Origin of the sequence: Paraburkholderia fungorum (genome assembly GCF_046027215.1) — a bacterium.
Taxonomy (GTDB): domain Bacteria; phylum Pseudomonadota; class Gammaproteobacteria; order Burkholderiales; family Burkholderiaceae; genus Paraburkholderia; species Paraburkholderia fungorum_D.
Genome location: NZ_JAQQEN010000001.1, coordinates 3218805 through 3334147, shown reverse-complemented (window position 1 = coordinate 3334147; position 115343 = coordinate 3218805). Strand labels below are relative to the sequence as shown.

General features: G+C 61.5%; 100 protein-coding genes, 2 tRNA genes and 2 pseudogenes (2 of these 104 cut by a window edge). 62 read left to right on the top strand and 42 right to left on the bottom strand.

What is annotated here, in order from left to right; genetic code table 11:
- From PQR27_RS14765 to PQR27_RS14750, 4 genes are all read right to left on the bottom strand, one after another.
- On the bottom strand, window positions 1-459 hold the beginning of the coding sequence (locus tag PQR27_RS14765; protein ID WP_408524349.1) for a bifunctional 5-dehydro-2-deoxygluconokinase/5-dehydro-2-deoxyphosphogluconate aldolase. Its footprint begins 1581 nt before the window's first position; only the first 459 of its 2040 coding nucleotides appear in the window; it begins with the start codon at window positions 457-459; the stop codon falls past the left edge of the window.
- Window positions 460-523: 64 nt separating this feature from the next.
- On the bottom strand, window positions 524-1336 hold the full coding sequence (locus PQR27_RS14760; protein WP_408524348.1) for an ATP-binding cassette domain-containing protein: 813 nt from the start codon (window positions 1334-1336) through the stop codon (window positions 524-526).
- Between the two features lie 13 nt (window positions 1337-1349).
- A complete protein-coding gene (locus PQR27_RS14755; RefSeq protein WP_408524347.1) occupies window positions 1350-2522 on the bottom strand; it encodes an ABC transporter permease in 1173 nt (390 codons plus the stop codon).
- 146 nt (window positions 2523-2668) lie between these two features.
- Window positions 2669-3715, bottom strand: a complete 1047-nt coding sequence (locus PQR27_RS14750; protein ID WP_408524346.1) for a sugar ABC transporter substrate-binding protein — start codon at window positions 3713-3715, stop codon at window positions 2669-2671.
- A gap of 277 nt (window positions 3716-3992) precedes the next feature.
- On the opposite strand from PQR27_RS14750, the gene PQR27_RS14745 reads away from it, so the two are divergent.
- The 5 genes from PQR27_RS14745 (at window position 3993) to PQR27_RS14725 (ending at window position 9370) form a co-directional block, all read left to right on the top strand.
- On the top strand, window positions 3993-4874 hold the full coding sequence (locus PQR27_RS14745) for a MurR/RpiR family transcriptional regulator (RefSeq protein ID WP_408524345.1): 882 nt from the start codon (window positions 3993-3995) through the stop codon (window positions 4872-4874).
- Window positions 4867-5883 carry an inositol 2-dehydrogenase gene (iolG, locus tag PQR27_RS14740; protein WP_408524344.1) on the top strand — a complete coding sequence of 339 codons (1017 nt, stop codon included), beginning with the start codon at window positions 4867-4869 and terminating at the stop codon, window positions 5881-5883. The genes PQR27_RS14745 and iolG overlap by 8 nt, the downstream gene beginning before the upstream one ends.
- Complete coding sequence (locus tag PQR27_RS14735) at window positions 5883-6911, top strand: Gfo/Idh/MocA family oxidoreductase (protein WP_408524343.1); 1029 nt, start codon at window positions 5883-5885, stop codon at window positions 6909-6911. The genes iolG and PQR27_RS14735 overlap by 1 nt, the downstream gene beginning before the upstream one ends.
- Window positions 6912-7512: 601 nt before the next feature.
- Window positions 7513-8931, top strand: coding sequence for an IS66 family transposase (tnpC, locus tag PQR27_RS14730; RefSeq protein ID WP_408523875.1), 1419 nt, complete (start codon window positions 7513-7515; stop codon window positions 8929-8931).
- Window positions 8932-9142: 211 nt separating this feature from the next.
- A complete protein-coding gene (locus tag PQR27_RS14725; RefSeq protein WP_408525495.1) occupies window positions 9143-9370 on the top strand; it encodes a sulfurtransferase TusA family protein in 228 nt (75 codons plus the stop codon).
- Window positions 9371-9508: 138 nt separating this feature from the next.
- Here the strand turns inward: PQR27_RS14725 and galU are convergent, their stop codons facing one another.
- The gene (galU, locus tag PQR27_RS14720) at window positions 9509-10390 is read right to left on the bottom strand and encodes a UTP--glucose-1-phosphate uridylyltransferase GalU (protein WP_408524342.1); all 882 of its coding nucleotides are present in this window, start codon (window positions 10388-10390) and stop codon (window positions 9509-9511) included.
- Window positions 10391-10465: 75 nt separating this feature from the next.
- Complete coding sequence (locus PQR27_RS14715; RefSeq protein WP_408524341.1) at window positions 10466-13345, bottom strand: valine--tRNA ligase; 2880 nt, start codon at window positions 13343-13345, stop codon at window positions 10466-10468.
- Window positions 13346-14234: 889 nt separating this feature from the next.
- Between PQR27_RS14715 and PQR27_RS14710 the strand changes: the two genes are divergently transcribed.
- Both PQR27_RS14710 and PQR27_RS14705 read left to right on the top strand, forming a co-directional pair.
- Window positions 14235-16586 (top strand): UvrD-helicase domain-containing protein, encoded by a 2352-nt coding sequence (locus tag PQR27_RS14710; RefSeq protein ID WP_408524340.1) that lies wholly within the window; start codon window positions 14235-14237, stop codon window positions 16584-16586.
- Window positions 16583-17479, top strand: a complete 897-nt coding sequence (locus tag PQR27_RS14705) for a 5'-methylthioadenosine/adenosylhomocysteine nucleosidase (RefSeq protein WP_408524339.1) — start codon at window positions 16583-16585, stop codon at window positions 17477-17479. The genes PQR27_RS14710 and PQR27_RS14705 overlap by 4 nt, the downstream gene beginning before the upstream one ends.
- Window positions 17480-17593: 114 nt before the next feature.
- On the opposite strand, the gene PQR27_RS14700 is transcribed toward PQR27_RS14705, so the two are convergent.
- Together PQR27_RS14700 and PQR27_RS14695 are read right to left on the bottom strand one after the other, a co-directional pair.
- The gene (locus PQR27_RS14700; protein WP_408524338.1) at window positions 17594-19498 is read right to left on the bottom strand and encodes a propionate--CoA ligase; all 1905 of its coding nucleotides are present in this window, start codon (window positions 19496-19498) and stop codon (window positions 17594-17596) included.
- A gap of 225 nt (window positions 19499-19723) precedes the next feature.
- Window positions 19724-20971 (bottom strand): MFS transporter, encoded by a 1248-nt coding sequence (locus PQR27_RS14695; RefSeq protein WP_408524337.1) that lies wholly within the window; start codon window positions 20969-20971, stop codon window positions 19724-19726.
- A gap of 506 nt (window positions 20972-21477) precedes the next feature.
- Between PQR27_RS14695 and PQR27_RS14690 the strand changes: the two genes are divergently transcribed.
- The gene (locus PQR27_RS14690) at window positions 21478-23157 is read left to right on the top strand and encodes a methyl-accepting chemotaxis protein (protein WP_408524336.1); all 1680 of its coding nucleotides are present in this window, start codon (window positions 21478-21480) and stop codon (window positions 23155-23157) included.
- A gap of 670 nt (window positions 23158-23827) precedes the next feature.
- Here the strand turns inward: PQR27_RS14690 and PQR27_RS14685 are convergent.
- Genes PQR27_RS14685 through PQR27_RS14670 form a run of 4 tightly spaced genes read right to left on the bottom strand, consistent with a single transcriptional unit; the run spans window position 23828 to window position 28745 of the window.
- Entirely contained in the window at window positions 23828-24688 is an 861-nt protein-coding gene (locus tag PQR27_RS14685; RefSeq protein ID WP_408524335.1) for an efflux RND transporter periplasmic adaptor subunit, read from the bottom strand.
- Between the two features lie 13 nt (window positions 24689-24701).
- Window positions 24702-24902: a DUF1656 domain-containing protein gene (locus PQR27_RS14680; protein ID WP_063496755.1), complete on the bottom strand. Its 201-nt coding sequence runs from the start codon at window positions 24900-24902 to the stop codon at window positions 24702-24704.
- Entirely contained in the window at window positions 24892-27102 is a 2211-nt protein-coding gene (locus tag PQR27_RS14675; protein WP_408524334.1) for an FUSC family protein, read from the bottom strand. Before PQR27_RS14675 ends, PQR27_RS14680 begins: the two co-directional genes overlap by 11 nt.
- An 11-nt stretch (window positions 27103-27113) precedes the next feature.
- Complete coding sequence (locus PQR27_RS14670) at window positions 27114-28745, bottom strand: efflux transporter outer membrane subunit (protein ID WP_408524333.1); 1632 nt, start codon at window positions 28743-28745, stop codon at window positions 27114-27116.
- A gap of 156 nt (window positions 28746-28901) precedes the next feature.
- On the opposite strand from PQR27_RS14670, the gene PQR27_RS14665 reads away from it, so the two are divergent.
- On the top strand, window positions 28902-29840 hold the full coding sequence (locus tag PQR27_RS14665; RefSeq protein WP_408524332.1) for a LysR family transcriptional regulator: 939 nt from the start codon (window positions 28902-28904) through the stop codon (window positions 29838-29840).
- 198 nt (window positions 29841-30038) lie between these two features.
- On the top strand, window positions 30039-30200 hold the full coding sequence (locus PQR27_RS14660; RefSeq protein ID WP_408524331.1) for a hypothetical protein: 162 nt from the start codon (window positions 30039-30041) through the stop codon (window positions 30198-30200).
- Between the two features lie 114 nt (window positions 30201-30314).
- On the opposite strand, the gene PQR27_RS14655 is transcribed toward PQR27_RS14660, so the two are convergent.
- The 5 genes from PQR27_RS14655 to wrbA form a co-directional block, all read right to left on the bottom strand.
- A complete protein-coding gene (locus PQR27_RS14655) occupies window positions 30315-31031 on the bottom strand; it encodes an SOS response-associated peptidase (RefSeq protein WP_408524330.1) in 717 nt (238 codons plus the stop codon).
- Window positions 31032-31182: 151 nt separating this feature from the next.
- Window positions 31183-31989 carry a metallophosphoesterase gene (locus PQR27_RS14650; protein WP_408524329.1) on the bottom strand — a complete coding sequence of 269 codons (807 nt, stop codon included), beginning with the start codon at window positions 31987-31989 and terminating at the stop codon, window positions 31183-31185.
- A 47-nt stretch (window positions 31990-32036) separates the two neighbouring features.
- Window positions 32037-33455: an FAD-binding oxidoreductase gene (locus PQR27_RS14645; protein ID WP_408524328.1), complete on the bottom strand. Its 1419-nt coding sequence runs from the start codon at window positions 33453-33455 to the stop codon at window positions 32037-32039.
- 50 nt (window positions 33456-33505) lie between these two features.
- On the bottom strand, window positions 33506-33925 hold the full coding sequence (locus PQR27_RS14640) for a DUF2069 domain-containing protein (RefSeq protein WP_408525494.1): 420 nt from the start codon (window positions 33923-33925) through the stop codon (window positions 33506-33508).
- Window positions 33926-33954: 29 nt separating this feature from the next.
- Window positions 33955-34557, bottom strand: coding sequence for an NAD(P)H:quinone oxidoreductase (wrbA, locus tag PQR27_RS14635; RefSeq protein ID WP_408524327.1), 603 nt, complete (start codon window positions 34555-34557; stop codon window positions 33955-33957).
- 120 nt (window positions 34558-34677) lie between these two features.
- On the opposite strand from wrbA, the gene PQR27_RS14630 reads away from it, so the two are divergent.
- Window positions 34678-35991, top strand: a complete 1314-nt coding sequence (locus PQR27_RS14630; protein WP_408524326.1) for a YihY family inner membrane protein — start codon at window positions 34678-34680, stop codon at window positions 35989-35991.
- Window positions 35992-36054: 63 nt separating this feature from the next.
- On the opposite strand, the gene PQR27_RS14625 is transcribed toward PQR27_RS14630, so the two are convergent.
- The 3 genes from PQR27_RS14625 to PQR27_RS14615 all read right to left on the bottom strand — a co-directional run bounded on the left by PQR27_RS14625 (window position 36055) and on the right by PQR27_RS14615 (window position 38766).
- Window positions 36055-36375 (bottom strand): Mpo1-like protein, encoded by a 321-nt coding sequence (locus PQR27_RS14625; RefSeq protein ID WP_408524325.1) that lies wholly within the window; start codon window positions 36373-36375, stop codon window positions 36055-36057.
- A 211-nt stretch (window positions 36376-36586) separates the two neighbouring features.
- Window positions 36587-37420 carry an alpha/beta fold hydrolase gene (locus tag PQR27_RS14620; RefSeq protein ID WP_408524324.1) on the bottom strand — a complete coding sequence of 278 codons (834 nt, stop codon included), beginning with the start codon at window positions 37418-37420 and terminating at the stop codon, window positions 36587-36589.
- Complete coding sequence (locus PQR27_RS14615) at window positions 37417-38766, bottom strand: O-acetylhomoserine aminocarboxypropyltransferase (RefSeq protein ID WP_408524323.1); 1350 nt, start codon at window positions 38764-38766, stop codon at window positions 37417-37419. The genes PQR27_RS14620 and PQR27_RS14615 overlap by 4 nt, the downstream gene beginning before the upstream one ends.
- 240 nt (window positions 38767-39006) lie before the next feature.
- On the opposite strand from PQR27_RS14615, the gene PQR27_RS14610 reads away from it, so the two are divergent.
- The 4 genes from PQR27_RS14610 (at window position 39007) to PQR27_RS14595 (ending at window position 44331) form a co-directional block, all read left to right on the top strand.
- Entirely contained in the window at window positions 39007-39468 is a 462-nt protein-coding gene (locus PQR27_RS14610) for a CBS domain-containing protein (protein ID WP_408524322.1), read from the top strand.
- 227 nt (window positions 39469-39695) lie between these two features.
- Window positions 39696-41633 carry an MFS transporter gene (locus tag PQR27_RS14605; RefSeq protein WP_408524321.1) on the top strand — a complete coding sequence of 646 codons (1938 nt, stop codon included), beginning with the start codon at window positions 39696-39698 and terminating at the stop codon, window positions 41631-41633.
- Window positions 41634-41713: 80 nt separating this feature from the next.
- Window positions 41714-42814, top strand: coding sequence for a chorismate synthase (gene aroC / locus PQR27_RS14600; RefSeq protein ID WP_408524320.1), 1101 nt, complete (start codon window positions 41714-41716; stop codon window positions 42812-42814).
- A gap of 50 nt (window positions 42815-42864) precedes the next feature.
- A complete protein-coding gene (locus PQR27_RS14595) occupies window positions 42865-44331 on the top strand; it encodes a tetratricopeptide repeat protein (RefSeq protein WP_408524319.1) in 1467 nt (488 codons plus the stop codon).
- Between the two features lie 677 nt (window positions 44332-45008).
- On the opposite strand, the gene PQR27_RS14590 is transcribed toward PQR27_RS14595, so the two are convergent.
- On the bottom strand, window positions 45009-46682 hold the full coding sequence (locus PQR27_RS14590) for an electron transfer flavoprotein-ubiquinone oxidoreductase (protein ID WP_408524318.1): 1674 nt from the start codon (window positions 46680-46682) through the stop codon (window positions 45009-45011).
- A gap of 186 nt (window positions 46683-46868) precedes the next feature.
- Between PQR27_RS14590 and PQR27_RS14585 the strand changes: the two genes are divergently transcribed.
- Together PQR27_RS14585 and PQR27_RS14580 are read left to right on the top strand one after the other, a co-directional pair.
- Window positions 46869-47645, top strand: coding sequence for an SDR family oxidoreductase (locus tag PQR27_RS14585; protein WP_408524317.1), 777 nt, complete (start codon window positions 46869-46871; stop codon window positions 47643-47645).
- A gap of 162 nt (window positions 47646-47807) precedes the next feature.
- Window positions 47808-48239 carry an acyl-CoA thioesterase gene (locus PQR27_RS14580; RefSeq protein WP_408524316.1) on the top strand — a complete coding sequence of 144 codons (432 nt, stop codon included), beginning with the start codon at window positions 47808-47810 and terminating at the stop codon, window positions 48237-48239.
- Between the two features lie 66 nt (window positions 48240-48305).
- Here PQR27_RS14580 and PQR27_RS14575 read toward each other — a convergent pair whose 3' ends face one another.
- Window positions 48306-48851 carry a LuxR C-terminal-related transcriptional regulator gene (locus PQR27_RS14575; protein WP_408524315.1) on the bottom strand — a complete coding sequence of 182 codons (546 nt, stop codon included), beginning with the start codon at window positions 48849-48851 and terminating at the stop codon, window positions 48306-48308.
- Window positions 48852-49114: 263 nt separating this feature from the next.
- On the opposite strand from PQR27_RS14575, the gene PQR27_RS14570 reads away from it, so the two are divergent.
- From PQR27_RS14570 to PQR27_RS14500, 15 genes are all read left to right on the top strand, one after another.
- The gene (locus PQR27_RS14570) at window positions 49115-49819 is read left to right on the top strand and encodes a CoA transferase subunit A (protein WP_054040428.1); all 705 of its coding nucleotides are present in this window, start codon (window positions 49115-49117) and stop codon (window positions 49817-49819) included.
- A 2-nt stretch (window positions 49820-49821) separates the two neighbouring features.
- Window positions 49822-50463 carry a CoA transferase subunit B gene (locus PQR27_RS14565; protein WP_408524314.1) on the top strand — a complete coding sequence of 214 codons (642 nt, stop codon included), beginning with the start codon at window positions 49822-49824 and terminating at the stop codon, window positions 50461-50463.
- A 231-nt stretch (window positions 50464-50694) separates the two neighbouring features.
- Window positions 50695-51606: an alpha/beta fold hydrolase gene (locus tag PQR27_RS14560; RefSeq protein ID WP_408524313.1), complete on the top strand. Its 912-nt coding sequence runs from the start codon at window positions 50695-50697 to the stop codon at window positions 51604-51606.
- Between the two features lie 94 nt (window positions 51607-51700).
- Window positions 51701-52054, top strand: a complete 354-nt coding sequence (locus tag PQR27_RS14555; protein ID WP_408524312.1) for a RidA family protein — start codon at window positions 51701-51703, stop codon at window positions 52052-52054.
- Between the two features lie 53 nt (window positions 52055-52107).
- Window positions 52108-54351: a RelA/SpoT family protein gene (locus tag PQR27_RS14550; protein ID WP_408524311.1), complete on the top strand. Its 2244-nt coding sequence runs from the start codon at window positions 52108-52110 to the stop codon at window positions 54349-54351.
- 131 nt (window positions 54352-54482) lie between these two features.
- Window positions 54483-54559, top strand: a tRNA-Val gene (locus PQR27_RS14545).
- Between the two features lie 252 nt (window positions 54560-54811).
- Window positions 54812-56719: a threonine--tRNA ligase gene (gene thrS, locus PQR27_RS14540; RefSeq protein WP_408524310.1), complete on the top strand. Its 1908-nt coding sequence runs from the start codon at window positions 54812-54814 to the stop codon at window positions 56717-56719.
- 50 nt (window positions 56720-56769) lie between these two features.
- Entirely contained in the window at window positions 56770-57294 is a 525-nt protein-coding gene (gene infC / locus PQR27_RS14535; RefSeq protein ID WP_408525493.1) for a translation initiation factor IF-3, read from the top strand.
- A gap of 239 nt (window positions 57295-57533) precedes the next feature.
- Window positions 57534-57731, top strand: a complete 198-nt coding sequence (gene rpmI / locus PQR27_RS14530) for a 50S ribosomal protein L35 (RefSeq protein ID WP_012433738.1) — start codon at window positions 57534-57536, stop codon at window positions 57729-57731.
- A gap of 29 nt (window positions 57732-57760) precedes the next feature.
- Window positions 57761-58120 carry a 50S ribosomal protein L20 gene (gene rplT, locus PQR27_RS14525; protein ID WP_006052502.1) on the top strand — a complete coding sequence of 120 codons (360 nt, stop codon included), beginning with the start codon at window positions 57761-57763 and terminating at the stop codon, window positions 58118-58120.
- A 158-nt stretch (window positions 58121-58278) separates the two neighbouring features.
- On the top strand, window positions 58279-59292 hold the full coding sequence (gene pheS, locus PQR27_RS14520) for a phenylalanine--tRNA ligase subunit alpha (protein ID WP_408524309.1): 1014 nt from the start codon (window positions 58279-58281) through the stop codon (window positions 59290-59292).
- A 156-nt stretch (window positions 59293-59448) separates the two neighbouring features.
- On the top strand, window positions 59449-61884 hold the full coding sequence (gene pheT, locus PQR27_RS14515; protein ID WP_408524308.1) for a phenylalanine--tRNA ligase subunit beta: 2436 nt from the start codon (window positions 59449-59451) through the stop codon (window positions 61882-61884).
- Window positions 61885-61953: 69 nt separating this feature from the next.
- Window positions 61954-62364 (top strand): integration host factor subunit alpha, encoded by a 411-nt coding sequence (locus PQR27_RS14510; protein ID WP_408525492.1) that lies wholly within the window; start codon window positions 61954-61956, stop codon window positions 62362-62364.
- Between the two features lie 46 nt (window positions 62365-62410).
- Complete coding sequence (locus tag PQR27_RS14505) at window positions 62411-62818, top strand: MerR family transcriptional regulator (RefSeq protein ID WP_408524307.1); 408 nt, start codon at window positions 62411-62413, stop codon at window positions 62816-62818.
- 63 nt (window positions 62819-62881) lie between these two features.
- Window positions 62882-62958, top strand: a tRNA-Pro gene (locus tag PQR27_RS14500).
- A gap of 178 nt (window positions 62959-63136) precedes the next feature.
- On the opposite strand, the pseudogene PQR27_RS14495 reads toward PQR27_RS14500, so the two are convergent.
- Together PQR27_RS14495 and PQR27_RS14490 are read right to left on the bottom strand one after the other, a co-directional pair.
- Window positions 63137-63440, bottom strand: a pseudogene (locus PQR27_RS14495) (coniferyl aldehyde dehydrogenase); the annotation flags it as partial.
- A 498-nt stretch (window positions 63441-63938) separates the two neighbouring features.
- Window positions 63939-64868, bottom strand: coding sequence for a LysR family transcriptional regulator (locus PQR27_RS14490; protein ID WP_408524306.1), 930 nt, complete (start codon window positions 64866-64868; stop codon window positions 63939-63941).
- 17 nt (window positions 64869-64885) lie between these two features.
- On the opposite strand from PQR27_RS14490, the gene PQR27_RS14485 reads away from it, so the two are divergent.
- Window positions 64886-65650 (top strand): NADPH-dependent F420 reductase, encoded by a 765-nt coding sequence (locus tag PQR27_RS14485; RefSeq protein WP_408524305.1) that lies wholly within the window; start codon window positions 64886-64888, stop codon window positions 65648-65650.
- 86 nt (window positions 65651-65736) lie between these two features.
- Here the strand turns inward: PQR27_RS14485 and PQR27_RS14480 are convergent, their stop codons facing one another.
- Window positions 65737-66648 (bottom strand): LysR family transcriptional regulator, encoded by a 912-nt coding sequence (locus PQR27_RS14480; protein WP_408524304.1) that lies wholly within the window; start codon window positions 66646-66648, stop codon window positions 65737-65739.
- Window positions 66649-66857: 209 nt separating this feature from the next.
- Here PQR27_RS14480 and PQR27_RS14475 point away from each other — a divergent pair, with 209 nt between their 5' ends.
- From PQR27_RS14475 to PQR27_RS14445, 7 genes are all read left to right on the top strand, one after another.
- On the top strand, window positions 66858-67802 hold the full coding sequence (locus PQR27_RS14475; RefSeq protein WP_408524303.1) for a dioxygenase family protein: 945 nt from the start codon (window positions 66858-66860) through the stop codon (window positions 67800-67802).
- Between the two features lie 110 nt (window positions 67803-67912).
- Window positions 67913-68125 (top strand): tautomerase family protein, encoded by a 213-nt coding sequence (locus tag PQR27_RS14470; RefSeq protein ID WP_408524302.1) that lies wholly within the window; start codon window positions 67913-67915, stop codon window positions 68123-68125.
- On the top strand, window positions 68122-68937 hold the full coding sequence (locus PQR27_RS14465; RefSeq protein WP_408524301.1) for a 2-keto-4-pentenoate hydratase: 816 nt from the start codon (window positions 68122-68124) through the stop codon (window positions 68935-68937). Before PQR27_RS14470 ends, PQR27_RS14465 begins: the two co-directional genes overlap by 4 nt.
- Entirely contained in the window at window positions 68937-69704 is a 768-nt protein-coding gene (locus tag PQR27_RS14460) for a 2-keto-4-pentenoate hydratase (protein ID WP_408524300.1), read from the top strand. Before PQR27_RS14465 ends, PQR27_RS14460 begins: the two co-directional genes overlap by 1 nt.
- 37 nt (window positions 69705-69741) lie before the next feature.
- The gene (locus PQR27_RS14455) at window positions 69742-70704 is read left to right on the top strand and encodes an acetaldehyde dehydrogenase (acetylating) (RefSeq protein WP_408524299.1); all 963 of its coding nucleotides are present in this window, start codon (window positions 69742-69744) and stop codon (window positions 70702-70704) included.
- Window positions 70701-71765, top strand: coding sequence for a 4-hydroxy-2-oxovalerate aldolase (gene dmpG, locus PQR27_RS14450; protein ID WP_408524298.1), 1065 nt, complete (start codon window positions 70701-70703; stop codon window positions 71763-71765). Before PQR27_RS14455 ends, dmpG begins: the two co-directional genes overlap by 4 nt.
- A gap of 15 nt (window positions 71766-71780) precedes the next feature.
- On the top strand, window positions 71781-72593 hold the full coding sequence (locus tag PQR27_RS14445) for a sugar phosphate isomerase/epimerase family protein (RefSeq protein ID WP_408524297.1): 813 nt from the start codon (window positions 71781-71783) through the stop codon (window positions 72591-72593).
- A gap of 90 nt (window positions 72594-72683) precedes the next feature.
- Here the strand turns inward: PQR27_RS14445 and PQR27_RS14440 are convergent, their stop codons facing one another.
- From PQR27_RS14440 to PQR27_RS14430, 3 genes are read right to left on the bottom strand one after another with little or no spacing between them, the layout of a single operon-like run.
- The gene (locus tag PQR27_RS14440; RefSeq protein WP_408524296.1) at window positions 72684-73589 is read right to left on the bottom strand and encodes an NmrA/HSCARG family protein; all 906 of its coding nucleotides are present in this window, start codon (window positions 73587-73589) and stop codon (window positions 72684-72686) included.
- A gap of 40 nt (window positions 73590-73629) precedes the next feature.
- Window positions 73630-74235: an FMN-dependent NADH-azoreductase gene (locus PQR27_RS14435; RefSeq protein WP_408524295.1), complete on the bottom strand. Its 606-nt coding sequence runs from the start codon at window positions 74233-74235 to the stop codon at window positions 73630-73632.
- Window positions 74236-74256: 21 nt separating this feature from the next.
- Entirely contained in the window at window positions 74257-74835 is a 579-nt protein-coding gene (locus tag PQR27_RS14430) for a YceI family protein (RefSeq protein ID WP_408524294.1), read from the bottom strand.
- A gap of 186 nt (window positions 74836-75021) precedes the next feature.
- Here PQR27_RS14430 and PQR27_RS14425 point away from each other — a divergent pair, with 186 nt between their 5' ends.
- From PQR27_RS14425 to PQR27_RS14415, 3 genes are all read left to right on the top strand, one after another.
- Window positions 75022-75924 carry a LysR family transcriptional regulator gene (locus PQR27_RS14425; protein WP_408524293.1) on the top strand — a complete coding sequence of 301 codons (903 nt, stop codon included), beginning with the start codon at window positions 75022-75024 and terminating at the stop codon, window positions 75922-75924.
- A 31-nt stretch (window positions 75925-75955) separates the two neighbouring features.
- Window positions 75956-76402, top strand: a complete 447-nt coding sequence (locus PQR27_RS14420; RefSeq protein WP_408524292.1) for a lyase family protein — start codon at window positions 75956-75958, stop codon at window positions 76400-76402.
- A 128-nt stretch (window positions 76403-76530) separates the two neighbouring features.
- Window positions 76531-77031: a hypothetical protein gene (locus PQR27_RS14415; protein WP_408524291.1), complete on the top strand. Its 501-nt coding sequence runs from the start codon at window positions 76531-76533 to the stop codon at window positions 77029-77031.
- 79 nt (window positions 77032-77110) lie between these two features.
- Here PQR27_RS14415 and PQR27_RS14410 read toward each other — a convergent pair whose 3' ends face one another.
- Window positions 77111-77689, bottom strand: coding sequence for a TetR/AcrR family transcriptional regulator (locus tag PQR27_RS14410; protein ID WP_408524290.1), 579 nt, complete (start codon window positions 77687-77689; stop codon window positions 77111-77113).
- Between the two features lie 120 nt (window positions 77690-77809).
- Between PQR27_RS14410 and PQR27_RS14405 the strand changes: the two genes are divergently transcribed.
- Window positions 77810-78787 carry an SDR family NAD(P)-dependent oxidoreductase gene (locus PQR27_RS14405; RefSeq protein ID WP_408524289.1) on the top strand — a complete coding sequence of 326 codons (978 nt, stop codon included), beginning with the start codon at window positions 77810-77812 and terminating at the stop codon, window positions 78785-78787.
- 1307 nt (window positions 78788-80094) lie between these two features.
- On the opposite strand, the gene PQR27_RS14400 is transcribed toward PQR27_RS14405, so the two are convergent.
- On the bottom strand, window positions 80095-80439 hold the full coding sequence (locus PQR27_RS14400) for an HdeA/HdeB family chaperone (protein ID WP_408524288.1): 345 nt from the start codon (window positions 80437-80439) through the stop codon (window positions 80095-80097).
- A gap of 294 nt (window positions 80440-80733) precedes the next feature.
- Between PQR27_RS14400 and PQR27_RS14395 the strand changes: the two genes are divergently transcribed.
- A complete protein-coding gene (locus PQR27_RS14395; RefSeq protein WP_408524287.1) occupies window positions 80734-81351 on the top strand; it encodes an MlaC/ttg2D family ABC transporter substrate-binding protein in 618 nt (205 codons plus the stop codon).
- Between the two features lie 246 nt (window positions 81352-81597).
- Window positions 81598-82635, top strand: coding sequence for a zinc-dependent alcohol dehydrogenase family protein (locus tag PQR27_RS14390; RefSeq protein ID WP_408524286.1), 1038 nt, complete (start codon window positions 81598-81600; stop codon window positions 82633-82635).
- 111 nt (window positions 82636-82746) lie between these two features.
- Here PQR27_RS14390 and PQR27_RS14385 read toward each other — a convergent pair whose 3' ends face one another.
- The 4 genes from PQR27_RS14385 to PQR27_RS14370 form a co-directional block, all read right to left on the bottom strand.
- Window positions 82747-82920, bottom strand: a complete 174-nt coding sequence (locus PQR27_RS14385) for a hypothetical protein (protein ID WP_408524285.1) — start codon at window positions 82918-82920, stop codon at window positions 82747-82749.
- Window positions 82921-83323: 403 nt separating this feature from the next.
- Complete coding sequence (gene ppnP / locus PQR27_RS14380) at window positions 83324-83644, bottom strand: pyrimidine/purine nucleoside phosphorylase (RefSeq protein ID WP_408524284.1); 321 nt, start codon at window positions 83642-83644, stop codon at window positions 83324-83326.
- Window positions 83645-83786: 142 nt separating this feature from the next.
- Complete coding sequence (locus PQR27_RS14375) at window positions 83787-84491, bottom strand: hypothetical protein (RefSeq protein ID WP_408525491.1); 705 nt, start codon at window positions 84489-84491, stop codon at window positions 83787-83789.
- Window positions 84492-84618: 127 nt separating this feature from the next.
- Window positions 84619-85518: a LysR family transcriptional regulator gene (locus tag PQR27_RS14370; RefSeq protein WP_408524283.1), complete on the bottom strand. Its 900-nt coding sequence runs from the start codon at window positions 85516-85518 to the stop codon at window positions 84619-84621.
- A 149-nt stretch (window positions 85519-85667) separates the two neighbouring features.
- Between PQR27_RS14370 and PQR27_RS14365 the strand changes: the two genes are divergently transcribed.
- The 4 genes from PQR27_RS14365 to PQR27_RS14350 all read left to right on the top strand — a co-directional run bounded on the left by PQR27_RS14365 (window position 85668) and on the right by PQR27_RS14350 (window position 90310).
- Entirely contained in the window at window positions 85668-86714 is a 1047-nt protein-coding gene (locus PQR27_RS14365) for an aromatic ring-hydroxylating dioxygenase subunit alpha (RefSeq protein ID WP_408524282.1), read from the top strand.
- A gap of 331 nt (window positions 86715-87045) precedes the next feature.
- Window positions 87046-87732 (top strand): PDR/VanB family oxidoreductase, encoded by a 687-nt coding sequence (locus PQR27_RS14360; protein ID WP_408524281.1) that lies wholly within the window; start codon window positions 87046-87048, stop codon window positions 87730-87732.
- A 92-nt stretch (window positions 87733-87824) separates the two neighbouring features.
- Window positions 87825-89138, top strand: coding sequence for an MFS transporter (locus tag PQR27_RS14355; RefSeq protein ID WP_408524280.1), 1314 nt, complete (start codon window positions 87825-87827; stop codon window positions 89136-89138).
- A 47-nt stretch (window positions 89139-89185) separates the two neighbouring features.
- Window positions 89186-90310 carry a porin gene (locus PQR27_RS14350; RefSeq protein ID WP_408524279.1) on the top strand — a complete coding sequence of 375 codons (1125 nt, stop codon included), beginning with the start codon at window positions 89186-89188 and terminating at the stop codon, window positions 90308-90310.
- 80 nt (window positions 90311-90390) lie between these two features.
- On the opposite strand, the gene PQR27_RS14345 is transcribed toward PQR27_RS14350, so the two are convergent.
- Window positions 90391-91335: a pseudouridine-5'-phosphate glycosidase gene (locus PQR27_RS14345; protein WP_408524278.1), complete on the bottom strand. Its 945-nt coding sequence runs from the start codon at window positions 91333-91335 to the stop codon at window positions 90391-90393.
- Window positions 91336-91451: 116 nt separating this feature from the next.
- Between PQR27_RS14345 and PQR27_RS14340 the strand changes: the two genes are divergently transcribed.
- The 4 genes from PQR27_RS14340 to PQR27_RS14325 all read left to right on the top strand — a co-directional run bounded on the left by PQR27_RS14340 (window position 91452) and on the right by PQR27_RS14325 (window position 97209).
- Entirely contained in the window at window positions 91452-94193 is a 2742-nt protein-coding gene (locus PQR27_RS14340) for an MGH1-like glycoside hydrolase domain-containing protein (RefSeq protein ID WP_408524277.1), read from the top strand.
- Between the two features lie 193 nt (window positions 94194-94386).
- The gene (locus tag PQR27_RS14335; protein ID WP_408524276.1) at window positions 94387-95019 is read left to right on the top strand and encodes a helix-turn-helix transcriptional regulator; all 633 of its coding nucleotides are present in this window, start codon (window positions 94387-94389) and stop codon (window positions 95017-95019) included.
- Window positions 95009-95980: an ornithine cyclodeaminase family protein gene (locus tag PQR27_RS14330; RefSeq protein ID WP_408524275.1), complete on the top strand. Its 972-nt coding sequence runs from the start codon at window positions 95009-95011 to the stop codon at window positions 95978-95980. The genes PQR27_RS14335 and PQR27_RS14330 overlap by 11 nt, the downstream gene beginning before the upstream one ends.
- Before the next feature lie 254 nt (window positions 95981-96234).
- Window positions 96235-97209, top strand: a complete 975-nt coding sequence (locus PQR27_RS14325) for a threo-3-hydroxy-L-aspartate ammonia-lyase (RefSeq protein ID WP_408524274.1) — start codon at window positions 96235-96237, stop codon at window positions 97207-97209.
- A 749-nt stretch (window positions 97210-97958) separates the two neighbouring features.
- Here PQR27_RS14325 and PQR27_RS14320 read toward each other — a convergent pair.
- From PQR27_RS14320 to PQR27_RS14310, 3 genes are all read right to left on the bottom strand, one after another.
- A complete protein-coding gene (locus PQR27_RS14320) occupies window positions 97959-99089 on the bottom strand; it encodes an acyl-CoA dehydrogenase family protein (protein ID WP_408524273.1) in 1131 nt (376 codons plus the stop codon).
- An 11-nt stretch (window positions 99090-99100) separates the two neighbouring features.
- On the bottom strand, window positions 99101-100309 hold the full coding sequence (locus PQR27_RS14315) for an acyl-CoA dehydrogenase family protein (protein ID WP_408524272.1): 1209 nt from the start codon (window positions 100307-100309) through the stop codon (window positions 99101-99103).
- A 75-nt stretch (window positions 100310-100384) separates the two neighbouring features.
- Window positions 100385-102505, bottom strand: a complete 2121-nt coding sequence (locus tag PQR27_RS14310; RefSeq protein WP_408524271.1) for a 3-hydroxyacyl-CoA dehydrogenase NAD-binding domain-containing protein — start codon at window positions 102503-102505, stop codon at window positions 100385-100387.
- Window positions 102506-102634: 129 nt separating this feature from the next.
- Here PQR27_RS14310 and PQR27_RS14305 point away from each other — a divergent pair, with 129 nt between their 5' ends.
- From PQR27_RS14305 to PQR27_RS14270, 8 genes are all read left to right on the top strand, one after another.
- Window positions 102635-103531 (top strand): LysR family transcriptional regulator, encoded by an 897-nt coding sequence (locus tag PQR27_RS14305; protein ID WP_408525490.1) that lies wholly within the window; start codon window positions 102635-102637, stop codon window positions 103529-103531.
- Between the two features lie 183 nt (window positions 103532-103714).
- Window positions 103715-104785, top strand: coding sequence for an IS30 family transposase (locus tag PQR27_RS14300; RefSeq protein ID WP_408523912.1), 1071 nt, complete (start codon window positions 103715-103717; stop codon window positions 104783-104785).
- Between the two features lie 200 nt (window positions 104786-104985).
- A complete protein-coding gene (locus tag PQR27_RS14295; RefSeq protein WP_408524270.1) occupies window positions 104986-106647 on the top strand; it encodes an acyl-CoA synthetase in 1662 nt (553 codons plus the stop codon).
- 326 nt (window positions 106648-106973) lie between these two features.
- Window positions 106974-107372 (top strand): VOC family protein, encoded by a 399-nt coding sequence (locus PQR27_RS14290; RefSeq protein ID WP_408524269.1) that lies wholly within the window; start codon window positions 106974-106976, stop codon window positions 107370-107372.
- A gap of 57 nt (window positions 107373-107429) precedes the next feature.
- Window positions 107430-108095 (top strand): twin-arginine translocation signal domain-containing protein, encoded by a 666-nt coding sequence (locus PQR27_RS14285; protein WP_408524268.1) that lies wholly within the window; start codon window positions 107430-107432, stop codon window positions 108093-108095.
- A gap of 17 nt (window positions 108096-108112) precedes the next feature.
- On the top strand, window positions 108113-109699 hold the full coding sequence (locus PQR27_RS14280; protein WP_408524267.1) for a GMC family oxidoreductase: 1587 nt from the start codon (window positions 108113-108115) through the stop codon (window positions 109697-109699).
- Between the two features lie 141 nt (window positions 109700-109840).
- Complete coding sequence (locus PQR27_RS14275; protein ID WP_408524266.1) at window positions 109841-110191, top strand: ribbon-helix-helix domain-containing protein; 351 nt, start codon at window positions 109841-109843, stop codon at window positions 110189-110191.
- A 134-nt stretch (window positions 110192-110325) separates the two neighbouring features.
- On the top strand, window positions 110326-110706 hold the full coding sequence (locus PQR27_RS14270) for a DUF5594 family protein (RefSeq protein ID WP_408524265.1): 381 nt from the start codon (window positions 110326-110328) through the stop codon (window positions 110704-110706).
- A 33-nt stretch (window positions 110707-110739) separates the two neighbouring features.
- Here PQR27_RS14270 and PQR27_RS14265 read toward each other — a convergent pair whose 3' ends face one another.
- The 4 genes and pseudogenes from PQR27_RS14265 to PQR27_RS14250 form a co-directional block, all read right to left on the bottom strand.
- Entirely contained in the window at window positions 110740-112320 is a 1581-nt protein-coding gene (locus tag PQR27_RS14265; protein WP_408524264.1) for a methyl-accepting chemotaxis protein, read from the bottom strand.
- A gap of 79 nt (window positions 112321-112399) precedes the next feature.
- Window positions 112400-112579 (bottom strand): annotated as a pseudogene (locus PQR27_RS14260) (methyl-accepting chemotaxis protein); the annotation flags it as partial.
- Window positions 112580-112944: 365 nt separating this feature from the next.
- Complete coding sequence (locus tag PQR27_RS14255; protein ID WP_408524263.1) at window positions 112945-115056, bottom strand: phosphocholine-specific phospholipase C; 2112 nt, start codon at window positions 115054-115056, stop codon at window positions 112945-112947.
- An 81-nt stretch (window positions 115057-115137) separates the two neighbouring features.
- Window positions 115138-115343: the 3' portion of a hypothetical protein gene (locus PQR27_RS14250; RefSeq protein WP_408524262.1), read on the bottom strand. 115 nt of this gene lie beyond the right edge of the window; the window shows 206 of its 321 coding nt (coding positions 116-321); its start codon lies beyond the right edge, outside the window; its stop codon occupies window positions 115138-115140.

Here is a 115343-nt window from a genome sequence, read left to right as displayed (position 1 = left end):
CCGGGACGATGCAATGTAGGCTTCGTCGAAATCCGCTTCGTCGACTGCCATGTCCGCGCAGTTCTCGCGATAGAAGATCAGCGGGAAGGTGTCGCGGTCTTTCAGACCGAGCAGCACCAGAGCCGTCAAGCGGTCCTGATCGACGCGCACATGGCTGACGTCACAGCCTTCTCTCGTCAATGTTTCGGTCAGAAAGCGGCCCATGTGATCGTTGCCGACGCGCGCAAGCATCGCCGAGGCGAGCCCGAGCCGCGCGCAACCGAACGCAATATTCGCCGACGAGCCGCCGAGATACTTCGCAAAGCTCGACACGTCTTCGAGCCGCGCGCCGACCTGCTGCGCGTACAGATCGACGGCAAGGCGGCCGAGGCAGACGATGTCGCGGCTGCGGCCCGGTGCGAAACGGCTGGGCGCTGACGAACCTGCGCCGGCCGCACTGGATGTGCTGGAATGATCCATGAATATTCCTGAATAGCTGGGCGCGGCGGCCGGCGCGGCAGGCGCCGGGCACGCCGCAAATGAATCAGATCGTCGCGCCTTCGAGTTCGCCGATCATCTTCTGCATCTCGGCACCGCCGGCCATCATGTCGAGCACTTCGTCCTTGCTGATCGTTTCCTTCGTGTAGGTACCGAGCGATTTGCCGCGATTGAGCAGCGTGAACGAATCGCCGATCGGATACGCGTGGTGCACGTTGTGCGTAATGAAAATCACCGAAATGCCTTTCGCGCGCGCCGTGTGAATCAGTTTCAGCACGTTAAAGCTCTGCTTGACGCCAAGCGCGGCAGTCGGCTCATCGAGAATCAGCACGCGCGCACCGAAGTGGATCGCCCGTGCGATCGCCAGACATTGCTTCTCGCCACCGGACATGGTGCCGATCGGTTGATGCGGGTCGCGCACGTTGATGCCCATTTCGGCGAGCTTGTCGCGCGCGGTGGCGGCACTGGTTTCGAGGTCCATTACGTTCAGGAAACCGAATAGTTTCTTCTGCGGCTCGCGGCCCATGAAAAAATTGCGGGCCACGGAAAGCAGCGGCACTAACGCCAGATCCTGATAGACGGTGGCGATGCCGAGATCGAGCGCGTCTTTCGGAGACTCGAACAGCACGGGCTTGCCGTCCACCAGATACTGCCCGGAGGAGGGCTGATGGACGCCGGCAAGCGTCTTGATCAGCGTGGACTTCCCCGCGCCGTTGTCGCCCAGCAGGCAATGCACTTCACCGCGTTTGAGCCGCAAGGTCACGCCGCTGAGCGCGATGACTTTGCCGAAGTACTTGCTGACGTTTTCGAGCGCAAGAATGATGTCGTCCTGCGGCGTGGTCGTATTGATATCGGACATGGTCGTCTCCCCGTTACGATTGCGCGACGCGGCGGCGCACATAGTGATTGAACAGCACGGCGATCAGCAGCATCACGCCGAGGAACACGCGGAACCAGTCGGAACTGACATTGGTGTATGTAATGCCGATCTGCACGACGCCGAAGATCAGCGCGCCGAAACAGGCGCCCACCACCGAACCGTAGCCGCCGGTCAGCAACGTGCCGCCGATCACCGCAGCGATGATCGCTTCGAATTCCTTTTGCAACCCGCGGTCCGCCGCGGCGGAGCCGATATCGCACACTTGCAGCACCGCGAACAGGCACGAGCAGAATGCGGTCAGCACGAACAGCGAAATCTTCACGCGCCGCACCGGGACGCCGACATTTTTTGCCGCGTTCGCGTCGCCACCCACGGCGAGAATCCAGTTGCCCGCGCGTGTCTTTGCAAGGACAAACGCGCACACCGCCGCCAGCGCGAGCCACCACAGAATCACCTTGGGGATCCCCGGCACGAGGGCGTGGCCGTTATCGAGCATGGTGCCGATGCCGTGCTGGGCGAGCATGGTGAAGAGGCCGTGCAGGGCAACGCCGTGAAACAGCGTATCCGCCAGCCAGTCCTGCTGGGCGAGATCGCCGACGCCGGAGACGATGGTGCGGTCCGCGAACATGATCGACAGGGCGAGCGTGAGACCGCGCAGGATGAACAGGAAGGCCAGCGTGACGATGAACGACGGCAGGCGCGTGCGCATCACCAGATAGCCGTTCAGGGCGCCGAGTAACATCGAGCCAGCGAACGCGAACAGGATCGCGAGCGAGATCGGCCAGTGGAAATAGACCGATGGAATCGCCACCATCATCCCGGCGAAGCCGATCATCGAACCGATCGAGAGGTCGAACTCACCCGCGATCATCAACAGGCATGCGCCGACCGACAGGATGCCGAGATACGCGGATACCTGCGACCAGTTCATCACGCCGTCGAGATTGAACATGCCGGAGTTGCCGGCGGTCAGCGCGAAAACGAGGAACACCAGGACGGCGCCGGAAATCGCGGCGAATTCCGGGCGATTCAGCAGATGACCGAACCGGGATTCCTTGCGCACGCGTTCATCCGAATCCGGCACCGAGGGCGATGCGGCCGTGCGCTCTGCATCGGCGGTGCCCGGCTTGACGTGCCGTGGGAAGAGTTTTCCGGCTACACCCATGATGTCTCCTTGGTGCCCGGCTGTATCTCAGGCTAAGCGGGGATACGTTGCGAGAACAACAGCCGGTGAAATGCGCGGTGGCGGCGGGCGGACTGTCCGATGTCGGATCGGTGCCCGCCGCGCGCGTGACTAACTAGAGGAAAGAATCAGCGGTACTGTCCTGCGTATTTCAACACCTTGTCGATGTTTTCCTTGGTGATGAAACCCGGGCCCGAGCGGATGTTCTTCGGCCCATACGACGGCGCGAGGCCATAGGTTTCGAGGCGTGCCTTGAACTTCGGGTTGGCCTCGAGGATCTGACGGATCTTCGCCGGATCGGTGGTGTGCTCCTTCTTCACGATAGCCAGCACGGCCACCGGGATATAGCCCTGCAAGTACGGTTGTTGATCGATGGCGAACTGGATCGTGCCGGCTTGAATGGCCTTGGCGATGTCGTCGGAGAAGTCGAAAGTGCAGAAGTAGATCTTGCCTGCCAGCCCCATTTGCGTGACGGCCTTCAGCGTGGCGGAAGCCGGGGTCGGTCCGAGCGTCAGGATCGCGCCGGTGTTCGGGTGATTGCGCAGATAGGCGCTGACTTTCGATTGAATCTCGGTCGGGTCCTGGCCGGAGTCGATGGTGGACGTCTTGTAGTCGACGCCGATCGCTTCTGCGAAGCCGCGGCAACGGTCGAACGACACGGTGTTGGTGGCGATGTGATTGACGCACAGGAACGACTTCACGCCCGCCGCCTTGGCCTTTTCGCCCGCCGCTTTGCCTGCGACGTATTCAGGTTGCCCCACGTGCATGATCGCGCCGAGTTGCGCGCTTTGTTCCTCGGTGCCGGAGTTGATCGTGACGAGCGGAATCTTCTTCGCGGTCACCTTGCCGATTGCGCTCTTCAGCACGTCGAAGTCGGCGATCGTGACGATCACGCCGTCGTAGTTGCGTGCAGCAGCCTGTTCGACCAGACGCGCCATGTCGGCGATGTCGCCGTTCGGCGGATTGCGGTAATCGGTCTCGACGTTGAAATCCTCGTCGGCCTGTTTGATGGCGTTCTTGATGGTGTTCCACCACGAATCCGAATCCGGCGCGTGGCTGATCAGCACGAAGTGCGCGTCAGCCGCGCGGGCGGCCGACGCCGCACCGAATCCCGTCGCCAACGTCAACGCCGTTACCAGAATCCTGAGCGTAGCCTTGCCCTTGCAAAGTCTCATTGTCTCCACCTTTCTCGGTCTGTCGTTATTGAAGGGAGCGTCTGGCGGGCGGCTTTCTATCCGCATACAGCGCGGCACATCTCAGCCAGAGCACCATCGCTCACGACCAAGATTAGGTCATCTTCGAGAGCGTTGCAATGAAAATTTCATGACAAATAAAAATGGAAAATACGTTCCATTTGACGGGGTGCCTGCCTATAATCGGCAACGTCAGGATGCCGTGTGGCGGGCTTGGAACAGGTCTTCCGCACTGCAATAAAGCAACGAAGAGAGAGCCATGGCGCAAGAGAGCACCGAAGAATTGCCGAGGGTCGAAGAATTGATGCAGCGCATCGCGGAAAACTACGAGGCGTTGCCGCGCCAGTTGAAGAGTGTTGCGACGTATATCGAGCAGCATCGGTCGAGCGTGATGGTGGATCGCACCAGCGATATTGCCGCGAGCTGCGGTGTGCACCCGTCGGCGGTGGTGCGGTTTGCGCAGCGCTTTGGCTTTTCCGGGTTTTCCGATTTGCAGGCGGTGTTCCGCCAGGCTTATACGGGGCAGGGCACGTCCTCGCCGAGTTATCAGCAGAGGATTCGCAAACTGATCGACGAGAAGCCGGGCGCTTTATCCGGTGGCTCGGTGGCGCGTGAATTCATCGCCGCCTCGCGCGGCGGCCTCGAAGAACTCGAAGCGGGTCTCGACGACAAGCAGTTCGACTCAGCCGTGAAGATGCTGCAGCAGGCCGACAACATCTATGTGATCGGTGTGCGGCGCTCGTTTCCGGTGGCGAGCTATATCGTCTACGCGTTGCAGCACACGCCCAAGCGTGTGCATCTGGTGTCCGGTTTCGGCGGCATGTACCGCGAGCAGATTCGCAGCGTGAAAAAGGGCGACGTCGTGATCGCGATCAGCTTCGCGCCGTATGGCAAGGAAACGCAGTATTGCCTGCGCGTTGCGCACCACCACCAGGCAAAGACACTGGTTATTACGGATAGCCAACTTTCTCCGCTTGCACGCTACGCCACTACGCAACTGTATGTGAAAGAGGGCAGCGCGTTCGCGTTTCGCTCCCTGACCAGCACGATCTGTTTGTGCCAGGCGTTGTTCATTGCGCTCGCGTACAAGCTCGAATTGAACGTGGAAGAATCGAAGGACACTGGAGGATACGATGACTGAAGCAGTGAAGACGATCGACGTGGCGGTGTTCGGCGCGGGGCGCATCGGCAAGATTCATGCGGCCAATCTTGCGCGGCAACCGGGTGTGCGGCTCAAGTATGTGATCGATGTGAATCGCGAAGCCGCTGCGGCGCTCGCCGCCGAGCACGGCGCGCAAGTGGCGGATATCGACGGTGCGATGGGTGACGCGTCGATCGGTGCAACGGTGATCTGCTCGAGCACGGACACGCATGCCGATCTGATCGTGAAATCGGCCGCGCAGAAGAAGCACGTGTTCTGCGAGAAGCCGGTGGACCTGACGCTGGAACGCGCGCGCGCTTGTGCCGCGGCGGTGGAACGAGCGGGCGTAGTGTGCATGATCGGGTTCCAGCGCCGCTTCGATCCGACTTTTTCCGCGTTGAAGGCGCGTATCGACGCAGGCGAGATCGGCACGCCTGAAATGCTGGTGGTGACGAGCCGCGATCCGGGTGCGCCGCCGGTTGAATACATCAAGCATTCGGGTGGCATCTTCAAGGACATGTTGATTCACGACTTCGACATTTTTCGCTGGATTCTCGACGACGAGGCCGACACGCTGCACGCCACGGGCAGTTGTCTCTCCGACCCCGCGATTGCCGAAGCGGGCGATATCGATTCGACGGCAGTGACGATCCGCACGAAGCGTGGCCGTCTGTGCCAGATCAATACCGCGCGGCGCGCCGCGTACGGTTATGACCAGCGCTTCGAGGTGCTTGGCAGCACGGGCATGCTGCAGGCCGGTAACGTGCGGCCCACAGAGGTCACCGCGTATTCGAAAACCGGGGTGTCGAGCGACGTGCCCGAAGCGTTCTTCCTCGAGCGTTATCGCGCCGCGTATGCGCTGGAGATTGCGCATTTCTTCGCTGCGATTACGCACGATAAACCGGTGCGCACGACGGTCGCCGACGGCCTGAAAGCCCTTGAACTCGCCGAAGCTGCCACGCGCTCCTGGCGCGAGGGGCGCGCGGTAAAACTCGGCGAGGCGTCGTGATGACGGCGGCCACGGGGAAGCTTGGTCTTGGCGTGGTGGGTCTGGGGCGTTTAGGCAAGCGCCACGCGGAGAACCTGGCGTACCGTGTGCCGGGCGCGTCGCTCGTGGCCGCGTGCAGTCCGCTGGAAGAGGAGCGGGCGTGGGCTCGGGAAGCCTTGCCCGAACCGCGTCTCTACGACGATTACGCGGACCTGCTCGCCGATCGCGAGGTGGATGCGGTGTGGCTTGTTACGCCGTCGTCGCTGCACGCGCAGCAGATCGTTGATGCCTTGCGTGCCGGCAAGCATGTGTTTTGCGAGAAACCGTTGTCGCTCGATCTTGCCGAATGCGAGCGCGTCTTGGCCGAGGCTGCGCGCTATCCGCATTTGCAGGCAACCATTGGTTTTATGCGGCGCTTCGATCCGAGCTATCGGGACGCATTCGAGCGGGTCGAGGCCGGCAAGATCGGCCGGCCGTTTCTGGTGCGCTCGCAGACTTGCGATATGAATGATACGGAGGGTTTCTTCGTGCGGTTCGCGGCGACCTCCGGGGGGATTTTCCTAGACTGCACTGTGCACGACATTGATGTTGCGCGGTGGCTGCTGGGCAAGCCGCGGGCTAAACGCGTGTTTGCTGCGGGCGCGGTGGCGTTGCATGAGGGCTTGCGTGAATTCGGCGATGTCGATAACGGCGTGGCGATCTGCGAGTTTGAAGACGGCAAGCTGGCGATGTTTTATGCCTCGCGTACGCAGGCGCATGGTAACGATACGCATAGCGAGGTGATTGGCACCGCCGGTGCACTGGTGATTGGGCGGAATCCGCGGGCTAATCGGGTTGAGATTTATGACGGTTCGGGAATTCGCAATGAATGCACGGTGAGTTTTTTTGATCGGTTTGAAGAGGCGTTTCTTTATGAAGCGAGGGCGTTTGTTGCTGCGGTGCAAGGAGGAGAGGGGGGCGGCGCTTCGCTGGCTGACGCGGTGGAGGCGACGCGGATTGGGGTCGCTATGAGGGAGTCTTTGGTCAGTGGGAATGCTGTCGTGGTTTGAGTTTTTTTGCCTTTGGCGGCGGCATTATTTGGTTCGCCTGTGGCGTTGGCTGTTTCTTTTGTTATTGGTTTATTAGCGTTCCCCCTGTGCGGGGGGGCACCTACTTTTCTTTGCCGGCCGCAAAGAAAAGTAGGCAAAAGAAAGCGGCTCACACCGCTAATTTTTAAGCGGCGGCCCTGGCTTGGAGGGGATCGTGGCTCCGTAGAGAGTGAGCCTGCGCACCTGCTCTCGTGAGTGACCAGGCCGTCATGCTTCCGGCGGCGCTGCGCGCGCCGAGGCGGTACTTCACAAAGCAGTCAGTGTGTTTGGGCGCTTCGCCGAGGCGAAGCCGATGGCCCCCGCCGCGCACAAACGAAGCGCCCGGTTTCCCTGGCAGACCCGTCCGCGACGCACGCAGTGCGGAGTGGGAGCGGATGACGGCTGTGTCACAGACCGTTATGGACCGAGGTGTGATCCGTTAATCGGACCACTAGCCCCTCCAAGCCAGGGGACCCACTTAAATGTCAGCGGTTTGAGCCGCTTTCTTTTGCCTACTTTTCTTTGCGGCGGCGTAACTATTCAGCTGTTGTAAACCTGAGGCAGGCCGTGCATAGTGAAGGACATGACGAAGATGCCCGACATCAAGGACCTGACACCGGAGCAGAAGGACGCGCTCATCGTTGATCTGGTGAGACGTCTGAACGAGCTTGAGGCGAAGCTTGAGAAGGACAGTCATAACTCCAGCAAACCACCGTCAGGCGATGGGCCCAGGCGCAAGCCGAAGTCATTGCGCGGCACGAGCGGCGCAAAGCCCGGCGCGCAGCCCGGGCACCCGGGGAAGACGCTCAAACGCGTGGCGCAGCCCGATCACATCGAGATTCATCCGGTGGCGCCGGTGTGCGACGCCTGTGGACAGCGGATCGACTGCGCTCACATCACCGTGCTGCCTGAAGGTCGTCAGGTGATCGATCTGCCGCCCACGCGCCTTGAGGTGACCGAGCATCGCGTGCAGATCGCGCAGTGCCGCTGCGGCAAGCACCATTCAGGCGCGTTTCCCGAGGGCGTGAGCCAGGCGGTTCAGTATGGTCCTCAGGTGCGCGCCGCTGCGGTCTATCTGACGCAATACCAGCAGTTGCCGGTTGCGCGTACCGCCCAGGCGCTGGCGGATCTGTTTGGCCTGCATGTGAGTACGGGTACCGTGCAGCACAGCATTGATCAGGCGGCCCGGTTGCTGGCGCCAGCGGTTGAACAGATCAGGCAGACGCTGCGCGAGCAGCCCGTGGTGCATTTCGATGAGAGCAGCATGCGCGTAGGACGCACGCCTTACTGGCTGCACGTCGCCTCGACCGGCGCGTTGAGCTGGTATGGCTCACACCGCAAGCGTGGTAGTGAGGCGCTGGACAGCTTCGGCATTCTGCCTGGCTTTCCGGGAATCGCGGTACATGACGGCTGGGGGCCCTACGCGCGCTACGAGTGTGAACATGCACTATGCAATGCACACCATCTGCGCGAACTGGTCTTTGTGCTGGAGTCCACGGAGCAACCGTGGGCCCAGCAGATGATCGACCTGCTTTGCCAGGCAAAGCGGGAAGTTCAGCTCAGTCAGGCCGCGGGCGCCACAGCGCTGGATGAGCCGCGTCAACGCTATTACAGGCGACGCAACGGGGCACTGCTTGCCCAGGCGCGAAGGCTCAATCCGCGGCAGGCGCGCGAGCCGACCCGCAAGGAACGCCGCGGCAGGGTCAGGCAAAGCTTCACCTACAACCTGCTCGCGCGCCTGCGCACGCACGTGCGCGAGGTGTGGCGCTTCATTACGGAGTACCGCGTACCATTCGACAACAACCAGGCCGAACGCGATATCCGCATGCCCAAACTCAAACAGAAAATCTCCGGATGCTTCCGCGCAGAGTCGGGCATGCAGGCGTTCTGCACGATCCGCTCCTACCTCGCTACCCTACGCAAACAGGGCCGTTCGCTCATCAATGCGCTGGCCCTGAGCTTCGCGGGGTTCGTCGTTTCGCCTCTGGCTGCTGCTGAATAGTTACGCGGCGGCAAAGAAAAGTAGGTGCCTGCCCCGCACAGGGGCGACGCCAATAGACCAATAAGAACACAAGGAAAGGCCAACGCCGTGGGCAACCAGAACAAGACCACCAACCCGCCGCCCAGGCGCCCAATCAAACCGTGCTGTAGAATTTCACCCTCTATCCAGCGTCGCAAGCGACGCCCCCTCCCGAAGGTCATCGTCGATGCAAATTCAGGTTCACAAGGAAGTCGATGCGCGCGGGCTGATGTGCCCGCTGCCCATTTTGCGTGCCAAGAAGGCGCTCGCCGACATGGAAAGCGGTCAGATCCTCAAGGTGCTAGCCACGGATCCGGGCTCGCAACGCGATTTCGCTGCGTTTGCGAAACAAACCGGCAATGAGATCGTTGAAAGCTCAGCGCAAGACAAAGTTTTCACGTTTTTGATGAAACGCCGCTAAACCCGGCGCGCCGGCCCCGGCGGCGCCCCATCGCGCCCAAAACAAAAGGCGCTATGCCCGCAAATGCGGGCATAGCGCCTTTTTAAGGCAACGCTAGCGGGGCCAACAACCCCAAATTGTCAGCGAAGCGACTCCTTCCTAGCCTTCCAGCACCGGCGAACGAGTTCGCAGATACTCTTCGAAATCGGCCGCCACCTCCGGGTGACGCAGCGCGAACTCGACAGTCGCCTTCAGGTAACCGAGCTTGCTGCCGCAGTCGAAACGGGTGCCGTGATACTTGTACGCAAGCACCTGCTCATCTGCCAGCAACGATTGAATCGCGTCGGTCAGCTGCAATTCGCCACCCGCGCCCGGCTTGATCGAGCGAATGTGGTCGAAAATCCGCGGTTTCAGCACGTAGCGGCCCACCACGCCGAGGTTCGACGGCGCTACGCTCGGCTCCGGCTTCTCGACGATGCCCGACATCTTGATGATCGAGTCTTCCCACTCCTTGCCTTCCACAATCCCGTATGACTTGGTTTCCTGCGCCGGAATCTCTTCCACGCCGATCACCGAGCTGTGGTAGTGGTCGAACACCTCGATCATCTGCGTCATCACGGGCGGTGTGCCATACAGCAAGTCGTCCGCGAGAATCACGGCGAACGGGTTGTCGCCCACCAGCTTCTCCGCGCACAGCACCGCGTGGCCAAGGCCGAGCGCTTCCGGCTGACGCACGTAAAAGCAGTCGACGTGGCTCGGTTTGATGCTGCGCACCAGCTCCAGCAGCTTGTCTTTGCCACGCGCTTCGAGTTCAGCCTCGATTTCGTATGACTTATCGAAATGGTCTTCGATCGCGCGCTTGCTGCGGCCCGTGACGAAGATCATTTCGGTGATGCCCGCCGCCATGGCCTCTTCCACCGCGTATTGAATCAGCGGCTTGTCGACGATCGGCAGCATCTCTTTCGGACTTGCCTTCGTGGCAGGGAGGAACCGGGTGCCAAGACCTGCTACCGGAAATACCGCCTTTGTAACTTTTAGCATGTGATTACCCTGAGTCCTCTGGTTTAGCTTGGTCCTGCCCGCCCGTTGCGTGAAACGGGCGGTACGGAGCGTCGATCAGGCCGGCAGGCGCGCCAGCTGGGCTGTCAGCTTGCCGATAGTGGTTTCGTATTCTGCCAGCCTTTTCTGCTCCTGCTCAACGACTGCCGGCGGGGCCTTTGCAACAAAGCTTTCATTCTGCAACTTGGCGTTACACTTCGTGACTTCTGTGCTCAACCGCGCAATCTCTTTCGACAGACGCTCACGCTCGACGGCCACGTCGATTTCCACCTTCAGCACGAGCTTGTCATTGCCTACGATAGCAATTGGCGCGCCATCTGCCTGCGCATCCAGACTTGCCTCGTCGGCAATGATCTGCACTTCCGACAAACGGGCCAGCGCCTGGGCGTACGGCGCGAAGGTGCGCAGGCGCTCGGCGTTCCCCGTGACCAGCAACGGCACCTTGACCGCGGGCGACAAATTCATCTCGCCACGCAGATTCCGGCACGCGTCGATCACGGCTTTCAGATCGGCCGCCCACTGCTCCGCGTCTTCGTCGATCTTCGACGGCTCTGCGACCGGGTAGGGTTGCACCATGATGGACGCTTCACCTTCAGCCTTGCCTTGTGGATAACGTCCGGCCAACGGTGCGACTTTTTGCCAGAGCGCTTCGGTGATGAACGGAATCACCGGGTGCGCGAGGCGCAAAACGGTTTCCAGGACGCGCAGCAGCGTGCGGCGCGTGGCGCGTTGCTGGTTCGGCTGACCCGTCTGGATCTGAACCTTGGCGAGCTCGAGATACCAGTCACAGTATTCGTCCCATACGAACTTGTATAGGGCGTTGGCCACATTGTCGAATCGATAGTCGGCGAAGCCCTTGGCGATATCGGCTTCCACGCGCTGCAGGCGCGACACGATCCAGAAGTCGGCCTGCGAGAAATGCAGATGTCCGTCCGGGCCGCATTCGCCGCACTGTTCCGGCTTGCCAAAACCGCAATCGTGGCCTTCGCAGTTCATCAACACGAAACGGGTTGCATTCCACAGCTTGTTGCAGAAGTTGCGATAGCCTTCGCAGCGGGCCAGATCGAAGTTGATGTTGCGCCCGAGCGTGGCCATCGACGCCATCGTGAAGCGCAGCGCATCCGTGCCGAAGGCCGGGATGCCGTCCGGGAATTCCTTGCGGGTTTTCTTTTCGATCGACGCGGCCTGCTTCGGATTCATCAGGCCGGTGGTGCGTTTGGCGACCAGCGCGTCCAGATCGATACCGTCGACGATATCGATCGGGTCGAGCGTATTGCCCTTGCTCTTCGACATCTTCTGGCCTTCGGCGTCACGCACGAGGCCATGCACGTAAACCGTGTCGAACGGCACTTTGCCGGTGAAGTGCGTGGTCATCATGACCATGCGCGCGACCCAGAAAAAGATGATGTCGAAGCCGGTGACCAGCATCGACGACGGCAGGAAGTGCTTCAGCTCCGGCGTTTCGTTCGGCCAGCCGAGCGACGAGAACGGCACCAGCGCTGACGAGAACCACGTGTCGAGCACGTCTTCGTCACGCTTCAGTGCGCCCGTGTAGCCTGCGGCGACGGCCTTGGCGCGTGCTTCTTCTTCGGTTTTGGCGACGAAGATTTCGCCGTTTTCGCCGTACCACGCCGGGATCTGATGGCCCCACCAGAGTTGGCGCGAGATACACCAGTCCTGGATGTTTTCGAGCCACTGGTAGTACGTGGTGGACCAGTTTTCCGGCACGAACCTGATTTCGCCGCTGCGCACGACGTCGAGCGCCGTTTCCGCGATCGATTTACCCGGATTGAAGGTGCCTTCCGGCGCCGGCTTGCTCATCGCGACGAACCATTGGTCCGTGAGCATCGGCTCGATCACGACGCCCGTGCGGTCGCCGCGCGGCACCATCAGCTTGTGCGGCTTGACCGATTCGAGCGCGCCGAGCGCTTCGAGGTCGGCCACGACCTGCTTGCGGGCTTCGAAGCGGTCGAGACCTCGGTATTTTTCCGGCGCGTTGTCGTTGATCTTCGCGTCGAGCGTGAGGATTTCGATCATCGGCAGTTTGTGGCGCAGGCCGACCTGATAGTCGTTGAAATCGTGCGCGGGGGTGACTTTGACCACGCCGGTACCGAATTCGCGATCGACGTAATCGTCGGCGATGATCGGGATTTCGCGGCCGGTGAGCGGCAGCCTGATCGTTTTGCCGATCAGGTGGGCGTAGCGCTCGTCTTCCGGGTGGACCATGGCGGCGGTGTCGCCGAGCATGGTTTCCGGGCGCGTGGTGGCGACTGTCAGATGGCCCGAGCCGTCCGCGAGGGGATAGTGGATATGCCAGAGGTGGCCGTTTTCTTCTTCGCTGACCACTTCGAGGTCGGAGACCGCGGTGAGCAGGACCGGATCCCAGTTGACGAGGCGTTTGCCGCGGTAGATCAGGCCCTGTTCATAGAGGCGTACGAAAACATCGCGCACGGCGGCCGACATTTTGTCGTCCATCGTGAAGTATTCGCGGGACCAGTCGATCGACGCGCCGAGGCGGCGCACCTGATTCGTGATGGTCGAGCCGGACTGCTGTTTCCATTCCCAGACACGTTCGGTGAATTTTTCGCGGCCGAGGTCGTGGCGCGAGATGCCTTGGGCGTCCAGTTGCCGTTCGACGACGATTTGCGTGGCGATACCCGCGTGGTCCGTGCCCGGCACCCACAGGGTGTTCTGGCCGAGCATGCGGTGATAGCGGGTGAGGCCGTCCATGATCGTCTGGTTGAAGGCGTGACCCATGTGGAGGGTGCCTGTGACGTTCGGGGGCGGCAGCTGGATCGAGAAATCTTTTTTATTCTCGTCGAAGGCGGGCGCCGCGTAGGCGCGCTTTTCCCATTCGGGGCCCCAGTGGGCTTCGATGGTGTGGGGCTCGAAGCTTTTGGCAAGCAGGGAGGTCGGGTCGCTCGGGGTCTCGCTCATTTCGTCGGTCTGCTGGAAGATGCAAAGAATGTTCGATTATAAGCGGCAACTGGGGAGGGGCCCGCGGAGCGGGGTTTCTTTGTATCTACGGTGTTTGGTTTGTTTTCTGTGTGCCTTTGGCGGCGGTATTTTCTTGTGCCTGCGGTGTTGGCCTTTCCTTGTTTTCTTGCCTTTCCTTGCATTCTTATTGGTTTATTAGTGTTCCCCCTGTGCGGGGGGGCACCTACTTTTCTTTGCCGGCCGCAAAGAAAAGTAGGCAAAAGAAAGCGGCTCAAACCGCTAGCATTTAAGCGGCTCCCCTGGCTTGGAGGGTGTCGTGGCGCCGTAGAGATTGAGCCTGCGCACCTCCCCGCCTGAGTGACCAGGCCGTCATACCTCCGGCGGCGCTGCGCGCGCCGGGGCGGTACTTCACCAACCATCGGTTTTCTTCAGCGCCTCGCCGAGGCGAAGCCGATGGCCCCCACCAAGCGCAAACGAAGCGCCTGGTTTCCCTGGCGGACCCGTCCGCGACGCACGCAGTGCGGAGTGGGAGCGGATGATGGCTGTGTCACTGGCGCTTATGGACCGAGGTGTGATCCGTTAATCGGGCCACTAGCCCCTCCAAGCTAGGGGACCCACTTAAATGTTGGCGGTTTGAGCCGCTTTCTTTTGCCTACTTTTCTTTGCGGCCGGCGCCCCGAAGGAAGTCCACTTGGTGGGCAAAGAAAAGTAGGTGCCTGCCCCGCACAGGGGCGACGCTAATAGACCAATAAGAAAACAAGGAAAGGCCCAGGAAGCCAGCACAAGAAAAGGCCAAAACCGCCGTAGGCAAAAAGCGCAAAAAAACCCCAACCCCGCAGGGGCATATAATGCCGAAAGCCCTCGCCGCCCCCCTGTCCCTCCTTCAAAAATGCCCGATCTGCTAGCCAATCTAAACCCCGAACAACACGCAGCCGTAACGCTCCCCAACGAGCCAGCGCTCATTCTGGCCGGCGCGGGTAGCGGCAAAACCCGCGTCCTCATCACGCGAATCGCGTGGCTCATCCAGCATGGTCTGGCGTCCCCAGCCACCATCCTGGCGGTGACCTTCACCAATAAGGCCGCGCGCGAAATGATGTCGCGCCTCTCGGCACTGCTGCCCATCGACACGAGAGGCATGTGGATCGGCACCTTCCACGGCCTCTGCAACCGCATGCTCCGCGCGCATCACCGCGATGCGGGCCTGCCGGCTACCTTCCAGATCCTCGATACCGCCGACCAGCTCTCCGCGATCAAGCGTCTGATGAAGGGCCTTAACATCGACGACGAAAAGTACCCGGCAAAAAATCTCCAGTACTTCATCAACAATTCCAAAGAACAAGGCCTGCGCCCGAAAGACGTCGACGCCACAGACAACTTCAACCGCAAATTCGTCGAGCTCTACGAAGCCTACGAGCAGCAATGCCAACGCGAAGGCGTCGTCGATTTTCCGGAACTGCTGCTGCGCTGCTACGAATTGCTGGCGCACAACCCGCCGCTGCGCGCCCACTATCAGGCGCGTTTCAGGCACATCCTCGTCGACGAGTTTCAGGACACCAACAAGCTGCAATACGCGTGGCTGAAAATGCTGGCCGGGCAGACCAACTCGATCTTCGCGGTCGGCGATGACGACCAGTCTATTTATGCCTTCCGCGGCGCGAACGTCGGCAACATGCGCGACTTTGAACATGAGTTCAACGTCCGTCATCTGATCAAGCTCGAGCAGAACTACCGCTCGCATGGCCATATTCTCGATGCGGCCAATCAGCTGATCGCCAATAACTCGCGGCGTCTGGGCAAGAACCTGCGTACCGACGCCGGTCACGGCGAACCAGTGCGCGTCTACGAGTCGGCTACCGATTCGCAGGAAGCCGGCTGGATCGTCGAGGAAATCAAGGCGCTCATCAGCACCGGCACCTCGCGTAGTGAAATCGCGATCCTCTATCGCAGCAACGCGCAGTCACGCACGATCGAACACACGCTGGTCAATGCGGGTATCGCGTATCGGGTGTACGGCGGTCTGCGCTTTTTCGAGCGCCAGGAAGTCAAGCACGCGCTCGCCTATCTGCGGCTGATCGACAATCCGAACGACGACACCGCGTTCGCACGCGTCGTCAATTTCCCGACGCGCGGCATCGGCGCACGTTCGATCGAGCAACTGGCGGACGCTGCGCGTCTCTACAACTGCTCGATGGCCGCGGCGATTCCCTATGTGGCGGGCAAGGCGGGTTCGAGTCTCGCCGGCTTCGCGAATCTGATCGGCAAGATGCGCGCGGAAACGCAGCAGATGAGCCTGCCGGAGACGGTCGAATACGTGGTTCGTGCGAGCGGCCTCTCGGAGTTCTATCAGAACGAACGCGAAGGTCAGGACCGGCTGGAGAACTTGCAGGAACTGGTCAACGCGGCCGCCGCCTTCGTCAGCGAAGAAGGCTATGGCATGGATACGCCCGCGCGCTCGATTCCGCTGCGTCCGGGCGCAACCGCCGCGCCTGAACTTGCGGTGGCCACCGACGACCCCAATACAGTCGTGCTGGACGCGCCCGATATCGCCGATCCGGCGCAAAACCCCGACACGATGACGCCGCTCGCCGGTTTCCTGTCGCATGCCTCGCTCGAGGCGGGCGACAACCAGGCGCAAGCCGGTCAGGAAGCCGTGCAGTTGATGACGGTGCACGCGGCCAAGGGCCTCGAATTCACCGCGGTGTTCATTACCGGTCTGGAAGAAGGCCTGTTCCCGCACGAAAACAGCGCGATGGAATCGGACGGTCTGGAGGAAGAACGCCGCCTGATGTACGTGGCGATTACGCGGGCAAAGGAGCGTTTGTATCTGTCCTTCGCGCAGAGCCGGATGCTGCATGGCCAGACGCGCTACAACATCCGTTCGCGTTTCTTCGACGAACTGCCGCAGGAAACGCTCAAGTGGCTCACGCCGAAGGTCGAGGCGGGCGCGCGTTGGGGCGGTCGGTCGGACAACGCCGGTTACGGGCGCGACTGGTTCGCGCGACCGGGCTATACCGGCGCATCGTCGTCCACACCGGCGCCGTTGCCGGCCTTCGCCAACGAGCAGCGCGCGGCGGAAACCGGTTTCCGCGTCGGCCAGCAGGTGTTCCACACGAAATTCGGCGAAGGCACGATCACCGCGCTCGAAGGCGGCGGCACCGACGCGAAAGCGCAGGTCAAATTCAAGCGGCACGGCGAGAAATGGCTGGCCCTCGCCGTTGCCAAACTGCAGGCGGTTGAATGAGCGCGGCCGGCGTAGGCGCGGCCGGCATCGGGGCGCCCGGCGTAGGGGCAGCCGGCATCGGGGCGCCCGGCATAGGAACGCCCAGCCTCGATCCGGCTGCGATCGATCCGAACCGCAGCGGTGCACCGCTCTCGCATCGTCCGCTCGGCATTCTCGCGGCTTTACCGCAGGAGCTTGGCGATCTGATCGAAGCGATGCGTGCCGAATCCGGTGTACGCACCATCACGCACGGCCAGCGTGACTATCATCTCGGCACCGTGCACGGCGCGCCGTGCGTGGTCACATTGGCGCGCGTGGGCAAGGTCGCCGCGGCGGCCACCGTCAGCGCGCTGATTCATGCATTCGATGTCGAAGCGGTTGTGTTCACGGGCGTCGCCGGTGGCGTGCGGCAGGACGTGCGGGTCGGCGATATCGTCGTGGCCAATGCGCTGCTGCAACACGACCTCGACGCGTCGCCGCTGTTTCCGCGTTTCGAAGTGCCGTTGCTGGGCGTGTCGCGTTTTGCCGCCGATGCGGCGCTCGCCGATCAGCTCGTCGCCGCTGGCGAGCGCTTCGTGGCGGAAGAGGGCGCGGCCGCGGCAGTGCGCTTCGGCACGCGGGAGCCACGTGTGCATCGCGGTTTGATTATCAGCGGCGATCAGTTCGTCGCCAGCGCGGCCGCCGTCGGGGCCTTGCGCGAGGCATTGCCGGAGGCGCTGGCTGTGGAGATGGAAGGCGCGGCGATCGCGCAGGTCTGTCACGAATACGGCGTGCCGTGCGCGGTCGTGCGGACCATTTCGGATACGGCGGACGACCATGCGCCGGAGTCGTTCGTGTCATTCCTGACGGAGATTGCCGGCACGTATTCGAACGCCATCCTGACGCGGTTTCTGCAAGCGCGCGGTGGAAACTGAATGCGGGCGTCTAAACGCGGGACTCTGAACGCGGGACTCTAAACGCGGCAACGTATAAGCAGCAACGCAAAAGCGGCAGCGCACCAGTGGGGCGCCGCCGCTTCGCTTTATCCGCTAGTGCTTCGTGGCCGCTTCAAGCGCCTCGCGCACCTGCTGCAACGCAGCCGGGTCTTCGATCGTCGGCAAATCGCCTGGTTCGCGACCTTCGGCGAGCGCCGCAATCGCACGGCGCAGCAGCTTGCCCGAGCGCGTTTTCGGCAGCATCGAGACCACATGCACGCGCGCCGGCCGCGCAATCGCGCCGAGCTGGCGGTCCACCGTCGCGGCCAGATCCGCTTCCAGCTTCGTGCGCGCTTTGTCCGCCGCATAAGCATCGGCATCGCGCAATACGACGAACGCCAGCGCCACCTGGCCCTTGAGCGCATCCGTCACGCCGACCACCGCGACTTCCGCCACCGCCGCGTGGCTCGACAATGCTTCTTCGATTTCGCGCGTGCCGAGCCGGTGGCCCGCGACGTTGATCACGTCGTCAGTGCGGCCGAGGATCGTCACGTAACCATCCTCGTCCTGAATCCCCCAGTCGAAAGTCGAGTAGGCCTGCTGGTTCGGGATGCTCGACCAATAGGTGCTGACAAAGCGCTTGTCGTCGCCCCATACCGTCGACATGCAGCCTGGCGGCAGCGGATAACCGAGCGTGAGTACGCCTTTCTCGCCGGGCGGGCAGGGCTCGCCTGTCAACTCGTTGCGCAAGGTCAGATTGAAGCCCGCCGACGGCACGCCCGGCGAGCCGAGTTTGGTGGGCAGCGCTTCGACGCCACGCGGGATCGCCAGCATCGGCCAGCCGGTTTCGGTTTGCCAGTAGTTGTCGATGACCGGTTTGCCGAGCGCGTCGGCAATCCAGGCGGCAGTCGGTTCGTCGAGCGGTTCGCCGGCAAGAAACAGCGCGCGCAGGCTCGTCAGGTTGGCTTTCTTCAGCAGCGCCGGGTCCTGCTTTTTCAGCACGCGCAACGCGGTCGGCGCCGTGAACATCAGGTTGATCTTGTGCTGCTCGACGAGGCGCCACCAGATACCGCCATCCGGGCGGATCGGCGTGCCTTCGTACATCACGGTCGTCAGCCCCGCGATCAGCGGCGCGTAGACGATGTAGCTATGCCCGACCACCCAGCCTACGTCGGACGCGGTGAACATCGTGTCGCCGGCCTTGCCCTGGAAGATGTGCTCCATCGACGCCGCCAGCGCCACGGCATAGCCGCCCACGTCGCGCTGCACGCCCTTCGGCTTGCCGGTCGTGCCCGACGTGTACAGCACATACGAAGGCTCGTTCGATTCGAGCCATTCGCACGGCACGTGGGCGTTGAAGAACTGTTCGCGTAACGGCTCGTAGTCGACCAGATAGCTCGCGTTCAGGCGCTCGGGCGCGAGTTGCCGGTCGATCAGCAGCACGTGCGGCGTCTTGTGCGTGGCGCGCGAGAGCGCTTCGTCCACCAGCGGCGTGTAGTCGATCACCTTGCCGCCGCGCGCGCCGGCGTCGGCGGTGACGATCAGCGCGGGTTTCGCATCGTCGATGCGCGCGGCGAGGTTGGGTGCCGCGAAGCCGCCGAATACCACCGAGTGAATCGCGCCGAGACGCGCGCAAGCGAGCATCGCGAAGAGCGCTTCGGGAATCATCGGCAGATAGAGCAGCACCACGTCGCCGCGTTTGACGCCCAGCGAGCGCATCACGGCGGCCATCCGGTTGATTTCCGCGTGGAGCTCGGCGTAGGTATAGCGCCGTTCGATGCCGGTTTCCGTCGACACATACACCAGCGCATTCTGCTGTCCGCGTTCGACCAGATGCCGGTCCACCGCGTTATGGCACAGGTTCGTCCGGCCGCCGACAAACCAGCGTGCGAATGGCGGATTCGAGCGATCGAGGACCGTGTCGAACGGCGTTTGCCAATGAATCCGCTGCGCCTGTTCGCGCCAGAAATCTTCGGGGTTCTCGATCGAACGGCGGTGGAAATCGCGGTAGCGGGTCATCGGCGGCGATCCTTCCTGCGGCGTGGGTGAGCGGGTGAGTGGGTGAGCGGGTGGTCGGGTGGTCGTTTAGCGCGCCCTGCCAACATCACGCGAGCGCGCCATGCGTCTGCGCTCAAGCATAGAGCAGGCGCAGCCCTGCGGACAACGCGGGTTCACCATGAGCGCAAGCGCCAAGAAAAAAGGCGCCGCAGCGCCTTTTTTCGTATGCAACCTGCCGTGCGTCGGTCAGGCTTTTGCGCGCTTGCCTTCGACATCCGGCAGAAACACCGTCAGCACGCCGATCAGCGGCAGGAACGAGCAGACCTTATAGACATACGTGATGCTGGTGGCATCGGCCAGTTGGCCGAGCACGGCCGCGCCGATCCCGCCCATGCCGAACGCGAAGCCGAAGAACAGACCCGCGACCATGCCCACCTTGCCGGGAATCAGTTCCTGCGCGTAGACCAGAATCGCCGAGAACGCCGAGGCCAGCACCACACCAATGATGACCGTCAGCACGCCGGTCCAGAACAGGTTGGCGTACGGCAGCAGCAGCGTGAACGGCGCCACGCCGAGAATCGACACCCAGATCACATACTTACGGCCGATCCGGTCACCGATCGGACCGCCGATCACCGTGCCCGCCGCAACTGCGGCGAGGAACACGAACAGGTGGATCTGTGCGGCTTGCACCGGCAGATGGAACTTGTCGATCAGATAGAACGTGAAATAGCTGTTGATGCTCGCGAGGTAGAAGTACTTGGAGAACACCAGCAGGATCAGCACGCTCATCGCGAACATGACCTTGTTGCGCGAGAGCGTGGCGTGAGCGGTCTGCCCGCGCGCCTTTTTCACCGACGGGTGCTGTTTGTACCAGCGGCCGATCTGCGTGAGCACGACGATCGCGACCAGCGCCGCCACCGAGAACCACGCGATGCTGCGCTGGCCGTGCGGAATCACGATCAGTGCGGCGAGCAGCGGCCCGAGCGACGAACCCGCATTGCCGCCCACCTGGAACAGCGACTGGGCGAGTCCGTGACGGCCGCCCGAGGCCATGCGCGCGACCCGCGACGATTCCGGGTGGAACACCGACGAGCCGCAACCGACCAGCGCCGCCGCCACCAGCAGCACGCCGAAATTCGGCGCAATCGACATTAGCAACAGGCCGGCGAGCGTGAAGCCCATGCCAACGGGCAGGGAATACGGTTTCGGATGCTTGTCGGTATAGGTGCCGACGAGCGGTTGCAGCAGCGACGCGGTGATCTGATAGGTCAGCGTAATCAGGCCGATCTGCCCGAACGACAACGAAAAGTTGTCTTTCAGCATCGGGTAGATCGCCAGAATCAACGACTGGATCATGTCGTTGAGCAGATGCGAAAAGCTGATCGCACCGAGCACGGAATACACCGTGCGTTGGACCCCGGCGGCCGGCTGCGGAGCGGCGGTGCCGGCTGGCGCGCCGGAGAGGGCACTTTTGTCGAGGCTCGTTTCCATACGCTAGATCAGAGAGAGAAAAGGATGAGGGGTTCTGGGGACCAGGCTGCCGGCGCGGCGTCGATCTCCATTCTTGGTTTGAGGGCTGCGGCATTTCGACGCGGAATCCGGCTTTGTCACCTATTTGTCGAAGTTTAATGTGGCTTGCACGAATTGTAAGGACAAGTTTTGTCGCGAATCGGACACTTTCCGGTGGGACAGGGTCTTGCCGATGCGCCGGAATCGGGAATCTTGCGCACCGCGGCGGTGCTTGCGGTGGATACGCTTCCATTGCCACTAGCGCTTGGCAAGCCGGCTGATTAATCCCATTTGCTGAATTTTGGCCATGTATAAAACGGGTCGCGGGCGCGAAGCTTACGAGGCGGCGCGCCAAGGACCGGGCGACGCGCGTCCGGTATGACGCGAGCGGCGCTAAAGATCGCAGACGTTATGCCGTAGACCCGGAGAGATAAGCAGCAATGCCGGAACTGACCTTTTCGGCAGTTCGACACGTGGGGACGAGAAATATGAAAGCAGTTTCGCGGGGTGGCCAGACGGGTGCGGGGTTCGGATCGGAAAGAGAAGCGGCGGGCAAGCCGTCGCCATCTCATGGGCAGGACCGCCGGGCGCGTGCCGTGCGCCTCAGAGGTTTGTCGGTGAAGGCGATGTTGCGCCTCGCATTCGCTGTGCTGCTGATTGGCACGCTGGCGATCGGCGTGTTTTCGTTGACCCAGATCAGCCGTCTGAACGCGTCAACGCAATCGATCTACGACCAGGGCTACGTGGCGAGCCGCGCCGCGGAAGAGGCGCGCGGCCACATGCTGCGGGCGAGCCGCGCGCAAAAGATGCTGCTGACCGCGACCACGGCCAAGGAACGCGACGATCTGGGCGCCGACATCGACAAGGGCCTGAGCGGTTTGTCGACACAACTCGGCACGCTGCAACAGTACGTCGACGCGTCCGACGCCGCGGCGGTCGATCAGCAGAAAAAGTTTGCCGCTGCGGTGGCCGTGTGGAGCGGCCACTTGCGTGATTTCGTGACGCTTGTGAAAGCGCAGCCGCTCGATCTCTCGCAGATGAACTGGCAGGTCGGCACGCAGGATGTCTCGCTGCTGGTCGAAACCGGCAAGCTCGAAAAACTGGTCGACGAACTGGTTGCGCAGCGCGGGACCGCCGCGAAGGCGACTATCGAGGTATCGGGCTTTATTTACCACTCGTCGTTCGTGATGATCGCGGTGATGACGGTTGGGCTGATTGCGCTGGCGTTTGGCATCAGCGAGTGGGTGGTGCGGCGTCTTGCCGGCCAGCTCGGCGGCGAGCCTGCTTACGCGAAGGAAATTGCCAGCCGGATCGCGGCGGGTGATCTGTCGAATCAGATCGTGCTGGGCCGCAAGGACACATCGAGCATGCTGTACGCGCTGCACGACATGCAAGGCGGCCTGTCGACGACGGTGTCCGACATCGCTGCGAGCGCTGACGCGATTGCGACGGCATCGGGCGAAATTTCGATGGGGAACCTGGACTTGTCGCAGCGTACCGAGCAGCAGGCGATGGCGCTCGAGCGTACTGCGAGCAGCATGGAGCAGTTGACGTCGACGGTTCGGCAGAATGCTGACAACGCGAAGCAGGCGAGCACGCTGGCCAACAATGCATCGGAGATTGCGGAGAAGGGTGGCGCGGTGGTGGGTCGCGTGGTGGCGACCATGAATGAGATCAACGATAGCGCGCGGAGTATTGGCGACATTATCGGCGTGATCGAGGGGATTGCTTTTCAGACCAACATTCTGGCTTTGAACGCGGCGGTTGAAGCTGCGCGGGCTGGTGAAGAAGGGCGTGGGTTTTCGGTGGTGGCTGCCGAAGTGCGGAATCTGGCTCAGCGGAGCGCCGCTGCGGCTAAGGAGATCAAGGGGTTGATCAGCACGTCGGTGGAACGCGTGAGCAATGGGTCCACCTTGGCCCAGGATGCTGGGCAGACGATGGATGAAGTCGTTAAGGCCGTGAAGCGTGTCACCGACATCATGGGGGAAATTTCGGCTGCTTCTTCCGAGCAGAGTGCCGGGATTGAAGAGATTAACCTCGCGGTGACGCAGATGGACTCGGGCACGCAGCAGAATGCAGCTCTTGTAGAGCAGGCTACGGCTGCTGCCCGGTCTTTGGATGATCAGGCCAGGGGGTTGAAGGTTATGGTGGGGAAATTTCGGTTATAAGTTTTTTTTGCCTTTGGCGGCGGCATTTCCTGGTTCTTGCCTCTTTGGCCTTTGCTTGTTTTCATTTTGGTTTATTAGCGTTCCCCCTGTGCGGGGGGGCACCTACTTTTCTTTGCCGGCCGCAAAGAAAAGTAGGCAAAAGAAAGCGGCTCAAACCGCTAACTCTTAAGCGGGTCCCCTGGCTTGGAGGGGATCGTGGCCCCGTAGAGATTGGCCCTCCGCACCTGCTCTCGTGAGTGACCAGGCCGTCATGCTTCCGGCGGCGCTGCGCGCGCCGGGGCGGTACTACTTCTCAAAACCGATTGGTGTTTTCGGCGCCTCGCCGAGGCGAAGCCGATGGCCCCGCTCACGCACAAACGAAGCGCCCGGTTTCCGCAGTGGACCCAACCGCGACGCACGCAGTGCGGAGTGGGAGCGGATGACGGCTGTGTCACTGCCGGTTATGGACCGAGGTGTGATCCGTTAATCGCGCCACCAGCCCCTCCAAGCCAGGGGACCCGCTTAGATGTTGGCGGTGTGAGCCGCTTTCTTTTGCCTACTTTTCTTTGCGGCCGGCAAAGAAAAGTAGGTGCCCCCCCGCACAGGGGGAACGCTAATAAACCAATAAGAACACAAGGAAAGGCCAACGCCGTAGGCACAAAAACAGTGCCGCCGCCAAAGGCAAAAACCACTAACTAGGCTTAACAACAACAGTACAAGTAATCCCAGCTGCAAGCACAACCCCATCAGGCACAGAATCAATCCCCACCCGAACGGGTACCCGCTGAGCGAGCCGAACCCAATTGAAAGTCGGATTTACATCCGCAAGCAACTCGCGGCTCTCGGGATTATCCCGATCATAAATCCCGCGAGAAATACTCTCGACATGCCCCTGCAGCGTCCCGCCGCTCATCAACCGAACTTCAGCCTTATCGCCGACGCGAACATGAGGAAGCTTCGTCTCCTCAAAATACCCATATACCCAGAAGGAATGACTATCGACAATCGCCAGCTTGGCTGCGCCAGTCGTCGCATAATCCCCACGAAATACATTGAGGTTCGTGACATAACCGTCAACCGGCGACACCACCCGCGTGCGCGCCAGATTCAACTTCGCGGCATCCAGCGCGGCCAAAGCCTGCTGATACCCGGCGTCAGCAGCAGACGCAGCATGCGTGGCATTCTCACGATTCTCCTTGGACACGACCAGGGCATCCATATCCGCACGCCGCTGCGCATCATCCCGCCGCATCTGCAATTCGGCCTTGCGCGCAGCAACCGCAGCCTGCGCCTGCTCGACCGCAATCTCATAGTGCGATGGATCGATCTGCATCAACAGATCGCCCTTTTTCACCATCTGGTTGTCCTTCACCGGCAGATCGACCACCGCGCCCGAGACGTCCGGCGCCACATTGACGATCTCCGCGCGCACGCGTCCATCGCGGGTCCACGGTTCATCCATGTAATGAACCCACAACACGCGCCCAATCAGGATCGCGACGATAAAAACAAGGGCCGTCGCGACGAAGCCCACAATATTTCGGATGGTCATGTTTCGACTCTGATCAACGATAAACGGCGAGACCCAGCACGCCGCAGACACACACGAGCAAGCTGGCCCGGAACAAGGACGGATGCCACACCACGCGATACAGGCCCGTATAGGCAATCACGCGGTCCAACACCCAGGTAAGCGCGGCGCCCGCAATGAACAGCAGCACGATGGCCGGCACGTAGGCGTCGAAAACAGCAATATCACGTGGCATGACGAATTCCTTCAGACGCGCCGGCACGTCCGCTCACCAGCGGTTCAAGCGGCGATTGCGGATCGAGCAGCGCGGTACGAATGAAATGCAGATGACTCAGAATGCGCTGCAGCCGATGCCGCTCTTCACGCGGCGGCGTGAAGGTGGCAAGCATCTGCTGGAGCGCGGCGATCGCGTCGGTGGTCGCCGCCAGCGCACGGTCGAAGCGATCCGCGCGCGGGCGTCCGAACAGCGCCGTCACGGCCTTGCGCATCGCGCGCAACGACACGCGCCAGGGCATCGAGGTCGCATAGCGTGCATCGGCGGGCAGCGCCGCCACTTCCGCGCGCAGATCGATCATCGCGTTGCCCACTTCGAGCACGGAGAACAGCCAGCGCAAGGTATCGCGTTGGAGCGTGGGTTCGTCCTGTGCCAGCGCGTTGATCTGGAACATCAGATCGCGCGCGCCGCTCTCGAAGCGCGAACGCACGCGCCGCAGGCGCGCGCGGCTCGCCAGCACCACCTGGCGGCGCAGGTCCACCAGCAGACGGTTGCGCAGCCACGGCGTCGACGGCGGCAGCAGCACGGCAAAGGCAAGCGTCGATATCAGTATCGACAGCACCAGCGCCAGGGCATCGTTAATGGTGCCGCTCGGGTCGTAATGAATCACGTTGTCCGGACCGGCGAGGAAGCAGAAGAAGATGCAGTAGCCGACGCCGTAACCGGCCAGCGCGGGTCGCGTCGTCATGAACACGCCGAGCAGCAGGAACGGCGTGAGCGCGGCGCACAGCAGCGGAAAGCCGTCGATATGCGGATACACGCCGTACACCACGATCATCCCCATCACCGCGGCCGCCAGCGTGCCGCCGGCCATCTGGAAAGCGGTGCGCTTCGGATTCGGCGACGACGACGCCAGCGCGCAGATGGTCGCGGCATTCAGCACGAGCGTCGGGCCGCTCGGCCAGGCACTCGCGATCCAGAATGCGCCGACCACGATCAATACAATGGCCGCGCGCAGGCCCGCCACGCCGGCGGCAATCGCGTTGGTTTTCGGCTCGTAACGCTCGATCCAGCGCTCCCGCTCGTGCGTGTCGACGGCAAGTGACGCATAAGTGGCCGCGTATGCGTGCAGGTCGTCGATAAAGCGGTACAGCAGTTCCGCGCCGGTGTCGAAGTCGAGCAACGGGACGGCGGGGTCCATCTCCAGGTCTGCACGCGTCGCCCGCACCCGCTTGGGCAGTTCGGCCTTGTAGGCGTCGAGTTGCGCGGCCGCGTGGGCTGCATCGGCCGCGCTCAGCACCGGTTCGCCGGACTTCGCGAGCAGTGGGGCGATTTCCTTGAAGTACGGTTCGAGCGCGTCGATCGCGACCGTCGCTTCGCGCGTCTTTGCGTCGCGCAGCCGGTTCATCAACTGATGCAGCGCGTGAAAGCGCGTCGACGCGGTCATGAACTCGCTGTTCAAACGCGCAAGGCGGCCGCCGCGCATGCGCGAAGTGGGGCCTTCGAACACGGCGACACTGCGCGCCGCTTCAAAGCCGACGATGTCGGCGACAAAGCGCGCATTAGTCGCCTCGATCTGCGCACGATCGTTGCGGCCGGCGAGCGACGCGGACAGATAGTCGACGAACGCGGAAAAGCGCGCGCGCACCGTGCTGCGCATCTGCAAGCCGGCGTATTGCGGAAACACGAGGCCGCTCACCGCGCCCGCGCAGATGATGCCGACCACGACTTCGGCCACCCGAGTGAGCGCGCTCAGAAACGCGCCGTCCGGATGTTGCGAAGCCGGAATGCCGATCAGCGCGGCGGTATAGCCGGCCAGCACGAAGCCGTACGACCTGAAGTTGCGGTTGCGCGCGGCGCCCGCGGTGCAGATGCCGACCCAGATCGCGGTCGCGACAATGAACATTTCGGGCTGCTGCGCGAACAGACCGATCAGCGCGAGCATCACGACGAGGCCGACCAGCGTGCCGCAGATCCGGTAGAAGCTCTTGGCGAACACCATGCCGCTTTGCGGCTGCATCACGATGAACACGGTGGTCATCGCGGTGCGCGGCTGCGGCAGATCGAGCTTCATCGCGACGCCGAGCGCGAGAAAGCAGGCGGCGAGCGCCTTGAGCAGGTAGACCCACGTGAGGCCGTCGGTGCGCGCCCAGTCGACGGCCGCCGCGTGGAGCGCGGCGAACGACGCGAAGCGCGAGGCAGGAGAGGGGGAGGCTGACACGGCCGGCTTCCTTACTCTGCCGCAGGCGCGTCGGCGGCCGCGCGGGCGCCGGCGCTGGTGTTGGCATTTACGGACGACACGTGCGGGTTCCGAGCGGCGGGGTTCACCGCGGCGGCAGCATCCGAAGCGGGTACGCCGGCCACTGCCTGTGCCTTGCCCTTGCCGTGCGCCGGCAGCGTTTCGTTCGGCTGCGGACCGTTGGCCGGTTCATCGAGGCCGCCACCCAAAGCGGTCACCAGCGACGCATGCGCGCCGAGCCGCTCGGCCTGAATCTTCGCGACGCCTTCCTGGGCGCGCAGCAACTGCGTTTGCGCGATCAGCACGTTCAGGTAATCGGTCAGACCGCGCTGGTAGCCTTCGCGTGCCAGGTCGTAGTTCTTACGCGCCGCTGCGACCGAACGGTCGGCGTCCTGCGCCTGGGTCGTCAGCGAGCGGATCCGGATTACCTGATCGGAGATGTCCTTGAGTGCGCCGACGATCGACTGGTTATAGCGATCGACCGCTTCGTCATAACTCGACGACGCCACGCCGAGTTGCGAGCGCAGACGCCCGCCGTCGAGAATCGGCAGCGACAGCGCCGGCCCGCCGCTCCAGCTATGCGACGGATTCTTCAGAAACTGGAACAGCGGACCCATCGCCGCATACCCGCCGATCGACGCCAGCAGATTGATGTCCGGGTAGAAGTCAGCCTTGGCGACGTCGATGCCGCGCGCTTGCGCCGCCACCGTCCAGCGCGCCGCGACCACGTCAGGCCGGTGGCCGATCAGATCCGCGGGCAAGGCGCTCGGCAGACCGGCGGGCGCGGCGAGCGACAGCGCCGGCCGCTGGATCGAATCGCCTGCGCCCGGACCTTTGCCGGCCAATGCAGCCAGCTGATTGCGGCCGAGCGCGATTTTTTCTTCGATCGCATCGATCTGGCGCTCGTATTCGGGTATCGGCGTTTCGGCCTGGCTCACTTCGAGCTGTGTGCCGATGCCGCCCTTCAGACGGCGGGTGGCCAGATCGACGATCTGCTGCTGTTGCTGCAAGGTGGCGCGGGCGATATCGAGCAGCGCGTAGTTCAGCGACAGGTCGATGTAGGTGCGCACCACGTTGGCTTGCAGTTCGAGCTGGGCGGCGCGGGCATCCGCCGCGCTTGCATGGGCGGCGTCGAGCGCGCGTTCGGCGGCGTTTTTATCCTTGCCCCAGATATCGAGGTGATACGAGAGGCCGAGCGTGCCGGTGTTGTTCCACGACTGCTCGCCCGCGAGCGGGCCCGGACCGTAGTACACGTTATCGGCCCACTTCTGACGCTGGAGCGACAGACTGCCGTTGACCTGCGGCGACAGCGCCGCACGGGCGACGCCCGCCATCGACGCTGCTTCGCGCACGCGCGCCTGAGCAGCCGCGAGATCCGGATTGCCCGCCTGCGCGGCTTCGATCCACTGGTTGAGTTGCGGGTCGTTATAGACACGCCACCAGTCGGCGGCGGGCCATTGCGCATCGGCATTGGCGGCGCGGATGGCGTTGCCTGCGTCGAGCGAAGCGGGCGCGATGCCGCTCGCTTGTGGGGCGATGCCTCCGGTACTGGCGCAGCCGGCGATTGTTAATAGGATCGTAAGAACCGCGACGGCGGCGACCCCTTTTGGTACCGGAGACTGCACGATTTCCCCCATAAATAGCTATAGAACCTTGGCCGTTATTATATTTTTCGATTGATTGGGGAATAACCGGTAAAGATGCAAGGCATCTTTACGCAATATGTGATAATCGTCTTTGCGAATCGTGTAACAATCGCTGCGAGTCACCAAGGAAAGTCAATGGATACGCTTCAAAACATGCGCGTATTTGTCCGTGTGGTCGAAGCAGGCAGCTTCACGGGTGCCGCTCAGCACCTGAATACGACTACGGCATACGCGTCGCGTGCGGTTTCCGACCTGGAAGCGCACTTGCGCACGCGCCTCCTGAACCGCACCACGCGCCGCATCGCGCTGACCGAAGCGGGCGAGCGCTATCTGCAACGCTGCGAACAGATCCTCGCGTACGTCGATCAGGCCGAAGCGGAGGCGAGCGACGCCCATGCGCGCCCGTCGGGCAAACTCAAAGTCCACGCCATGACGAGCTTCGGGCAGCACTATGTAGTGCCGGCGGTCGGCCGCTATCAGGCGCGCTACCCGGATGTGCACGTCGAACTGACCCTGGCGCAGCGCATGCCTGACCTGCTCGACGAAGGTTTCGACGTGTCGCTGACGCTCGCCACCGGTCTGCCGGATTCGGGACTGGTGTCGCAACGGCTGTGCGGTGCGTTCAGCATCGCGTGCGCGTCGCCGTCGTACCTGGAGCGACGCGGCGTGCCGCAAACGCCCGCGGATCTCGCGCAGCACACCTGTCTGCAAATGGTCACGCCGATATTTCCCACCGACAAATGGATCTTTGACGGGCCGAACGGCGAAGAAACGATCGTCCTGGGACCGGCCACGTTTCAGGTGAACGTGGCCGAAGCCATGTCTGTCGCGGCCTGCAGTGGCATGGGCGTCGGCTTGATTCCGCTCTATTCGGCGATCAGGGGGCTGCGCAGCGGCGAACTCGTGTGGCTGTTGCCGGAATACACGTCGCAGGAAATGAACCTGTACGCGTTGTACCCGTCACGCCAGTATCTGGACGCGAAAATTCGGACCTGGGTCGAATTCCTGCGCGACGAACTGCCCGCCACGCTGGCCGCCGATCAGGCCGAGTTGCGTCAGTTTGCGCGCGGCTGACGGCTTCCAGGGCGCCAGTTGACGCGACGGCGGGCCGGTCATGACAGCCTGTTACATCCGTGCCGCATCGCAACATTTCCTTACGTCTGCGACGCAGTCGATTTGCTAACGTGTCGTTCATACGCTGCCGCATTCAGCCGGACGCGTTCAATTCGCCGCCGTTCGGCAAATCGCAACAACTGGAAGGACGAGGGATTCATGGATACGCACCTGATGATCGGCGTGGCTGTCATGTTTGGACTGATTGGAATCGCCGCATCGCGCGACTTGCTTCGCCGCCTGCGCGAACAGCAGCCGCAACTGGTGCCGGTCGAGGTCGAGCATCCGGCAGATGGGTCCGCGCAACGGCGCGATCGTTGAGTCGAGGCGCTCCAGGCGCCGCGTCCGGCTGTTGACCCGGTGCCCTTAAGCCCGGTGGCTGACGTGGCGGTTGAGTTTCGCCGTGGAATGTTCTTCGATCCGGGCGCTGTGTCTTCAGTGCAGCGCTTCGATCAAGCGCGGTTCGTCAGTGAGCGTGCGGTCCACTTCAGGACTCACCCGGTGCCAGCGGAAACGTCCGGCGGGCAAACAGGCCGTGCGGGCGAGCTTGTTGAGTTCGTCGAGCGGCAGGCCCGGATTCAGCCAGCGGCGCGCGGCTTCAGGCGCGAACACCAGCGGGCGGCGGTCATGTACATCGATCAACCCCGCGTCGGCGGTGGCCGTTACGATCACGAGGCCCATGCCGTCCGTTTGCGGTTCCGTACCACGCACACTCGATAGCGCGGCGAAATACATCGGCGCATCACTTTTCAGACGCACGAAGTAGGGCTGGCGCACCGATCCAGCGTTCGTGCTGTCGCCTCCACTATCTTTTTCGGGCGCGGCCTCCACGCGCCATTCGAACCAGCCGTCCGCCGGCACCAATACCCGTCCGGTTTTCCACAAAGTCTCGAAGTAGCGGGTGTCCGCCGCGGTTTCGGCGCGCGCATTGATCGTCTGCGGCAGATGCTGTGCGCGTGCCCAATCCGGGCAATACCCCCAGTGAACCGCATGCAGCGTTTCGTCGGCGTAAATGGCGAGCGGGTGAGTGCCTGGTGAGAGGTTGTAGCCGGGCCGGCGGTCGGCGGCATCGAACAGCATCAGCGGGTCGCTGAGGCCGAGATGCTCGGTGTAATGGAGCGGATCGCGGTACTGGCTGATTCGACCACACATGAGTGACCTCCGGATCCGGCCGGGATGGATGATGCCGCGGGTTCGAGCGGCCAGGCCAACATGGCATTTCACCTGCCGCCACCATTGCGCCGACGACAACAGGGTAGTGCCCGCCACCCAATCTGACTACCCAGATCAGCCCGAGTCCGCGTTAGATCTCGACGACCTTGTCCCACGCGAATTGCGGATTTTCCAGCAAGCCGGTCCGCCGGTCGAGATAGCCACGCGGATTGCAGACCACGCGCGTACCGTCGACGATATAGTCGAACGGCGTATGGGTGTGGCCGTGAATCCACAATGCGACGGGCGCGCGCACGAGCTCTGGCAAATGATTGACGAATCCGGCCGACACCGGGTCATTCGCGTAGCGTTCGGCCAGACTCAGCCGATGCGGCGCGTGATGGGTGACGACGATCGTCTTGCCGCCAAACGGCTTGGCCAGTTCATTCTCGAGCCACGCGCGCGCCTGCCGGTGCAGCGCGAGCGAGTCGGCGGGGGTGAAGTCGCGCGGCGTGTCGAGCGTATCGTGCGGCCAGTTCATCTGGATCAGGCCGCGGAAGTCGAGCATCACCCGGCGCGAGGCGTCGATCGATTCGGCGCGCGTGGCTTCGTCGGCGCCGTACAGCGCGAAGTCGGTCCACAGGGTGGTGCCGAGCACCCGCCAGCGGCCTTGCGGGTCGACCAGGGCGGCGTTGTTCAGCACGTGCACGTTGTCGACCTGAGCCGCCGCGTCGTAGAGCGCGGCGTCGAGCGCGCCGAATTCACCGTCGTAGTACTCGTGATTGCCGGGCACGTAGATCACCGGGACGGCGCCGTCAAAAGTTTGCGCGGCCCAACGCGGGCCCGCGGCGTGATTGTGAATGTCACCGGCCAGCACGATCAGATCCGCCTGCGCATGCGGGATCAGCTCGGGCTCGTCGTTTTCCAGATGCAGATCGGACAGCACTCGAATCTTCACGAATACGGCTCCTGCAATAGCCCCGCAGAGGGCAGGGGCGTCAGACGTTAGCGTAGCACCTTGCCCGGGTTCATCAGGTTAAGCGGGTCGAGCGCGCGTTTGACGGCGTGCATCAATTGCACTTCGACAGCCTGCTTGTAGTGCATCGCCTCGTCGATCTTCAACTGGCCGAGCCCATGTTCCGCGCTGATGCTGCCACGATGCCGGTGCACGCTGTCGTACACGAGGTCGTTGATCGGGCCTTGCCAGGTCTTGAGGAATGCCTTCGCGTCGACGCCCTCGGGCGCCTGCACGTTGTAGTGCAGATTGCCGTCGCCGAGATGGCCGAACGTGACCATGCGCGCGCCCGGCACGGCTTGCGCGATCGCCGCGTCGGTTTCCTCGATGAAGTGGCCGATGCGCGAAATCGGCACCGCGATGTCGTGCTTGATGTTCAGGCCTTCTTCCGCCTGGGCAAGCGGGATGTGCTCGCGCAGATCCCAGAACGCCTGCGACTGCGCGAGATTTTCCGCGACCACCGCGTCTTCGACGAGGCCATTTTCAAGCGCCGTTTCCATCAGGCGCTCGAATAACGCACGCGCATGTTCCTCGCTTTCGCTGTCCGACAATTCCAGCAGCACGATTTGCGCGTGGGGCTCCGCGAACGGATAGCGCATCTGCTCGAAATGCCGCCCGACCAGGCGCAGGCAGAAGTCCGACATCAATTCGAAGCCCGTCAGGAGCGGCCCGGCGACGCGTTGCGTGAGCGACAGAAAATCGAGCGCCGCATGCGGCGAAGCCAACGCGGCCAGCGCTGTGACACGCGCGGCCGGTTGCGGATGCAGCTTGAGCACGGCGGCCGTGATGATGCCGAGCGTGCCCTCGGCGCCGATAAACAGATCGCGCAGGTCGTAGCCGGTGTTGTCCTTGCGCAGCCCACGCAGGCCATCCCATAGTTCGCCCTGCGGCGTCACGACTTCGAGGCCCAGGCACAACTCGCGCGTGTTGCCGTAGCGCAAAACGCCGGTGCCGCCGGCGTTGGTGGCGAGGTTGCCGCCGATCGTGCAACTGCCTTCGGCTGCGAGGCTCAGGGGGAAGAGACGCCCGGCTTCTTCGGCGAGCCTTTGCACCTCCGCGAGAACCACGCCGGCTTCGACCGTGATTGTATTGTTGTGCGGATCGATGTCGCGTACGCGGTTCAGACGGCGCAGGCTGATAACGGCTTGCGCGCCACTCGCGTCCGGCGTGGCGCCGCCGGCGAGGCCGGTGTTGCCGCCTTGCGGCACGAGCGCGACGCGATGTTCGACGGTGAGTCTGACGAGCGCGGCGACTTCGTCAGGCGTTGCCGGGCAGAGCACCGCGCAGGCCGCGCCGGTGTAGCGGCGGCGCCAGTCGGTGAGGTAGGGGGCGGTGTCGTGCGGGTCGGTCAGCACCTGGGCGGCGCCGATGGCGTCGCGGCAGGCACTCAGGAAAGCAGCTTGGGTCATGATGGTCGGTCAGGTGTTCGGGCGAAAATGTGATGCGGATAGCGGCGTCCTCACGGGGCACGCATTCTGGCCTGCCTGGCCGCGTGTTTTGCAGCGCGCTTGAACGGCGCGACATAGGCGAGCGCGCAGACGAAAAACACCACGGCAAGCGCGGTTTCCAGCCAGCCGAGCCGGGTGCTCAAACCGTGGTCGCTCCAGCCACGCACGATGCCCTCGGCAAAATACAGCAGAATCAGCATCGACGCCCATTGCAGCGTATAGAGCCGGCGGCGCCAGACGCCCGGCAGGGCGAGCAGTAGCGGCACGGCTTTCAGCACGAGCAGCGAGCCGCCCGGCCGTAGCGGCGCGAGCCACCATTCCCACGCAACCGACAACACGATCAGCGCGAGCAAGGCAGCGACAGCGCCCCATGCGGCGAGGCGGTTTTGCGGCACGCTCACGGCTGCCGGATTGGCGACGCCATTGGCCACCTCGTCGATCACCTCATTGGCCGGCCTGGTCACGGCCGCTCGCTCAGCGCTGCCGCCGTGCGCGCGATACGTGCGCCCAGCGCGATGGCAAGTGTCTTTTCGTCGGCGGAGATGCCGTGTTCCGCCGTGCCCGCGCGCGCGAAATGCGATGCGCCATATGGCGTGCCGCCGGTTTGCGTGGTGCTCAGCGCGCTCTCGGTGTAGGGAATGCCGACGATCAGCATGCCGTGATGCAGCAGGGGCAACATCATCGACAGAAGCGTGGATTCCTGGCCGCCATGCAAACTGCCGGTGGCCGTGAATACGCAGGCCGGTTTGCCCGCCAGTGCGCCGGACAGCCACTGCGGCGTGGTGCCGTCGAGAAAGTATTTGAGCGCGGCCGCCATGTTGCCGAAACGGGTTGGCGAACCGAGCGCGAGACCAGCGCATTCTTCGAGGTCGCGCAGTTCGACGTAGGGCGGACCTTCCGCGGGAATGTCCGGCTGGGTTGTTTCGCAGACGGTGGAAACCGCCGGCACGGTGCGCACACGCGCCTGCATGCCGGGGATGCTGTCGACGCCGTGCGCGATCGCCAGCGCGAGTTCGCGCGTGGCGCCGTGACGGCTGTAATAGAGCACGAGAATGTCTTTCATAGGCCTCATCGGTGAACGGGTATTATAGGGGCTGGGTCCGCTGCACAGGCCATGCATGGCCATTCGGCCAGGTCTCGCATACGGTCCCGAAACACCGGTTCATGAAGCCAGGAGGTGGGTTTGTTGTCCAGGGTGCGTTTCGATCTCGACACGCTCAAACGGCTCGCGCAGTTCGCCGCGAAGCGCAGTAGCGAAGACCGCATTCCGCAGGTGGCCGGCAGCCTCACGTTCACCACCATGCTCGCGCTCGTTCCGCTCGCCACGGTTGCGTTCGCGCTGTTCACCGCGTTTCCGATCTTCAGTTCGTTTCAGATGTCGCTACAGATTTTTCTGGCCGACCATCTGATGCCCGCGCAGCTGAACAGTCAGATTTTCAATTACCTGAACCAGTTCGCTTCGAAAGCCAAAGGGCTGACGACGATCGGGATGATCCTGCTGTTCGTCACCGCGGTGATGACCATGATGACCGTCGAGTCCGCGTTCAACGTGATCTGGCGGGTACGCAAGGCGCGGCCGATCGCGCAGCGCATTCTGGTCTATTGGGCGATCATCACGCTCGGGCCGATTATGATCGGCGTGAGCCTGTCGATTTCGTCGTACCTGTTCACGCGCTCCATGGAATTCACCGCCGCGCAGCGTATTACGCCGGTAATCGACTGGGCTCTCACGGGCGCCGCGCTGCCGTTGACGGCGCTCGCTTTCACGATGCTCTACGTCTATCTGCCCAACTGCCGGGTGGAGTGGCGCGATGCGGTAATCGGCGGCGTGACTGCCGCGATCGCCTTCGAGATCGCCAAGCGCGGCTTCGGTTTTTACGTGCGACGCTTTCCCACCTACGCCGCGGTGTACGGGGCATTCGCCGCGGTGCCGCTGTTCCTGCTATGGATGTACCTGTGCTGGTTCATCTCGCTAGCGGGCGCGATGATCGCCTCCGCGTTGCCGGCGATCCGGATCGGCCAGTTCCATCGGCCGACCTTTGAAGGCAGCAATCTGTTCGACTCGCTCGAGTTGCTCGCGCGGCTTTCAGAGGCACGCGAGACCGGCAAGCGCGGCTACACGGTGCCGGAGCTTTCGCGGATGCTTCGCCGTGACATGGATACGACGATCAATCTGCTGCAAAAGCTCGAGGAGATCGAATGGATCGTAAGCCTGCAGGAAGACGGCACACGCCCGCATTTCCTGCTGCTGGCGAATCCGGCGCAGATCACTGTCGAGCGCCTGTTCAATCTGTTCGTGATCGATCGCGCGGAGCTCGAATATCAGCTCGGCCTCGACTCGACTCGTGTGGATGGGATGACGCTTCTGGCCGCGCTCGAGAACGACAAACTGAGCGTGACGCTCGCCACGCTGCTGGCGGTGCGTGCCGCCGCACGCGCGGCTCGTATGCCGGAAAGCGACCAGGGCGCCTCTTCCATGCCGCATCAGGCGGCCTGAAGCGGCCTGACGTGGCATTGAGCTGGCCGGTTCGGCGCAAGCCAGCTCTAAGCGTCTGTTGGACTACAGCGAAATCTTGCCCGTGCAGATGTCCTTGAACATCACCCAGTCGCCCATCAGGCTGTAAAGCGGATGCCGGAACGTAGCCGGCCGGTTCTTCTCGAAGAAGAAATGCCCGACCCAGGCAAAGCCATATCCGCAGATTACCGCCGCCGGCAGCCATAGCCAGTCGCCGGTGGCGAGCGCCATGGCGAGGCAGCCGATCACGCCGAGCGACCCCACGAAATGCAGCCGCCGCGAGACCATATTGCGATGCTCGCTCAGGTAGTACGGATAGAACTCCGCGAAACTCGCGAAGTGATCGGTGTGCGCGGTATGAGCCATGACGGCCTCCGAATTTCGACGCTTCTCGACTTCTTGCCCGCCATTCCCGGGATCCAACTGCGGGGTGATTCGGCGTGCGCCGGGATACTCGGAACACGCTCGAAACAGGACAGGCATGACCATTGTGCGGCTATCGGATCATGCGCGCAACCTGGCCATTCGGCCGATGGCGCGCATACGCCGCCGCGTTTATGGTGATGCCTTGTCGCCGCTATCGAACGTTGCTTGCGCTCTTCGTGGCGAAGCTGAACAGGGCGTCGAGCGTCGCATCCGGTTGCTCGGTCATTAGCGCGTGACCGGCGTCGAGCGTGATGGTGTCGACCGGCGTGCCGGCCTGCGCGAGCACACCGGCGAGCGCCCTGGCTGCGCGTGGCGGCGTCATCGCGTCGCGCCGGCCGACGATCAGCCGTGTCGGGCAACGCACCTCGGCGGCGCGAGTCAGGCCGTCCGCATAAGCGTTGCAGGCGGTGAAGTCGGTGTGGAACAGATGCGGTTCGCCGCTCGCCGAGACACGCTCCATGAGCCGCTGATTCATGCCTTGCAGCCAGAAGCCGGGACCGGGGCATGACGGCTTGGCCGCGAGCGTCGAATGCGACCACTGGTTGACCATGCCGATCGCATCGGGCTCGCGATGCAGGGCGGCGTCGAGCAATGCATCGGAGACGGTCATCGGCGCGGCGGTGGCGAGCAGGGCGAGATGCGTGGCGCGTGCCGGATAGCGGCCGGCGAAATCCAGCGCGATCAGCGAGCCCATGCTGTGTCCGGCCACGAACGCGCGCTGCACGCCGGCGGCATCGAGCAGCGCGGCCAGCCAGTCGGCCATGGCCGGTACGCTGGTGAGCGCCGGGCCGCCGCTGCGGCAATGGCCGGGCAGATCGACGGCCAGCACACCGAAGCCGTGGTGTGCGAAATAGCGTGTTTGCAACCCCCACACGCTATGGTCGTGCTCGGCACCGTGAATGAATACGGCGCTTGGCAGGTTGGCGTCGAACGGTTTGCCGCCGGTGTAGGCGTAGGCAGGTTTGCCCTGAACGGTGAGGATCATGCGGACTCCGGGCGCTGTGCGATGGCAGCGGATGGGGCGGTGCCGGATGCAGCCGGGCCGCCCGCTTTGAGCGCGGCTTTCAGCGCGCGTTTGAGGTCGTCGATCAGATCGTCCGGATCTTCCAGGCCGATTGAAAGACGGATCGTGCCTTCGGCGATCCCAGCTGCGGCGAGCGCGGCGGCGTCCATTCTGAAGTGCGTCGTCGACGCGGGATGAATCACCAGTGAGCGCGCGTCGCCCACATTCGCGAGGTGCGAGAACAGCGACAGCGCTTCGATGAAACTGCGCCCGGCGGCGCGGTCGCCGCGCAGATTGAAGCTGAACACCGCGCCCGCGCCGCGCGGCAGCAGGCGTCTCGCGAGCGCATGGTCCGGATGCGACGGTAACTCGGGGTAGGCAATCGTATCCACGGCAGGGTGCGCAGCGAGAAATTCGACCACCTTGCGCGTATTCGCGACGTGCCGTTCCATCCGCAGCGGCAGGGTCTCGATACCTTGCAGCAGTTGCCAGGCTGCTTGCGGATGCAGGCAGGCGCCGAAATCGCGCAGGCCTTCGCGGCGGGCGCGCAGCAGGAACGGCGCAACGGTGCTTTCCTCGGCGAATACCATGCCGTGGAAGCCCTCGTAGGGTTCGGTGAATTCTGGAAAGCGGCCCGACGCACCGAAGTCGAAGGTGCCGCCGTCCACCAGCACGCCGCCGATCGTCGTGCCGTGGCCGCCAAGGAATTTGGTCGCCGAGTGGTAGACGAAGTCGGCGCCGTGCTCGAACGGTTTGAGCAGGTAGGGCGTCGTGAAGGTGGAGTCGACTAGCAGCGGTACGCGGTGCTCGTGCGCGATCTGCGCGACGGTGGCGATGTCGAGCACGTCGAGGCCCGGATTGCCGAGCGTTTCGCCGAACAGCAGACGCGTGTTCGGGCGCAGCGCCGCGCGCCACGCATCGTGATTGCCCGGTTTGACGAAGGTCGTCTCGATGCCGAAGCGCCGTAGTGTGTAATGCAGCAGGTTGTGGGAGCCGCCGTACAGCGCGCTGGAGGCGACGATATGGGAGCCGGCACCCATCAGCGTGACGATTGCCAGATGCAGCGCGGCCTGCCCGCTAGCCGTGCCGATCGCTCCCGCGCCGTTCTCCAGCGCGGCGACGCGTTCTTCGAACACGGCCACGGTCGGATTGGAGATGCGCGAGTAGACGTGACCGGCGCGCTCCATATTGAAGAGCGCCGCGGCGTGGTCCGAATCGCGGAAGGAAAACGACGTGGTCTGGTAAATCGGCGTGGCGCGCGCGCCGGTGGTGGGGTCGGGGGCTGCGCCGGCGTGCAGCGCAAGCGTATCGAAACGGTTGGCGGACATCCTGGGCGGCGAAGCCACGGACGGCCTCGCGAAAGGTGAAAGTGGCGGCCATCCTATCACCGGCATCGATCGCTTCAAGCGCGGTTTTCCCGATGCGCGTGGCCCGCATGGCCCCGCGTACCGCTGGCGAACGCCCGCTGCGCCTTGGTGGGCGGGCCGCTTTCCTTTTATGGGCCTTTCCGCTAGGATCGAAAATCATTCAGGCATTATCAAGTTAGCGAGCATCAGAGGAGACACATCATGCGAGTCAGCGACATTCTTAAGGTCAAAGGCAACACCCTTTTCACGGTCACGCCGGACACGACGCTGCACGACGCAGTCAACGCAATGTCCGACCACGACATTGGCTCGCTGGTCGTGATGGAATACGGCGATCTCGTCGGCATGTTGACGTTTCGTGAAATTATTCAGACGGTGAGCAAGAACGGCGGCAGCGTCGGCACCTCGACGATCCGCAAGGTCATGGACGACCATCCGCTCACCTGCACGCCCGAAACGGACGTCAACGAAGTCCGCCGCATGATGCTCGAGCACCACGTGCGCTATTTGCCGGTGCTGGAAAGCCGCACGCTGATGGGCGTCATCTCGTTCTACGACGTTGCGAAGGCGGTGGTCGAAGAGCAGGGCTTTGAAAACCGCATGCTCAAGGCCTATATCCGCGACTGGCCGGAAGAACAGCAGGAACAGCAGCCGGCGCGTTAATACAGGCTGGCTCGCCGCGGCGTTTGAGTCTATTCGGGCCGTTGTCGTGAGCGTGAAGACGCAATCAAGGCGCGCGCGAAAGCGTGCGCTTTTTTGTGTCCGGCCGGGCGTCAGGCTCATTGGCCGGCCTGGCGCCCAGCGCGGTATCCGCTCGATGCCTTTTCAGGCCCGGCGTTGCGCGTGGCCCCTCGTCCTTAGCTGCTCTTTTTACGCGTACTCCGACCTTCATGAGCGATCGTCCGTTACCTGCCGCCCGTCGCGCCGCCCGCACCCAGGAGGCGCACGAATCCCAGTTCCGCCTGCTCGGGCAGCGCCGCTTTGCGCCGTTTTTCTGGACCCAGTTCCTCGGCGCGATGAACGACAACGTCTTCAAGATCGGCTTCACGTCGCTCGTGACCTACCAGGCCGCGCGCTTCTCCGGCGTCGACCCGAAAACCGCCGCGTTCCTGATTTCGGCGATATTCATCCTGCCGTTCGTGCTGCTGTCGGCCACCTCCGGCCAGATCGCGGACAAGTACGACAAGGCGATGCTCACACGCTTCGTCAAGAGCTTCGAGATCGTCGTCATGCTGATCGGCGGCGCGGGTTTCTGGCTGCATAGCGCGCCATTGCTGTATCTGTGCACGTTTCTGATGGGCGTTCATTCAACCGTGTTCGGACCGGTCAAGTATTCGTACCTGCCGCAGCATCTGTCGAAGTCGGAGCTGGTCGGTGGCAACGGGATGGTCGAGATGGGCACCTTCGTCGCGATCCTGATCGGCACGATCGTAGGCGGCGCGGGCGCGGGTTTCGTCGAGCACGGGTCGGTGGTGCTGGCTTGCGCTTGTGTCGCGATCGCGCTGGTGGGGCGGGTCGTGTCGAGCTTCGTACCGGTCACGGCGGCGCCGCAGCCCGATCTGCGCATCAACTGGAATCCGGTTAGCGAGACGTGGCGCAACCTGAAGCTCGCGCGCGAAAACCGTACTGTGTTTCTGAGCCTGCTGGGGATTTCCTGGCTGTGGTTTGTGGGCGCGACCTTTCTGTCGTCGTTTTTCAGCTTCGCGAAGAATGTGCTGTCCGCCGACCCGGATGTCGTGACCGTGTTGCTCGGTACGTTCTCGATCGGCATCGGTCTCGGGTCTCTGCTCTGCGAAAAGCTCTCGAAACGACGCATCGAAATCGGTCTTGTGCCGCTCGGGTCGATTGGCATGAGCGTGTTCGCGATCGATCTGTTCTTTGCGAGCCATGCGCTGCCGGTCGCTGGGCATCTGCTGAGCGTCGGCGAGTTCCTCGTGCGGCCCGCCCATTGGCGCGTGCTGGCCGATCTGTTTTTGCTGGCGATGTTCGGCGGTTTCTATAGCGTGCCGCTCTATGCGCTGATCCAGAGCCGCAGCCAGCCGAGTCACCGGGCGCGCATCATCGCCGCGAACAATATTCTGAATTCGCTCTTCATGATCGTCTCGGCGTTGATGGCGATGGGGCTGACCGCGGCGGGCTTCAGCATTCCTGCAATTTTTCTCGTCACTGCGCTGCTCAATATCGTTGTCGCGACTTACATCTATTCGCTCGTGCCCGAGTTTCTGCTGCGGTTCGTCGCGTGGGTGCTGGTACATACGTTCTACCGGATTCGTCTGGTGCATGCCGAACGTATTCCGGAAGAGGGCGCGGCCGTGCTGGTGTGCAACCACGTGAGTTTCGTCGACGCAATCGTGATCATGGCCGAGAGCCCACGCCCGATCCGTTTCGTGATGGACCACCAGATCTTCAGGTCGCCGTTCGCCGGCTGGGTATTCCGCCACGCCAAGGCGATCCCGATTGCGCCGGCGCATCAGGACCCCGAGTTGTTGACGCGCGCCTATGAGCGCTGCGCGCAGGCGCTCGCCGAGGGCGATCTGGTGTGCATCTTCCCCGAAGGCAAACTCACGAAGACCGGCGACATGAATCCGTTCCGCCACGGCGTGACGGAGATCATCCGCCGCACGCCCGCGCCGGTGGTGCCGATGGCGCTGCGGGGTCTGTGGGGCAGCGTGTTTTCACGCTCCAACGACGCACGCTGGCCGCGGCCGATCCAGAAGGGCGTGATGAGCCGGCTGACGCTGGCGGTGGGCGAGCCTATTGAACCCGCTCTGGCGACGCCCGAGCGCCTGCAGGAGATCGTCAACGAGTTGCGCGGCGCGCGGAAGTAGCGCGGAGCTTGCCGTGCGGCCCCAGCCGCCGCGGGGCTGGCATAATGGTGCTTTCCCCGCATTTCTTTTGGACGACGCCCATGTCCGGCAACACGCTCGGTACGCTTTTCACTGTCACCACCTTTGGCGAATCGCACGGCCCCGCGATCGGCTGTGTGATCGACGGGTGCCCGCCGGGCATGGCGCTCGCCGAGGCCGATATCCAGTTCGAGCTCGACCGCCGCAAACCCGGCACGTCGCGCCATGTCACGCAGCGCCAGGAAGAAGACAAGGTCGAGATCCTGTCGGGCGTGTTCGAAGGCCAGACCACCGGCGCGCCAATCGCGCTGCTGATCCGCAATACGGACCAGCGCAGCAAGGATTACGGCAATATCGCTGACACGTTCCGTCCGGGCCACGCCGACTACACATACTGGCAAAAATACGGCATCCGCGACTATCGCGGCGGCGGCCGTTCGTCGGCCCGTCTGACGGCGCCGGCGGTCGCGGCCGGCGCAGTCGCGAAGAAATGGCTGCGTGAGCAATTCGGCACCGAGATTCGCGGTTACATGGCGGCGCTCGGCGGGATCGACGTGCCGTTTGTCGACTGGGCTCAGGTGCGTGAGAACCCGTTCTTCGTACCGAACGCCGAGATCGTGCCGCAACTCGAAAGCTATATGGACGCGCTGCGCAAAGAAGGCGATTCGATCGGCGCACGCATCAACGTCGTGGCATCCGGCGTGCCGGTCGGACTCGGCGAGCCGCTGTTCGACCGTTTGGACGCTGACATCGCGCACGCAATGATGGGTATCAACGCGGTGAAGGGCGTCGAGATCGGCGCGGGCTTTGCCAGCGTGGCGCAACGCGGCTCGGTGCATGGCGACGAATTGACGCCGGAGGGTTTCGTCGGCAACCACGCGGGGGGCGTGCTCGGCGGCATTTCGACCGGACAGGACATCACCGTATCGATCGCGATCAAGCCGACTTCGAGCATCCGCACGCCGCGCCGCTCGATCGACAAGGCCGGACAGCCGGTAGTGGTGGAAACGTTCGGGCGGCATGACCCGTGCGTCGGCATCCGTGCCACGCCGATCGCCGAATCGATGCTCGCGCTGGTGCTGATCGATCACGCACTGCGTCATCGTGCGCAATGTGGTGACGTCGCGGTGAGCACGCCGAAGATTGCGGCGAGCGCGCCCTGAGCGTGGGTTTGCGAACGCTTTCGCCGCACCTGCCGCGTAGCATCATGTCAATGACCGAGCCGAATTCCGAACTGTCAGCGGGCCAACTCGCTGACCTGCGCCTGCGTGCCGCTGGGCCGCATGCCGGCGCAGCCGACTTTCTCGCGCTTGGACAAGCGCTGCTCCAGCCAGCCGGCCGCGACACAACCCTTCATCGCGAAGCGCTTGCCGCGCTCGTGCGCGCCTACCAGCTCGATCCTTCCTGCGATTCCACGCTGCTTCACACGATTGCGCAGACGGCGTTCATCGTGCGGGACTGGGCGGTGGTCGATTCCGCCACCTCAATGCTGCTCGCGCGAGATGCTGAAGACGGCAACGCGCTCGTCTGGCGCGCGGCCGCTGTGCAACAGGGCAACGACTTCGACACCGCCGAGCGGTTGTTGAACGAAGCGGTACGCGTTGCGCCGGGCAATCCGGTGGTGCTTCACAAACTGGCGTTGTGTATCAAGGAGCAGGCGCGCTTTGGCGAAGCGGAGGCATTGCTCAGGCACGTGCTTGAGCTGACGCCAAACAATATGCATGCGCTGTTCGATCTCTCCGAGCTTGAAATACGTACTGGGCGCTATGCCGAGGGCTGGGCGCATTACGAGTCGCGCGTCGCATTCGGCGACGACCTGAACAACGCGCAACGTGCGCTGGCCGAAATCAGCGCGCACTGGCAGGGCGAATCGCTGACCGGCAAGACGTTGGTCGTATATGGCGAGCAGGGCAATGGCGATTGCCTGTGGGCGGTGCGTTTTCTGCCGTTGCTCGCAGAGCGGGCGAGGCGCGAAGGCGGCCGGGTGATATTTGGCCATGATGGTCCGTTGCGGCATTTGTTCGCGCGGATGTTGCCGGCCGATCTGCCGCTCGAAACCAGTCTTGAAACGCGGCCCGATTTTCATTGCGGGCTGATGAGTTTGCCGCTGCGGCTGGGGGTTTTCGATGCAAGCGGGTGGGGCAGACCGTACCTGAGCGCTGAGCCGGCACGTGTTCAGGCGTGGTGCGAGCGGGTGAATGCGCATACCGCTGGCAAGCCGGGTAATCGCAAAGTTGGATTGGTGTGGAATGGCAACCCCGAACATATTCGCGACATGCGGCGTTCGGTGCCGGTGGAGCAACTCGAGCCATTGTTGAGCGTGGCGGGTGTGACTTATTTTGCGTTATCGCCGGGGCGGGGGGAGACGGTTGCGCGGTGGCGTTTGAATGGTGCCGACGTGGTTGATTTGACTCACCATTTTCAATCTGGGTTTGATGACGTCGCTGCATTGCTGGTGAATCTCGATCTGGTTGTCACGATTGATAGCGGACCCGCGCATCTGGCGGGGGCACTGGGCGTGCCGACCTGTTTGATGATCGATCACGTGTCAGCATGGTTTTGGGGCGATGAATCGCGGCGGACTGATTGGTACGATTGTGTTGAGTTGGTTAGGCAACCGAAGGTTGGGGAGTGGGGGGTGGTTGTTGCTCGGGCGCGGGAGTGGGTTTTGAGGTGTTGATTTTATTTTTTGCCTTTTGCGGCGGCATTATTTTGGTTGTGCCTGCGGCGTTGGCCTTTCCTTGTTTTGCTATTGGTTTATTAGCGTTCCCCCTGTGCGGGGGGGCACCTACTTTTCTTTGCCTGCCGCAAAGAAAAGTAGGCAAAAGAAAGCGGCTCACACCGCCAACATTTAAGTGGGTCCCCTGGCTTGGAGGGGCTGGTGGTCCGATTAACGGATCACACCTCGGTCGGTAACCGCCCGTGACACAGCCGTCATCCGCTCCCACTCCGCACTGCGTGCGTCGCGGATGGGTCTGCCAGGGAAACCGGGTGCTTCGTTTGTGTGCGGTGGGGGCCATCGGCTTCGCCTCGGCGAGGCGCCGAAACACACCAGTGGTTTGATGAAGTACCGCATCGGCGCGCGCAGCGCCGCTGGAAGCATGACGGCCTGGTCACTCAGGTGGGGAGGTGCGCAGGCTCAATCTCTACGGAGCCACGATCCCCTCCAAGCCAGGGGACCCACTTAAAAGTTTGCGGTGTGAGCCGCTTTCTTTTGCCTACTTTTCTTTGCGGCGGCAAAGAAAAGTAGGTGCCCCCCACACAGGGGGAACGCTAATAAACCAATAAGAACAGAAAACACCAAACGCCATAGGCAAACCAAAACAATGCCGCCGCGAAAGGCAAAAACGACCTCAATTACATATTCGGATAATTAGGCCCACCGCCGCCCTCAGGCGTGACCCAAACAATATTCTGGGTAGGATCCTTAATATCGCATGTTTTGCAGTGCACGCAGTTCTGCGCATTGATCACAAGCCGCTCTGTGTTGTCGTCGTTCTTGACGAACTCATACACCGCCGCAGGACAGTAACGCGATTCAGGTCCCGCGTAGGTCTGCAAATTTACATTCACCGGCACAGACGGATCCTTCAGTGTGAGGTGAGCCGGCTGATTCTCTTCGTGATTGGTGTTCGAAATAAACACCGACGACAACCGGTCAAACGTCAGCTTCCCATCCGGCTTCGGATAAACAATCGGCTTGCACTGCGAAGCCGGTTTCAGCATCTCGTGATCCGAATGCTGATGATGCAGCGTCCACGGCACATTGCCGCCCAGCAGCTTCTGCTCGACACCCACCATCAACGTGCCGAGATACAGGCCCTTGCTCATCCACTGCTTGAAATTGCGTGCGCGGTACAACTCGGTGTGCAGCCAGGAGGTTTTGAAACTCTCCGGATAAGCGGTGAGTTCGTCGCTAGTGCGGCCGGCCTGCACGGCTTCAAATGCCGCTTCTGCCGCCAGCATGCCGGTCTTGATCGCCGCATGCGAACCCTTGATCCGCGATGCGTTCAGGAAGCCCGCATCGTCGCCGACCAGCGCGCCGCCCGGGAACACCAGTTTCGGCAGCGACATCAGTCCACCGGCCGTAATCGCCCGTGCGCCATACGACACACGTTTACCGCCTTCAAGCACCGCGCGGATCGCCGGATGCGTCTTGTAGCGCTGGAATTCCTCGAACGGTGACAGATACGGATTTGAATAACCGAGGCCGACCACGAAACCGACCATCACCTGGTTGTTGTCCATGTGATAGAGGAACGAGCCGCCGTACGTGTCGCTCTCCAGTGGCCAGCCAGCGGTGTGCATTACCAGACCGGGCTTGTGCTTCGCGGGATCGATTTCCCACAGTTCCTTGATGCCGATCCCATAGACCTGCGGATCGACGCCTTCGCGCAGCTTGAACCTGTCGTTCAGTTGACGGCCCAGATGTCCGCGCGCGCCTTCGCAAAACAGCGTGTATTTGGCGTGCAGCTCCATGCCGAGCTGGAAATTCTCGGTCGGCTCGCCGTCCTTGCCGATGCCCAGATTGCCGGTCGCGACGCCTTTGACCGAGCCATCGTCGTTATACAAAACTTCAGCAGCCGGAAAGCCCGGAAATATCTCCACGCCCGCCGCCTCAGCCTGCTGACCGAGCCAGCGCGTCACATTCGCGAGGCTGATCACATAGTTGCCGTGGTTCTTGAAGTTGTCCGGCAGCGCCCAGACCGGCACGCTCTTCGAGCCGGTTTCGGTCAGGAACAGGAATTTGTCTTCGGTCACGTCCACGGTCAGCGGCGCGCCTTTTTCCTTCCAGTCGGGGATCAGTTCGGTGATGGCACGCGGATCCATCACCGCGCCCGACAGGATATGAGCCCCGATCTCCGAGCCTTTTTCCAGTACGCACACGCCTAGTTCGACGCCTTTTTCAGCCGCCAGCTGCTTCAGGCGGATCGCCGCGGACAGGCCAGCCGGGCCGCCGCCGACGATCACCACGTCGTATTCCATCGACTCGCGCGGGCCGTATTGCTCAATGAGACTTGCGGGGGTCATTGATGCTCCTCTTACCGTTAGAATGCTTTTTTCGGGATCGTATTGTGGGCGATGGTTTCTCGCACTGCAACCAGATGAACAGAGATTAGCACGACCGTTCTATTTTTGTGATGCGGTATGACCCGTAGAAAAGGTCTCGCCGCCCCGTAACCGCATCTGTCTTGACAACCGAACAAGGGAACGACTATGGGCCGTTCGATCAATCTGGAAGGCAAAGTCGCGCTGATCACGGGCGCTTCAAGCGGGTTGGGAAAGCGCTTTGCTCAAGTATTGTCGCAGGCGGGCGCCAAGGTCGTGCTGGCGAGCCGCCGCACCGAGCGTCTGAAGGAGCTGCGCGCCGAGATCGAGGCCTCCGGCGGCGCGGCGCATGTCGTTTCACTCGACGTAACAGACTATCAGAGCATCAAGTCGGCGGTCGCCCACGCGGAAACCGAGGCGGGCACCATCGATATTCTGGTAAACAATTCGGGTGTGTCGACCACGCAAAAGCTCTCGGATGTCACGCCGGCCGATTTCGAGTACGTCTTCGACACTAACACGCGCGGCGCATTTTTCGTCGCCCAGGAAGTGGCCAAGCGAATGATCATGCGCGGCAACAACGCACAGAAGCCGTCATACCGGATCATCAATATTGCGTCGATGGCGGGCCTGCGCGTGCTGCCGCAAATCGGCCTGTATTCGATGAGCAAGGCCGCTGTCGTCCATATGACCAAAGCAATGGCGCTCGAGTGGGGCAAGCACGGCATCAATGTGAACGCGATCTGCCCGGGCTATATCGACACCGAGATCAACCATCACCACTGGTCGACCGAGCAGGGGCAGAAGCTGGTGTCGTTGCTGCCGCGTCATCGCGTCGGCAAGCCGGATGATCTGGACGGTCTGTTGCTGCTGCTGGCCGCGGACGAGTCGCAGTTCATCAACGGCTCGGTAATCGCCGCCGACGACGGTTTCGGGCTGGCCTGAGCCGCGAGGCAGGCCACGTTCGATTAATACGCGATCGAAGATACTGTTTTACGCGCATCGGTCTTCTGGCGAACGAAGGCCCGCGCTATTTTGCTTCAATGCCGGCCCGAGCGCCGGTCTCAGGTCGGTCCCACGCCGGTTTCAACCCGTAAAAGACGTACGATGAGCGATTTTCACGCAGTTTTTGAGATGTCGATACCGATCCGCTGGGGCGACATGGACGCATTCGGCCATGTGAACAACACGGTCTATTTCCGTTACATGGAGCAGGTGCGGATTTCGTGGTTCGAAGAACTGGGGTTCATCGGTCGCAATGGCAGCGGCGAGGGGCCGGTGATCGTCAATGCGTCGATGGAGTTTCTCAAGCAATTGCACTATCCGGGCGACGTGATCGGCCGGATGAGGGTGGCTACGCCAGGCCGCAGCAGCTTTGACACCGGTTTCGAACTTGTGCGTGCCGACGATCCCACCACCGTCTACGCGCGCGGCGCGGCGCGCTGCGTGTGGATCGACTACGCGGCCGGCAGATCGGTGCCGGTACCTGATCGGCTGCGCGCGATCATCGAACGCGCCGCGCTGGTCAAAGCGGCCTGAGGGCCGGGCCGGCAGCCGGATCCAGCCTGAAACGACCGGCGACGGGAGCGCGCGCCACGCCGCCCTTCAATGCCCGAGCAAGCGCTGCAACAACTCGGTCGCGTTGCCCGTATCGTATTTGCGCATGAGCCGCGCGCGGTAGACATCGACCGTGCGCGGGCTGATCTCCAGCGCCCGCCCGATTTGCTTGCTGGTCTTGCCGGTCACCAGTTGCGCGGCGATTTCCCGCTCTCGCGGGGTCAATTCGACCGCTACGCGCCGCGTCGCGCTCAGATCCTCGAAAGTCCAGACCCCGGCCGCGTGCGGGTCCATGCGTTGCTGCGCGCGGCCGGTGACGTGGCACCAGAACAATTCCCCATTGGCCCGCTTCATGATGCGGTCGTCCGCATAACTGCCCTGCGCGGTCATGATCGGCGGAATCCGTGCGCCGATCCGCTCGAATTCGTCCGCCGATGGATACAGCACCTGAAACGACTGGCCAAGCAGCGCCTCGCGCGTGTAGCCGAAAATCGAGAGCAGCTCGTCATTGCAGTCTTCAATGATCCGTTCGCGCGACAGCACGAGCCCGATCGGGGCAAGGTGAAAAGCGGTTTGGTAATCCAGTGCGGGCATGGGCAGGCGGCAAGTACTTATGTATTTTTGCGTATTGTGCCGTACGGCGCGCGCAGCGTACCCTTTCCGGCATATCACAACGCGGCGAAAGCGTGCGCGGCAGGCATGAGTGCCGAAATTCAGGCGAGCGGGCGAACCGCTCTGCCGATCTGGGCACACAGCCGGCTGCGGATGACTAGAATGACGTGTCGGGCTGCGCCCGCAGAACGTCGTATCTGCCGCAATGATCCGGTTTCGGGTTTCCATAAAGGAAGGGACAAACGATGAACAAAGTCTATCCAGGCGCGGCTGAAGCGCTGAAAGACATCGTCAAGGACGGGCAGACGTTTGCCGTCGGCGGCTTTGGGCTATGCGGCATTCCGGAGGCGCTGATCGCCGCGCTGCGCGATTCGAAGGTGCAGGGCATCACCTGTATCAGCAACAACGCGGGCGTCGACGGGTTCGGCCTCGGTCTGCTGCTTGAAACGCGCCAGGTCAAGAAGATGATTTCGTCGTACGTCGGCGAGAACAAGGAGTTCGAACGCCAGTATCTGGCTGGTGAACTCGAGCTCGAATTCACCCCCCAAGGCACGCTCGCCGAGAAGCTGCGCGCCGGCGGTTCGGGCATTCCGGCGTTCTTTACCAATACCGGCTACGGCACGCTGATCGCCGAAGGCAAGGAAACCCGCCAGTTCGGCGAGAACCACTACGTGCTCGAACATTCGCTGACGGCGGACGTGGCGCTCGTCAAGGCGTGGAAGGCCGACAAGTCGGGCAACCTGATCTATCGCCGCACCGCGCGCAACTTCAACCCGATGTGCGCGATGGCCGGCAAGATTACCGTCGCGGAAGTCGAGGAGATCGTCGAAGTGGGCGAACTCGATCCGGACGCGATCCACACGCCGGGCATCTTCGTGCAGCGCATTGTGCTCAATGCGAATCCGGAAAAACGCATCGAACAACGCATTGTCCGCGCGAAAGGAGACTGATCATGGCATGGACTCGTGACGAAATGGCCGCGCGCGCGGCGAAGGAATTGCAGGACGGTTTCTACGTGAACCTCGGCATCGGTCTGCCCACGCTGGTGGCGAACCATGTGCCGGCGGGTGTCGAAGTGTGGCTGCAGTCGGAAAACGGCCTGCTCGGCATCGGCCCGTCGCCGACCGAAGAGGAAGTGGATGCCGATCTGATCAACGCCGGCAAGCAAACGGTGACCACGCTGCCGGGTTCGTCGATTTTCTCGTCGGCGGATTCCTTCGCGATGATTCGCGGCGGCCACATTAACCTGGCGATTCTCGGCGCGATGCAGATCAGCAAGAAGGGCGATCTGGCCAACTGGATGATCCCCGGCAAGATGATCAAGGGCATGGGCGGCGCGATGGATCTGGTCGCGGGCGTCAAGCGCGTGGTCGTGCTGATGGAGCACGTCGCGAAGGGCGACCAGCACAAGATCCTCGAGGAATGCACGTTGCCGCTGACCGGCGTGGGCGTAGTCGATCAGATCATCACCGACCTCGGTGTGATCGAAGTGACGGAAGACGGTCTCAAGCTGGTCGAACTGGCTCCGGGCGTCAGCGTCGAGGAAATCAAGGCGAAGACGGGTGCGCCGCTCGATGTGAGCTCGTTGAGTTGAATGGCGTGATGAGCCGGCCACGGTCCTTGTGACTGGCGGCTGGCTGCAAGGCAAGGTCCGGGCGGGCGAGGCGTGAGTCTCGCCCGCTTTGTTTTGTGCGGAGATCATGTGTCCTGGGCCGTTCGGCCGATCCTTGCCGTGCGGCAAAGCGGTTTACAATCTTTTGAAGGTTGGACGCCGATTAATCTTCCGCTCGTGTCCTCACGCGCAGCGCTTTCGAAAGGAAACCCGATGACCGCAACGTTCGCTTCCATCGAGGGGCAACCCGCGCCGCGCCAACGGTATGTGCAATGCGCGAGCGCCGGCGGTCTGCACCGCGTCGCTTATACCGAGTGGGGTGATCCGGCCAATCCACGTGTGTTGCTGTGCGTGCACGGCCTGACGCGCTCGGGGCGCGATTTCGACCGGCTCGCGGCGCAATTCGCGGGCACTTACCGCGTGGTGTGTCCGGACGTGGTGGGGCGGGGCTTGTCATCGTGGCTCGCTAACCCCAACTTCTACGGGGTGCCGCAATACGTGGCGGACATGGTCACGCTGATTGCGCGCCTGAATGTCGAAACGGTCGACTGGTGCGGCACCTCGATGGGCGGCCTGATCGGTCTCGCGCTCGCCGGACTGCCGGAAACGCCGATCCGCAAGATGCTGCTCAACGACGTGGGACCGCATCTGGAGCCCGTGGCCGTGCAGCGCATCGGCGATTACCTCGGCAAGCCGGTGCGGTTCGAAACGCTGCAGCAAGGCGTCGATTACGCGGCGTTGCTTGCGCAAACATTCGGCCCGCTCACGCCGGAGGAGTGGCGTGAAATCAATACGCCGCTGCTGCGCGAGCAGGACGGCGGCTGGCAATTCCGCTACGACCCACGCATTGCCCAGCCGTTTGCTGCGACTACCGAGGAAGCGGTCAAACTCGGCGAGGCCGCGTTATGGCATTCGCTGGCCGCGTTCCAGGGGCCGGTGCTGGTTGTGCGCGGCGAGCAATCGGATCTGCTGTCGCGCGAGACGGTCGCCAAAATGGTCGAGACCGGGCGTGCGGTGTCGAGTGCGGAAATTGCGGGCGTCGGGCATGCGCCGGCGTTTCTGGCGGCCGACCAGATCGACCTGGCGAGCCAGTTCTTTATCGGCCCTGCTCCTGACGCGTCATAATATGCAGTTCCGCTGCGGCGTGCCGCGGCGTCCTTGATCGGGCGCAACGCGGAACGCATCTCCGATCAACGCTCATACAACTTCAGGATTCTTCATGGCAGTCATTCGTCACCACGTCGGCAAGCGTCTCTCGGAAACCGCCGTGCACAACGGCACCGTTTACCTCGCGGGGCAGATCGCCGAAGACACGGATCAGGACATCACGGGCCAGACGCGCGAGGTACTCGGTCACATCGACCGTCTGCTGGAAGAAGTGAACAGCGACAAGTCGCATTTGTTGTCGGTACAGATTTACATCTCGGACATGGTGCACTTCGCTGGCATGAACGCCGTGTGGGACGAGTGGGTCGCGCAAGGCGCCACGCCGCCGCGCGCTACCGTCGAAGCCAGACTCGCGAACCCGAAGTGCCTCGTCGAAGTCGTCGTGGTCGCGGCGCAGCGCAGCTAAGCCTTTGTTGTTGAAATTCCGTTGATCCGTCTGGCCCGTTGGGCCGTCGCACCATGACTACCGAAATCGCTACGAGCACGCCGAATCCCATCCCTTCCTTTGACGAAGCGATGGCGTTCGTGCGCGAACATGCGGGCGAGGTGCGGCTGTCATCGGGCGAATTGCTGGCGGATCATGCGGCGGGTACGGCGTCGATCATGCGCACGCTGAATGTCGATCCGCCGGCCGTGCTGGCGGCGGCATTGTTCGCGCTGACGCCGCACCTGCGGGACCCGGAGCGCGTGATTGCCGACAACTTCGGCGAAGAAGTCGCGCAACTGGTCGGCGACGTGCGCAAGCTGCTGCGGCTCGGCACAGTGAGCATGCGCGCTGCGCAGAACGCCATGCCAGAAGCCGGACGGGATGCGCAGGCGGCGCGCCGTGCGCAGGTCGAAGCGCTGCGCAAGATGCTGCTCGCATTCGCGCAAGATATTCGGGTAGTGCTGATCCGGCTCGCCTCGCGCCTGCAATCGCTGCGGTATTACGCAGCGGCGAAGATCACGCCCTCACCGGATGTGGCGCGCGAAACGCTCGATATTTATGCGCCGCTCGCCAATCGCCTGGGCATCTGGCAACTGAAGTGGGAACTTGAGGATCTCGCGTTCCGCTTTGAAGAGCCCGTTACATATAAGCGTATCGCCAAGCTGCTCGACGAGAAACGTGTTGAGCGCGAAAGCTATGTTTCGCAGGCGATCGCGCGTCTCGAGCAGGAGTTGGCCGCAGCCCATATTCGCGCCGAAGTCAGCGGGCGGCCCAAACATATCTACAGCATCTGGCGCAAGATGCACGGCAAGGAGCTGGACTTCGCCGAACTGTACGACGTGCGCGCGTTTCGCGTCATCGTGCCGGATATCAAGGATTGCTACACCGTGCTCGGCATCGTGCACAACCTGTGGCAACCGGTGCCAAAAGAGTTCGACGATTACATCTCGCGGCCCAAGCCGAATGGCTACAAGTCGCTGCATACGGTGGTGATCGGCGATGACGGCCGCGCATTCGAAGTGCAGATCCGCACGCAGGAAATGCATCAGTTCGCTGAGTATGGCGTGGCGGCGCACTGGCGCTACAAGGAAGCGGGCACGCGTGGTTACGGCGGCCAGTTCAGCGCGAGCGAGAAGTACGACGAGAAGATCGCGTGGTTGCGTCAACTGCTCGCGTGGAAAGACGACGTCTCCGAAGGCGAGCACGGCGATAAGCGCGCGGCCCAGCCGTGGGAGCAATTGCGCCAGGCCACGCTCGACGACGACCATATCTACGTGCTCACGCCGCAGGCGCGTGTCATTCCGCTGCCGCACGGCGCCACGCCGGTCGATTTCGCGTATCACCTGCACAGCGAGTTGGGGCATCGCTGTCGCGGCGCGCGTGTGGACGGCGCGATGGTGCCGCTCAACACGCAGTTGCAGAACGGACAGACAGTCGAGATCGTCGCGGTGAAGGAGGGCGGTCCTTCGCGTGACTGGCTCAACCCGCTACTTGGGTATCTGCAAAGCCATAGGGCAAGGCAGAAAGTGCGCGCGTGGTTCAACGCGGTCGAAGTGCAGGAGCACATCGCGAGCGGCCGGGCCATGGTCGAAAAGACCTTGCAGCGCGAGGGCAAGACGTCGGTCAATCTCGATCAGCTTGCGGCCAAACTCGGCTTCAAGACAACCGACGATCTGTTCTCCGTGGTCGGCAAGGAAGAGTTCAGTCTGCGGCTCGTCGAACAGGCTTTGCATGATGCGCCGCCGCCCGAGCCGGTGGTCGAGGCGCCTGAGCAGTTCGAGAAACGCAGTAGCGGTGCGAGCGTCGCGCGCGGGGCTTCCACGGGCGTGCTGGTGGTCGGCGTCGACGCGTTGCTCACGCAACTCGCGCGCTGTTGCCGTCCCGCGCCGCCCGACGATATTTGCGGGTTCGTGACGCGCGGCAAGGGTATGTCGATCCATCGCAGCGATTGCCCGACTTTTCTGCGTATGGCTGACCGCGCGCCGGAGCGCGTGCTGCAAACCGCGTGGTCCGCGGACGTGATGAGCGGGCGCGGCCAGTCCGTTTATCCGGTCGATTTCTCCATCGACGCAACGGATCGGCAGGGCCTGTTGCGCGATATCTCTGAAGTGTTCGCGCGCGAGAAGATGAATGTGATCGGGGTCAAGACGCAAACGCGTCGCAATGCCGCGTTCATGCAATTTACCGTCGAAGTGTCGAACGCCGCGCAGATTCAGCGTGCGTGTACGCTGCTCGGTGAGGTAACGGGCGTGGTGCGCGCATCACGTAAAAGTTGAAGCACGCTGAGTAGCGAATCGCAGCGGGTATGCATCCGTTCGAGGCGCTCGGGGGTGTAAGTGGAAATTTAAAGTCGGTGCATAAAAGTACTTGCCAAGCGCTGTGGGGCTCCATATAATCTCGTTTCTTCAGGCTCGTAGCTCAGCTGGTTAGAGCACCACCTTGACATGGTGGGGGTCGTTGGTTCGAGTCCAATCGAGCCTACCAACGAAAGAGAAATTCCGCTTTTGCCGGGGTTTCGCAAGCTGCAGGAAGCGCCTCGGCGCAAAAGGCGAATACGGTTATGACACCGCGAACGTTGACCGAAACTACTTCGGAGCGACGCTAGTCGAGGACCACTTTCGCCAATGTAGTTTGCAGGAAATGTGAATGCGGCCCCTCGAAAGTGGGGCCGCATTTTTTTTGGGATTTTTGACCGGGTTGTATGTGCCGCAGCCGGTCGGCACCACGGAGAACGCAATGGTTTCGATACGTCTGCCTGACGGTTCTGTTCGACAATACGAGCATCCGGTGACCGTCGCCGAAGTAGCCGCCTCGATCGGCCCCGGCCTCGCGAAGGCCGCGCTCGGCGGCAAGATCGACGGTGAGCTGGTCGACACGTCCGCGCTGATCGATCACGACGTGGCGCTCGCCATCGTCACGGAAAAAGATCCTGACGGTCTCGATATCATTCGTCACTCCACGGCGCACTTGCTCGCGTACGCGGTGAAGGATCTGTATCCCGAAGCGCAGGTCACGATCGGTCCGGTGATCGAAAACGGCTTTTACTATGACTTCGCCTACAGCCGCCCCTTCACGCCGGAAGATCTCGAGAAGATCGAAAAGCGCATGCAGGAACTCGCGAAGAAAGATGAGCCGGTTTCGCGCCGTGTGGTGTCGCGCGACGAAGCGGTGGACTACTTCAAGAGCATCGGCGAAAAGTACAAGGCCGAGATCATCGAATCGATTCCGGCTACCGACGAGATCAAGCTGTACTCGCACGGCGGCTTTACCGATCTGTGCCGTGGCCCGCACGTGCCATCCACCGGCAAGCTGAAGGTCTTCAAGCTGATGAAGCTCGCGGGCGCCTACTGGCGCGGCGATTCGAAGAACGAACAACTGCAGCGCATCTACGGTACGGCCTGGACGAAGAAAGAAGACCAGGAAGCCTATCTGCATATGCTCGAAGAGGCGGAGAAGCGCGATCACCGCAAGCTCGGCAAGCAACTCGATCTGTTCCACATGCAGGACGAGTCGCCGGGCATGGTGTTCTGGCATCCGCGTGGCTGGACGTTGTGGCAGCAGGTCGAGCAGTACATGCGCCGCCGCGTGAACGATGCCGGCTACCTCGAAATCAAGACGCCGATGATCATGGACCGCTCGTTGTGGGAAGCGTCGGGCCACTGGCAGAACTATCGTGAAAACATGTTCACGACGGAATCGGAAAAGCGCGACTACGCAATCAAGCCGATGAACTGCCCGGGGCACGTGCAGGTGTTCAATCACGGTCTGCGCTCGTACCGCGATCTGCCGCTGCGCTACGCGGAGTTCGGCTCGTGCCATCGCAACGAATCGTCGGGCGCACTGCACGGCCTGATGCGCGTGCGCGGTTTCGTGCAGGATGACGCACACATTTTCTGTACCGAAGACCAGTTCATCAGCGAATCGATCGCGTTCAACACGCTGGCAATGAGCGTGTACAAAGACTTCGGCTTCGACCATATCGACATCAAGCTGTCGTTGCGCCCGGATGCGCGCGCTGGCACCGACGAGACCTGGGATCGTGCCGAGCAGGGGTTGCGCGAAGCGCTGACGGCCTGCGGCGTGACGTGGGAAGAACTGCCGGGCGAGGGCGCTTTTTACGGCCCGAAGGTGGAGTATCACATCAAGGACGCGCTCGGGCGTTCGTGGCAATGTGGTACGTTGCAGCTCGATATGGTGCTGCCGGAGCGCCTTGGCGCGGAATACGTGGCGGAAGACAACAGCCGTCGCCGGCCGATCATGTTGCACCGGGCAATCGTCGGATCAATGGAGCGTTTCCTCGGCATTCTGATCGAGCACCATGCGGGGGCAATGCCGTCGTGGCTCGCGCCCATGCAGGTTGTGGTGATGAATATCGCGGAAAGCCAGGCCGAATATGCGCAGTCTCTAGCCCAATCGTTGCAAAAACAAGGGGTTAGAGTGGAGGCCGATTTGCGCAACGAGAAGATTAGCTATAAAATACGGGAGCACACGCTGGAAAAGGTGCCGTACCTATTGGTGGTCGGCGACAAAGAGCGTGAGGCCCAAACGGTAGCCGTGCGTGCCCGTGGCGGTGTTGATCTGGGTGTAATGCCTCTCGATACCTTCATTGAGCGTCTGCGCCAGGACGTGCAGTCGTTCAAGTGAGCCACTTGGCAGCGCGGCTCGTTTTTTTCAAATTTTAGAGGAAACGTAACATCGCTACTGATAAGTCTGCGCACCGCATCAACGGTGAAATTACGGCACCCGAGGTGCGTCTGGTCGGAGTCGAGAACGAGCCGCTCGGCATCGTGAAACTCGCTGATGCGTTCCGCATGTCGGAACAGCAGGACGTGGATCTGGTCGAAATCGCTCCGCAAGCGGTTCCGCCAGTTTGTCGTCTGATGGACTACGGCAAGTTCAAGTACTCGGAAGCGAAGAAGCAACACGAGGCCAAGCTCAAGCAGAAGGTCATCCAGGTCAAGGAAGTCAAATTCCGCCCGGGTACCGATGACGGCGACTACAACGTCAAGCTGCGCAACCTCATCCGCTTCCTCGATGACGGCGACAAGACGAAAATCACGTTGCGTTTCCGCGGCCGCGAAATGGCCCACCAGGAAATCGGTATGCGCATGCTCGAGCGCCTGCGCGCTGACCTTGACGAAGTCGGTCAGGTCGAGCAGATGCCGAAAATGGAAGGGCGCCAGATGATCATGGTGCTCGCTCCGAAGAAAAAGAAGTAAGCCGCTGCGCGCCATGTGGTGCGCGCGCTGGTTGTGCAAGATTCAAATGATGCTGCGCCGGGTGTCCGGCATGGTATCGGCAGGTTTCGGAACGGTACCCACGCAACTGGGCGCTGCTTCCTGAAAAGCGGCCGTCGGCAATGTTGGCGGTCTGCATACCAAGTGGAGTGGGTTTCGAAGGGCGGGTAATGGCCATCAGGCCGACCGCACACCCATATCCATCTAATAATGGAGTTGTCATGCCGAAGATGAAGACCAAGAAGAGTGCTGCAAAGCGCTTCGTGGTGCGTCCGGGCGGTACCGTCAAGCGCGGTCAAGCCTTCAAGCGCCACATTCTTACCAAGAAGACCACCAAGAACAAACGCCATTTGCGCGGTTCGACGGCAGTTCATGATGCAGATATGAACTCCGTGCGCGCAATGCTGCCGTTCGCTTAACCCTTAACCGAAACTCATAGGAGCGAAACATGCCTCGAGTAAAACGTGGGGTTACCGCACGGGCCCGTCACAAGAAGATCATCAAGCTGGCCAAGGGTTACCGCGGCCGTCGCAATAACGTCTATCGCATCGCCAAGCAGGCGGTCATGCGCGCAGGCCAATACGCCTACCGCGATCGCCGCAACAAGAAGCGTGTGTTCCGCGCACTGTGGATCACGCGTATCAACGCGGCGGTGCGTCAGCACGACATGACGTACAGCGTGTTCATCAACGGCCTGAAGAAGGCTTCGATCGAACTCGACCGCAAGGTGCTGGCCGACATGGCTGTGTTCGACAAGGCTGCTTTTGCTGCGATCGTTCAGCAGGTGAAAGCCGCCGTTGCAGCCTGATTGCGCTTTGGGCAATTAACACTGCGTGGTTCGTTGCAGCGAACATCCGGTAGTCTCGGTGACGCTGCAGCAAAAACGGGGCTCCTCACCGAGCCCCGTTTTTGTTGGTAGAACCAGTTTTGCATCGATTGAACACTGACGTTGAAATGATGGGATCAATGGATCTGGACCAGATTGTCGCCGACGCGCAAAAAGCCTTCGAGCAAGCCTCCGACGTCACCACCCTCGAGAACGAGAAAGCCCGCTTTCTTGGTAAATCGGGTGCGCTGACCGAACTGTTGAAGGGCCTTGGCAAACTCGATCCCGAAACGCGCAAGACCGAAGGCGCACGGATCAACCTCGTCAAGCAACAGGTGGAAGCCGCGTTGACGGCCCGCCGTCAGGCGCTTGCCGACGCGTTGCTGAACCAGCGCCTCGCCGCTGAAGCCATCGACATCACGCTGCCCGGCCGCGGCACCAACGCAGGCAGCCTGCACCCGGTGATGCGCACATGGGAGCGCGTTGAACAGATTTTCCGTACGATCGGATTCGACGTGGCCGACGGCCCCGAAATCGAAACCGACTGGTACAACTTCACCTCGTTGAACAGCCCGGAAAACCATCCGGCGCGTTCGATGCAGGACACCTTTTACGTCGACGGCAAAGATGCCGACGGCCGTCAGTTGCTGCTGCGCACGCATACCAGCCCGATGCAGGTGCGCTACGCGCGCACCAACACGCCGCCGATCAAGGTGATCGTGCCGGGCCGCACGTATCGTGTGGATAGCGACGCAACCCACTCGCCGATGTTCAACCAGGTCGAAGGCCTGTGGATTGACGAGAACATCAGCTTCGCGGACCTGAAGGGCGTCTACTCCGACTTCCTCAAGAAATTCTTCGAGCGCGACGATATTCAGGTGCGCTTCCGTCCGTCGTACTTTCCGTTCACCGAACCGTCGGCTGAGATCGACATGCTGTTCGAAACGGGAAAGAACGCCGGTAAGTGGCTCGAAATTTCGGGCTCCGGCCAGGTTCACCCCACGGTGATCCGCAACATGGGTCTCGACCCGGAGCGTTACATCGGCTTTGCTTTTGGCAGTGGCCTCGAGCGGCTCACCATGTTGCGTTATGGCGTGCAGGACCTGCGTCTGTTCTTTGAAAACGACCTGCGTTTCCTGCGTCAATTCGCCTGAACCGAGGCGTGTGAACGCGACAAGCATAGAGTGCGGCACTGCACGCAGTGCGTGCCGCCAGCAGCGTCCCCGGCAGTGCCCAGTGACTCACGAATACTGAATGCATCGAGCACTCGCCGGACGTGGACCTAACCTGATCAGAACGTACACAGAACCATGCAATTCCCGGAATCCTGGCTGAGAACTTTTGTCGATCCGCAACTGACGACCGATGAACTGTCGCACGCGTTGACGATGGCGGGTCTCGAAGTCGAAGACCTGCGGCCGGCCGCGCCGCCGACTTCGAAGATCGTCGTCGGCCAGGTGCTGGAAGTCGTCAAGCACCCCGACGCGGACAAGCTCAACGTGTGTCAGGTCGACGCCGGCACCGGCGCGACGCTGAACATCGTGTGCGGTGCGCCCAATGTCGCGCCTGGCATCAAGGTGCCGGTCGCGCTGGTTGGCGCGCAACTGCCGCCGGCCGAAGAGGGCGGCGCGCCGTTCGCGATCACGCTCTCGAAGCTGCGCGGCGTGGAAAGTCAGGGCATGTTGTGCTCGGCGCGTGAACTGAAGCTCTCGGAAGATCATAGCGGCCTGATGATCCTGCCGGAAGATACGCCGATCGGCCAGGATATCCGCGAAACGCTCAAGCTCGACGACACGATTTTCGAAATCAAACTGACGCCGAACAAGGCAGACTGCCTGTCGGTGTTCGGCGTGGCGCGCGAGACGTCGGCCATTACCGGTGCACCGTTGCATGCGCTGGATATCAAGCCGGTCGAAGTCAAGCTCGACGAAATGCTGCCCGTCAAAATCTCGGCGCCCGATCTGTGCGGCCGTTTTTCGGGCCGCGTGATTCGCGGCGTCAATGCGCGCGCGAAGTCGCCGCAATGGATGGTGCAGCGTCTCGAGCGTTCGGGCCAACGCAGCATTTCCGCCCTCGTCGACATTTCGAACTATGTGATGCTCGAACTCGGCCGTCCGTCGCACGTGTTCGATCTGGACAAGATCCACGGCGGTATGGACGTACGCTGGGGCCGCAAGGGCGAAACGCTGAAGCTGCTGAACGGCAACACCGTGGAGCTCGACGAAACCGTCGGCGTGATCGCGGACGAACAGCACATCGAAAGCCTCGCCGGCATCATGGGCGGCGACAGCACGGCCGTCACGCTCGACACCACCAACATCTATCTCGAAGCCGCGTTCTGGTGGCCGGATAGCATTCGTGGTCGTTCGCGCAAATACAATTTCTCGACCGATGCAGGCCATCGTTTCGAACGTGGCGTCGATTACGCGACCACCGTCGACCACATCGAACGCATCACGCAACTGATCCTCGACATCTGTGGCGGCGCAGCTGGCCCGGTCGACGACCAGACCGTCAACGTGCCGCAACGCGCGCCGGTGAAAATGCGTGTCTCGCGCGCGAATCGCATCATCGGTATCAAGATCGAGGCGGATGAGATCGCGCAGATCTTCACTCGCCTCGGCCTCACGTTCGGGCGCGACGGCGATACCTTCTCGGTGATGCCGCCGTCGTATCGCTTCGACATCGAAATCGAAGAAGACCTGATCGAAGAAGTCGCGCGTATCTACGGCTTCGAAAAGATTCCGGCGCGCCCGCCGGTCGCCACGAGCGAGATGCTGCCGACCAATGAAACGCAGCGCTCGATCCACGTCATCCGCCACGCGCTCGCCGCGCGCGACTACGCGGAAACGGTCAACTTCAGTTTTGTCGATGCCGAGTGGGAGCAGGACTTCGCCGGCAACGACAAGCCGGTGCGTCTGTTGAACCCGATCGCGAGCCAGCTTTCGGTCATGCGCACCACGCTGTTCGGCAGCCTGATTCATGTGTTGCGCACGAACCTGAACCGGCGCGCGGCGGATCGCGTGCGCGTGTTCGAAGCCGGTCGCGTGTTCCTGCACGATCCGTCGATCAAGGCCGGCGAACTGACGGTCGAAGGATTTGCGCAACCGAAGATGATCGGCGCGCTTGCATACGGCCCCGCGCTCGAAGAGCAGTGGGGCGCGCAAACCCGCGCGGTCGATTATTTCGATGTGAAAGGCGACCTCGAAGCGGTACTCGCGCCCGCGGTGGCCCGTTTCGTGAAAGCGGAACATCCGGCATTGCATCCGGGGCGCAGTGCGCGTATTGAACTGAATGGCCGCGCAGTGGGTTGGATTGGCGAATTGCATCCGCGCTGGATGCAGAAATATGATTTGCCGCATGCGCCGATTCTGTTTGAAATCGAAGCGGAAGCATTAATGCAGCGCGTATTGCCAACTCCGTCGGAAGTGTCTAAATTCCCGCCGGTGCGTCGCGATATTGCGGTGGTCGTCGATCAGAAAATCGAGGTTCAGGCGCTGCTGGACGAGCTCCAGAAGGCCCAGTCCGAGGCGGCCTGCAAGACTGTTCAGAAGGTTGCGCTTTTCGACGAATTCCGTCCAAAATCAAACACTTCCGGTGGTCTGGCCGCGCACGAGAAAAGCCTTGCGTTCCGTGTGACCTTGCAAGATACTGGCGGAACCCTTCAGGATGAAACGGTCGATCTGGCTATTCAAACTCTGGTGGAACGTCTGGCTCGAGTATATGGCGCACGGTTGCGCGGATAACCCGCATTTAACAATTGCACGGCTGTTTCCGCATCCTATGTTTTTAGCTTGGCGCGCCATTTGATAGATATGAATGAAATGAACTCGAGTGATTTCGAAGCCCTTCTTACGGCGCAACGCAGCGCCATGATTCGCGATATTCCGACATCACCCGCCGTCGTTTCCAGTGAAACGCCGACGCTTACCAAGGCGGAGCTTGCCGAGTTGCTGTTCGACAATGTCGGGCTCAACAAGCGGGAAGCCAAAGACATGGTCGAGGCGTTTTTCGAGGTGATCCGTGATGCGCTGGAGAGTGGCGACAGCGTGAAGCTGTCGGGGTTCGGCAACTTTCAGTTGCGCGACAAGCCCCAGCGTCCCGGCAGAAATCCGAAGACTGGCGAGGCGATTCCTATCGCTGCGCGCCGCGTTGTGACGTTCCATGCAAGTCAAAAGCTGAAGGCGCTGGTTGAGAACGGCGCTGAGGCGAGCTTCTCGCGCTGATTGACTGACGCGTTCCTGCGCAACCCACCACGACGGCTAACTGACGATGACAGCGACGATCGAAAAAGTCGTCTTGCCTCCGATTCCGGCGAAGCGCTACTTCACGATTGGTGAGGTCAGCGAACTGTGCGGCGTGAAACCGCACGTGCTGCGCTATTGGGAACAGGAGTTCACGCAGTTAAGGCCGGTCAAGCGGCGCGGCAACCGGCGGTATTACCAGCACCATGAAGTGTTGCTGATCCGGCGGATTCGCGAGTTGCTGTACGAGCAGGGCTTTACGATCAACGGCGCGCGCAATCGTCTCGATTCACACGGTGGTGGCGCGCACGGTGCGCCGGCCGAGGGGGTCGAGGAAGGCGAGGGCGCGGCGCCGCCGGTTGCATCCACGGCCACAGTCGACGTCGACCAGTTACGCAAAGAGTTACTGCATGTGATCAATCTGTTGAATCACTAGTTTGGATTGTTGGGCTGCAACGGTTCTAATCGACTGAAGTGTCTGTTATAATCTTGTGCTGTTCGGGGCGTAGCGCAGCCTGGTAGCGCACACGCCTGGGGGGCGTGTGGTCGGAGGTTCAAATCCTCTCGCCCCGACCAAAGAAAACAAGGACTTACGGTGAAAACCGTAGGTCCTTTTTTCTTGCTTGGTTGGAATAGCATCGCGTGCCAAAGCCGAAAGCGTCAATGCCTGCAGAGCCACCCCCGCCTCGCGATGCCGATTCGCTATGCGAATGGCGACGCGTCATTGACGATCAGGCGCAACTGAATGCAGCCGCTACATAAACCAGCGTAAAAACGCAGCAATCCATTCCGTGACCTGCCGGTAAGGCGGATATAGCAGCGATGTGGCATTCACGCGGGCCTGGAAAAAAACGGGCTTCATAGGTGAAAACGTCTCAAAGCCTCCCGTGACATGCGCCCATGCTGCTTGCACCGACACCTCCAAACGGTAGCGAGTCACAGGCTACGTGCCATAGCGTGTCATTGACCGTCACGCCGTCTGAAGTCGTTCGAACGAGAACCTGCTCACGTTCGCTTTTGTCGCTCGTGAAAAGGTACAACGCGAGCGGTCGGTCACGAATCACAGGTAAGGATATCGAAATATATCCTTCGAATGGCGGCTTGGTCGTCATACGGTCTCCGTCATGTTCGTGTTGGGATCCTCGTCGCGCGAATACGCAACGTTGCTATTCGAGATTCACGAGCCAGGCGTCGAGCGCGTCGAAGTCGTGCACGACGTGGCAGGCGGCGTATCCATGGAGGCAGGACCGGCAACTCCGTTCACCAAGTTCGTTCCGGAGTTGTGTGTCGCGGACGGATACAACGTAATCGAATATCCATTCGTCGCGATATGTAGGGGAACGGCTGCCGTAGCTACCCATGCCGCGCGACATGCAGAACCCTTATCCTGCCCAAATGCGGCCTGCGTCAAACATAGTACTTCCAGCGCGTCAATTCAGACATTGTGTCCGCGCTAACGGACAGACGGTCGCATGATTCCGGCCGGGCAGCCCCGCCTGCATATCCTTGATCCGACGCTGCAATGATCGAATAGCATTAACCGGGTGACGTTCGACTCATTCAATGCTTCCCGCAAACCGTTCGGCCAATCGCTCCCGCTCGAACGCGTCGACAACGAAGTCAACAAACACGCGTGTTTTCGCTGGCAGCAGCGCGCGCGTCGCGTAATAGATCGAAATCGATCCGGCGTCCGCGTACCAGCGCGGCAGCAATCGCACGAGTTCCCCCCGTTCGATCGACAACAGCACATCCGACACGGACAGCAGCGCGACGCCGAGTCCCAGAACGGCCGCTTCACGCATTGCTGCCGGGTCGTTGACCACGATGCTCTCGGCGAGCACCGCAGGCATTTCGCCGCCTGCCTTGTCACGCATCGTCCGCTGACGCACGCGGCCCGTGCGGCTCGAGCGCATCACGATGCCGTCAAGTTCCGCAAGATCTCCGGGATCGGCCGGTGGTACGCGGCCGGCCATGTAAGCCGGAGACGCCACCGCCACGAGATGCGCAGGCGCCAATGCGCGCGATACGACGGCCGGCGCGAGATCGAATCCACCCCCCAGCGCCGCATCGTATCCCTCCGCAATCAGGTCGACCGGTCGGTTCTCGAAGTGCCAATCCGGACGAATCATCGGATAGCGCGCGAGGAACGCCGGCAGCAGCGGCATGACGTAGGTGATGCCGAATGTTGGCGGCATGCTGACTTTCAACACGCCAGCCGGCTCGCTGCGATCGCCCGAGACCGACGCAATCGCAGCCTGGAGCGCGTCCAGATTGCCACCAATTTCCACGAGAAAACGCTCGCCCGCCTCGGTCAACGTGAGCTTGCGCGTCGAGCGCTGGAACAGTCGCACGCCGAGGTTGCGTTCCAGCAGCGCAACGTTCCGGCTGACCGCAGCGGGCGTCAGCGCAAGACGCCGCGCGGCCGCGGAGAAGCTGCCCGTTTCGGCGCTGCGCACGAACGACTCGAGGTTGGCAAGGGTTTCCATGCGGGGATCTTAAAGCATTGATTGAAAATAATTCAAGCAATTACCCGCTAATCAATGAGCAATTAAGGCGGCAACATGTGCTCATCTGCCTTCGGAACTCGACGTCACATGCCCTTCTCTTGCCGGCACAGATATCGCCTTTGTCACTTGATTCATCCCCCTTCACCTGGAACATCGTTATGAGCACCATCGGTATCATTGGAGCAGGCGCCATTGGGTCCGCGTTCGCGAAAGCGCTGGCGGCCAGAGGCATCAAAGCCATCATCGCGAACAGCCGAGGCCCGGATTCACTGGCAGGCCTCGCGCGCGAACTCGGCCCCTCGATCACGCCGGGAACGCGCGAACAAGCGGCGGCGCAGGACATCGTCTTCGTCGCAGTGAACTGGTCGAAGCTGCCGGTCGCCATGGCCGGGCTGCCGGACTTCGGCGGCCGCATCGTGATCGACACGAACAACCCGATCGAGGCGCCGCTATTCAAACCAGCCGAATTGCATGGCCGGACGTCGAGTGAAATATTCGCCGACCTCGTGCCGGGCGCACGCGTCGTGAAGGCGTTCAATCATCTGCCGGCGCACCTCCTTTCCGACGATCCACAGGCCGAGGGTGGACACCGCGTGTTGTTCCTCGCGGGAGACGATGCGCAGGCGAAATCGGCTGTGAGCGCATTGATTGAGCAGCTCGGCTTCTTCGGCATCGACATGGGCTCGCTCGTAGGCGGCGGGCGGCTATTTCAAATCCCGGGCGGCCCGTTGCCGGTGCACAATCTCGTCAAGTTCGGATAACGAATGACAGGCGCCGTCCGCGGCGCCTTTTACACAAAAAACAGGCACTCCCCACGAGTGGCCACCGCGGCTCGAACTCGCCGCCGTCACGTTCCGTGCTTTCCACGGACTTGCCTGGATCGGGACGTCCTTATTAACTTGAGGAAGGCCTGCAGGATTGGCGACGTATCTTCGCGCCGATACAGACAACTCAACTCGATCTCCCGCAATTGCGATGATTTGAGCGGCCGGTACACAACCCCAGGCAGCCGAAGATTGACCGCCGACGCCGTTGTTACGCAGACCCCAAAGCGGCTCGCCACCAGCGCAATACACGTCACGACATCTTCCACTTCCTGCTCGACGCGCAGGCGGACCCCTTCGGCACGAAATGCCGCCGTGACCTCTTGCGCAAGCCCATGTACCGGCGCATTGGGGTAAAGGATCATGCGCTCGCTATCGAGATCGCGCAGCGTCACGGCTTTTTTCTCGCACAGCGGATGGCCCTCGTAGAGCGCAACGAGAAACGGCTCGCGCTGTACCCAGTCGACGGCAATATCGCTCTCGTGCGGCACCAGACGGTTAAAACCGATCGTGATACGGCGCTCGCGAAGCGCCGCGATCTGCTCGGCCTTCGACATGTTGCGCAAGCCGATTTTTACTTCGGGGCGTTCGGTATGAAAGTCGGCAAGCAGTCGCGGGATCACATTCAGGATGCCGGAGCTGAAGATGCCGACATCGAGTCGCCCCATATAACCCTGACCAGCGAGTTGGGTCTGCTCTTCGGCACGGCGGGTTAGCGCGAGAATGTTCGGCACTTCGTCGAGCAAGGCACGACCCGCTTCCGTCAGTTCCGCTCCTTTAGGTGTGCGGATGAATAGCGGTGTGCCGAGTTCCTCTTCCAGCGCCCGGATATTCCGGGTGAGCGGTGGTTGCGCCATGTGCAGGCGTTCCGCTGCGCGCCCGAAGTTCAGCTCCTCCGCGAGGGCGAGGAAATAGCGCATCTGCTTCAGTTCCATTTTCTCTTTCCAGTCTGTACGCCGATACCGGCGCCGTATCCGGGGGCCACCTGGTCCCATACCGATACGGTATCAGGAATTTAAAAAATGGTATTGGACGGTATGTTCGCCTCGCGCGCATCATGGCTGCAACACGTAGGTTCACGCAGCGCCTCACAGCCTCGCGCGACTGAAGAGGCGGCGTAGCGCGCCCACGACTGGAGACACGCATGATCATCGGTAATCAGAAAGACGTCACCCAAGCGGTTCTTGCGGAACTCAGCCGCGCACCGGATGCGCGCTTCCGCGAAATCATGTCCGCCGCGGTGCAGCATCTGCACGACTTCGCACGCGACGCCAAACTCACCGAAGCGGAATTCCATCAGGCTTGTGGCTTCATCGCGAAGCTCGGGCAATTGTCGAGCGCATCGCACAATGAAGTGGTGCTGGCGGCGGGTTCAATCGGCCTCTCGTCGCTGGTTTGTCTGCTGAATAACGGCGACAACGGGCAGACCGAAACCACGGCAAACCTCATGGGTCCGTTCTGGCGGATGGATTCGCCCGCCACGCGCAATGGTGGTTCAATTGTCCGTTCGACAACGCCGGGCGTGCCGATCTTCGTCGACGCATGGGTGCACGACGCTGACGGCAAACCTGTTGCAGGCGCCGAGATCGATGTATGGCACACGTCGGCAGAGGGCTTTTATGAAAACCAGGACCCCGCGCAAGCCGACATGAATCTGCGTGGCAAGCTGACCACGGATAGCGACGGTCACATCGCGTTCCGCAGCGTGAAGCCGGCGGGCTATCCGATTCCGCTGTCGGGCCCAGTCGGAGAATTGTTGCGCGCGCAAGGACGCCACAACATGCGCCCGGCACACATCCACTTCATGATCTACAAGCCGGGTTTCAAGACCCAGTTCTCGCAGGTCTATTCAAGCGACGATCCGAATCTCGACACCGACGTGCAATTCGGCGTAACCCATGCCCTCATCGGTCAATACGTGCTGCACGAAAACGAACCTGCGCCGTCAGGCGATATTCAGGGGCCGTGGTATTCACTCGAGCATCACTTCAGGATCGAAGCGGGCGAAGCCAGATTGCCGAAGCCGCCGATTACGGGCAAGGCAGAAGGCCCGCGCCCGGTGTGGTCCGTGCTGGAGCGCACGTCATGAACGACGTGCAGTTGTAACGGCAGACGGGGCCGCGGTAGCGCCTCAGCACTTCGATCCAACCCGGCGTCGCGCCACGCCGCGCCACGTCGCCTCACACACAGAGGAAAGCCATGCCCATCATCCATATTTCACTCGTCGAAGGACGTGACGCCGACACGATCAAAGCGTGTGTCAAGGCCGTCGCCCGCACGGTGCACGAAACGCTAGGCGCGCCGCTCAACACTATCCGCGTGTACGCGACGGTCACGCCGGCCACGCATTGGGCTGTTGGCGATCAGACCAAGGACGAGCTCGCCGCAGCCGCACAGGAGAAAGGAAAATGACACCGCAATTGATTCAGCAGGCGGCCAGCGCACTGGCCGAGGCCGAGCGTAGCGGCAAATACGTCGCGCCGTTGCGCGAGACCTACGAACAACTGACGATTGAAGACGCCTACGCGATTCAGCGCGCCAACACCGGGCGGCGCGTGGCAGAAGGCCGGCGCATTGTCGGCTGCAAGATCGGGCTGACCTCGGTGGCCGTGCAGAAACAACTCGGCGTCGACCAGCCGGACTTCGGCATGCTGTTCGACGATATGGGCTATGGCGATGGCGAACCCATTCCCGCGTCCATTCTGACCCAGCCGAAGATCGAAGCTGAAGTCGCCTTTGTGATCGGCCGCGATCTGCGCATGGAAAATCCTGGTCAGCTGGATGTGCTGAACGCCATCGATTACGCGCTGCCAGCGCTCGAAATTGTCGGCAGCCGAATCGCGAACTGGAATATTCGCATCACCGATACGATTGCGGACAACGCGTCGTCGTCCGCTTATGTCCTCGGCAACAGCCCACGCAAACTGTCCGAATTCGACCTGCGGCTGTGCGGCATGGTGACGGAGCGGCGCGGCGAGCCCGTATCAGTCGGCGCGGGCGCGGCATGCCTGGGCAACCCGATCAACGCGGTGGTGTGGCTGGCCCGCAAGATGGCCGCGCTCGGCACGCCGCTTCTGGCTGGAGACCTGGTGCTGTCCGGTGCGCTCGGACCAATGGTGGCCGTCACGCCCGGTGACATCTTCGAAACACGCATCAACGGATTGGGCTCGGTACGCGCCGTGTTCGAAGCCAATTCCACGCAAACCGCGAGCGAGGCCCGCTAATGAGCTCCATTACCGAATACGCGACGCTGCTCGACGACGCAGCGCGTCAAGCAACTGAAGTCGCTCAGTTCGATCCCGAAGGCAGACTGTCATTGGACGAGGCCTACGAGATTCAATCGGCGTCGATCAAACTGCGTGTCGAGCGGGGCGAGCGCCGCGTGGGCGTGAAGATGGGTTTCACGAGCCGCGCGAAGATGGTTCAGATGGGCCTTTCCGATGTGATCTGGGGCCGCCTCACTGCAGGCATGCAGATCGAAGAGGGCACGGCGATCGATTTCTCGCGCTTCGTGCATCCGCGCGTCGAACCGGAAATCGCGTTTGTGCTGAAGCGTTCGCTCGAAGGCGACGTCACCGGACCGCAAGCGCTCGCCGCAGTTGAAGCGATTGCCCCCGCACTCGAAATCATCGACTCGCGCTACAAGGACTTCAAATTCACGCTGCCCGAGGTGATCGCGGACAACGCCTCGTCGAGCGGTTTCGTGATCGGCGCGTGGCGCGATCCGAAGATCGACTTCGCCAATCTGGGCCTGACGTTGAACATCGACGGCCGTGTCGCGCAGGTCGGTTCGACGGCGGCGCTGCTCGGTCATCCGCTGCGCTCGCTGGTTGCCGCCGCGCGTTTGTCGGCACAGGCAGGTGAGCCGTTGCAGGCTGGCTGGATCGTACTGGCGGGCGGCGCGACACCGGCCGAATGGATCAAGCCGGGGCAGTACGTGTCGGTCGACATGGAACAGCTCGGCAGTGCGGGTTTTCACATCAAGGGGTAAGGCGATGCCGATTGCGTTGATCAACAAACGCCGGAATATGACTGACAAGGTTAAGGTAGCGATCATCGGGCCAGGCAACATCGGCACCGATCTGATGATCAAGGTGATGCGCAACAGCAGGCACCTTGAAATGGGCGCGATGGTCGGCGTCGATCCGAACTCGGACGGGCTTGCGCGCGCTGAACGCATGGGCGTGGCGACGACCGCGGAAGGGATCGACGGTCTGCTGAAGCTCGGCGTATTCAAGGACATCGACATCGTCTTCGACGCGACGTCGGCGGGCGCGCACAAGCGTCACAACGACGTGCTTCAGCAACACGGTGTGCAGGTGATCGACCTGACACCCGCGGCGATCGGCCCGTATGTGATCCCCGCGATCAATCTCGAAGCGGAAAACGCCAGCAACATCAATATGGTCACCTGCGGCGGCCAGGCAACGATTCCAATGGTCGCGGCCGTGTCACGCGTGGCGAAGGTGCACTATGCGGAAATCGTCGCGTCGATATCGAGCAGGTCAGCCGGTCCGGGCACCCGCGCCAACATCGACGAATTCACCGAGACCACGCGTAGCGCGATCGAAATACTTGGCGGCGCAACGCGCGGCAAGGCGATTATCGTGCTCAATCCGGCCGAGCCGCCGCTGATCATGCGCGACACGGTGTTCGTATTGTCCGATCTGGCCGACACAAAGCTTGTCGAAGACAGCATCGCGCAGATGGTGGCGAGCGTGCAGGCATACGTGCCGGGCTACCGTCTGAAGCAGAAGGTGCAGTTCGACGTGATCTCAGCGGAGCAGCCGCTCAACGTGCCGGGCATTGGTCCGAAGCATGGCCTGAAAACATCGGTGTTTCTCGAAGTGGAAGGCGCCGCTCACTATCTGCCCTCGTATGCGGGCAACCTCGACATCATGACGTCGGCCGCGCTCGCCTGCGGCGACATGATGGCGCGTCGCCGGGTGGCTGGCGGCATCGCGCGTGGTCACAAGGAGGTCGTGTCATGACATCGCTCGATAGAAAGCTCTATATCTCTGATGTCACGCTGCGCGACGGTAGTCACGCGATTCGCCATCAGTACAGCATCGCCAATGTGAAGGCGATTGCTTCGGCATTAGACCAGGCGGGCGTCGACAGTATCGAAGTCGCGCACGGCGACGGCATCGAAGGATCGAGCTTCAACTACGGCTTTGGTGCGCATAGCGACGTCGAATGGATCGCGGCCGCAGCAGAAAGCGTCAAGACCACGAAGATCGCGACGCTGCTGATTCCGGGGATCGGCACGACCCACGATCTGCGCAATGCGTACGACGCCGGCGCACGGGTCGTGCGGGTCGCCACGCACTGCACTGAAGCGGATGTGTCGCGTCAGCATCTGGAATTCGCACGCAAACTCGGCATGGATCCGGTCGGCTTCCTGATGATGAGCCACATGACCACGCCGCAAAAGCTCGCCGAACAGGCGAAGCTAATGGAGAGCTACGGCGCGACCTGCGTGTACGTGGTGGATTCGGGCGGCGCGCTCGGTATGAACGATATCCGTGACCGGTTCCGCGCGTTCAAGGATGCGCTGAAGCCGGAAACGCAAACCGGTATGCACGCGCATCACAACCTGAGTCTTGGTGTGGCGAACTCGCTGGTGGCGGTGGAAGAAGGTTGCGACCGCATCGATGCGAGTCTTGCGGGCATGGGGGCAGGCGCGGGCAACGCGCCGTTGGAAGCGTTCATCGCCGCAGCGGAACGTCAAGGCTGGAATCACCGCTGCGATCTGTATCGCCTGATGGACGCGGCGGACGATCTGGTGCGTCCGTTGCAGGACCGTCCGGTGCGCGTGGATCGCGAGACGCTCGCGCTCGGCTACGCTGGCGTGTATTCGAGCTTCCTGCGTCACGCGGAAGTCGCGGCGAGCAAGTACGGCCTTAAAACCGTGGACATTCTCGTCGAGCTTGGCCGTCGCAAGATGGTGGGTGGCCAGGAGGACATGATCGTCGACGTGGCACTTGATCTGCTGAAACGGGTTGAGCACGAGCAGACGCATGCCGAGCCGACCGTGAGCCAAGCAGGCTAACGACGAGACGATGCGATGACACGGCTCTATTCCCTGGTGCCGCTGACGGCAATCGAACTGACGCCGCCTGAACTGGTGGCGGCAGCGAGCCGGACGGGCTATGACGCGGTCAGTTTGCGTCTGAGCCCGTTCCGGGCCGGCGAGGCGCAGCATCCGATGTTCGACAACTCGCCGATGTTGCTCGAAACGGAAGCACGCCTGCATGACAGCGGCCTGGACGTGCTGGATATTGAAGTGATGCTGCTCACGCCCGAGCGCGACGTGCAGGACTTCAAGCGTGTGTTCGAGACCGCCATGCGTCTCGGCGCACGCAATGCGCTAACGCTGATCGACATTGCCGACCATTCGCTCGCCGCGGACAAATTCGCGCAACTGTGCGAACTGGCGGCACTCTTTGGTATTTCCTGCGCGCTCGAATTTGCGGCGTGGCTAGGCGTCGGCAGCATTCAGGCCGCCAATGCGATCGTGAGCGAAGCGGCGCAAGCGAACGGCGCGATGCTGCTCGATCCGTTTCACCTCATACGCAGCGGCGGCAAAGTCGGCGACATCGCGGCCATCGACCCCACTCGCATCAGGTACGCGCAGTTCTGCGACGCAAGCGCAACAACGCCTGCCACCACGGCGGCCATTTCCGAAGAAGCGCGTTACGACCGCTTGTTGCCGGGCGATGGGGGTTTGCCGCTGCGCGAGTTCGTCGCCGCTTTGCCAGCCGGCATTCCATTCGGTCTCGAAGTGCCCAACCGCAAACTCGCCGTTACGCTCGAACTGGACGAGCGATTGCGCAGGACACTGGCGGCAGCAAAGCGTGTCGCTGGCGATCTGCTTTAAGCGAATTCTCGGAGAACATTGAAGGCGAGATCGCGCGGAGCCGATGATTCGTGTGCTTCAAGGAGTCTTCTTGCTCGGAGAGGCACGTTTTCAGGTGGCTGCCGGGATCGCGAAGTTCGCTTTGGCCCATGCGGCAAACTTCGTCGGCGGCTGGCCGGCGACCTGGTTGGCGAGCGCGATCGCATCGCTCGAATCCGAGCCAAGATAGGTGTGCGCTTCGAAGTAGGCGAGCATCGCCGCGATACCGTCAGCGTGCGGAAACCAGCTGGCAAAAAACTCGCGCGGGACTTGCCTGAACGAGAGCGTGTTTCCCTGGTCGTTAAGGGTGGCGACGATCTCTTTGAAACTCAGGAAATCGCCGACCAGCGCCAGATGTTCACCGTGCCCCGCGAGTTCCGGCTGCGCGAACGCGCCGGCCACGAGTCGGCCGAGTTCGGTGATGTCGCCCATATGGATGACACGTCGTTCCGGATCAAGCGGCAGCGCCCAACCCACGGCACCATCCGGTTGTTTCTGCGGAGCCATCAGGCCGATCAGATTCTGGTAATAGAACGGCGCGATCACGAACGTGTGATACGCAAACCCGGCTTCGCTCACGATGGGTTCGATTTTCGCCTTGGCCGTAAAGTGCGGCACATTGATCGCGCCGCCGGTGATCGTCTCCACATTGGGAAGCGTCGACCAGATCAAGTGCTGGACGCCGGCGTCCTTTGCCGCGCTGACGGCCGCGAGTGCCTGCCTGGGCTCGTCTGCCTGTGCTTCCCAGGAATTGGTTACTAGGAAAACGCCGTGTGCGCCGGCAAACGCGGCCTTAAGCGTTTCTGAACGATTGAAATCGGCTAGAACGACTTCGTCACCCAGCTTTGGATGCGCGGCTGGATTGCGCGTCAACGCGCGCACTTTGAATTGACCGCTCGCCTGCAGCGCGCGCACAACGGCGCCGCCTTGCTGGCCGGTTGCGCCCACGACGGCGATAAGCTTCTGCGTGTTCGACATGGTTGTGCTCCAGGGGGTATTAGGTTAGGGCGGTGCTACCTCACGCACCGAGCGCGCTGGTCTCTCTTTTTGCCGAAGCGATGGCCCCGCTGCGTGCGTCCTCACCCATTGCCACACCTTCGGCGCGAATGAAGCTGATATCCGTGATGCCCAGAAAACCGAAGGCTGCCTTCAGATAGGTTTCCTGATGATCGAAGAAAGCTGCGGGCGAGCCTTCGCTGTAAACGCCGCCGCGCGACGAAGCGATGACCAGCTTCTTGCCGCCGCAGAGTCCGACCGGGCCATGCTCCCCGTAACTGAACGTCTTCCCGGCAACAGAGATGCGGTCGATCCAGGCCTTCAGTTGAGAGGGCACGCCAAGGTTGTACATCGGCGCGCCAATGACCACGATGTCGGCGGCCAGGAAATCTTCGAGCGCAGCCTGACCCGCAGCGACGTCGGACTTCAATGCGTCGTCGACCGGAGCGCCTTGCGCGGCCGCGAGGTGTGCTGCCGTCAGATGGCCGATCGGTGTGACGGCAAGATCGAGATGCGTGAGCGCAAGGTCGGGATGGCGACCCCGGAAGGTCGCGACGACATCCGCTGACAGATCGCGGCTGACGGAGCCTTGCCCGAGGATGCTGGAATCGATGTGTAGCAGTTTCATGAGATTGATTTCCAAATGGGATTACTGCTTGAGCGCTTCGGCCGAGATAAGCAGCTTCGTCTTCATACTGAAGCCGTACGGCTTGCCAAAGTCGACGCCGAAGTCGCTGCGATCGAATTCGCCCACCGCGTCGACGCCGCACACTTCGCGCTTGAGCATCGGATGCGGCATGCACTTGAACGAGTCGACTTTCAACGTCAGCGGCCTGGTGATGCCGTGCATCGTCAGATTGCCGACGACAGAGGCCGGCTGGTCGCCCTTGAACTTGATCGCGCCTTTGTAGGTCGCTACCGGGAACTTCGACGCGTCGAAAAACTGATCCGACTGCAGGTTCTGGTCGAGCTTCGTGCTACCCGTGTGGATCGACGCAATGTCGGTTGTCACTTCAACGGTACCGGTCTTTGCCGCGCGATCGAGCGTCACCGTGCCTTGGGACTTGTCGAACTTGCCACGCCAGACCGACAGGCCGCCGATGTGGTCGGCCTCGAAACTCGGGTACGTGTGGTCCGGATCGAGCTGGTACGTCGACATGTCCGCGAATGCCGAAAACGACAGTGAGGCGGCGAGTGCGCCGGCCGCAATCATTAGATGCTTCTTCAAATCAATTTCCTCGAATCATTGAGTTGCCGCGCCGTGCGCGGTATCAGGTGATGTAACGCTACCGTGGAGCGGGAGAATGACTTTTTACGGCCGGCTCCCGTGTGTGAACCTGAAGTATGGGGATGAAAAGCGCTTCACACTAGATGGTAAAATAGGATTTGATTCATCCATTTATGGAGAAATGGAATGCTTGATCTGAATGATCTGGCGATGTTTGTCCAGGTCGTCCGCGCTGGCAGCTTTTCCGAGGCGGCGCGGCGTCTGCACATGCCGGCAAATACGCTGAGCCGACGCATCGATCAACTCGAAGGGCAACTCGGCACACGTCTGCTGCATCGCTCGACTCGCAAACTCGCGCCGAGCACGGAGGGTCAGGCGCTATTCGAACGCTATGCGCCGGCGCTTGACCAGATCCTCGAGATCGGGCGACTCCATGCAGATGGGCAGGCCCCGTCCGGCTCGGTTCGCGTCGCCGCAATGGCCGGCCTGTTCGAATTCTTTCGCATCGAATGGTTGGTCGAGTTCTACGCGCGCTACCCACACATCAGCATAGATTTTTTGCTCGACGATATGCCGTCCGATCTGATCGCCGAGCGCATCGATCTGGCCTTGCGCATGGGCGTTGAGAGCCGTAGCGGCCTTAAGGTACGGCGGTTGGCGCCGAGTGGAATGATCCTCGCGGCGAGTCCGGCCTATCTGGAACGGCGTGCCGCGCCACGCACGCTGCGCGAGCTGGCTGAACACGACTGTCTGACGATTTCCAATCGACAGGGTCGCAGCACCTGGCGTCTTCAGGGTCCACGCGGTAGTCAGGAGGTGTCGATCAACAGCCGGTTCGCGGTCAATGACATGCGAGTGCTGGCGCAGGCTTGTATAGCTGGACTGGGTATTGCGCTGCTGCCGCAATTAATCGTTGAGCCAGTCATCGCGCAGGGGCAACTGGTACGCGTGCTGCCGACCTATCGGCGCGCCAGCACCGGCCTCGGCCTGCAGCTCGTTTACACGAGCCGCCCACCGGTGCCGCCCGCAGTAGCGGCTTTCGCCGAATTCCTTGCGGAGAAGCTGGGCGAAGCGATGACAAACTCCTGACGGAACCATGCCAGCCAATTAGTTCGACGTGATGCCTGGATATACCCATAGGCAGGCGGGCCAGCCGATCGCCTACGGATACTATCTGTCGGCACTGGTGGATGCATGGTCGCGCGATATCGAGCGGCTGCTGCATGTACTCGATACAACGGACGGCTCGCCGTTGGGCGCATGCGCGTTCGCGGGGACCTCATTCCCGATCGGCCGTGTTGCTACGAGCCAGATGCTGGGATTCAGTTACCCGTTGGCGAACTCAGTCGATGGGGTGGCGTCGCGAGACTTCGCGCTCGAACTGAGCGCAAGCCTCTCGATCCTGATGATCGCGTGCAGCCGCATGGTTCAGGATTTTTACATCTGGACCACTCCTGAATTTGGCTACCTCTCGTTCCCCGACAGCGTGGCGAGTACGTCGAGCATCATGCCGCAGAAAAAGAATCCGGTCGTACTCGAGTATTTGCGAGGAAGACCGGCCACCTGATTGGCTTGACTTCAGCCGCCTTTACAACGGTCAAGTCGACGCAGTTCAGTCACACAGGGGACAGCAGCCGTGAAAGCACGCGAACGTGCTGGGAGAGTTGCGAGGAGGCACTCAAGGCACTCGAACTGATGAAGTTGCTCGTATTGGATGTCGAGCCTGATCGGGAGCGCATGGTGTCGAGAGCGGGGGAAGATTTTTCGACTGCGACAGACCTGGCGGACTTACTGGTTCGCAGGGCTGGCACCTCGTTTCGGGACGCTCATCACATCATCGGCAGTGTTGTCCGCGATACGCTCGATCAAGGGCTTTCCGCCAGCAACATTACGTCCGCGATGATCGATGCGTGCGCAAGCGAGCAGCTTGGACGGGACATTTCCCTCAAGGAAGAGGAAGTACGGGAGTGCCTGGATCCTGTGCGGGACGTCGCCGCGCGACAATCTTACGGAGGCCCGGCTCCTCGTCTGGTATTGGCACGGATCGAAGTACAAGAGGCGAACCTGTTGAAACAAAGGCAGGCGTTTGAGGCGACTTCGAAATGTCTGAGCGACGCTGAGACTTTGTTGAATACTCGCGTCGAGGCATTGGTCTCTCGTCAAAAATCTCCGCAAGCTCGCTCTACGACGGCCTGAAAGCCAACCACGACAAGACAGGTCGAGACTGTTTTCTGGAGGCTGTTGGCCGGCGGACCGCAACGGTCGGTCGCGCAAATTACTCGGAGGGTCTCGATCCAAGCAAAAGTATATCGACCAGCCGCTTGGCACTTTGCTGCCAGTCCGGCGCTGACGCGACATTCGAAACGCCGACGAGCGCTCGAAGCAGATCCAGTGGCTCAAGATCGGGCCGGATGTCGCCATTCGCGATTGCGCGCTCAACGAGCGACTGGATGGCGTCCTTGATCTGCGCGCCAGACGATTCGAATAGCTTTGTCGGTCCTCCGACGATCGAATTCAATGCTGGCGCGATGATCTTCTTCGTAGCGATGTAGTCGATGAAGAGCAGCATCCAGGATCGCAACGCATCGAGCGGGGGCAGCGAATCGGACAGTATTCGCTCCTCCTCCGCAAGCTTCGCCACCTCGGCACGGTAGACGCTCTCCAGTAGTGCCTCGCGTGTAGGAAAGTGCCGGTACAACGTGCCTACGCCAACGCCCGCCTGGCGAGCGACGTCCTCCAGGCTGATATCGCCGCCGGCGCGCGTGAATGCCGTTTTCGCTTCTTCAAGGATGCGTTCGCGATTGCGCAGCGCGTCGGCTCTGGGTTTTCGTTCTTTTGACGTCGAATCGTTCATTTGCACTTGAAGGCTTGCAAGCGGAGGGTGTCTCCGCTTAATATAAAAAAGCGGAGGAAAGCTCCGTTTTTATCCCGGGCGGGGAATGACGTCAACCTTCATTGTGCTGGAGCGGCGGAAATGACTGAGAAATTTGGGGCGACTTCGACGACTGACGACGTGCTCGCGGGCGTCGATCTTCATGGCAAGCGGATTCTTGTGACGGGTGTGTCCGCGGGATTGGGCGTAGAGACGGCGCGGGCGTTAGCAGCGCACGGGGCCACCGTGATCGGCGCGGCCAGGGATCTGCAAAAAGCAGAGCAGGCGATCGCTGCCGCGCGGCGCGAGGCCGCCGCAGCGGGCGGCAGCATTGAGCTGGTTGCGCTCGATCTCGCGAGCCTCAAGAGCGTCCGGGCCTGCGCCGACAGGCTGCAGGAGGACGGCAAACCCATCGACGTCATCATCGCGAACGCGGGCGTGATGGCGACTCCCTTTGGCAAGACCGCGGACGGATTCGAGACGCAGTTCGGTACGAACCATCTGGGGCATTTCGTGCTGGTGAACCGCCTGGCGTCACTGATTCCGTCTGGCGGCCGGGTGGTCATGCTCGCGTCGTCGGGGCATCGTTTCGCGAACGTGGATCTCGACGACGCCGGCTTCGAGCGCACGGCTTACGATCCGTTCGTTGCATACGGGCGGGCCAAGACGGCGAATATCCTTTTTGCGGTGGCCTTCGATCAGCGACATCGCGCGCGCGGCGTACGCGCCGCAGCAGTCCATCCCGGCGGCATTCGCACAGAACTCGCCCGGCACATGGACGAAGGCCAGATGACGGCGCTGGTCGAAAGGATCAACAGTCAACTCGAGTCAGAAGGGAAGGGGCCGTTTCAGTTCAAGACCGTGCCACAAGGGGCGGCGACGTCCGTCTGGGCCGCGGTGGTGGCGTCAGCCAGCGACGTCGGGGGCCGATACTGCGAGAACTGCCATGTGAGCGAAACCGTTGCCGACGATGTTGTCATTACGCCCATCAGCGAAGGCGTTCGACGCTATGCGCTTGACGCTGCAGGCGCTGACGGGCTCTGGCGCAAGAGTGAAGAAATGGTTGGCGAATCGTTTTGACAGGACGCTTCGAACGCAGAGAGGCCTTCGGAAACGGGGGCGGCGGCGAAGATCACATCGCGACACAGTGCCAGGTCGAGGCCGCCCGCAAGGGCAGGCCTTGGCCCACTGCGCGCCCAATTGAGCCTGCCCCAATCTTTCCTCGGTAAAAACAAATTGACTCGCAGCCGAAGGTGCGCTCCACGCACACGAAATGAAATCGAAAAAGAAAGTCCTGTAGCAAATCCGTTGAATTGAAGCTGGTCAGGAAAACATGCGTTGACCGCCGTGTCGATGACGAGTGCAAAGGCAACGAGCGCGGGGGGCGCTCGTGCAATTACTGCCCGAATGAAAAATGGCCGAGTCGCCCGTGCATGCCTATTCCCAATGGGGCGAACCACTCGTATGGCGGGTCACGCATTTGTCGACTTCATCGCGGCTGAACTGAGGAAGGCGCCTTTTGATTTTGTTGCCGCAACCTGGCCTCGTCGAGGCCTGCTTCTGAAATTGGCCGCGCGACCCACGTTGTTCCGAATCAAATTGCGACGTACAGCTCACGCATAGCTCTTCTCCGGTTGGCTGGCCGATGCGACTTCAGAAGCACTTGTGTTCGGAGCCGTCGTCAGCGAGCTTCTACGGCCGCCGCTTTACGAAGGAATCCTGGCGTACCGGTGAACATGAACAAAATATCCGCTGCATGGCGTTTCCTCTGCTGGTCTGTGAAAGAAAACACGGTTAGGCAGAGTGTTAGCCGTATGGAATGCGTTTGGGCACTCCTGCTTTAACTTTTGAACCACTGCATCGATCGTGTCGACGCCCGCGTTGGATGCGCTGATCAAATCGGCTTTCTGAATTGAACTGAGTTTCATATTCGCTCCTGAGGTTTGCGAATGGTTTCGGGCGGCCATAGAGCGCGTCGTTTTCAACGTGCGCTGGCGTCGCATGGCGTGCGCGCTGCGAGCCGTGTCGTGACAGGCAGCGATGGCACAGAACGATTGTGGATTCGGAGAATTAGCCGAAAATGAAGAGCGACGCGATGTCAATTTCCCGGCCTCGGGAGGGCAAGATATCTGTTTCAACGCCAGCGGGCAGGATAAAGTCGTGACGCGCGACACCGTCATGAACGGGTGTACGACGCGACAGACAGAATGGCCGAACTGATTGCAATGATCCGTTCGAGATCGCGGAGACTCACTGCGGTGGTCTTTCGCAGGATCGTCCTGGCAGCTGAAACAAAGGAAATGAAAAAGCGCTGCCACCGGTCCGGTGGCAGCGCTAGCGATGCTCTCTGGTCACAGCTGTCCGTCAAGCGCGGACGTCAAGAGTCATTATGAATGCGCGAAGAGCGAAATTTTCTTCGCCTTGATCAGGGATCTGACTTTTGACACGAATGAGGCATGTGGATCTTTGGTGCATGCTTCTACTACGGTTTCTCCCACCGGATGAGCCGTATCCACCACCATCGTGTCCGTCTCCTTAACACCGAGTTTGTCGACACCGGCAACCCAGTAGACCAGCGCCGGTTGATACACTTCGTCGACTGCAACAAAATCGGCGCAACTCATTTTCGCCGGGCTCACGTTCTTCTCCTGCGCGCTAGCTGCTTGAGCGGCGGCCAAACAGATCAACACCGTCAGGACTGCGGCGGGTTTCATAAATTTTCCGGATTTCATCCAACACTCCATGAAGCGAGAAAGTCGGGTTCCTCGCAAGGCTATGGCTCGAGAGCCGAACAACCGGCGATGCACATGCCAGCCGGTACGCCTACGCATCGTAGAGTTTCAGAATTAGCTCCGAATTAACTGGCATGGACGGCTGGTCGCGAGCGCGGCCGGTGCCGTCGATTTCTTCAGACGATTGACGCCAGCAGGGCAACTTTGCGATCAATGACGTGTGCCAGGCGCGTTCTGGCGTAGAGGAGGATACTTGCGTAGCAGCACGCCAACGCATTCAGCCAGGATTCTGCCATGAAGACACTTCTGACCCTTTGCACAGCGTTGTTCTCGTTCGGCGGTGCGGCCTACGCGCAAGTCGACCAATCGGCGCCGCAACAGCTCATCAAGACCGCGACACAGCAGATACTCGACGAGGTACACACCCGGGCGATCGAGCCAGATGATATTCCGCGCATCATGGATATCGTGAACCGGGACATTATTCCCTTCACGGATTTTCGCCGCACCACGTCGCTCGCCATGGGCCGCTACTGGCGCACGGCTACACCCGCGCAGCAGCAGGAGATAGTCGAACAGTTCAAGATGCTCCTGATTCACACCTATTCGGGTGCTATCGGCCAGCTCCGTCCGGACCAGCGAATCGACTACCCGCCCATCCACTTCGCGCCAACCGATACGGACGTGGTGGTGCGCACGATCGCAACCAGGAACGGCGAGCCGGCGGAAATCGACTACCGGCTGTACAGCACGCCGCAGGGCTGGCGCCTGTATGACCTGAATGTGCTCGGCGTCTGGCTAATCCAGACGTACCGGCAGCAGTTCAGCGACAAGGTCCAGCAAAGCGGCGTGGACGGTCTGATCCAGTTTCTCGTTGAGCGCAACCGGGAGCTCACTTCGGCCAGGCAGTAAGCGAGTAAGCGACCGCTGAGTGTGATGGCGGCGGACGTTTGCAGCAGAAGCTCGGTCGCCCGCGATAGGGCGATTCGCGTGAGCGATGATGGCACGGTGTCGCACGCGGTCCGCCACCGTACCGACTTTTTCCACAGGATGCGACAGAGTGGCGTCGAGCGGTGGCAGGCGCGCGTTAGTCCAGACGCCCGCACAAACATGCGTCGCTGCGTGAGGACCGATCCGACGCAACCGGAGTTACCGACCATGAAAGCACTTGTTTATCTCGGCCCTGGCAAGAAAGCGGTTGAAGAACGGCCCAAACCGGTCATCGACGCGCCCACCGACGCCATCGTCAGGATCAGCAAGACGACGATTTGCGGCACGGACCTGCATATTCTCAAGGGCGACGTTGCGACCTGCGAGCCAGGGCGTGTGCTCGGGCATGAAGGCACCGGCGTGGTCGACGAAGTGGGGCCGGGCGTGACCACATTCAAGCCGGGTGAACGCGTTCTCATCTCATGCATCAGCGCTTGCGGCAAGTGCGAGTTTTGCCGCAAACAGATGTACTCCCATTGCGTGAGCGGCGGCTGGATTCTCGGCAATAAGATCGACGGCACGCAGGCTGAATTCGTCCGGATCCCGCATGCGGACACCAGTCTTTACCGCATTCCCGACAATGCCGACGAAGAGGCGCTCGTGATGCTGAGCGATATTCTGCCGACGGGCTTCGAATGCGGCGTGCTCAACGGCAAGGTTGAGCCGGGCAGTACGGTGGCCATCGTCGGTAGTGGACCGATCGGACTCGCGGCGTTGCTCACGGCCCGCTTCTATTCGCCCGCCGAAATCATCATGGTCGATCTGGACGACAACCGGTTAGAGGCCGCCAGGCGTTTCGGTGCGACCGCGGTGATCAACAGCGCGGACGGCAATGCGGTGAAGGCGATTATGAAGCTCACTGCCGGGCGGGGCGTCGATACCGCCATCGAGGCCGTCGGCATACCCGTCACCTTCGAATTGTGCGAGGAGATCATCGCGCCGGGCGGCACGATTGCGAACGTCGGTGTGCATGGCGTGAAGGTGGATCTTCATCTGGAGCATCTGTGGGACCGGAATATCACGATCACCACCCGACTGGTCGATACCGTAAGCACACCGATGCTGCTGGAGACGTTGCGCTCCCGCAGGCTCGATCCCAAACTTCTGATTACCCATCGCTTCACATTCGCGCAAATCCTCGATGCGTACGAAACCTTTGCGCACGCGGCCGACACGCACGCTCTCAAGGTGATCATCGCGGCCTAGCTCGCCGCCATGCGTGGCGCGGCGATAGCCGGGTAGTTCGCATGTCGATGCCCGACTTCGGGATGTGCGGGCCTCGCCATTCACGATGCGGTCCGCAAGCGCGGCCCTGTGCTATTTCAGATTGTTCAGTTCGGCACGCGCAAGCGTCTCAATCGATTCCCATGCGGCTTCTTCACGTTCGAAGAACGTGTCGAGTTTGACGCGTTCCTTGCCCTTTGACGCGCCTTTCGGAACGATGCACACGCTCGCTTCCCAACCGTCGGCAATATGATCCCTGACGCTCATATGGGCGTCGTGTGTCCTGCTCGAAATGATTCTGTCTGCCATGCTGCCGCCCGTCTGATTGAACGACAGCCACACTGGCCGTCGTCGCTGCTGGGTAAAGATCGCTGTTCGTGCGCGACATGCACACTATTCGATCCGCGGTCGGTGTGGTTCACCGAATACGGCGAAACCAGCACTTGCCGATCGTTGAGCCAAGGTCGACGATAGAAGACACGTTACGCGCACGCGCGGGGGAAAGCGGTACGACAACGTACAGACGTTTTTTTTATGTTCCGACACACGATCCGCGGGCCGCTGGCGCAGCGCTGTCCGGCGGAGGTGTCCGGCACAGGCGGAGGGTGCCTGTGCCGCTGCACGCACGCGTAGTCGCGGGCATGGTCGGGCGCCACGCGCCGATCAGTCGTTACAGATAGCTGCAGATGTAGTCGAGCGTGTCGATCACGTCGATATCGAAGCGGCTCTTGCCGGGCACCGAGAACGACTCGCCCGCGCCATACGTCTTCCACTCGTCACTGCCTTCGAGGCGGATGCGGCATTGGCCGGCCTGCACCTCCATGAGTTCCGGCGCGTCGGTGCCGAAGTTGAGCGTGCCGGGCAGGATCACGCCGAGCGTCTTGCGCGTGCCGTCGGCGAAGAGAACGGTGTGCGAGACGCACTTGCCGTCGAAGTAGACGTTGGCTCGTTTGACAATCGAAACCTGATCGAATTGGGATGTGGCCGTCATGGCAGTCTTCCTCCGGGTTGTTGTGAATGGATGCGTTGGCGCCGCGTGGCGGCAGCGGGCGGTCGCGATTTATATGCGCCGCCTGCGCGGAATTTCGGTCCCACGCAAGCCCGACATCATACAGGCGGTGTGACGCCGACGATCACTCAACCGGGCACCAGTGGCCAGAATCCGGACACACAACGGCCGGTGCGCCGTTCAGCAACAGTTGCTCTGCGTCCGGTGGCGGCACGCTCGCAGGCGCGATGTCGAAGGCCACCTTAAGGGCGCGCCCAACATGGGCATCTTCGATAGGAAGCTCCCACGTCAGGAATATCTGGACACAATCCTGATCCGGTTTGAACTCAGCCGCGTTAAAGCCGCTGCTGTGGCGCCGAACGACGCCATGAGGTTGCCCTGTGTCGAATATCATCACCGTTCCCCGGGCTAAAGGAATGCGGCGGCCCAAAGCTGGAAAATGCACGTCCAGACCCTTGTCCTCGCTCAGGAAGAGATTGCAAAAGGCCGCACCGCCATATTGCGTTCCGTCGTGGTGGTATCTTGCGCCGCGACAGGCCATCAGGGCGACGTCACTGGAAGCAAGTACTTCGGGCAGCCCAAGCGCACACATCCAATCGGACACTGCCTGCACGCAGCGCGCGTAGTCGGGCCAGCGCGCCCGCGCTCGTGGCAAAGGCATGGCCTCGACATCCCCGGCCTCCAGGACCATGTGCAACGATATTTCCCGGTCCCAATCCGCGAGCAGACGCGCAGGGAGGACAGGCACGTCGACCGTGCCCGATAGCACGATGTTGCTCACGCCTCGGCTGCGGATGGCGTCGCCACTCCAGAAATAGGAAGTCAGCATGTCTTGCACTTGATGCGGTTGAGGGCGGCTTGTCCGGGCCATTGTAACGATTTCAACTGATCGCTTCGGCGCAAAGCGGGCCACGTATAGACGTTCGAGGAAAGCTTCCTTTGCCAGCCTCGCTATTTCAGGTGTCCGGTGCGGCAGTCTCCGACCTCGAAATCAGGCTATCGAGAAATACCCGTGCTTTAGCGGGCCTGAGTCGGCGGCCTGGCATAAACGCGAAGATCCGTAACGGGTCACAACTGAAATCCGCCAGCAGCGGCACCAGTTGCCCCGTCTCCACTGCCGGCTGACAAAAGCTTTTGGTAATACGCACGATACCCAGCCCCGCTATCGCAGCGCGAAGCCTGACGCCCGCATTTGGGCTGCGCATGCGCGGTGCTGCGATGGGCACCGAGAACGGCAAGCCCTTCGCATCGGTCACCGTCCACTCGGAATCTTCCTGACCGGCAATCAAAGGCATCGCCGCAATATCTTCAGGCCCGACGGGTTTGCGAAATCCCGACAGCAATTCAGGGGACGCGAATAAGCCTCGCTCCAGCGAAAACACCCGGCGCGTCACGACGCTTGACGGAGAGAAGGTGTGGTCTTGGGCCGAAAAGACAATGTCGTAGTTACGCTCGAACAGATCGATCTTGCCGTGAGCCACGTCGACATCGATCTTCAGTTCGGGGTAACGGATCATCAAGCTACAGGCGACGTCTGCGAGATGATGCGCGCCAAACTCATAAGGCGCGGCGATCCGCAATGTACCTGTTACGGTATCGCCTTTGGCGAGCGCTTCCCGCGCAATTTCCCGCAGTTCGCCCAACGGTTTCGAAATGTCGCGATAGAGCGCTTCACCTGGTTCGGTTAGCCGCACGCGCCGGGTGGTGCGTTCCAGCAAGCGGGCACCCAGTTGCGCCTCGAGCCTGGTGACCGATGCGCTGAGGCTTGATTTGGGGCGATCCATTGCTCTCGCCGCCGATGTAAATCCACCGTGCTCGATTACCTGGCAAAACGCGTCGAAATCATCCCAGTTCATTGTCCACCACGCTGAACAGTCCGTCTCTGGAAAGCTATTTTTCCAGTCGAGCCGCGATCCTACTATAGGTCCATCCGAAAAAAAGCCTGCTCAATAAATATGTCACGCGTTATCGGCAGGCACAAAGAACCTGGTCAAGGAGGAATGCTGTGTTTCTGAAAAATTGCTGGTATGTCGCTGCGTGGGATCATGAATTGATCGATGGGAAATTGTTGCCGCGCACCATCCTTGAGGAACGTGTACTGCTTTTCAAAGGGGAAAGCGGCCGGGTCGTCGCGCTGAACGATCGTTGCTGCCATCGCGGTGCGCCGCTTTCAATGGGCCGCAGGGAAGGCGATTGCGTGCGCTGCATGTATCACGGGCTGAAGTTCGATGCGACCGGCAAGTGCATCCAGATCCCGGGACAGGAGATCGTGCCGCCCAAGCTCGGCGTGCGCAGCTATCCGGTAGTTGAACGCGATCATCTGGTGTGGATCTGGATGGGCGACCCGGAGAAGGCCGATCCCACTTCGATTCTTGATTTCCCCTATTTGCGCGATCCGAAGTGGAAGGGCATACCTGACTATCTGCACTACGACGCCAACTATCTGCTCATCGTCGACAACCTGAGTGACTTCGCCCATCTGGCATTCGTCCATACGGCGACTCTCGGCGGATCGGAGGAGTACGCCTATGTCACCAAGGCGACTGCCGTGGAGCGGCTCGAGCGAGGCTTCCGTGTGGAGCGCTGGCATATGGACAGTGAACCGCCGCCGTTTCACCGCAAGGTCATCAGGAACAAGGAGGACCACGTCGACCGGCGCAACATTGGGCACATGCACATTCCGGGGGTATTTTTCCTCGAGTCGATGTTCGCGCCTGCCGGCGACGGAGCGGACAAAGGGAACCTCGCGAATGCGAAGGAATACCGCAACTGTCAGTTCATGACGCCGGAAACACGTCGCACGACGCACTTCTTCTGGAGCTATCTCAACGACTTCGAGGGCGACGACGCGAATATTTCGCGCTCGCTGCATGCCAGTCTGATTGAGGGCTTCATGGAGGACAAGGCGCTGATCGAGGCACAGCAGAAGGTGCTCGACGACGATCCTGACTTCAGGATGCTTGCAGTGGCAGCGGATACACCGCTGTCGCATTTCCGCTGGGTGCTCGGCAAGCTGATCGCACAGGAAGAGGCCGCGCAAGTCGCCGTATAAGAGAGCCTGGCTCTGGTGCGGCAGTGCCGCGAACGCTTTTTAGATGAACATGACTGAACTTTCGACGACACTGCTCGCACTGCGCGTGATTCGCGTAGCCGCAGAAGCACGGGACGTGATGCTGCTTGAGCTGGGCGCGCCAGGTGAAGCGACGCTGCCGGCGTTTGAACCTGGCGCGCACATTCCGTTGCGGCTTCCGAACGGACTCATTCGCCATTATTCGCTGGTGAACGACTGCCGCGAGCGGCACCGGTATGTACTCGCCGTGGGACTTGCACGCGCAAGTCGCGGCGGATCCAGCCACATTCACGGCAGCATACGGGAAGGCTCGATGGTTCAGGTCGAACCGCCGCGCAATCACTTCCGGCTGGATCCAGGCGCGGCTAGCTACCGCTTCATCGCAGGCGGTATCGGCGTGACACCGATCATGTCGATGATCCGCTGGTGCGAGGCGAATCAGAAGCCTTGGCATCTGACCTATGCCGCGCGAAATCGTCAACGCATGGCGTTCTATGAAGAGTTGGGCCGGTTTCAGGAAGAGTGCGTGCGCCTTCATTTTGACGACGAACACGGTGGGCCGCTCGATATACCCGCAGCACTTGCCGATGTGCCGGCCGGAGAGCATATCTACTGTTGCGGCCCAGATCCGTTGATGAAGGCTGTGCAAGCAGCCGCTTCCCATATACCGGTAGAACGGGTTCATTTCGAATGGTTCACTCCGCCGGAAAAAGAAGAAATCCGTGACGATGCAGAAGGGTTCTGGATCGATTTGAAACAAAGCGGCACATCGCTATACGTCGCCCCATCGAATACGATTCTTGAGGTTCTCGAAGAAAACGGACACTCCGTTCCGTTTTCGTGTCGCGAGGGGCTGTGCGGAACGTGTGAAATGACCGTCTGCGAAGGTCAACCCGATCATCGGGATTTCGTCTTTTCAGAGGCTGAGCATGCAGGCCGCCGCTCGGTCATGGTCTGCGTGTCGCGCTCGAAGTCGCCGCGCCTTCAGCTCGATCTATAGCGCCACATTCATCTTGCGTCCGGCTCTCCCGGACGCTCTCCCCATCGCAGTATCCATCAGCAGACCAACTACATAAAGTGAGGAGAATAGCCTTGGAAGGGACAACTGTGCTTTCGGCGCTTCAGTCGCCTGATCGTTTGTATCAAAAGATAACGGTGCGGATCATACCGTTCCTGTTTGTCTCGTACGTCGTTTCGTTTCTGGACCGGATCAATATTGGTTTTGCCCAGTTGCAGATGAAGCAGGATCTCGCGTTTAACGACACGATCTATGGTTTAGGCGCGGGCATTTTCTTTATTGGCTATCTCCTCTTTGAAGTGCCTAGCAATCTGTTGCTGGAGAAAATCGGCGCACGCCGGACTTTCTCGCGGATCATGTTCTTCTGGGGTCTGGTGTCGTCCGGAATGCTGTTTGTCAGTTCGCCGTGGCAGTTCTATGTTTTGCGCTTCCTGCTCGGTGCATTCGAGGCAGGCTTCTTTCCCGGCATCGTGCTTTATCTGACTTATTGGTATCCGTCCAAACGGCGTGCAACCGTAGTCTCGTGGTTCTTCGCCGGTGTAGCGATTGCCGGTCTGGTTGGCGGCCTGGTGTCTGGATGGATCATGAAAGACATGGCGGGTGTCGGCGGCCTGCATGGCTGGCAATGGATGTTTCTGCTCGAGGGCGCGCCTGCAAGCATTCTCGGCGTGGTGGCTTACTTCTATCTGGTTGACGGCCCGCAACAGGTCACGTGGCTATCCGACGATGAGAAGCGCGCCCTGACGCGCGAGCTCGACGCCGATCGTCTCGAGCGACGCGACGCGATACCACATTCGCTTTGGAGCGCATTGAGAAGTCCGAAGGTGTATCTCCTCGCGTTTGTCTATTTCACCCTCGCGTGCGGATCGTTCGCGATCAGTTTCTGGTTGCCGACGCTGATCCGTGGGTTTGGCGTCAAGGATCTCCTGTCAGTTGGTTTGTATAGCGCGATTCCTTACGGCATCGGCGCGGTCGGCATCGTGTTGATTTCACGCCATTCGGATCGGACGCTTGAACGCCGACGCCATTTCGCCCTGTGTGCAATTGGCAGTGCAATCGCATTGTCGATGTTGACGCTGTATTCGGACAACCTGCCACTCATGCTCGCAATCGCGAGCGTGTGCGTCGTACTGGTCTACGCAGCATTGCCGATCTTCTGGGTCGTGCCTCCCTCGCATCTCGGCGGCACCGCAGCGGCGGGCGGCATTGCGCTCATCAGCAGCATCGGCCAGATAGGCGGTTTTGTCAGCCCATACCTGATCGGTCTGATCAAGACTCATACAGGCCAGATCGATGCGGGCCTGTACCTGATGTCAGCGCTGCTGTGCGTGGGCGCCGTCGTACTGTTCTTCACAGTGCGTGATGGGCCCACGCAGCGAGGGGCATAGCGAGTTGCCGTCAATTTTCAATAAAAAAATTCAAGGAGACAAACAATATGAAGCAATATGGAGCATTCGCGTTCGCACTCGTGCTGGCGTCGGGTTCGGCTGTCGCGCAGAGCAGCCTGACTCTGTACGGAATCATTTCGGAGGGGATCGGCTGGGTCAACAACGAGAACGGAGCCCACAACTACAAACTGATGAGTGGGACTACCCAGAATAACCGCTTCGGCTTCAAGGTGAACGAGGACCTGGGCGGAGGTAACCACGCGATCGCGCAACTCGAAAATGGCTTCGATATCACAAACGGCAAATTGGGGCAGGGCGGCCGGATGTTCGGACGTCAGGCGTTCGTCGGCCTGAGTAACAACACGCTGGGCACGCTGACAGCCGGCCGCCAGTACGACATGTTCTGGGATTACTTTACGCCGATCTTCGCTGCGTCGGCCACTAACGGGTTGGCGGCGCATCCGGGCGACGCCGATAATCTGATGGGAAGCTGGCGCTATAGCAACTCGATCAAATATGTCTCGCCGACCTTAAACGGCTTCAATGCCGAGGCGCTATACGCGTTTAGCAATGCGGCCGGCGACTTTTCGATAAATCGCGCGTTTAGCGCGGGCCTCGGCTACTCACAAGGTCCTTTAAAATTTGCGCTTGCCTATGTACAACTCGATCACCCGGGACTGACCAACACCAACGGTGCCGTGAGCGACGATTACCAGGGTGCGCCATTTTTCCTGTTCCGCAGCAGTCCGCTGCATCCAGCAGCGGGCGTGGACCGGCAGCGCAACTTCGGCGCCGGTGGACGTTACGACTTTGGGAACGGGTTGCGCTGGAATCTGATGGTCGACAATGTCCACTATGCGTATCACGACGGAACGAGCCTGTCGTTGACCAATTACGACACGTCGGTCAGTTATAGCGTGACAGCCGCACTGGTACTAGGCGCGGCTTACATCTACACCGACGGGAAGTACGGCGGCTTGAGCGCGAATCCGCATTGGCACACGATGCAAGTGGGCGTTGATTACTTCCTCTCCAAGCGCACCGATATCTACATCTTCGACGATTTCCAGAAGGTGTCCGGTCCGTATGCCGTGGCGGATATCTACCTGAATGCCCCGTCGAAGTCGAGCAACCAGAACCTGCTGGTCGCGGGTATTCGTCACGCGTGGTGACCGGCGCACAACACAACTATGACCGCATCTGGAAAGCGACGACCGTGATATAGCGATCGGGTTACTTTCGTCATACAAAATCAGGCGCCCGCTCCACGCCCGGCATGCGCCAACGCCAGCGCCAGCCGGGCTCCCACCTCGGCATTGTGTTTCACGAGTGCGATGTTGGTCGCGAGGCTGCGTCCACTCGTCAACGCCTTGATGCGAGATAGCAGGAAGGGTGTCACGGCCTTACCGGCGATTCCTTGCGCAGTGGCCTCGGCAAGTGCCTGCCGGGTCAGTGCGTCGATTTCTTCCGACGCCATCGCGGCCGCTTCAGGCACCGGCGTGCTCAATACCACGCCGCCCACGAGGCCCAGGTCCCACTTGGTGCGAATGAAGCGTGCCTGCGCGGTGGGATCGTCCAGCCGGAAGTCCGCGCGAAAACCGCTGTCACGTGTGTAAAACGCGGCGAAATTGTCCTGCTCGCAACTGAGCACCGGCACGCCGTGCGTTTCCAGGTATTCCAGTGTGAGGCCGATGTCGAGGATGGACTTGGCGCCGGCGCAGACCACTGCCACCGAGGTCTTCGCCAGTTCCTGCAGATCGGCCGAGATGTCGAAGGTTTCCGGCGCGCCCCGGTGCACGCCGCCAATCCCGCCTGTGACGAACACCTCGATGCCCGCCAGGGCGGCACATATCATCGTGCCGGCCACCGTCGTGGCGCCGAGCCCGCCGGCGGCCAGCACGGCCGGCAGATCGCGGCGGCTGACCTTGTCTACGTGATCCGAGCGGCCGAGCAATTCCAGTTCGTCATTCGACAGGCCGATGCGGATTCGCCCGCCGATCACCGCGATAGTCGCGGGCTCGGCGCCGAGGTCACGGATCAAGGCCTCCACTTCGCGCGCAGTGCGAACGTTTTCCGGATAGGGCATGCCATGAGCGATGATGGTCGATTCCAGCGCGACGAGCGGCCGGCCGGCGGCCTGTGCGGCGGCCACGGGTGCGCTATAGGTCAACCACGAGTGTGCAAGGTTCGCAGCCATATTGGTGTTTTCGGCAGTGTGATTCGCTTAAGTATGCGACACATGGCGAGTGGACGTTTACGCTGCGCGGCGCGATGACGCCTATCATTGAGGTTCCGCCTGGCCACGGAGGTCCCATGGCACCGTTACGCGCAAGCAATCTTCTCCAGTCGAAGGAAGGTGCCCGGCTTCATGGCCCGGAACTCGACCAATGGCGCCGCTGGGGACCGTACCTGAGTGAGCGGCAGTGGGGCACGGTTCGCGAAGACTACAGCGAATGCGGCACCGCATGGGACTATTTTCCGCACGACCATGCGCGTAGCCGCATGTACCGCTGGGGTGAGGACGGCATTGCCGGATTCGGCAACGATCCGCTCGACTGGTGCGTCTCGCTCGCGCTCTGGAACGGGCACGATCCGATCATCAAGGAACGGCTCTTCGGGTTGACGAATGAGCAAGGCAATCACGGCGAGGACGTCAAGGAGCTTTACTTCTATCTCGACGGCACGCCAACGCATTCGTACATGAAGATGCTGTACAAGTACCCGCACGACGCGTACCCCTATCAGGATCTGATCGACGAAAATCTGCGGCGCGGCGCCGATCAGCCCGAATATGAAATTCTCGATACAGGCGTGTTCGACGACAATCGCTACTTCGACGTCTGCGTCGAGTACGCGAAACAGACACCCGACGATATCGTGATGCGCGTTACCGTCGAAAATCGCGCGGATCAACCCGCAGCGCTTCATGTGTTGCCGCAGATCTGGGCGCGCAATAGATGGGCGTGGTCGCGCAAGTCCGGCAAGCCCTCGCTCACGCTGGAGCCGAACGCGGAGGAGGGCGCGCGCGTCGTCGCGCACAATCCCGCGCTCGGCACGATGATCGTGACGGCGTCGGCAGAACAGCCAGTCGAGTGGCTGTTCTGCGAAAACGAAACGAATTCGCGCCGGATATTTGGCGTCGACGGAGCGGGGCCGTTCAAGGACGGCTTCAATGACTACCTCGTCAACGGCGACGAGCAGGCCGTCCGGCGCGACAGGGGCACCCGCGCTGCTGCATACGTACTGCTGCAGTTCGCGCCCCATGAGCACTCGGTGCTGTATCTGCGCTGGCGTCCCGAAGCGGCGCCCGAACGCGTGCCGCTTGACATGGCAGAACTCTTCGCGCGTCGGCAGGCGGAGGCCGACGCATTCTATGCGGCGCTACAGCACGACATTGCCGACGCCGATGCGCGGCTCGTGCAGCGTCAGGCGCTCGCCGGCATGCTGTGGTCGAAGCAGTACTACCAGTTCGACGTGACGCGCTGGCACGACGGCGACCCAGGCCAGCCGCAGCCACCGAAAGCACGGCGCTCCGGCCGCAATGCGGACTGGCGGCATATGTGCAACGGTGACATCGTGTCGATGCCCGACAAGTGGGAGTACCCGTGGTACGCGTCGTGGGACCTCGCCTTTCATGCGGCCGCGTTCGCCATGATCGATCCCGGCTTCGCGAAGGCGCAATTGCTCCTGCTTGTTAAGGAGCGCTATATGCATCCGAACGGGCAACTGCCCGCCTACGAGTGGGCGTTCGGCGATGCAAATCCGCCGGTGCACGCGTGGGCAACGTGGCGTGTGTACGAACTCGACCGGGAAGTGACCGGCGTTGGCGATCACGAGTTTCTCGAAGTCATGTTCCACAAGCTGCTGCTCAATTTTTCGTGGTGGGTCAACCGCAAGGACGCCGAAGACCGCAACGTCTTTCAGGGTGGCTTTCTCGGGCTCGACAACGTGGGCATCTTCGACCGGTCGTCGCCGCTACCGACCGGCGGGCGCATCGACCAGGCCGATGGCACGGCATGGATGGCCTCCTATGCGCTCGACCTGATGCAGATCGGCCTCGAACTGGCGATGACGAACAGCGCGTACGTCGAAATCGCAGTGAAGTTCTTCGAGCACTTTCTGTATATCGCGGAAGCCATCAATTGCAGTGAGGGCTGCAGGACAGGACTATGGGACGACCACGACGAATTCTTCTACGACGTCCTGCACCTTCCGGACGGTACCCGTGTGCCGATGCGCATTCGTTCGATCGTGGGGTTGATTCCGCTCTTTGCCGTTCATGTGCTCGAGGATCGTGTGTATGGCCATTTGCCGGGATTGCGCGAACGGCTGGCGTGGTTTCTCGATCACCGGCCGAATCTGGCAAAGCTGGTATCGCGCTGGACCGAACCCGGCAAGGGCAATACCACGCTGCTGTCGCTATTGCGCGGACAGCGGATGACCGCGCTATTGCGCCGCGCGCTGGATGAAAACGAGTTTCTGTCGGTGCACGGCGTGCGGGCGCTGTCCCGAGTGCATCGCGATACGCCGTATGTGTTCAACCACGACGGCGTGAACGTCTGCATCGAATACCAGCCGGCCGAGTCAGAGTCGCGTGTGTTCGGCGGCAATTCGAACTGGCGCGGGCCGGTCTGGATGCCGGTCAACTATCTGCTGATCGAATCGCTGTATGAATTTCATCGCTACTACGGCGATGAGTTTCGCCTCGAATATCCGACGGGATCGGGCAACCGTTTTTCGCTGAGCGAGATTGCCGACGACCTCGCACGACGCGTCACCACGCTCTTTCTCAAAGACGCACAAGGGGTGCGGCCGGTGATGGCGGCCTATCCGATGCTGCAGGCCGACCCGCGCTCGCGGGATCTGATCCTGTTCCATGAGTACTTTCACGGCGACAACGGCCGCGGCGTCGGCGCTTCGCATCAGACTGGCTGGAGCGGGCTCGTCGCGTTGCTGCTCCAGCCGCGCACGATGAAGCTGTCGCACCTGGCGTCTGATACTGCGTCGGAGGCCGCGCCAGTGTCCGAAGATACCGCACCGGCCGTGGCGCGGTAGCGTTGCGGTCAGCGGACGGGATCGATAACGCCGTCGCAGTTCTCGCTTGCGTGCCGCCGCAACCTTGCGGGCGCGTGCACATCCTTGCTCGCCGAATAGTGCGTGGCAGCCGCGATAACCCGGGCGCGCAATGCGTTCGCCGTCGACTGCGATTACGTGTACAATATGTACAAAGTTAGATTAAACGTACACTATGAAGAAAAGTCCGTTGAATCGGGAGCAGGAGTCATTAGTCGAACAGCTCAAGCAGATCGCGGACGGTCTCGGCCAGACGTTCGCGCCTTTTTGTGAAGTGGTGGTGCACGACCTCAGGGACCCGAGGCATGCGATCCTCGCCATTCACAACAATCTGTCCGGCCGGTCCGTCGGCGACCCGGCTACCGAGCTTGGGCTCGCACGCATCGCGGATGACGACTATCCGCAGCTTCTGGCGAACTATCCGAACCAGTTTTCCGACGGCCGCCGCGCGAAGAGCACGTCTGTCGGCATCAGGGATTCGTCGGGGCGCTATATCGCCGCGCTGTGTCTGAATGTCGACCTCAACATGTTTCGGGGCATCCAGAATGTCCTCGAACAGTTCTGTTCGGCATCCGGTGCCGGCACAAGGGAGTCGCTCGATCCGGCGAATGCCGAGTCGATCAGGGAGCGCATCGACCAGTTCGCCGCATCGCTGTCCACTACGCCGCAGGCGCTGAAAACAGAACAGCGGCGGACGCTGATGCAGCATCTGAAGCAGGCGGGCTTTCTCGAAGTCCGCAAGTCAATGGAAGTGATTGCCGCCCACCTGGGCGTGTCACGGGCGACGGTGTACAACGATGCGAAATGACGCGCAACTGCTGCTTCTCAACAAGGGTGAGGTCGAGAAGCTTCTGACGATGGATGAAGTCCTGTCCGCGGTGAAGCGTGCCTTCGTGCTGCACAGCCAAAGCAACGGGCGCGTCTTTCCCGTGGTGCGCGAGCAACTCAGTAACGGCGCAATCTTTGGCATCAAGTCTGGCGACGTGGAGCGTGAAGGCCTTCTTGGTTTCAAGGCAGCAGGTTTTTGGCCAGCCAATCGCTCGGTGGGAGGGGAGCCGCATCAGGCTACCGTGATGCTCATCGATCCGTCGACCGGGCGCCCCGTCTGCGTGATCGACGGCAACGCGATTACCACCTTGCGTACCGGCGCGGCCGGTGGACTCGGTCTGCAAATCCTCGCGCGAGCGGATAGCGAGCGGCTTTGCGTATTCGGCACGGGCACGCAGGCGCGCATTCAGGTGACGTTCGCCCTGCACCTGATGCCCGGCCTGAAGTTCATCAGCTATGTCACGGCAAATGGCCAGCCTGATGATGCATTCGAGGCCGTGTTCGCCGGCCGTTGCGCGCTGCGTCATGCCACGTGCGCGGACGACGCCGTAGCGCAGAGCGACATCGTCATAACGGCCACACCCGGCGGCGGTCCTCTGTTCAGCGCTGATGCCGTACGTGCCGGCACGCACATCAACTGCGTCGGCGCCGATACGAAGGGCAAACGGGAACTGCCTGCCGGCATGCTCGAGCGCGCACGTGTTTATGTCGACGACCACATCCAGGCATCGCAGATTGGCGAATTGCAGTGGAGCCCCGATCTGCCGTGTGTGGAACTGGGTGCGGTTCTTGGTGGTGTCGAGCAGGTCGCGCGCCGTCGCGAGGACATCACGATCTTCGACATGACGGGTCTTGCCTTGCAGGATTTGACGGTGTCACAGATGCTGTTGGAGCGTGCTCGCGCCGAGCGCATCGGCACGCATGTCGCGTGGCCGTGGTAAGCACGCGGGCCCCGGCCTCAGCACACTCGAACTGAGTGCGAACAATGTTGGCAAACTGTTTTGACACAGGCTGTATGTCTGATCACAATATGTTCAACCTGTTCTTTCTGGCGTGCGTAGGTCTGTATTACGCAGACGGACCGCCGGTCTGAATCATCTAGCCGCCCATTTTCGGGGCGATGTCCTGCACGCGTGTGGAAGGCAACGCACCCGCGCGTTCGCTGTCACTGCGTTGTTCAACACTGAACCATCCCATGACCAAGCTTCCTTTGCCTACTTTCGACGACGTAGTCGCTGCTGCAAAACGTATCGACGGCGTCGCACATCGTACTCCCGTCATGACCTCGCGAACGGTCAACGAAGCGTTCGGCGCCGAGGTGTTTTTCAAGTGTGAGAATCTCCAGCGCATGGGCGCCTTCAAATTTCGCGGCGCGTTCAATGCGCTGTCGAAGTTCGACGAAGAGCAGCGTCGTCGCGGCGTGGTTGCGTTTTCTTCGGGGAATCACGCGCAGGCGGTTGCCTTGTCCGCGCGGCTGCTCAAGATGCCTGCCACGATTATCATGCCGCACGATGCGCCAGCCGTGAAGGTGGCGGCGACCCGGGGCTACGGCGGGAATGTCGTGACTTACGATCGCTATAAGGAAGATCGGGAGCAGATCGGTCGGGACCTGGCGGAGAAGCAAGGCCTGACGCTGATACCGCCTTACGATCATCCGGACGTGATGGCGGGTCAGGGAACGGCTGCCAAGGAGCTGTTTGAAGAAGTGGGTCCGCTGGACGCTTTCTTCGTGCCGCTGGGTGGCGGAGGGTTGGTGTCCGGTTCGGCGCTGTCAACGCGTGCGCTGTCGCCGGATTGCAAGCTGTACGCGGTGGAGCCGGAGGCGGGCAACGATGGCCAGCAGTCTTTCCGGTCCGGGCAGATTGTCCACATTGACACACCACGGACGGTCGCTGACGGGGCCCAGACTCAGCATCTGGGCGATTACACCTTTCCCATTATCCGTCGCGATGTGAGTGATGTGCTCACGGCGAGCGATGCTGAGCTTGTTGAGGCCATGCGGTTTTTTGCTTCGCGGATGAAGCTGGTTGTCGAACCGACTGGGTGTCTTGGGTTTGCTGCTGCCGCGGGGCAGATGAAGAGTCAGCTCAAGGGGAAACGGGTTGGTATCCTGATTAGTGGGGGGAATGTTGATGTTCAGAAGTTTGTTGAATTGCTATCAGTGAAGTGAAGTTTTAAATTGGGGTTTTATTGCCTTTGGCGGCGGCATTATTTGGTTCGCCTGTGGCGTTGGCTGTTTCTTTTGTTATTGGTTTATTAGCGTTCCCCCTGTGCGGGGGGGCACCTACTTTTCTTTGCCGGCCGCAAAGAAAAGTAGGCAAAAGAAAGCGGCTTACACCGCCAACTCTTAAGTGGGTCTCCTGGCTTGGAGGGGCTCGTGGTGCGATAAACGGATCACACCTCGGTCGGTAACCGTCAGTGACACAGCCGTCATCCGCTCCCACTCCGCACTGCGTGCGTCGCGGACGGGTCCACCAAAGAAACCGGGGGCTTCGTTTGCGCGTGGCGGGGGCCATCGGCTTTGCCTCGGCAAGGCGCCGAAAAACACTGGTGGTTTGATGAAGTATCGCCTCGGCGCGCGCAGCGCCGCCGGAGGAATGACGGCCTGGTCACTCAGGCTAGAAGGTGCGCAGGCTCAATCTCTACGGGGCCACGATCCCCTCCAAGCCAGGGGAACCGCTTAAATGTTGGCGGTGTGAGCCGCTTTCTTTTGCCTACTTTTCTTTGCGGCCGGCAAAGAAAAGTAGGTGCCCCCCCGCACAGGGGGAACGCTAATAAACCAATAAGAATAGAAACACCAAACGCCGTAGGCAAACAGCAGGGGGAACGCTAATAAACCAACAACAAAAGAAACACCAACCGCCGTAGGCAAAACAGCAGCACAACCAAAACAATGCCGCCGCAAAAGGCAAAAAAAAATCACCCATGCCCTATGGCAATAAACCTCTCAAGATGATGATCCTCATCCCCGAGTTGATGATCGATCATCACCAACCGCTTCGCATAGTGAGCCATCGGCAGCTCCCATGTCATCCCAATCCCGCCATGCAACTGAATGCACTCTTCCGCAACGAGTGCCCCAACCCTTCCAATAGTGTATTTAGCCGCCGAAATCGCGCGCTCCCTCACAGCGCGCTCGCCACCCAGCGCAGCAGCTGCATTAATCACCGCCGAACGCGCCTGTTCAATCTCAAGCAACATATCGGCCATCCGGTGCTGTAACGCCTGGAAACTGCCAATCGGCACACCGAACTGCTTACGGGTGCGCAGATACTCAAGCGTGTAATCCTTCGCGACATCCATCGCGCCAACCGCCTCGGCACACAACGCGAGCACGCCACAGCCAATTGCATATTCAAGTGTAGCGAAACCCTCACCGTACGCTCCAAGCAATGCATCGTCGCCAAGCGTGACATTATCGAAACTCACCTCCGCCGCACGACCGCCGTCAATCTTCCGATAACCTCGCACGCTGATACCCGCTGCGTCGCCAGGCACCAGAAACAGCGAGATGCCTTCTTCGGCATCGACGGCACCATCGGTGCGAGCCGAGACCAGAAAGAGGGAGGCCCGCTCGCCGTGCTGAACCACCGCCTTCGCACCGTTTAGCCGCCACGTGCCGCCATTGCGCTGCGCACGCGTCTTCACCTGGGAGAGCTCATAGTGGCTATCCGGTTCGCCGTGCGCGAGCGCAACGATTCGGGAACCGTCGATCATGCCGCCAAGCAAGGTCTGCTGTGTTTCGTTGCCGCTGCGCGCAATGGCCTGGCCGACGATCAGTGTATCGAGAAACGGTTCGACCACGAGGCCGCGACCCAGGCTCTCGAACACCACAGCGATATCGAAACCGCCACCGCCAAAGCCACCATGCGCTTCATCGAATAACGCGCCGATAATGCCTAGCTCTGCAAAGCGATTCCACAGATCGGCGCTGAATCCTTCCGCCGAACCGGCAATCCGGTCTCGCGTTTCAAAACCGTATTGCTCGCTGACAAAGCGATTGAGCGTGTCCGCCAGCATGCGGCGGTCTTCGGTGTGCTGGAAATTCATGGCGTCGCCCCTTACAGTCCCAGGATCATTTTGGAAATGATGTTCTTCTGGATTTCATTCGAGCCGCCGAAGATCGACAGCTTGCGGTTGTTGAAGTAGAGCGAAGCGGCGCTGGCGGCTTCGTCCGGGCCAATCGGCGTGCCCTCGAACCCGTCGTGCAAGGCTTCCTCGATAAACGGCTGCGCGTAAGGTCCCATCGCGCGACGCGTGAGCGATGAGATTTCCTGGCGGATCTCGGTGCCGCGAATCTTCAGCATCGAACTCTCCGCGCCTGGCACGCCGCCGCCGGCCACCGCCGCGATCACACGCAGGTTGGTGGTTTTCATGTTCTCGAGATCGATCTCGACGCGCGCCATGCGAGCCGCAAACGACGGATCTTCCGCGAGCGGGCGGCCATTGCGTCGCTGCTTCGCGGCGATCTTGCGCAGGCGATTGAACGCCGCCACCGAAAAACCGACGCCCGCGATATTCGTGCGCTCATAGGTGAGCAGGAACTTGGCATAGGTCCAGCCCTTGTTCTCTTCACCCACGAGGTTTGCTACCGGCACGCGCACGTCGGTGAAGAACACCTCGTTGACCTCGTGCTCGCCATCGAGCGTGATGATCGGCCGCACTTCGACGCCCGGCGTGTTCATGTCGATCAGCAGGAAGCTGATGCCTTCCTGCTTGCGCACGTCAGTGGCAGTGCGCACCAGGCAGAAGATCATGTTGGCGTAGTGGCCGAGCGTGGTCCACGTTTTCTGGCCATTGACGATGTAGTGCTCGCCATGCGCGTCGATGCCGCGCACCGCAGTGGTTTTGACTGAGGCGAGGTCGGAGCCCGCGCCCGGTTCCGAGTAGCCCTGGCACCACCAGTCGGAGCCGTCGAGAATGCGCGGCAGCCAATGATGCTTCTGTGCCTCGCTGCCGTATTTGATCAGCACGGGGCCGAGCATGTTGACGCCGAACGGCACCACGCGCGGTGCGCCCGCGAGCGCGCACTCGTTTTCGAAAATGAATTTCTGCACGGAGTTCCAGCCCGGGCCACCATACTGCTGCGGCCAATGATTCGCGAGCCAGCCCTGCGCGTGGAGAATGGCGTGCCACTCAGCCATGTCGTCGCGCGTGAGGCGGCGGCCGCCGTGCACCTTGTCGGCGAGGCGCTGCGGAAGTTTGTCACGCAGAAAAGCCAGCACGTCGGCGCGAAAGGCTTCTTCTTCAGGCGTGAAGTTCAGGTCCATGGCGGGTTCTTCCGTAAATATTGAACAGACCGGCGGCGTGCGTGGCCGCCCGTCGATGTGCTTGAGTGTGCGGCCTCAGACCGTCTGGTTCAGGCTCGCGAAATCGGCGCCGCGTTCCACCAGTTCGACCAGCAGTGGCGACGGTTGCCAGAACAGCGGGTCTTCCTTGGCGAATTCGCGGATGTCCGCGAGGATCGTCGCGAGCCCCACCGTGTCAGCATATTTCATCGGGCCGCCGCGATAGCGCGGAAAGCCGTACCCGTACAGGAAGGTGACGTCGACATCGAGCGGCCGCAGCGCGATGCCTTCGTGCACGACGTTGGCGCCTTCGTTGATCATCGCGGCCATGTAGCGCCGCATGATCTCGTCGTCGGCAAAGCGGCGTGGCGTGATGCCGGCGCGTTTGCGTTCTTCGTCGATGATCGCTTCGACTTCAGGATCGGGTGAACCGCTGCGCGAACCTTCGGGATACAGGTAGAAACCGCGGCCGGTCTTCTGCCCGAACCAGCCACGCTCGCACAAGCGGTCCGAGATTTGCACGTAGCGCGCTTGCGGGTTGCGGGTTGCAGCACGGCGCTTGCGTGTGGCCCAGCCGATGTCGCCGCCCGCCAGATCGACCACCTGAAACGGGCCCATCGGAAAGCCGAACGCACGCACGGCCTGATCGACCTGATAGGGCGACGCGCCGTCTTCCATCATCGCGTCCGCTGCGCTGCGATACACCGCGAGTACGCGATTGCCAATGAAGCCGTCACACACGCCCGCGCGTACTGGCGTCTTGCGCAGCTTCTTCGCGAGTTCGAACGCGGTGGCGACCACGTCGGCGCTCACCTGTTTCGGCACCACCACTTCGAGCAGCTTCATGATGTTGGCAGGGGAGAAGAAGTGCAGGCCGATGACATCCGCGGGGCGAGAAATGCTGGAGGCGATCGCGTCGATGTCGAGATACGACGTGTTGGTGGCGAGCACCGCGCCTGGTTTGCAAACGCGGTCGAGTTCGGCGAATACGGCCTGCTTGACGGATAGATCTTCGAACACCGCTTCGATCACCAGATCGACATCGGCGAGCGCGTCGTACGAGGTGCTGCCGCTCCAGCGTGTCATGACGTCCGCTTTCTTCGCGGCGCTCATGCGGCCTTTGGCGACGAGGCCGTCATAGACTTTTTCGATGTGCGCGCGGCCCCGCGCGAGCGACGCGTCGTCGCGTTCGACCATCGTCACCGGCAGGCCCGCGTCGAGTGCGGCGACGGCGATGCCGGCGCCCATCGTGCCGCCGCCCACCACGCCGATGGTGTTGAGCGCGCGCGGTTTGGCATCGCGCGTTTCGGGCGCCTTGAGCACTTCGCGCTCAGCAAAGAACGCGTGAATCAGCCCCGCACGTTGCGGGCTGTCGATACATTGCAGAAAGAGTTTGCGTTCGAGTCGCAGGCCATCGTCGAAAGGTTGTTCGATAGCGGCCTCGATCGCGTCGACGATTTTCAACGGCGAGAACAGACCGCGAGACTTCTTTTCCGTTTCCGCGCGTGCCGTGGCGACTGCGGCAAGGCTCGCGGCGCGGTCGCTGAGCGCGGAGGCATTGCGCGTACGGCGGACCGGCGCATGAGCGGCCAGCAGTTCGTGCACGTAGGCGAGGCCTTCAGCGAGGATGTCGTCGCTGTTGCCAAGCCGGTCGATCAGACCCAACGCAAGCGCTTCCTTTGCTCCAACGTGGCGGCCGCTGAGAATCAGGTCAAGCGCGGCTTGCGCGCCGATCAGACGCGGCGTGCGCTGCGTACCACCCGCGCCCGGCAGGAGACCGAGTTGGACCTCGGGCAGTCCCAGCTTCGCGCCGTCGACGGCGAGGCGGTAGTGCGCTGCTAGCGCCACTTCGAGGCCACCGCCGAGCGCGGCACCGTGAATCGCCGCCACCACGGGCTTCGCGCACGCTTCAATGCGGTTGCAGACGTCCGGCAGCGACGGTGGCACCGGCGGCTTGCCAAACTCGCGAATATCCGCGCCAGCGATGAAGTTGCGCCCGGCGCCGACAATCAGCACGGCCTTGACGGCGGTGTCGGCGTCCGCGGCTTCGATCGCGGCAAGCAGGCCGCGCCGCACGTCGGCGGAGAGGGCGTTCACCGGCGCATGGTCGATGGTCACGAGCAGAACCTTGCCGCGCAATTCGCGCGTAACAACGTTGGCCGAGGGATTGAGGGTCATGTGTGTCTCCTGACTGTGGTCGAGGCGTGCCGGTCTGGCGAATTCTGTAATTGTGGGTTGGACAAGGTTTATTGACAATTACATGGACGGTTGACAGACTGTCAAAAATCCTTTGACAAAGGCTGCATGATGGACATCAATTCGCTGACTTTGCTGGTGGACATCCTCGACGCGGGCAACCTCAGTGAGGCTGCCCGGCGGCTGAAAATGAGCCGGGCCAACGTGAGTTACCACTTGAACCAGTTGGAGCGCTCGATCGGATTGCAACTGGTCAGGCGCACCACGCGCCGGGTCGAGGCGACGGAAATTGGTCTGCAGTTATACGAACACGGTCGCACGATCCAGAACGCGCTGCTGGCTGCGCGCGAGTCGGTCACCACGCTGGGGCAAAGCTTGCAGGGGCGGGTGCGGTTGAGTGTGCCGAGCGGGTACGGTCAACTGGTGATGTCGGACTGGCTGATTGCGTTCAAGCGGCTTTATCCGGGCATCGTGCTGGACGTGATGTTCGAGAACCGCGTGGAAGACCTGATGCGGGATGAAGTGGATATCGCCGTGCGGGTGATGTCCGAACCGCCGCAGAATCTGGTGGCGCGGGACATGGGGCCGGTGCGGTATGTCGCGTGTGCTTCGCCGGATTTTGCCGAGCGGCATGGCATGCCGGTGAAGCTCGATGATTTGCGGACGGCGCCGCTGATCACGTCGGCGGTGGTGGGCAGGCAGTTGCGGGTGGCGGCTTATCTGCGGGATGAGCGGCACGAAGTGCTGCTGGAACCGACGATTATTTCTGAGAATTTTTTGTTTTTAAGGCAGGCTGTACTAGCCGGGTTGGGGGTCGGGCTCGTGCCCGATTATGTGGTGCAGGATGATCTGCTGCGCGGGCAGGTTGTCACCGCGCTCGATGAATGGCGGTTGAGTATATTTGGTACGAATATGTACATGCTGTATATGCCTGATCGGCATCACACTCGGGCTGCGGCTAGTTTCATTGAGTTTGTTTTGGAGCAGGTGAAGGAGAGGGGGGCTTGAAGTGTTTTTGCCTTTGGCGGCGGTATTTTCCTTGTACCTATGGCGTTGGCCTTTCCTTGTTTGCTTATTGGTTTATTAGCGTTCCCCCTGTGCGGGGGGCACCTACTTTTCTTTGCCGGCCGCAAAGAAAAGTAGGGGCGGTTTCAAAATACAAGTGCAACAGCATCAGTTAGGATGCGTGGCATGGGAAAAATATACGAACATCTGAGCGCCGAAGAGCGCGGCGTGATCTTTGCGATGAAGCTCGAGGACCGTACGACAAGCGAGATTGCGCTGGTATTGCAACGTTCGCGCAGTACGATCAGCCGGGAGTTGAGGCGCAATAACTGGAAGCCGAAGCACGAACGCAGCGCGCTGGGCAGGCCCCCGGTTGCGGGTGGATACAATGCGACTTCCGCCGGGCGCCGGGCGACGCAGCTTCGCCACAAGCCGCGTCGTGAGCGCAAGCTACGGCCTGAGGGAAGCCTGTGGAGTGAAGTGCGTGAGCATCTGGACGAGTGTCACTCGCCTGAGCAGATTTCTGCCGAACTCAAACGTAATCATCCGGACAAGCCCGCCTTGAACGCGTCGCATGAAACCATCTACAAGGCCATCTATGCGATGCCGCGCGGCGAGCTCAGGCGCGAGCTGGTAGGCCTGTTAAGACAGGGGCGTAGCGCGCGCAGGCCGCGCACGCGAGGCGAGGACCGGCGCGGCAAGCTGGTCGATATGGCAAGCATCCATATCCGGCCTCCCGAGGCCAATGAGCGGCTGATTGCCGGTCATTGGGAAGGCGATCTGATCAAGGGCGCGGGCAACGGCTCAGCCGTGGGCACGCTGATTGATCGCAGCACGCTGTTCGTGATGCTGGTGAAGATGGAAGACAGCACCGCAGAAGCCGCGTTGAAAGGCTATAGCGCCGCGTTTGCGCCGCTGGATCCGCAACTGCTCAAGACCCTGACTTACGATCAGGGCAAGGAAATGGCGCTGCACAGAAAGCTGGCAGAGGCAACCGGTATCAAGGTCTACTTCTGCGATCCGCATAGCCCCTGGCAACGCGGAATCTGCGAGAACACCAACGGGCTGCTGCGCCAGTTCCTGCCCAAGGGAGCCGACCTGTCAAAGTTCTCGCAGCGCGAGCTTGATGCCATTGCTCTGAACCTGAACCGGCGTCCTCGCAAAACCCTTGGATGGCGCAGGCCTGGAGAGGTCTTCATTGATAACTGCGCAAAGCAGGGTATTGTTATCGACCCCGCTGTTGCACTTGGTATTTGAAACCGCCAGGCAAAAGAAAGCGGCTTCAAACCGCCAACTCTTAAGTGGGTCCCCTGGCTTGGAGGGGATCGTGGCTCCGTAGAGATTAGGCCTGCGCACCTTCTGGCCTTGTCCTGGCCTTAATGATCAAGCCGTTGTGCTGCGGCGGAATGAGCCACGCAGTACCGAACTTTGCTATGCAACCATCGGAAGGAGACGCGATGAACCTCGACGGTCAGACCTATGAATCGCTGGCGGCGGATTTCGCCTGGCGCATTCCCGCGCGCTACAACATCGGCGTGGATGTTTGCGACAAATGGGCCGACGGAACGGACCGCCTTGCGCTGATCTACGAAGATCACGAAGGTGCCGCCACACGCTATACGTTTGACGAGTTGAAGACCCTTTCCGATCGGTTTGCCAACGCGTTGCTGGCAGCCGGGCCACAACGGGGTGACCGCGTCGGCATTTTCCTCTCCCAATCGGTCGAAACCGCTATCGCGCATCTGGCCGCATATAAAGCGGGCCTGGTGGCGGTGCCGCTCTTTGCGCTATTCGGTGTCGATGCAATCGAACACCGTCTGGGCGACAGCGGAGCATTCGCGCTGATTACCGACAACGCGGGCGCGCAGAAGATCGAGGAAATTCGGCATGCGCTGCCAGCGCTACGCGAAGTATTTAACGTCGATATCGACCAGGATGATCCCACCGTGAATGCAGCGACTCGCTCGTTCTGGCATGCACTGAACAACGCCTCCGCCGATTTCACCCCTGTCGATACCAGCGCCGACGATCCCGCGGTCATCATCTACACGTCAGGTACCACCGGCAAACCGAAGGGCGCCTTGCATGGTCATCGCGTATTGCTCGGCCACCTGCCGGGAGTCGAGATGTCGCAGCAGGGTTTTCCCACGCAGGCCACGCTGATGTGGACGCCCGCGGACTGGGCGTGGATCGGCGGGCTGTTCGATGTGCTGCTGCCCTCGTGGCATCACGGCGTGGCGGTCCTGGCGCGCCGCTTCGCCAAATTCGACGGTCAGGCGGCCTTCGATCTGATGGCTCGCCACGCGGTCTCGCATACCTTCCTGCCGCCGACGGCGCTGAAGATGATGCGCGGCGTCGAGCGTCCGGAGCGCTGGACGCTGGCGCTGCGCTCGGTGGCGAGCGGCGGCGAAGTGCTCGGCCAAGAACTGATCGGCTGGGGACGCAAGGCGCTGGGTGTCACCATCAACGAGTTCTATGGGCAAACCGAGTGCAACGTGGTGGTGTCGTCCTGCGCGGCGCTGTTCGAACCGTGCTTTGGCGCAATCGGCCGCGCGGTGCCGGGGCATCGCATTTCGATCATCGACGCGGATGGGAACGAACTGCCGCAAGGCGTAATCGGCGATATCGCGGTGGCCGCGCCAGATCCGGTGATGTTCCTCGGCTATTGGGGCAACGAAGCGGCAACGCGCGAGAAATTCCGCGGCCAGTATCTCGTGACGGGCGACCTCGGCACGCGCGACGCGGAGGGCTTCATCCGCTTCGTCGGCCGCGATGACGACGTGATTACGAGTGCCGGATACCGGATTGGACCGGCGTCGATTGAAGACTCGTTGCTGCGCCATCCCGCGGTATCGATGGCGGCGGTGATCGGCGCACCCGATCGCGAACGCACCGAAATCGTGATGGCGTTTGTCGTGCTCAATCCGGGCTTCGCCGGCACCGACGAACTGGTTCGCGAGATTCAGCAGCATGTCAAAACGCGCCTGGCCGCCCATGAATATCCACGCGAGATCCGCTTCGTGGATAACCTGCCGTTGACCGCCACCGGCAAGGTGATTCGCAAAGCATTGCGCGCGGGACTCGCGCAGGATGAGGACAATTCCGCGGGCAAACCCTGAACTCCCGTGAACACGAGTAGAGGTTCCGCCGCGTCCTGATACGGCTCGCCTCGCGCAAGGGGCGTGGCGAGCGTTGCCCGTTGCGCGGCGGACCGTCACATTCAATCGGTTACCGTCAATTTTCCCGAGCGCGGCCAGCGGCGTTCTGCTGCATTGCAACCTGGAAACGACCCCACGCCCGCCGTTGTTCGCGATGCTTGTGCAAGCGCGACGGCCACGCAATGGACGCGTATGCAACATAGGGCAAGTCCCTGGCACGATTTAGCCGTGCATTACCACTCGCGTGTGCGGCCTCCTAAACTTGATCTGAACAGGAGGGGACACCGATGGCCAAACTCATCCACACGATGATTCGCGTGCAGGATCTGCCGCGCTCGCTGCAGTTCTATCAAACGGCTTTCAATTTCGACGTTTCGCATCGGCTCGACTTTCCTGAATTCACGCTGGTCTATTTGCGTAATCAGGAAGCTGACGCGGAGATCGAGCTGACCTGGAACAAAGGCCGCACTGAACCCTATTCGCACGGCGACGGCTACGGTCACGTCGCCGTATGCGTGGACGACGCGAAAAGCGAACGGCAACGCCTGGTCGATCTCGGCATGACGCCGAATGATTTGCGCGAATTCCATCACGACAACGGCGAGTTGCTGGCGCGTTATTTTTTCATTCAGGACCCTGACGGTTACAAGATTGAAGTGCTGGAACGCTACGGCCATTATCAATAGCAAAATCAAACCAGGCGGCCGCCGCGCGTAGTTGCAGTACCCCACAAGGAGACAGACATGAAGACAACGGTCATTCCGATCGTCGAGTCGGATCACGCACGTCATGCGCATCATCACGATCATGAGCACGGCCATCAGCATCGTGCGGGAGAAGCGGCCGCCGCCGCGCTGCGGATTCCACTGACGCGGCGCGAATTGTTGAGGGGCACAGGCGTGTTGGTGGGCACGCTGGCGTTCTCGTCGGTATTGTCGACGCTCGCGCCGAGCCGCGCCTGGGCGCTTGAACTGCAAGGGCTGGATACGCACCAGGGCGAAGTCATCATGGCCTTTACGCGTCAGCTCTATCCTCATCCCACACTCGACAACGCGGTGTATGCATTGGTGGTCAAGGATCTCGACGCGAAGGCGAAAGCCGATCCCGCCGTACGCCAGCAACTCGCCGACGGCGTCAGGCAACTGGACGCGAAAGCCGGTTCGAACTGGCTGACACGCACGCCGGCCGCTCAGGCGGAAGACGTTGCGGCGCTGGCGGGTTCGCCGTTCTTCAACACGATCCGCAGTACCGCCGTGGTCTCGCTGTACGCCAACACCATGGCGTATGCGCATTTCGGCTATGGCGCTTCAGAGGGAGATGGCGGCTACCTGACCAAAGGCTTCAACAGTTTGTCATGGTTGCCCAACCCACCGGCTGATGCGAGCGGCCCGATTCCGACGGATAGCTAAGACACCGGAGACCAGACATGGATCAGGACAACAACAAGGTGCGTTTTTCGCACAACGACGACAAGGTCGTCGTGATCATCGGTTCGGGCGCGGGCGGTGGCACGCTCGCCAACGAACTGGCGCAGAAGGGTATCAACGTCGTCGTGCTGGAGGCCGGCAAGCTGCACACGCAGGCCGATTTCACCACAGACGAATGGGGCTCGTTCCAGCTGCTTTCATGGCTCGACAAACGCACGACGTCAGGCACGTGGCGCGTGGCCAAAGATTTTCCGAACCTGCCCGCATGGATCTGCAAGACAGTGGGCGGCACGACCGTGCACTGGGCCGGCGCGAGCCTGCGCATCAAGCCGTATGAGTTCAAGGCGAAGACGACTTACGGCGACATCAAGGACGCCAATCTGCTCGACTGGCCGCTCACACGTGAAGAACTCGACCCGTATTACGACCGCGCACAACAGAAGATGGGCGTCACGCGCACGAACGGACTGCCGGGCTTGCCGGGCAATAACAACTTCAAGGTGATGTCAGCCGGCGCGATGAAGGTGGGCTACAAGGAGTGCAATACCGGTCACATGGCGATCAATAGCGTGGTGCGTGACGATCGCGCGCATTGCTTCCAGCGCGGGTTCTGTTTTCAGGGTTGCCGCACAGGTGCGAAATGGTCGACGCTGTACATCGAGTTGCCACGCGCGCAGGCCACCGGCCACATGGAATTGCGCACGCAGGCGCATGTGGTGCGAATCGAGACCGACGCGCGCGGCAAGGCGAAAGAAGTGCTGTATTACGACGGCAACGGCAAATTACAGCGGCAGAAGGCGCGCATCATTGCAGTGGCGGGGAATTCGATTGAAACACCGCGTCTATTGCTCAATTCGCATTCGAGCAAATTTCCGCAAGGACTCGCGAATGGGTCGGGACAGCTCGGGCGCAACTATATGCGTCACACCACCGGCTCGGTGTATGCGGTATTCAACGACAAAGTCGAGATGTTCAAAGGCACCACGATGGCGGGCATTATCGAGGACGAAGGGGGGTTCAATCCGCAACGCGGCTTTGCCGGCGGCTATCACATGGAAACCGTTTCGCTCGGCTTGCCGTTTTACGCGGCGTTTTTCGACCCGGGCGCGTGGGGTCCGGGCTTCGCCCAGGCGATGGATCAGTACGCGTACACGGCCGGCATGTGGATCGTCGGCGAAGATATGCCACGGGAGAGCAATCGCGTCACTTTGAATAGCGACGTGAAAGATCAGTACGGTCAGCCGGTCGCCAATGTGCACTTCGACGATCATCCGAACGACGAAGCGATGCGCGAGCACGCCTACAAGCAGGGCTCAGCCGTGTACCAGGCCGCCGGTGCGAAGACGGTGTATCGCGTGCCGCCGTATCCATCCACGCATAACCTCGGCACCGCACGCATGAGCGCGCGCGCGGATGACGGTGTGTGCAATCGTTTTGGCCAGACGCACGAGGTGTCGAATCTGTTTATCTCCGACGGCAGCCAGTTCACCACCGGCGCGGCGGAAAACCCGACCTTGACGATCGTGACGCTGGCGATCCGCCAGGCGGATCACATCGCGGCGCAGATGAACAAACGCGCGGTGTAAAAAGGGGCGGAGTCCGGCGTTCGGGTTCGACGCAATTGTCGGGCGAAGAACGCCTGCGTATGTTGGCGAAGGGGCGGAGCGTGCCGTGGGCTGGATTCTGCACACGGCGCGCACGCCAGCCCCAAACAAGGAGCAAACGCCATGTGTGGGATTTACATCAACGCCGATCCGATCCTGTATGAGTCGCGCACCCGCTCGTTGCGGATTCACGGCGTGATCACGACCGTCCGGCTGGAGAATCTGTTCTGGGACGTGCTGCACGAAATCGCCGCATGCGAGAGCATGACGACTAGCCAGTTCGCCGTGAAGCTCTATGACGAACTGATCGCGCTGCGTGGCGAGATGCCGACTAACTTCGCATCGTTTCTGCGCGTGTGCTGTTTGCGCTATCTGTCGGTGCGCACGGAGAAGGGCACGAGCGCGCCCGATTCGGCGCCTGAACCGGCGCTGGCCGTCGGCGAGGCACGACCGCGAATTCTCAAAACCGTTTGACGCGAAGGCACGGATGGCAGATCACGTCCGCGCAAGCCCAAAGAGGAGAGCGAGCACGCGACTAGCGGGCACAGGCAGGGACGTTGGCGCATGCTACGATGCATCGATCCTCGCGTAGAACGCCGGAGACATCGATGAGTCCAGGGAATGCCGCCCGCTTCGACCAACAGTTCGCGCCTCGCATCGCCGAGGCCCTTGCCGCCTGTTTCGCCACGACCGTGCATACCGAAGTGCTGCCTTACGGCGGCCACGGACATCCCACACGGGTACGCATTCATGCTGTGCCGATCGAAGACCTGCGCCACTATCCGCATCCTTTGAATCTGTATTTGACGTGGGATAGCGACGAGATCGAAAGACTAATGGACGCGGCAGGGCCGGCGCGCTTCGCCGGCTATCTGGCCGCACTGCCGCGCAAGCTCGAGGCGTGGCGTCATGCGCGCGAACTGGATTTTCGCTCGCATACACAAGCCGAGCCGGTGGCGCTGATCGGCGGACTGGACTTCGAGTCGTAGGCGCCGCGCGGCAAACGCACGGCGCTCCGTGCGTCAGGCGGCCACGCCGAGACGGAAGAAACTCACGCTTTGCACCAGACCCGATGCCTTGCTTTGCACGGCGTCCGCTGCCGCGGCGGCTTGTTCGACCAGTGCCGCATTGCTCTGCGTCACCTGATCCATCTGCGTGACCGCATCGTTGACCTCCGCAATGCCCGCTGCCTGATCGACGCTCGCCGTGGCAATCGCCTCGACAATACGCGTCACGCTGCCGGCACTTTCCACTACACCGTCCATCGTATGGCTCGCGTGGTTGATCAGTTGCGTGCCCGCATCGATCGTTGCAACCGACTCGCGAATCAGCGCCTTGATTTCACGCGCGGCATCGGCTGAGCGTTGCGCGAGACTGCGCACTTCGCTTGCAACCACCGCGAAGCCGCGCCCCTGTGTACCGGCACGCGCCGCTTCAACCGCTGCGTTGAGCGCCAGGATATTGGTCTGCGCCGAGATGGCTTCCACCACCGCGATGATATCGACGATGCGTTTGGAGGCCGCGTCGATCTGGCCCATTGTGCGTACCGCGTCGGTCATCACGGCGCCGCCGTCACGCGCTGCTTGCGCGGCGGTTTGCGCGAGCGCGGTGGCCTCGCGCGCGTTGGAGGCGTTGCGCTGAACCGAGTCGGTGAAGTGCTGCATCGAGGCGGCGGTCTCTTCGAGCGAGGCGGCTTGCTGTTCAGTACGTGCCGAGAGATCCAGGTTGCCCGCCGCGATTTCCTGCGTCGCACAGGAAATCGTCGTCGCGCCTTCGCGAATCTCGCTGACGATATGCCGCAAGCGCTGGTTCATGTCGTTGAGTGCGACCAGCAACTGGCCGGTCTCGTCGCGACTCGCTACGGCCACATCGGCGCGCAGATCGCCCGCCGCGACCGCCTGCGCGACGCCAACCGCCTGCCGGACCGGCACGGTGATGCTGCGGCTCAGAAACCAGAGTGCGAACGCTCCCACGCCGAGCGAGCAGATCACGACTGACAGCAGCAGGACGCAGGCAAGGGCGTACGCGTGCTGGGCAGCTTCGCCCGTGCGTACGGTCGAGTCCTGCGCCTGTTGCATGACGGACGCGACGATGTCGTCGATGGCAGCGGTCGGCGCGCGGTCGATACCTTTGACCAGCCCGTCGACGACATGCGCAGTGTTCGGATCGGCAGCGTCGTAATGCTTGAGCGCGTCGAGGTAGCTGTCCTGCAACGACGCGTGCGTGGCGAGCGCCTTGTCGACGCCGTCGACATTGGCGCCCAGCGCGCTCAACTGGTCTTTCAGACGCACCAGCGCGGCGTGCGTCGTGCCACTTTCCTTGCTAAAGGCGTCGCGATATTTTGCGAACGCAACTGGGTCCGCGCCGCGCAGCAACAGGTCTTTCCATTCCTGCACCTGTTTCTTGAACTCGACTTGCGCGACACGCGCGGTATCGGCGGCTTGCGCATACTGGCTGAGCGTTTGCGCGGACTGGATCTGCAACGCGTGCGTGTCGGATAACGCATGCCAGCCTTCCAGCCCCACCACTACGGTCGCGGCGAGCAACACGGTGCCGAGCAGCGCCAGCTTGACGGCAATCTTCAGATTTCGATAGAACGACACTGCGATTCCTTTGATATGTGCTTTAGCTCAGCTTGAATTGGGTCACTGCGGCCGCAGCCGCTGTCGGTTCCTCGACCAATGCGGCGCTTTCGCTGATGCCGTCCACGTGCCCGCTCTCGACGGCGTTCAGACTGCTATTGATGGCATCGGTGTTATACGAGTTAGCGACAACGTAGTTGAGAACCGCATTGGCAGCGAGCGCAACCACAACGATAGCGACGCACAGTGCGACGATGCGCGCGCGAATGGAGGAGAACATGTGGGGAGTCTTTCGGAGTAAGCAGTGAGCCGTGGTCAGTGAGGCGGGAGCCTCATTGCCTGTATACGGCGCGAGCGCAGGGGACTTGAGCAGGGAATACTTTCAATGACTGACAGTTGCCGGGGACACCGTTTGCGGCGGCGCGCTGCGGTGCCATGCATATTTTTCGCGCGGTGCGACGTTTTCAATGAACGCCGAAACAGTGGCTGTTTCGCAGGAGTGAAGCGCTATATTCGTCTGACAATAATGTTAGTGGCGGTCGGCCTTGATCGCTCGAGTGCGGCAGTGGGAGAGTGTCATGGCATAAAAAGCGGCCGTTGCGTTCAATCGCAACGGCCGCTTTTTTCAAGGGCGTGTGTTGAAAATTAACTACCCAACGCCGGATCGCTCATGCTGCTCTTGCCGTTTTCCACGTGTCCGGCGAAGCGCCGCGTGAACGACGGATCCGTGTCGACGGTAATCGCCAGGTCGTACCAGCCGTGCGCGTTGCGCAGATCGAGGTACAGCTGTTCGGTGTCGCCGCCGCGCACCGAATGCCTGATGACGTTATTCACGTCATACGCATTGACGATAGTGAACTGGCAACGCGCGCTGCCCACATTCTCAAGCCGCACTTGCAGATTGCCGTTCACGATGTCGTAGCCTTCGAGTACTTCCGGCCGCGCGATATCGGAGCCATTCCACCAGCTCCTGGCCACCGGCTTGCCCGCGAAGCGGCGCAGAAAACCGTTCGGGCCGTATACCGTGAAATCGTATGTGCCGTCGGTATTCAACGGCAACGAGTCTTGCAGCCGTTTGCCGGCGTCCACGGTATAGGTGCGCGGCGCGTCGAGACTGTGCGCTGCATAGACGAGGAACACCGCGCCCGCGCGACCGGTGTTGACGAAGCGCATCGTCAGCTTGCCGGCGGCGCCTTCGCCGTGTATGCGCACGAACAGCTCGTATGGCAGCGCGCGAGCGGGGCGTACGCCCGGTTCCTGTTTCGGTACAGTCTGCACGACGGGCGGCAGCGGCACATAGTCCGGATGGCGGTTCTGATCGGGCGGCACATAACCGCTCGTACCCGGCAGTGTCGGAAAGGCGTCGTTGGGGTTGCTGAAGTTGAACGCCGACATCAGATCGCCGCAGACCGCGCGACGCCACGGCGTGATGTTCGATTCGCCGAGATTGTGTTGCTGGCCGAAGCGCTTTTCGATGAAGCGGATCACCGACGTATGGTCGAACAATTCCGAGCACACATAGCCGCCTTTCGACCACGGCGAAACCACCAGCATCGGTACGCGCGGTCCGAGCCCATAAGGCGCGGCTGCCGTATTCGCGTTGCCGGGATAGATTTCGTTGCTGATATCGACGGTGGATAAGCCATTCGCACTCGAAGCCGGCGCGAACGGCGGCGCCATGTGGTCGAAGAAACCGTCGTTCTCGTCGTAATTGATCAGCAGTACCGTCTTACTCCACACCTCCGGATTGGACGTGAGTATCTGCAAGACCTGGTCGATGTACCACGCACCGTAATTGGCCGGCCAGTTCGGATGCTCGGAATACGCTTCCGGCGCGACGATCCACGACACTTGCGGCAACGCGTTGTTCTGCACGTCGCGTTTCAGAATGTCGAAGTAGCCGTCGCCTTTTGCCGCATTGGTGCCCGTGCGCGCGTTGTCATACAGCGGGTTGCCAGGCTGGGCGTTGCGGTACTGATTGAAGTAAAGCAACGAGTTGTCGCCATAGTTGCCGATATACGGATCTTGCGTCCAGCCCCACGAGCCATTCCCATCGAGGCCGGTGCCGATGTCCTGATAGATCTTCCACGAAATGCCTGCGTTTTGCAGCACTTCCGGGTACGTGGACCAGCCGTAGCCGAGTTCGGAATTGTCGATCACCGGACCGCCGCCGCTGCCGTCGTTGCCGACCCAGCCGCTCCACATGTAGTAGCGGTTCGGGTCGGTCGGGCCCATCAGCGAGCAATGGTAGGCGTCGCAAATCGTGAAGGCGTCGGCGAGCTGATAGTGAAACGGAATGTCGTCGCGCGTCAGGTATGCCATCGTCGTGGCGCTCTTGGCGGGCACCCATTGATCGTAGCGGCCGCCGTTCCATGCGGCGTGCGTGCTGGTCCAGTCGTGCGCGAGATCCTGCATGAATTGCAGGCCGAGATTCGGCGCGCTCGGGCGAAACGGCAGGACGTAGCCGAGATCCGCGCCGAGCGGCTGATACCACACCGGCTTGCCGTTCGGCAGATTGATCGCGCGTGTGTCGCCGAAACCGCGCACGCCCTTGAGCGTGCCGAAGTAGTGGTCGAAGGAACGGTTTTCCTGCATCAGCACGACGATGTGTTCGACGTCGCGAATGCTGCCGGTCTTGTTGTTGGCCGGAATGGCAAGGGCATTGCGAATACCCAGCGGCAACATGCTCAACGCGGTGGCGGAACCGGCGGCATGAGCGGCGGAGCGCAGAAAATCACGGCGATTTTTAGATGTCATGGTTTTGGCTTTCGATCTTCGTTGGAGGGACGATGCACACGGCGCGCGAGCGTGAGCCGCGCGCCGCGTGGGGCGCGGGACTCAATCTACGGTGTGAATGACGGGGGTGGCGAGCGGCGGCGATGCGGAGGACTGAGCCGTATCGGCGCTTGACGCGGGCAGCGCTGGCGTTTGAATCGTGAGTGCGGGTGACGGGGGCGATGCAGAAGGGGGCGTGGCTGACAGAACCTGTGCGAAGGTGTTGTCCTGGCCAGTGCCGTTGGTGGAACCAGCGGCGCGCGGATCGG

Bases quoted from the DNA above. Each gene is read 5' to 3' on its own strand.
- PQR27_RS14760 (WP_408524348.1), bottom strand. From the start codon at position 1,336: ATGTCCGATATCAATACGACCACGCCGCAGGACGACATCATTCTTGCG.
- PQR27_RS14755 (WP_408524347.1), bottom strand. From the start codon at position 2,522: ATGGGTGTAGCCGGAAAACTCTTCCCACGGCACGTCAAGCCGGGCACC.
- PQR27_RS14750 (WP_408524346.1), bottom strand. From the start codon at position 3,715: ATGAGACTTTGCAAGGGCAAGGCTACGCTCAGGATTCTGGTAACGGCG.
- PQR27_RS14745 (WP_408524345.1), top strand. From the start codon at position 3,993: ATGGCGCAAGAGAGCACCGAAGAATTGCCGAGGGTCGAAGAATTGATG.
- iolG (WP_408524344.1), top strand. From the start codon at position 4,867: ATGACTGAAGCAGTGAAGACGATCGACGTGGCGGTGTTCGGCGCGGGG.
- PQR27_RS14735 (WP_408524343.1), top strand. From the start codon at position 5,883: ATGACGGCGGCCACGGGGAAGCTTGGTCTTGGCGTGGTGGGTCTGGGG.
- tnpC (WP_408523875.1), top strand. From the start codon at position 7,513: ATGACGAAGATGCCCGACATCAAGGACCTGACACCGGAGCAGAAGGAC.
- galU (WP_408524342.1), bottom strand. From the start codon at position 10,390: ATGCTAAAAGTTACAAAGGCGGTATTTCCGGTAGCAGGTCTTGGCACC.
- PQR27_RS14715 (WP_408524341.1), bottom strand. From the start codon at position 13,345: ATGAGCGAGACCCCGAGCGACCCGACCTCCCTGCTTGCCAAAAGCTTC.
- PQR27_RS14710 (WP_408524340.1), top strand. From the start codon at position 14,235: ATGCCCGATCTGCTAGCCAATCTAAACCCCGAACAACACGCAGCCGTA.
- PQR27_RS14705 (WP_408524339.1), top strand. From the start codon at position 16,583: ATGAGCGCGGCCGGCGTAGGCGCGGCCGGCATCGGGGCGCCCGGCGTA.
- PQR27_RS14700 (WP_408524338.1), bottom strand. From the start codon at position 19,498: ATGACCCGCTACCGCGATTTCCACCGCCGTTCGATCGAGAACCCCGAA.
- PQR27_RS14695 (WP_408524337.1), bottom strand. From the start codon at position 20,971: ATGGAAACGAGCCTCGACAAAAGTGCCCTCTCCGGCGCGCCAGCCGGC.
- PQR27_RS14690 (WP_408524336.1), top strand. From the start codon at position 21,478: ATGAAAGCAGTTTCGCGGGGTGGCCAGACGGGTGCGGGGTTCGGATCG.
- PQR27_RS14685 (WP_408524335.1), bottom strand. From the start codon at position 24,688: ATGACCATCCGAAATATTGTGGGCTTCGTCGCGACGGCCCTTGTTTTT.
- PQR27_RS14680 (WP_063496755.1), bottom strand. From the start codon at position 24,902: ATGCCACGTGATATTGCTGTTTTCGACGCCTACGTGCCGGCCATCGTG.
- PQR27_RS14665 (WP_408524332.1), top strand. From the start codon at position 28,902: ATGGATACGCTTCAAAACATGCGCGTATTTGTCCGTGTGGTCGAAGCA.
- PQR27_RS14660 (WP_408524331.1), top strand. From the start codon at position 30,039: ATGGATACGCACCTGATGATCGGCGTGGCTGTCATGTTTGGACTGATT.
- PQR27_RS14655 (WP_408524330.1), bottom strand. From the start codon at position 31,031: ATGTGTGGTCGAATCAGCCAGTACCGCGATCCGCTCCATTACACCGAG.
- PQR27_RS14645 (WP_408524328.1), bottom strand. From the start codon at position 33,455: ATGACCCAAGCTGCTTTCCTGAGTGCCTGCCGCGACGCCATCGGCGCC.
- wrbA (WP_408524327.1), bottom strand. From the start codon at position 34,557: ATGAAAGACATTCTCGTGCTCTATTACAGCCGTCACGGCGCCACGCGC.
- PQR27_RS14625 (WP_408524325.1), bottom strand. From the start codon at position 36,375: ATGGCTCATACCGCGCACACCGATCACTTCGCGAGTTTCGCGGAGTTC.
- PQR27_RS14620 (WP_408524324.1), bottom strand. From the start codon at position 37,420: ATGATCCTCACCGTTCAGGGCAAACCTGCCTACGCCTACACCGGCGGC.
- PQR27_RS14615 (WP_408524323.1), bottom strand. From the start codon at position 38,766: ATGTCCGCCAACCGTTTCGATACGCTTGCGCTGCACGCCGGCGCAGCC.
- PQR27_RS14610 (WP_408524322.1), top strand. From the start codon at position 39,007: ATGCGAGTCAGCGACATTCTTAAGGTCAAAGGCAACACCCTTTTCACG.
- PQR27_RS14605 (WP_408524321.1), top strand. From the start codon at position 39,696: ATGAGCGATCGTCCGTTACCTGCCGCCCGTCGCGCCGCCCGCACCCAG.
- aroC (WP_408524320.1), top strand. From the start codon at position 41,714: ATGTCCGGCAACACGCTCGGTACGCTTTTCACTGTCACCACCTTTGGC.
- PQR27_RS14595 (WP_408524319.1), top strand. From the start codon at position 42,865: ATGACCGAGCCGAATTCCGAACTGTCAGCGGGCCAACTCGCTGACCTG.
- PQR27_RS14590 (WP_408524318.1), bottom strand. From the start codon at position 46,682: ATGACCCCCGCAAGTCTCATTGAGCAATACGGCCCGCGCGAGTCGATG.
- PQR27_RS14585 (WP_408524317.1), top strand. From the start codon at position 46,869: ATGGGCCGTTCGATCAATCTGGAAGGCAAAGTCGCGCTGATCACGGGC.
- PQR27_RS14580 (WP_408524316.1), top strand. From the start codon at position 47,808: ATGAGCGATTTTCACGCAGTTTTTGAGATGTCGATACCGATCCGCTGG.
- PQR27_RS14575 (WP_408524315.1), bottom strand. From the start codon at position 48,851: ATGCCCGCACTGGATTACCAAACCGCTTTTCACCTTGCCCCGATCGGG.
- PQR27_RS14570 (WP_054040428.1), top strand. From the start codon at position 49,115: ATGAACAAAGTCTATCCAGGCGCGGCTGAAGCGCTGAAAGACATCGTC.
- PQR27_RS14565 (WP_408524314.1), top strand. From the start codon at position 49,822: ATGGCATGGACTCGTGACGAAATGGCCGCGCGCGCGGCGAAGGAATTG.
- PQR27_RS14560 (WP_408524313.1), top strand. From the start codon at position 50,695: ATGACCGCAACGTTCGCTTCCATCGAGGGGCAACCCGCGCCGCGCCAA.
- PQR27_RS14555 (WP_408524312.1), top strand. From the start codon at position 51,701: ATGGCAGTCATTCGTCACCACGTCGGCAAGCGTCTCTCGGAAACCGCC.
- PQR27_RS14550 (WP_408524311.1), top strand. From the start codon at position 52,108: ATGACTACCGAAATCGCTACGAGCACGCCGAATCCCATCCCTTCCTTT.
- thrS (WP_408524310.1), top strand. From the start codon at position 54,812: ATGGTTTCGATACGTCTGCCTGACGGTTCTGTTCGACAATACGAGCAT.
- rpmI (WP_012433738.1), top strand. From the start codon at position 57,534: ATGCCGAAGATGAAGACCAAGAAGAGTGCTGCAAAGCGCTTCGTGGTG.
- rplT (WP_006052502.1), top strand. From the start codon at position 57,761: ATGCCTCGAGTAAAACGTGGGGTTACCGCACGGGCCCGTCACAAGAAG.
- pheS (WP_408524309.1), top strand. From the start codon at position 58,279: ATGGATCTGGACCAGATTGTCGCCGACGCGCAAAAAGCCTTCGAGCAA.
- pheT (WP_408524308.1), top strand. From the start codon at position 59,449: ATGCAATTCCCGGAATCCTGGCTGAGAACTTTTGTCGATCCGCAACTG.
- PQR27_RS14510 (WP_408525492.1), top strand. From the start codon at position 61,954: ATGAATGAAATGAACTCGAGTGATTTCGAAGCCCTTCTTACGGCGCAA.
- PQR27_RS14505 (WP_408524307.1), top strand. From the start codon at position 62,411: ATGACAGCGACGATCGAAAAAGTCGTCTTGCCTCCGATTCCGGCGAAG.
- PQR27_RS14490 (WP_408524306.1), bottom strand. From the start codon at position 64,868: ATGGAAACCCTTGCCAACCTCGAGTCGTTCGTGCGCAGCGCCGAAACG.
- PQR27_RS14480 (WP_408524304.1), bottom strand. From the start codon at position 66,648: ATGGAACTGAAGCAGATGCGCTATTTCCTCGCCCTCGCGGAGGAGCTG.
- PQR27_RS14475 (WP_408524303.1), top strand. From the start codon at position 66,858: ATGATCATCGGTAATCAGAAAGACGTCACCCAAGCGGTTCTTGCGGAA.
- PQR27_RS14470 (WP_408524302.1), top strand. From the start codon at position 67,913: ATGCCCATCATCCATATTTCACTCGTCGAAGGACGTGACGCCGACACG.
- PQR27_RS14465 (WP_408524301.1), top strand. From the start codon at position 68,122: ATGACACCGCAATTGATTCAGCAGGCGGCCAGCGCACTGGCCGAGGCC.
- PQR27_RS14460 (WP_408524300.1), top strand. From the start codon at position 68,937: ATGAGCTCCATTACCGAATACGCGACGCTGCTCGACGACGCAGCGCGT.
- PQR27_RS14455 (WP_408524299.1), top strand. From the start codon at position 69,742: ATGACTGACAAGGTTAAGGTAGCGATCATCGGGCCAGGCAACATCGGC.
- dmpG (WP_408524298.1), top strand. From the start codon at position 70,701: ATGACATCGCTCGATAGAAAGCTCTATATCTCTGATGTCACGCTGCGC.
- PQR27_RS14445 (WP_408524297.1), top strand. From the start codon at position 71,781: ATGACACGGCTCTATTCCCTGGTGCCGCTGACGGCAATCGAACTGACG.
- PQR27_RS14440 (WP_408524296.1), bottom strand. From the start codon at position 73,589: ATGTCGAACACGCAGAAGCTTATCGCCGTCGTGGGCGCAACCGGCCAG.
- PQR27_RS14435 (WP_408524295.1), bottom strand. From the start codon at position 74,235: ATGAAACTGCTACACATCGATTCCAGCATCCTCGGGCAAGGCTCCGTC.
- PQR27_RS14425 (WP_408524293.1), top strand. From the start codon at position 75,022: ATGCTTGATCTGAATGATCTGGCGATGTTTGTCCAGGTCGTCCGCGCT.
- PQR27_RS14420 (WP_408524292.1), top strand. From the start codon at position 75,956: ATGCCTGGATATACCCATAGGCAGGCGGGCCAGCCGATCGCCTACGGA.
- PQR27_RS14415 (WP_408524291.1), top strand. From the start codon at position 76,531: ATGAAGTTGCTCGTATTGGATGTCGAGCCTGATCGGGAGCGCATGGTG.
- PQR27_RS14410 (WP_408524290.1), bottom strand. From the start codon at position 77,689: ATGAACGATTCGACGTCAAAAGAACGAAAACCCAGAGCCGACGCGCTG.
- PQR27_RS14405 (WP_408524289.1), top strand. From the start codon at position 77,810: ATGACTGAGAAATTTGGGGCGACTTCGACGACTGACGACGTGCTCGCG.
- PQR27_RS14400 (WP_408524288.1), bottom strand. From the start codon at position 80,439: ATGAAATCCGGAAAATTTATGAAACCCGCCGCAGTCCTGACGGTGTTG.
- PQR27_RS14395 (WP_408524287.1), top strand. From the start codon at position 80,734: ATGAAGACACTTCTGACCCTTTGCACAGCGTTGTTCTCGTTCGGCGGT.
- PQR27_RS14390 (WP_408524286.1), top strand. From the start codon at position 81,598: ATGAAAGCACTTGTTTATCTCGGCCCTGGCAAGAAAGCGGTTGAAGAA.
- PQR27_RS14385 (WP_408524285.1), bottom strand. From the start codon at position 82,920: ATGAGCGTCAGGGATCATATTGCCGACGGTTGGGAAGCGAGCGTGTGC.
- ppnP (WP_408524284.1), bottom strand. From the start codon at position 83,644: ATGACGGCCACATCCCAATTCGATCAGGTTTCGATTGTCAAACGAGCC.
- PQR27_RS14375 (WP_408525491.1), bottom strand. From the start codon at position 84,491: ATGCTGACTTCCTATTTCTGGAGTGGCGACGCCATCCGCAGCCGAGGC.
- PQR27_RS14370 (WP_408524283.1), bottom strand. From the start codon at position 85,518: ATGAACTGGGATGATTTCGACGCGTTTTGCCAGGTAATCGAGCACGGT.
- PQR27_RS14360 (WP_408524281.1), top strand. From the start codon at position 87,046: ATGGTTCAGGTCGAACCGCCGCGCAATCACTTCCGGCTGGATCCAGGC.
- PQR27_RS14350 (WP_408524279.1), top strand. From the start codon at position 89,186: ATGAAGCAATATGGAGCATTCGCGTTCGCACTCGTGCTGGCGTCGGGT.
- PQR27_RS14345 (WP_408524278.1), bottom strand. From the start codon at position 91,335: ATGGCTGCGAACCTTGCACACTCGTGGTTGACCTATAGCGCACCCGTG.
- PQR27_RS14340 (WP_408524277.1), top strand. From the start codon at position 91,452: ATGGCACCGTTACGCGCAAGCAATCTTCTCCAGTCGAAGGAAGGTGCC.
- PQR27_RS14335 (WP_408524276.1), top strand. From the start codon at position 94,387: ATGAAGAAAAGTCCGTTGAATCGGGAGCAGGAGTCATTAGTCGAACAG.
- PQR27_RS14330 (WP_408524275.1), top strand. From the start codon at position 95,009: ATGCGAAATGACGCGCAACTGCTGCTTCTCAACAAGGGTGAGGTCGAG.
- PQR27_RS14325 (WP_408524274.1), top strand. From the start codon at position 96,235: ATGACCAAGCTTCCTTTGCCTACTTTCGACGACGTAGTCGCTGCTGCA.
- PQR27_RS14320 (WP_408524273.1), bottom strand. From the start codon at position 99,089: ATGAATTTCCAGCACACCGAAGACCGCCGCATGCTGGCGGACACGCTC.
- PQR27_RS14315 (WP_408524272.1), bottom strand. From the start codon at position 100,309: ATGGACCTGAACTTCACGCCTGAAGAAGAAGCCTTTCGCGCCGACGTG.
- PQR27_RS14310 (WP_408524271.1), bottom strand. From the start codon at position 102,505: ATGACCCTCAATCCCTCGGCCAACGTTGTTACGCGCGAATTGCGCGGC.
- PQR27_RS14305 (WP_408525490.1), top strand. From the start codon at position 102,635: ATGGACATCAATTCGCTGACTTTGCTGGTGGACATCCTCGACGCGGGC.
- PQR27_RS14300 (WP_408523912.1), top strand. From the start codon at position 103,715: ATGGGAAAAATATACGAACATCTGAGCGCCGAAGAGCGCGGCGTGATC.
- PQR27_RS14295 (WP_408524270.1), top strand. From the start codon at position 104,986: ATGAACCTCGACGGTCAGACCTATGAATCGCTGGCGGCGGATTTCGCC.
- PQR27_RS14290 (WP_408524269.1), top strand. From the start codon at position 106,974: ATGGCCAAACTCATCCACACGATGATTCGCGTGCAGGATCTGCCGCGC.
- PQR27_RS14285 (WP_408524268.1), top strand. From the start codon at position 107,430: ATGAAGACAACGGTCATTCCGATCGTCGAGTCGGATCACGCACGTCAT.
- PQR27_RS14280 (WP_408524267.1), top strand. From the start codon at position 108,113: ATGGATCAGGACAACAACAAGGTGCGTTTTTCGCACAACGACGACAAG.
- PQR27_RS14275 (WP_408524266.1), top strand. From the start codon at position 109,841: ATGTGTGGGATTTACATCAACGCCGATCCGATCCTGTATGAGTCGCGC.
- PQR27_RS14270 (WP_408524265.1), top strand. From the start codon at position 110,326: ATGAGTCCAGGGAATGCCGCCCGCTTCGACCAACAGTTCGCGCCTCGC.
- PQR27_RS14255 (WP_408524263.1), bottom strand. From the start codon at position 115,056: ATGACATCTAAAAATCGCCGTGATTTTCTGCGCTCCGCCGCTCATGCC.